This is a genomic window from Rhodococcus zopfii NBRC 100606 = JCM 9919 (assembly GCF_001895025.1).
GTDB lineage: Bacteria > Actinomycetota > Actinomycetes > Mycobacteriales > Mycobacteriaceae > Rhodococcus > Rhodococcus zopfii.
The window spans coordinates 1-114,050 of sequence record NZ_BCXI01000007.1; the positions used below are offsets into that span (position 1 = coordinate 1).

The window sequence follows — 114,050 nt, forward strand, 5'->3', positions numbered from 1 at the left end:
GGCCGCACCCGCCGCGACGGCGCAGGCCGTCGGCGGCGGCCACGCGGTCACCGGCTACTTCGTCGCGGTCCCGCACGCCGCCACCGCCCGGCACATCCTGGTGCCCACCGACGCCGGTGTCGTCGCCGTCGCCGCGACCGCCGACGGTGTCACCGCGACCGCGAGCCCGTCCGCGGCCGGGAGTGCCGAGTTCTCCGTGCGGTTCGACGGCGCGGTCGGCGTGCTCCTCGGCGACGGGGCCGACCCCGCCGCCGACGTCGCGGTCCTGTACCGGCTCGCGCTCGCATCGATCGGTGCGTACGCGGACGGCTTGCTCGACGGCGCAACGGCATTGACCGCCGAACACCTGAGCACGCGGCATCAGTTCGGTAAGCCGCTCGCGGCCTTCCAGGCTGTCGCGCAGCAGATCGCCGACGTCTACGTCACCGCGCGCACCCTGCACGTCGCGGCGCTCGCGTCGGCCTGGCGCGTCACTCACGACGGTGCCCGCTCGGCGACGGTGGACGACGATCTCGACGTCACGGCGTACTGGATCGCCGAGGAACTGCCGCCCGCGATGCGGGTTCTGCACCACCTGCACGGCGGCATCGGGGTCGACGTGACCTATCCGCTGCACCGTTATTCCTCGACCGCCAAGGATCTGGCGCGCCTGCTCGGCGGCGCCTCGTACCGACTCGACCTCGTGGGGGCCCGGTGTTCATCGATCTGACCGACGAGCAGCGCGCGCTGCAAGCGGAACTGCGACGTTACTTCGCGGATCTCATCTCCCCGGCGGAGGCCGCGATCATGCGCACCGAGCGGCACGGCCCCACCTACCGTGAGGTCATCCGCCGCATGGGCAAGGACGGCTGGCTCGGCGTCGGCTGGCCCACGGAATTCGGTGGCCGCGGGTTCGGTGAGATCGAACAGCAGATCTTCGCCAACGAAGCGGTCCGCGCCGACGTTCCGTTGCCGAGCGTCACACTGCAGACCGTCGGGCCGACCCTGCAGGTGTACGGCACCGAGGAGCAGAAGCGGAAGTTCCTGCCCGCCATCCTCTCCGGCGAGGTGCACTTCGCGATCGGCTATTCCGAACCGGAGGCCGGCACCGACCTGGCCGCGCTGCGCACCAGCGCCGTGCGCGACGGCGATTCCTATATCGTCAACGGCCAGAAGATCTTCACCACCGGCGGCCACGACGCCGACTACATCTGGCTCGCGGTGCGCACCGGTCCCGCCGACTCGCGGCACCGTGGCATCTCGATCCTCATCGTCGACACGACCGACCCGGGCTTCAGCTGGACCCCGATCATCACGTGCGACGGCGCCCACCACGTCAACGCGACCTACTACAGCGACGTGCGGGTCCCGGCGAACATGCTTGTGGGGGAGGAGAACAGGGGCTGGAAACTGATCACCACCCAGCTCAACCACGAGCGTGTCATGCTCGGACCGGCCGGCAAGGTCGGCGGTCTCTACGACCACGTGGCCGAGTGGGCGAAGAAGAATGATCTGCTGGACGAACCCGACGTGCGGCGCGCGCTCGGGGAGATCCGCGCAACCTTCCGCCTCAACGAACTGCTCAACTGGCAGGTCGCGGCGAGCGAATCCGACGCCGTGGACATCGCGGACGCCTCGGCCACCAAGGTGTTCGCCACCGAACGTATCCAGCGGGTCGGCCGGCTCGCCGAGGAGATCGTCGGACGCCACGGCGACCCCGCCGACCCCGGCACGGGTGAGCTGCTGAGCTGGCTGGACATGCAGATCAAGCGGAATCTCGTGATCACCTTCGGCGGTGGCGTCAACGAGGTGATGCGCGAACTGATCGCGACGGCGGGACTGGGCATGCCCCGGGTTCCGCGGTGAGAGAGGAACTTCCGATGGCGATACCCGACGAGATCCTCGCCGCCGCCGAACGTGTCCGTGGCGACGGCCCGTCGAAGCCCCGCTCCGGACGCGATCCGGTGAACATGCCGATGATCCGCAACTGGCTCGAGGCGATCGGCGACGAGAACCCGATCTACACCGACTCCGATGCCGCGGTCGCGGCCGGGCACGGCGGGCTCGTCGCGCCCCCGGCGATGGCCCAGGTGTGGACGATGCGCGGACTCGGCGCGCAGCGCGAGGCGGACGATCCGCTCGGCCGGATGACCGGCATCCTCGACGACGCCGGCTACACCTCCGTGGTCGCGACCAACTGTGACCAGGTCTATCACCGCTACCTGCGGCCCGGTGAAGAGGTCACGATCGAATCCACCCTCGAGGACGTGGTGGGTCCGAAGAAGACCGGTCTCGGCGAAGGCTGGTTCTTCACCACCCGCAACATCTGGAAGGTCGGCGACGAGATCGTCGCCGAAATGCTGTTCCGCATCCTGAAATTCGCGCCGCCCGCCAGGGAAGCGGTCGCGGCCGCGGTCGCACCGGCGGTTCCGGACGATCTCGACGCGACACGCCTGCTGCGTCCGTCCGCGTCACAGGACACGCAGTTCTTCTGGGACGGCATCGTCGCGCACGAGCTGCGCATCCAGCGCCGGCCCGACGGTTCCCTGCAACACCCACCGGTCGCCGCGCTGTGGCTGGACAGGACCGAAACCACCGACTATGTCGTCGCATCCGGGCGCGGCACCGTCTTCAGTTACGTCGTACACCACGCACCGAAGGTGCCGGGCCGGTCGCTGCCGTTCGTCGTCGCGCTGGTCGAGCTCGAGGAGAGCGCCGGGGGCGAGCGGAGCGACGGTTCCCGCAGCATCCGCATGCTCGGCGAGCTGCGCGGCGTCGACCCCGCCGACGTGCGCATCGGCATGCCCGTCGAGGTGACCTACCTCGACTTCCCGGCCGACGACGAGACCGGCGGCGAGCCGTGGACGCTGTATGCCTGGACACCCCGTCAGGAGACCGCATGAACACCGCGCATTCGAACACCGGGACGGTGACGGCGGGGGAGACGCTGCCCGCCCTGTCCATCCACGGCGACCCGACCTTCATCGTGTCGACCGCGCTGGCCACCCGGGACTTCCAGGACGTCCACCACGACCGCGACCTCGCGCAGCAAAAGGGATCGAAGGACATCTTCGTCAACATCCTCACCGACACCGGGCTGGTGCAGCGCTACGTCACCGACTGGGCCGGGCCCCGCGCGGTGATCAAGTCGATCTCGTTGCGGCTCGGCGTCCCCTGGTACGCGCACGACACGCTGGCGCTGACCGGCACCGTCGCCTCGGTCGACGACGGTTTGATCACCCTGGACATCGTGGGCAGCAACAGCCTCGGTAATCACATCAACGCCAAGGCCACCCTTGTGATCGGAGGTACCGCATGAGCGGGTTGTCCCGCCGCGCCGCGATCGTCGGCATCGGCGCCACCGACTTCTCCAAGGACTCCGGACGCAGCGAACTGCGCCTGGCCGCCGAAGCGGTCCGCGCCGCCCTCGACGACGCAGGGCTGCGTCCCGAGGACGTCGACGGTCTCACTTCGTTCACGATGGACACCAACACCGAGGTCGCGGTCGCGCGGTCGGTGGGCATCCCGAGCCTGAAGTTCTTCTCGCGCATCCACTACGGCGGCGGCGCCGCATGTGCGACGGTGCAGCAGGCCGCGATGGCGGTCGCCACCGGTGTCGCCGATGTCGTCGTCGCCTACCGCGCGTTCAACGAACGCTCGGGTGCCCGCTTCGGGCAGGTCAACTCGGCCCTGGCCACCCAGGTCAATTCGTCGGGCACCGACAACGCGTTCTCGTATCCGCACGGCCTGAGCACCCCGGCCTCGTTCGTCGCGATGGTCGCGCAGCGGTACATGCACATGACCGGTGCGACCAGTGCCGACTTCGGCGCGGTCGCGGTCGCGGACCGCAAGCACGCCGCCACCAACCCGAAGGCGTTCTTCCACGGCAAACCGATCACGCTCGAGGACCACCAGAACTCCCGGTGGATCGCCGAGCCGCTGCACCTGCTCGACTGCTGCCAGGAATCGGACGGCGGTGTCGCGATCGTGGTTACCAGCCCCGAACGCGCGAAGGACCTGAAGCAGGCGCCGGTGCTGATCGCCGGCGCCGCCCAGGGCAGTGCGCAGGACCAGTTCATCATGACCAGCTACTACCGGGACGGGTTGACCGGCCTGCCCGAGATGGGGATCGTCGGCAACCAGCTGTGGGAGCAGTCCGGCCTCACCCCGCAGGACATGCAGACGGCGGTGCTCTACGACCACTTCACCCCGTACGTACTCATGCAGCTCGAGGAACTCGGATTCTGCAAGCCCGGCGAGGCGAAGGACTTCATCGCGGACGGCGGCATCGAACTCGGCGGGCATCTGCCGCTGAATACGCACGGCGGCCAGCTCGGCGAGGCGTACATTCACGGCATGAACGGCATCGCGGAGGCGGTACGGCAGATCCGCGGCACCTCGGTCAACCAGGTTCCCGACGTCGAGAACGTTCTCGTCACCGCCGGCACCGGAGTACCCACGTCGGGTCTCGTCCTGTCGAGATAGCATCCCGGCAGAAACCGGTGAGTGGGATCGGTTGTGGTGGAACCGATCCCGCTCGGGTACCGATGATCCGGTAGCCGACGACGGGAGTGGACGTGAAAGAGTTCGAGGGCAAGGTCGCGCTGATCACCGGCGGGGCGCGCGGGCAAGGGCGTTCGCACGCCGTGGCGTTCGCCGAGCGCGGCGCCGACATCGTGATCTGCGATCGATGCGAGAACAGCGACGGGGTGTTCTATCCGCTCGCAACGGACGACGACCTAGCGGAAACCGTTCGCCTGATCGAGGCGACCGGCCGGCGCGTGATCGCCGAGAAGCTCGACACCGCCGACCGCGGTGCCCTCGACGCGCTCGTCGCGCGCGCCGCCGACGAGTTCGGCCGTATCGACATCGCGGTCGCCAATGCCGGGGTGTCCGTGGCGGCGCCCGTGCAGATGATGCCGCAGAACATGTGGGACGAGGCGATCTCGTCGAACCTCACGGGCGTGTTCAACACCATCGGGGCGGTCGCGCCCGGCATGATCGAGCGTGGCTACGGCCGGATCGTGACGATCTCCTCGATGCTCGGCCGTGCCGGCAACACGAACATGGCCGCCTACAGCGCGTCCAAGTGGGGGGTCATCGGCCTGACGAAGAGTGCCGCGCTCGATCTCGCGCAGCACGGAATCACCGTCAACGCCATTGCGCCCGGTAATATCTCGACGCCGATGATTCACAACGATTTCCTGTACGGCATGCTGCGGCCCGACCTCGAGAAGCCGACCGCCGACGATGTGGCCCCGGTGTTCGCGTCCCTGCACGCGCAGCCGGTGCCGTGGCTCGACCCTGCGGAGATCACCCGGGTCGTGCTGTTCTTTGCCGCCGAGGCCGCCGCCCACATCAGCGGTACGGTCCTGCCCGTCGACGCCGGCAACGCGGCACGCGTGACCGGCTGATCCCTTTCCCGGCCGATCCGTGCCGAGGCTGCGTCGTTCGTCTCATCGCTGTGCCGCGAGCGGGATACCGTGGAACCCGCCGGCCGGTGCCGGCCCTTGCCCATCCTGTTTGCCGGACGGCCGGACGAGTGGACCGGAACGATCGGCGCAGCCGCTCGGAGGGATCAGCCATGTCGGACACGAACGGGTACGTCGTCCCGCACCCCACGTGGGAACAGCGCGTCGAGGCCGGTCTCGCGGCGCGTCGCACCACCCCGATTGCCGCCCTCGCCGAGGTCTCTCCCGACGAAGGTCGCGATCCGCTCGCCCTGTTGGAGCAGCAGGCCGCGACCCGGATCCCGCAACTGATCTCGGTCCGGTACGGGCGGATGTCGAGTTCCCCGTTCGCGTTCTACCGCGGTGCTGCGCTGGTGATGGCGGACGATCTGTCGCGCACCCCGAACAGCGGCCTGATCTCCCAGTTGTGCGGAGACGCGCACCTGAGCAACTTCGGGCTCTTCGCCACGCCGGAACGTAAACTGGCATTCGACGTCAACGATTTCGACGAGACCTACCCCGGTCCGTTCGAATGGGACGTCAAACGGCTCGTGGCGAGCCTCGCGGTCGCGGCCCGCGACAACGGTTTCACCGGGAAGGAACGTAAACGGATCACCCGGGCCTGCGCCGCCGAATACCGCGAGACGATGCTCGCACAGGCCGAGCGGGGAAACCTTGCCGTCTGGTACTCACACGTCGAACCGTCCACCGAACTCGTGGATCTGCGCGACGAACTCGATTCGTCGATGAAGAAGCGCACCCGAAAACTCATCGAGAAGTCGATGACCCGCGACAGCGTGCAGGCGCTCGGGAAACTCACGACGATCGTCGACGGCGAACGCCGGATCATCAGCGCCCCACCGCTCATCGTTCCGATCGAGGAGGTCTTTGCCGATCTCGACACCGAACTGATCTATCAGGAGCTGCACGAGCGCCTCCGGTCGTACCGATCGACCCTGCAGTGGGACCGTCGCGTCCTGCTCGAACAATTCGAATTCGTGCAGGCCGCCCGCAAGGTGGTGGGAGTCGGCAGCGTCGGTACCCGCGCCTGGATCATGCTGCTGCGCGGTCGCGACGACGACGACCCCTTGTTCCTGCAGGCCAAGGAAGCTCAACGATCGGTGCTCGCGGACTATGTGGACGGTCCGACGTTCGCGAACGAAGGTGAACGCGTCGTCAACGGGCAGCGGCTGATGCAGGCGGCGAGCGACATCTTCCTCGGCTGGCAGAAGGGCACGGGCGCCGACGGAGTGCAGCGCGACTTCTACCTCCGGCAACTCCGCGACGGCAAGGGCTCCGCGGTCGTCGAGGCGATGACCCCGACAGGGCTGACGCTGTACGGCAGGTTGTGCGGGCGGGTGCTCGCCTACGGGCACGCGCGGTCGAGCGACCGCGTCGCGATCGCCGCGTATCTCGGCTCCGACAGCGAGTTCGACGAGGCCATCGCGGACTTCGCGGAAGTGTACTCCCAGCGCAACAAGAACGACCGGAACCAGCTCGTCGACGCGATCGACGAGGGAAAGGTCAAGGCACGCACGGGCATCTGACGAGCGCGAACCGACGAGTTTTCGCGAACTGCCCAGGTTTCGGCTGCGCTCGGGAGCAAGATATCCGGTGAACCTTCCGCGGGGAGGTTCCTCGCACGGACCACTCGGAAAGGTGCACGTCATGGATTCGTTTTGGGATTACGTGTGGTACACGATCGTGGTGTTCGCCTTCGTGGCGTATCTGATCGTGCTGTTCCAGATCGTGGTCGATCTGTTCCGCGATCACCATCTCTCCGGCTGGGTCAAGGCGCTGTGGTTGATCGTCCTGGTGCTGTTCCCGTACCTCAGCGCGTTCGTCTACCTGATCGTCCGCGGCCGGGGCATGGCCGAGCGCACGCGTGCAGCGCAGTTCGAGGCCAAACAGGCCACCGATCAGTACATCCGGCAGGTTGCGGGAAAGTCGCCCTCCGAGAGCATTACGGAGGCGAAGTCCCTACTGGACTCGGGAGTGATCACCGAGGCGGAGTTCCAGCAACTCAAGGCCCACGCACTGGGTCAGACGGCCGCGGGCTGACGCGGCGGCCCCCCGGCCCCCCGTTTCCGAGCGAATGTACCGTTCGTCTCCTTCAACCGATCGAACGTGCCCTTCGCTCGGAAAACAGGGGGTCCGGAGCGCACGACGCGTCAGCCGGCGAGGATGCGCGCCTTCTCCGCTTCGAATTCGGCGTCGGTGAGCACTCCCTGTGCCTTCAGCTCGCCGAGCTGTTTGAGCGCCTCGAGCCGGTCGACGCCACCCGAAGCCGGGGGTGCGGGCGGCGGCGGAGGAGGTGCGGCCTGCTGCTGCGCCTGGGCCTGCTGTTCTTGATCCTGCTGAGCCCAGCGCCGACCCTGGCGGCGCGAGACCCGATTCGACACGGACGTTGCGGTTCCCGCGATCACGGCGGTCCGGGCGACGCCGCGAAGTAATCCGGGCATGAGTCCAACCTTTCTCTCGGATGTGCGGTGTGTCAGTTCTCGGGCACTGTCAGTTCTCGGGCACTGTCAGTTCTCGGTCTCCAGGGCGTCGAGTGATGCCAGAATGCTCTGTACCGGTACCCGGCCGGAGGCAACGAGCTGAGCTCCGTTGTGGCGCAAGGCAGTTGCCAACGGTGCCGCCCAGGTGTTCTCGTAGATCAGGACCGCTGCCGAGCACCCCGGTTCCAGCGCTTCACCGGCGTCGGCGAGGTCTGTGTCGTCGAGCAGTCCGGAGAACGCTTCGGCGAACAGGGTCACGTCGAAGTCGCCCTGGAGTCCGACGTCGGCGATGTCGATCCCGCTGACGGACCCGTCGGCGCTCTTCTGGACGAACTCGAGGTCGAGCACGCGGATGATGCCGCGTCCGACGAGGTCGACCAGCAGGGGAAGCGCGGAGCCGTCCGGGGGACGGTTCGCGGGAAATTCGATGACGAGATAGTCGACGGGGCCCATCTCGTCGAGTTCGGTACCGGTCACGGCGGTCTCTTTTCCTGAGAGGACGGGTACTGCGTTTCGGCGTTCTCGACGATAGCCCTCCGCGCGGGTCTGCGCCGTGTTTCCGCTGGCAGGCGGGTATGTGGTCGATATCCCGTGTCGCCCGGTGCAATTCCGGCGACGGCTGCACCCCATACCGGCGGTGAGGGGAGTTCGGGCCGTGATGATCAAAAACATGCCGGGAACGCGTAGCGCGCGCATACTACCGATACCACTCACCTCGTGAAAGGGACGGTCATGTCCGAAGAAGTGCGTGTCAATCCGGAGGCCGGCAGCGTCAAACAGGGCATCGCTGCGGGCACCTCCATCGGAGCCGCGGTGATCCTCGTGACCCTCGGCATCATCTCCCTCTTCCAAGGAATCGCCGCCGTAGCGGAGGACGAAGTCTTCGTCCGTGGCGTCGAGTACATGTACAAGCTCGATTTCACCGGTTGGGGCTGGATCCACATCATTCTCGGCATCCTCATGATCCTCGTGGGTATCGCGTTGATGGCGGGCCAGACGTGGGCGCGGGTCACCGCGGTCATCATCGCGGCGCTGTCGATCATCGCGAACTTCCTGTGGCTGCCGTACTACCCGTGGTGGTCGATCCTGATCATCGCGCTCGACATCGTGGTCATCTGGGCGGTGTCGACGTGGAAGCCGCAGCCCGACTACTACTAGACCCTGAGCAATGACCACCGGCGCCGGCCCCTCCGGCTCGAGTACCCCGGACGGCCCGCTCGCCTCGGGCGAGCGGGCCGAACTGGAGCGATTGCGAGCCGAGGTCGCGTCCCTGCGGTCGCGGGCCGCGGGGCCTCCCCCCGCGGCGCTGCCGCGGGAACGCGAACCTCGGCACGCCCTGCGGTGGACGGCCGTGGCGATCCTCACCGTCCTGGTCGCGGTCCTCGCGCTCGCGACGGTGACCGCCCGATTCGTGCGCGGCGAAGTCCTCGACACGGACCGATACGTCACCACCGTCGCTCCGCTGGCATCCGATCCGGCGATCCAGGATCAGATCGCCGACTCCGTCACCGACGAGATCTTCGCCCGGGTCGATATCCAGCAACTCACCGCGGACGCGCTGTCGGCGCTCACCGACCTGGTACCGGCGACCGGGAACGCGCCGCGTCTCGACCGCGCTATCGATGGGCTGGCGCCGGTGATCGCCGGGCAGGCACGCAGTTTCGTCAACGAAACGGTGCTGTCCCTGGTGCGCAGCGACCAATTCGACGACCTGTGGATCCAGGCGAACCGTGCCGCCCACACCGGTCTGGTCGCGGTCGTGACAGGCGAGGTCGGGCCGTCCTCGGTGACGGTGGACGAGTCCGGCACGGTCAGCATCTCGCTGGGCACGGTCATCGACAATGTCAAAGCACGCCTGATCGACCGGGGCTTCACGTTCGCGGAGAAGATCCCGGCGATCGACAAGCAGTTCGTCCTGTTCCAATCACCGGATCTGGTGCGCGCGCAACGCGCGGTGTCCGCGCTGGACAAGGCGTCCGGGATCCTGCCGTGGGTCACGATCGCTGCGGCGGTGGCCGCCGTGGTGGTTGCACCCGCGGGCCGGCGCCTGCGCGCCCTCGCGTTCGTCGGCGTCGCCCTGGCGATCGGGATGCTCGTGCTCGCAATCGCACTGATCATCGGGCGCGCAATCTATCTCGACAAGATCCCGCCCGACGTGCTGTCTCCGGACGCCGCCTCCACACTCATCGACACGGTGCTCGTGCCGCTGCGGGCCGCGCTACGCGGTGTCGCCGTCCTCGGCCTGGTGATCGCCGTGGCGGCGTACCTGACCGGCGGCTCGGCTTCGGCAACCGCCGTGCGCCGCGGTTTCGGACGCGGACTGGACACCTTGCAGCGGGTGCGCCGTACGCGCCCGCCGAACGAAGTGGAACTGTGGGTGGCACGAGCCCGAGTTCCATTGCGGGTGGCAATCATTGCGATCGGTGCGGTGCTGCTGATGTTCTGGCGGTACCCCACGGGTCTGGTGGTGGTGTGGATCGTGATCGGTGTCCTCCTCGCTCTGCTGGTACTCGAAGTGTTCGTCCGTCCGGTGCGGACGTGGCAGGCGCAGTCCGCTGCCGGCACCCGGCCACCGGACACCGACGCACCGACCGGGTAGCCCACCATGTCCGCCGTCGTCGACGAGGTTCCGGGCGCGGCACGCTGGTGGGCGCGCGCCGCCGGACTCTGTGTGCTCGCCGCGATCGTCCTGCCGATCGCCGAGGCGGGTGTGCGTGGTGTCGTGCTGCTCGTGATCGTCGGAATCGCGGGGGTCGTGGTCACCGTCGCCGCGACCTACTGGTTCCTGTCCCGGCGAGGAGCACTGCGGGCGGCTGCGCTCGGGCTGGCCGTCCTGGTGCCGATCGCGGTGCTGGCGTTGTACATCCACCAGCGGCACCTGTGGGTCGTGGTCGTCGCGGGTGTTCTCATCGCACTCGCCCTCGTGTGTGCCCGCGCGGCATTGCGGATCCACCACGACGAGTCCGCCCAGCCCGAATATCCCGCGACGCCGGTGACTCGGCCGTTCCTGGTGATGAATCCTCGCTCCGGCGGCGGGAAGGTGATCAAGTTCGATCTGCAGCGCAAGGCCGAGGCATTGGGCGCCACGGTGGCGCTGCTCGACGGCCCCGAACCGGTCGACGTGGAGGCACTGGCCCTCGAGGCGGTCGCGCGCGGAGCCGACCTGCTCGGGGTGGCCGGTGGCGACGGCACCCAGGCGCTTGTCGCCGGGATCGCCGCCGCGCACGACCTCCCGTTCGTGGTGATCAGCGCCGGAACCCGCAACCATTTCGCGCTCGATCTGGGACTGGACCGCGACGATCCCGCCGCGTGCCTCGACGCGCTGCGCGACGGTGTCGAGTTGCACGTCGATCTCGGCGACATCGACGGCCGCACGTTCGTCAACAACGCCTCGTTCGGGGTGTACGCCGACATCGTGCAGAGCTCGGACTATCGCGACGACAAGACGGGGACCGTGCTCGAGATGCTGCCGGACCTGCTCGCGGGCAGTCGTGGGGTGCGGCTGCGTGCCCGAATCGACGCGGAACTCGTCGACGGCCCACAGGCGATCCTGGTCAGCAACGGCCCGTACACCACCGACGACCTGGCCGGACTGGGCCGGCGTACCAGGCTCGACCGGGGCCGCCTCGGTGTGGTGGCGATCGCGGTGTCCGGCGCGCGGCAGGCGGTCGGTCTGCTCAACCGGGCGCGCAGCCGAGGCCTCGTGCAGCGCACCGCAACCGAGGTGGTCGTCGATGCCGACGCACCCGACATCCCGGTCGGTGTCGACGGCGAGTCCCTGCGCATGCCGACACCGGTGCGGTGCACGATCACCCCGGGTGCGCTCCGGGTACGGGTTCCCCGCAACCGCCCGGGCGTCCGTGTTCCCCCGCCTGCCCTGGATTGGGTGAGGCTGCGCGAACTCGCCCTGCCGCGTCGTCAGTCGTCGGGTTCCGCGTCCCCGGGGGTGCGCTGACCGACGTCCTCGGCGCCGACCGGCCGACGAGGCAATCGGCCCGTGCCGAACAGTGCCGCCACCGCAATCAGCGCGGTGACCGCGAACGCGACCTGCAGTGCCTCGAGTCGCGCATCCGAATTGACGGCGACGATCGCCTGCTGGGTGGCGGCGTCTACGCCGGCCTGGTCGAGCGCGCTCATGAGCTGGGTGTCGGACAGGAACGGAACTCCGGCTGCCATGTCGGTGGTGGCCTGCTGTTCCACCGACGCCGGGACTGCCGGGTTGTCCTCGATGCCGGCTACCACCGAGGACGTGAGGGTGGCGATGAGAATCGATCCGATCAACGCGGTGCCCAATGATGCACCGAGGTTCGTGGCGGTGTTCTGCAAGCCGCCGACCTCGGCGCTGCGTGTGTCGGGCACCGCCGACACCGTGACCGCGCCCAGTTGGGACGCGAGTGCTCCCAATCCCAAACCCATCAACAACATCGGGATCGAGACGACTGCCGCGTTGGCACCGGGGTCCATGCCGGCGGTGAGAACCAGGATGCCCACGATCATCGACCCGAGCCCGAGCCGGACGACACGCTGCGGATTCGCGTGCGGCCACAGCTTGGGTACTCCGGTCGCCGCGAGCACCAAGGCGATCGACAGCGGCAGAATTCGGACACCGGTCTGGACCGCACTCAGCTCGAGCACCACCGACAGGAACAGCGGAACCGAGAAGAACACCCCGGCCTGGACCGCGAACTGCGCGAAGAACATGCCGAGTCCGCCGGTGAGTTGCCGGTTCGTCAGGAGGGCCGGGTCGACCAGCGCCTCACGTCCTCGCTCCGTCAAGAAATGCTGACGCCGCAGGAACAGGTAGAGCACCAACATGCCACCGAGCACCAGCCAGATGACAGGGGACATGCCGATCACCTGCGGAGCTCCGGACTTGGAACGGACCCAACCCCATTCGCTCGACCGCAGCACCCCGTAGACGACCATCGTGAGGCCGATCACGGACAACACCGAACTGACGAGGTCGAGCCGCGTGCGTTGCGGCGGCACGTCCTGCACTTTCCGTAGAACCAGCAGAATCAGCAGCACGACGACGACCTCGCCGAAGAAGACGTACCGCCAGGATGCGAACGTCGTCACCGCCCCGCCGAGCAGCGGGCCCACCGCCACGGCCATCGCCCCGGCGGCCGCGACCAGCCCGTACGCCGCTGCCCGACGTTCCGGTGAGAAGTTCGAGGCGACGAGAGAAACGATGGCGGGCATGATCAGTGCGGCGCCGACGCCTTCGAGCAGTGACCAGCCCAGCAGCAGGATCGCCAGGTTGGGGGCGAGCCCGGTGACGAACGATCCGATGCCGTAGATGATCAATCCCAGGCCGAACGCCCTGCGTCGGCCGAGGATGGAGCCGATCTTTCCACCGGTGATCATCAGTGAGGCCATCACGAGGGTGTACAGGGTGATCGCCGTTTGGATGCCGGTGATCGTGGTGCCGACGTCCTGCGCGACCGTCGCCATCGACACATTCATCACCGAGCTGTCGAGGGTCATGAGGAACTGACCCGACGCGAGCACCGCCAGGACCAGAGTCGATCCGGAACCGACTCCCCGGGCCGGGGGCTTCTCGACGCTCATGTTCGACCGCTTCCGATCCCGGCCGGAACGACCGCTGGACGAATCGTGTTGGGGCAACCGCTCCCAAGTACAGCAGGTCGCGCCCTGAGCCGCCCGTTTTCGCACGCGCCGGATTGCCTGTGGTGCCGCGGTGGACTAGACACGGACGAGCATCGTCGCGAATCGGGACGGGCATCGTGGTGAAAGGGGACATATGCAGGTCGAGGGCAAGGTTGCGGTGGTCACCGGAGCGGGAGGCGGCATCGGTGCGGCGATCGCGGGAAGTCTGGTCGCGGCGGGGGCCAAGGTTCTGCTCGCCGACCTCGACGGCGACGCCGCGCAGCGGGTCGCCGCCGAACTCGATCCCTCCGGAACGGGATCGGCTCTCGGGGTGCGGGCGGACGTGGCCGACAGCGACGAGATTCGCGCCCTCGTCGACCGTGCGGAGCGCGAACTCGGGCCGGTGGCACTGTATTTCGCGAACGCCGGGATCACCGGCGCGCCCGGTCTCGATGCCGATGAGTCCGTGTGGGACCGCGCGTTCGACGTGAACGTGCGCGCTCACATCCGCGCTGCCCAACTGCTCGTGCCGAGGTGGCTCGACCGCGGCGAGGGTTATTTCGTTTCCACCGCATCCGCGGCCGGCCTGCTGACCCAGATCGGATCGGCCACCTATTCGGTGACGAAGCACGCAGCCGTCGGATTCGCGGAGTGGTTGTCGGTCACTTATGGCGACAAGGGAATCCGCGTGTCCTGCCTGTGCCCGATGGGGGTCGAGACCGCGTTGCTACGGGAGGGGGAGCGATCCGGAACCGGGCTGGGCGACACGGCGACCCGCGCCGTCACCTCCGCGGGGAAGGTACTCGCGCCGTCCGAGGTTGCGGAGATCGTCCTCGCCGCGATCGGGGAGGAACATTTCCTGATCCTGCCGCATGCGGAAGTTCTCGACATGTACCGCTACAAGGGTGCGGACTACGACCGCTGGATCGCCGGGATGCGCCGATTCCAGGCGAAGTTGCTCGCGGACGGTTGAGCGCCCCGCGGAAAACCGGTCGCGACTTGTCGGTACCGTCGGGCAGACTGGGGGCACACGACGACGGTCAGGGGAGGACCGATGGTTGATGCCATAGTCGCAGAGGGTCTGATCAAGACCTACGGGAAGGTGCGGGCGCTCGACGGCGTCGATCTGCGCGTACCGGAGGGCACGGTGACCGCATTGCTCGGACCGAACGGTGCGGGCAAGACCACCGCGGTGCGGGTGCTGACCACTCTGCTGGTGCCGGACTCCGGCCGCGCCGAGGTCGCCGGCTACGACGTCGTCGCCGATGCCCGTGCCCTGCGGGCGTACATCGGGGCCTCCGGGCAGTACGCGGCGGTCGACGAGTACCTGACCGGCTTCGAGAATCTCGAGATGGTGGGCCGGCTCTACCATCTCGGTGCCAGACGCAGCCGGGAACGTGCCCGTGAACTGCTCGAACGGTTCGATCTCGTCGAGGCAGGCGACCGCCCCGTCAAAGGCTATTCCGGAGGGATGCGCCGCCGCCTCGACCTTGCGGGTGCTCTCGTCGCCGAGCCGCCGGTTCTGTTCCTCGACGAACCCACCACCGGTCTCGATCCCCGGGCCCGGCTCGGGCTCTGGGAGGTCATCGAACAGCTGGTTGCGCGTGGCACGACGCTGCTGCTCACCACGCAGTACATGGAGGAAGCCGAACGGCTCGCCGACGACATCGCCGTGATCGACCACGGCAGGGTGATCGCCGAGGGGACCGCCGACGAGCTCAAGAGCCTCGTCGGCAGCGAGCGTATCGAGCTGGGGATTCCCGATCAGGTGCACCGCGAGGTCGCGGTGCGCGAGCTCGAATCCGTCGCGGCCGGTGAGATCCAGATCGACGGCGGCGCGGGGACGCTGACGATCCCGGTCGGGTCGTCCCCGGACGGCGGCGCCGAGGCACTTCTCGTCGCGCTGGGCAAGTTGTCCGCTGCGGACGTGCGTGTGGTGGATGCAGCATTGCGCAAACCGACACTCGACGACGTGTTTCTCACCCTGACCGGCCACGAGGCAGACGAGGAGGCGGCGAAGTGAACACGATGCAGATGGTCGCGTCCGACGGGCTCACCATCGCGAAACGCAACGTCATCAAGATCAAGCGTGTGCCCGACCTGATCGTGTTCACGATCCTCTCGCCGATCATGTTCGTGTTGCTGTTCGCGTATGTGTTCGGCAGTGCCATCGACATCCCGGGCATGTCGTACCGGGAATTCCTCATCGCGGGCATCTTCACCCAGACGGTGATCTTCGGGTCCACGTGGACCGGTCTGGGCATGGTCGAGGACCTGCAGAAGGGCATCATCGATCGGTTCCGCTCGCTGCCGATGGCGCCGTCCGCGGTGCTGATCGGCCGGACCACGAGCGATGTGCTCATCAACGTGGTGAGCCTGATCGTGATGTCGCTGACCGGTCTCGTCGTGGGCTGGCGCATCAACACATCACTGGGCGAGGCCGTTGCCGGATACCTGCTGCTGTTGCTGTTCGCCTACGCGTTGTCGTGGGTCATGGCGGTCATCGGCATGTGGATCCGCACACCGGAGGTGTTCAACAACGCGAGCTTCATGGTGATCTTCCCGTTGTCGTTCATCGCGAACACGTTCGTCGACCCGTCCTCGATGCCGCCGCTGCTGCGCACGATCGCCGAGTGGAATCCGATGTCCGCGTTGACGCAGGCGGTGCGCGAGCTGTTCGGGAACACGAACCCGATGATGCCGACGCCCGAGGTGTGGCCGCTGCAGAACCCGATCCTCGCCTCGCTGCTGTGGACCGCTCTGATGCTGATCGTGTTCGTGCCCTTGGCGATCCACCGCTATCAGAAGGCCGTCAGCCGCTGATCCTGCAATCACGGCTGAATCCTGCGATCACAGCGGGCTGTCCATCCACGAGTAGTCGAGGCCGGCCCAGCCGCTGACGAGACCGAACGTTCCCAGCAGCCACAGCGTTGTGAGGACAACGGCGCCGGTGCCGAGCGCGCCCGCGCCGCGCACGACCCAGGACTGTCGGGAAAACCACGCCATGAACCGGTCGTACCGGGTGCGCACGCCGTGCAGGGTCCGGTGTGCCCACGCGAACTCCGACGCGAGGATGCCGAGTCCGGCGAACACGATCAGCCATCCCGGCCCGGGGTAGGGGATCGCAACGACGCCGAGGACCAGCACGATCGTTCCGGCTGTGGCCACGGTGAGTCGGTAGGTCAGATTCAGAGTGGGTCGTACCGCGATGTGCGTGCGCAGCCGATGCAGGCGCCGCCGGATCGTCGGCGGCGAGGCAGATGACTCGACCCGTTCACTGTTCACGATCGCTCCGGGTTCGTTCCTCTTCGGTCGCGTCGTTTCGTGTGCGACCGGCTCTCCGAGTTCCACTCTACCGGCGACCACCGAGTGCGGACGGGGGCGTTCGGAGGCCGCGATCGCCGGGCAGGCGTGAATCACCTGGTCGGCGGCCCAGCGACGTAGCGCAAACTCAGGCTGCCCTTTCTCAGGTTTGCCAAGCCTTATAGACTCCTGCGGTGCTTTCCCGTTCCACCGAGCTCGTCGAATGCTCGCGGGTTCCGTTCGCCGCGGGCCTTGCCGCTCACGGGGAGCGGACCGCGCTCATCGTCGACGGCCGCGACGTCACCTACCGTGAACTCGCCGACCGGGTCGACGCCGTCGTACACCGGCTCGGTTCGACCCGCCGGCTCGTCCTGATCACCGGCGGCAATGCCCTCGACCCGATCGTCGCCTACCTGGCGGCGCTGGCGGCGGGTCATCCGGTGCTGCTCGTGCCCGGCGGCAACGCCGACACCCTCGCCGCGATGATCGAGGCGTATCGTCCCGACGTCGTCGTCGACGACGGCCGCTTCGACGAACATGCACCCGGCACCACCCACGACCTGCACCCCGATCTGGCGCTGTTGCTGAGCACGTCCGGATCCACCGGCTCGCCCAAACTGGTACGCCTGTCCCACGACAACGTGCAGGCCAACGCCGAGGCGATCGCCACCTACCTCGATATCCGGAACACCGACCGTGCGATCACGACCCTGCCGATGCACTACTGCTACGGGCTGTCGGTGCTGCACAGTCACCTGCTGTGCGGCGCGGGGGTGGTGCTCACCGACCGGTCCGTCACGGAACCGGAATTCTGGAACCTGGTCCGGAACCACCGCGTCAGCGCGCTTGCCGGCGTCCCGTACACGTTCGACCTGCTCGATCGGGTCGGTTTCGCCGACCTGGACCTGAGCTGCCTGCGGTACGTCACACAAGCCGGGGGCAGGCTCGATCCCGAGCGGGTACGCGGATACACCGCGCTCGGGCAGCGCCGCGGCTTCGACTTCGTCGTCATGTACGGGCAGACCGAAGCCACCGCCCGCATGGCGTACCTGCCGCCGGAACTGGCCGCGCAGCATCCGGACACCATCGGCATCCCCGTCCCGGGCGGCTCGCTCCGCATCGAACCGGTCCCCGAGAGCGACGACGGCGCCGGTGAACTCGTCTACACCGGACCGAACGTCATGCTCGGATACGCGACGACACCCGGCGATCTGGCCCTGGGCCGGGTCGTCGACGAACTGCGCACCGGGGACCTGGCCGTGCGCACCGACGCGGGGCTGTATCGCATCGTCGGACGCCGATCCCGGTTCGCGAAGCTGTTCGGTCTGCGGATCGACCTGCAGCGCGTCGACGCCGTACTCGGCGACCACGGCCTGGTCGCGTGCTGCGCCGGCGGCGACGACCAGCTGGTCGTCGCGGTTGTCGAAGCCGACCCGCGGCAGGTCCGGAAGCTCGCCGCCCGGGCGAGCGGGCTGCCCGAGCCGGCGGTGCGGGTGGTCCCGGTGGCGGAGCTGCCGCGCACCGAGAACGGCAAACCCGACTTCCGCGCGGTCGCCGCACTCGCCGACCGCGCGCCCGGCGATCCGTCCGCCGACGGCGGCCCGATCGACCTGTCCCGGCTGCGCTCGCTCTACACCGAGATCCTCGCGACCGACGGCGTCACCGACGACAGCACCTTCGTCGACCTCGGCGGGGACTCCCTCACCTACGTGCGGACGTCGGTGCGGCTCGAGAAGCTCCTGGGGACCCTCCCCGCCGACTGGCACACCACGCCGCTGCGCGAGCTGGCCGCCGCGGCCGGCCGTCCCCGGCGCGGGCTGCGCACCGTCGAGACGAACGTGCTGATCCGGGCGCTGGCCATCGTCCTCATCGTCGGGTCGCATCTGCATCTGTTCGCGCTCGTCGGTGGTGCACACGTGCTGCTCGCCGCCGCCGGGTACAACTTCGCGCGGTTCAACCTCGCCGGATCCCGGGGTGTCCGGTTGCGGCACACGCTGGCGTCCGTCGCGCGAATCGCCCTGCCGAGCGCGGTGTGGATCGGAGGGGTCGTCGCTGTCACCGGCGCCCACCCGTTGAGCAGTGTGTTCCTCCTCAACGGCGTGTTCGGGCCCGACGCCTGGACCCGCGAGTGGCGGTACTGGTTCGTCGAGGCGCTGGTGTACATCGTGCTCGGGATCGCCGTGCTGCTCGCGATCCCGTGGGTGGACGAACGGGAACGCCGCTTCCCGTTCGCGTTCCCGATGGTGCTCGTGGTCGCGGGGCTGCTCACCCGTTATCAGGTGATCGGACCGGACACCCCGACCAGCCAGATCCTGGCGTCGTATGTGGTGTTCTGGCTGTTTCCTCTCGGCTGGGCGGCGGCACGTGCGGTCGCGGTGTGGCAGCGCGTGGTGGTGAGCGCGATGGCGTTGGTGACGGTGCCGGGTTTCTTTCACGACGAGCCCGGACGGACCGCGCTGGTCGTCGGCGGGCTGCTACTGCTCGTCTGGGTTCCGAGACTGTGGTGGCCGGCGTTGTTCGTTCGCCCGGTGGAGGTGCTCGCAGGCGCCTCGTTGTTCATCTACCTGACTCACTTCACGGTCTATCCGTACCTCCGGGACATCGACCCGTGGCTCGCGTTCGCGGCATCGCTGGCGGTCGGGGTCGCCTATCAGCAGCTCTGGATCGGCCTTGGCCGGCTGTGGGGCAGGTGGCGCCCCCGCTCGTTCGGCGCTCCCGCGGTCGCCGGCCGGGAACCCACCGGGAATCCGGCCCGGACCGTGACGGTCACAGGTACGGGCGGGTGATCAGCTCGATCGCGTGACCGGACGGGTCCTTGAAGTAGACGCCGCGCCCACCGTGTTCGGTGTTGGTTTCTCCGGGGCGCCGCATGTGCGGGTCGGCCCAGTGCTCGATGCCGGCGTCGAGCAGACGCCGGTACGCGCGGTCGAACAGGTCGTCGTCGACGAGGAACGCGTAGTGCTGCATCTGGATGTCGACCGGGGGCGCGGCGAACTGGAGCAGCACGCCGTCGTCGAGTTGGAGGTTGGTGAACACGCCCCAGGACGGTGCTTCACCGAGTTCCAGGAGCTCGCGGAAGAACCGCGCGGACTCGTCGCGGTCGCGGGAGGCGATGATCGTGTGATTGAAGGTTGCGGGCACAGGTTTGTCCTTGCTGTCGTTCGATTCTCGGGTGGAAGTACATGCGGATGTGCAGGTTCTTCCGGGGGTCCCCGGATCGAACACGGACGGCGACTCGCCGCCCGGACTGCGGTCAGCTCTCCACCGGATCGCCGATCCGTGTGTGGCGCAATGCCGTCCCGGTGTTCACCCGACGGACCCTACTCGCGTCGGACCGAGACTGCACGCGCTTGCACAGCGGATCAGCGGCCGTGGAAGGCGGCCCATTCGTTCAGTGCGGTCGAGAACTCGGCCGACATTGGAAGCGGCGCGAAAATGTCGAGGCTGCTGGGCGGCACCGGTCCGAGTTCCTTCAGCTGGTGGCTTGCGGTCGCGAAACGGTGGAACTCCAACTCGGTGTGCGCGAGCGCATTCCGCAGCGGCTCGACCTGCGCGCAGCTGACATTGAGGTCCTTGTCCGAGCAGGTCAGCAGTACCGATGCCGACTCGTCCAGTCCGGCCGCGAGAATGCTCGGGTCCAGACTGTCGGCCTCGGACAGGAATTTCGCATTGGCCTCGTTGAGGCCGAGCTGCGCAAGCATCGGATGTACATCGGCCGGGACGGTGCCGGTGGCCCGCAGGGACTCGACGGTGCGATCGAGATCGGCTCGGACGGCGTCGGCTTCACCGGCGGGCAGCTGTCCGCCCGCGACCGCGCCGTCGAGCTGGGTCGAGATCTGGGCGTCGAGCAGGTCCAGGTAGCGGATCGGCAGCGGCTGGAGCAGCCCGATGCCGGCCGACGTGACGCCGCGATCCACGAGCGCCAGCGCGGTGAGCGCGCCCTCGCTGTGGCCGAGCACGAGCAATCCGTCGGCGTCGACACCGGTACGGTCGCGCAGCAGGGACGCCGCCGCGGCGGCGTGGTCTACCTGATCGGTGAAGCCGTAGTCTCCGATGTCCTCCGGCGCCAGGTCGCCGAGTCCGGTCGCGCCACTGCCGAGCTTGTCGAAGCGTAGGCTCGGGATGCCGTGCTCAGCAAGGATGTCCGCGAATCGCGCGAGCGTGTCGGCTGTGATACCCGGCTGGTTGCCGTTCCGGTCGGTCGGCCCGCTACCGGGCAGCAGCAGTGCCGCGGTCCCGGCGACCGGATGTTCCGGCGTGCGCAGGCTGCCGAAGAGCGTCAAGCCCTCTGATTCGAAGGTGACCTCGGTGTCGGTGCCGATCGGGGCGATCAGCGAACCGGTGTCGGGTGCGGCGGTCGCCGTCGCGGGAAGCGTTGAAGCACCCAGCAATGCAAGGACGGGCACGAACGCACAGGCCAACCACCGCTTCGTGTTTCGCATGGGTAAGCACCCTAGCAGCGGTGCGGACAGAACTGATCGCGGCAGGCCGAATGGTCTGCCGCGATCGTCCGCCGCGCATCAGTAGATGCTGCGGTCCGGTTGCCAGGTGGACACCGCCCAGATGACGACGATGTCGAGCGCGATGATCAGCACCGACCACCAGGGGTAGTACGGCAACCACATGAAGTTCACCAGAATCGACAGCGCGGCGAGGATGATCGCGCCCATCCTGGCCCACGTTGCACCCGTCAACAAGGCAAGGCCGACGAGGATTATCACCACTCCGAATCCGATGTGGATCCAGCCCCACGTCGTGAAATCGAACTTGAACGTGTACTCCACGCCCACCACGAACAGCTCGTTCTCGGCGACCGCGGCGATGCCCTGCAGGAGTTGCAGGATGCCCACGGTGATGAGAATGACGGCTGCCGCGACGGACGTGCCCGCGGCAACCTTCTGCTTGGTGCTTCCCCGATCGACGGTCACATCATCGGACACGACGGTCACCTTCCAGTCGGATATGCCCCCACCCGGAACGCTATTGTGCGCGACGGACCCGGCGTCCCGACGCGGTTTCCGGGAACTTCACCCGATCCGGGTGACCGACGTGCGCTCAGGGCAGCAGACGATCCAGGAAGCTGTTGCTGAACACCCGATGCGGATCGAGCCGGTTGAACACCTGCCGTGCCGAATCCCAGTTCTCGTTCGCCGGAACGCCCTGCCGGTAGGTGTCGGGAAGCGCCCCGGTGAGGATCGAATCGTCGGTGTAGGGAAGGTCGGGGCCGAACGCCCAGCCCTTCGACCATTCGGGCCGGAACGTGGAATCGCCACCGGCGAAACGTTGGCGCATCCACTGTTCCATCTCCCGGTAGAACGCGAACATGCCGGGGGTGCCCGGGACACCGAGCACGTTCAGCCAGATCGCGGTGTCCCATTCGGGATGGTCGGGGCGGGGCCGCATCGCCGAGATCGTCGGCGGGCCCGCCGACGGAACGCGCACGTCGTCGGGCTGGTCCAGCCCACAGCAACGGATTTCGACGGGACCGTTGAGCGGGTACTGGCCCAGCGATCGGTAGTGCTCGATCCGTTCGTGGAACCAGCGGGTGAAGTCGTGGATCACGTTGGCGATGTTGGCGCGGCTGGTGAGTACCGCGCCACCGCCCTCGGTCAGCCGAAGCGTGGTGGCCTTGATGTAGAACTGCAGATCCTTCGACCAGCCCCAGATGTCGCTCGAGTTCGTCGCGGCGAGCCCGGCGACCGTCACTCCGTAGTACGTCTGACCGAATGCCGGTGCGATGGCGGTGTTTCCGGAAGTGATCTGGCCCAGGAGGTCGGTGATCGGCTCGGGAACGTTGTCGGAGAACGGATAGTTGTAGGGCCCGGTGACCTCGCGGGATGCGGCCGGCTTCTCCGGCGCGATCGACCACACCTTCATCCACGGCTTGTCCGTGAACGGATACCAGATGGCTTCGGCGCGCCCGTCGGCACGCACGAACGATTCGAAGGTGCGGCCGGATGCGCCGGCCGGTGCGAACAGTTCACGCCAGTCGATGTCGGTGAAGCTTCGGCAGCGCATCCGCGCGTTCGGGCCGGCCTGCATCGTGACCGAGGTGATGAACGTGCGTCCGAGATTGGTGAGCAGCGCGGTGATGTCGGAGTCGGAGCGGCGGAATGTGCGCAGCCCGTACTCGCTGCCCGTCCACACCACCGCGGTCATCTCCGTGACCAGGTTGCTCAGCGAGCCGAACGTGTTGCCGGGCACCGGTTCCTCGCCCTCGGCGGGCAGTGCGGCACCGTGGGCGTCGACGGCGAGCGATCCGGCGATCGAGAGGACGCCCGGTGCGGGAAGATTCGCCCAGCCCAGCCCGTGCTCCTGGAGTGCGGTGGTGATCGCGTCGAGCGTTGCGCCGGCGCCGGCGGTCACGGTCGCGGGGTCGCCGCCCGGCTGCACGCTCACCCCACCCAGATGGGTCATCGTGTCCGCGAGGATCACCCGGTCCACGGACGCACCGTTGACGACGGTCAGCGGGGTCCAGCCGTGCATCGCGCCACGTGGCCGGATCGTGTAGCCATTCGCGTGTGCCCAGTTTGCAAGGCGAACAACATCGTTCGGGCTCGTCGGTGTGCAGGTCCACACCGCATCGAGCATGATTTCCTTGGACCAGTTCTGATAAGCCTGCTGGAACAGGGCGATGCCCTCGGGAAACTGCGGGGGGGCGGGCAGCGTGGCGCCCGACGATCCGAACGGAAGTGCATGGGCCGGAGCCCAGCCGCCCAAGGCGGTGGCAGCGAGTGCCCCCGCCCCGGCGGCGAGGAAACCCCGCCGGGACAGGCGCAAAGACTCGTCACGAATCGTCATGCAAGATCTGCTTTCTCGTCGGGAAGAGGAGATCGGACAGGTAACTACGCGATGGTGAGAACTACGTCGGCAAGTGCCGGAGCGAGATCGCGTTCGACGACGACGGCGGTGATCAGCAGTCGATCACCGTCGCGCCAGATCCGGACGCGCAACGTCTCCCCGGGGAAGACCACGCCGGCGAAACGTGCGCGGAACGCCTTGACGCGGGCCGCGTCGCCGTCGAGGACTGCATCGGTCGCGGCCTTGCAGACGATCCCGTAGGTGCAGAGGCCGTGCAGGATCGGCGCGGGGAAGCCGGCGGCCTTCGCGAACTCCGGATCCGAGTGCAGGGGATTGCGGTCGCCGCACAGGCGGTACAGCAGGGCCTGCTGCGGCAGCGTCGGAACATCGACCTCGACATCCGGTTCACGGTCGGGCAATTCGACGGATTCGGACGGTCCGCGCTCGCCGCCGAAACCGCCCTCGCCGCGCGCGAAGATCGACGACCGTGCAGTCCACAACGGGTTGCCCTCGGGATCCACGGTGGTCGATTCCTGCACGATCACCGCGGCCTTGCCCTTGTCCCACACCTCGGCGATGCGGGTGGTGGTGCGGCCCTTGCCGTTTGCCGGGATCGGTCCGTGCACGACGACTTCCTGGCTGCCGTGCACGACCTTCGCCAGGTCGATCTCGACACCGGGGAACGACACCTTCGGCGGCTCGGCGGCGTGGAAGGTCGCGGCGACCGTCGCGAAGGTCGGCAACACCTGGGATTCACCGTCGCGCAGGTAGCGCAGTTCGCTCGCGTCGGTCGGGCGCGAGCCGGCGCCGAGCCCGAGGTGGTAGAGCTGAACCTCGCTGCTGGTCCAGGAGAAATCCTGGGAGGGCAGTTCGGCGCCGATTGCGACGGAGGGGTCGATGGGCACGCGGGGATCCTTTCTGACCGGCTGCTCTCTCGGGAGAGCGGCAATGCTGGCGGGCCTTCCGGCCTCGGCCGCAGACTAGTGCTGTTCCGCCGCCTCGACGGCGGATTCTCCCGTTGACCGGGTTTCCTGGCCCAGGATGTCGAGAACCGCGAGGTAGGCGAACGTCATCGCGGGACCGATGGTGGCGCCGGGGCCGGCATAGGTGTGGCCCATGACGGGGGAGCTGGCGTTGCCGGCCGCGTAGAGGCCCTCGATGGCGGTGCCGTCCTCGCGGAGCACGCGGGCATCGACATCGGTGACGAGCCCGCCCTTGGTGCCGAGGTCGCCGGGCACCACCTTGAACGCGTAGAACGGGGCCTTGCCGATGACGCCGAGGCTCGGGTTCGGCTTGTTCAGCGGATCACCGTAGTAGTGGTCGTACTGCGATTCGCCGCGGCCGAAATCCTCGTCCTTACCGATGCGGGCGAAACCGTTGAATCGCTCGACGGTCTCGGTGAGGGTCGCGGCGGGCACCCCGATCTTCTCGGCGAGTTCGCTCACGGACCCGGCCTTCACCAGCACACCGGCCTTCAGCCAGCGGCCGGGGAACGGCGTGCGCGGGGTGATTCCGGCGAACGTGTAGCGGTCGCGGTAACGCTGGTCGAGGATCAGCCACGCCGGGATGTTCTCGCCGGGACCGTCGCCGCGGCCGTGGGTTCCGCCGTACATGGCGTGCGTCGCCTCGACGTACGGGGCGGATTCGTTTCCGAACCGCTTGCCGGAGCCGTTGACCATGATGCAGCCGGGCAGGCTGCGCTCGGACAGGGCGAACCAGGGACCGCCGGTCAGGGGGAACGACGGACCCCACCAGGCGTCGTCCATGAAATCCACGGCGCCACCGGCGGCTTGGCCGGCGCGGATGCCGTCGCCGGTGTTGGCCTTGGCTCCGACGGTCCACTCCGTGCCGATCGGGGCGCGCTGGTACTGCTTGCGCATCTCGTCGTTGTGCTCGAAACCGCCGCTGGCGAGGATGACACCCCTGCGGGCGCGGATGATCCGCTCTTCGCCGTCCGAGACCACCTTGACGCCGCGCACGGCCCCGTCCTCGACGACGAGATCGGTCAGGGCGGTGTTCAGCAGCAGGGGCACGTTCGCGTCGCGGAGGCCGATGCGCAGGCCGGCCATGAGTGCCTGGCCGCGGACGAGCAGGTGCTTCCTGGTGAGGTTCGCCCACACGAAGCGCGCGCCGACCTTCACGGCGCGCAGCGGTCCGCGCGGGTTGCGCATCAGCAGGTTCAGCCACTTGTAGTCGGCCTGCGTGATGACGAAGTTCTTCGGGGCGCGCGCGTAGTCGGGTTCGAGCGTGGCGAGGTCCGCGCCGAGGCGTCGTCCGTCGAACGGGCTGGGCTCGACCGAGCGGCCGCCGGCGCGTCCGCCCGGGGCCTCCGGGTAGTAGTCGGAATATCCGGGGACCCACTGCAATTCGAGGGCACTGTGCTTCTGGACGAAGGACAGCATCTCGGGACCGCGGTCGATGTAGGTGTCGATCTTCTCGGCGGGCACCACGTCGCCGATGATGCTGTGCAGGTAGGTGCGTGCGGCCTCGGGGGTGTCGTCGACGCCGGCTGCCTTCAGCGCGTCGTTGTTGGGGATCCACACGCCGCCGCCGGAGCGGGCGCTCGAGCCGCCGTAGCAGGCGGCCTTCTCGATCACGACGACACTCGCGCCCTTGTTGGCGGCGGTGATCGCGGCGGTCATGCCGCCGGCGCCGCTGCCGACGACGACGATGTCGTACTCCTGCTTGCTCATGTAGAACACGTTATAGAATTGGTTCTGTCGAGTCCATCCTTTCCGCCCAGATTGTCTGGGCGGAAAGGTCGGTCGCGTTCTCGACCCGCCTCGAAACACATTCCACAAACGGGTGATGGGAACCTCGTCCGGTCGGGCCGGGCGAGGTTCCCATCACCGTGGAGCGCGGGCTATCTGGGGACGTTCAGTGAACCGTCGAGCACGGCCTGTTCGATGCTGGCCCGCAGGTTCGGGCAGCCCTCGCGCGGTGCGTTCGCGCGGTCGGTATCCCGGAAGACGGGGCACGTCTCGTTCGGATCGGACTGCCATTGCACACTCGTTTGGCGGAAGCTGTTCTTGCGCACCAGGACGCACGTGTCGCAGCTTCGGCATTCGATCTCACTGAGGCCCGAGTCCAGATAGTTGATTTTATCGATGGCGGTCTGGGCGGCGATCGCCTCGACCCGGTCCGGCTGATCCGCGAAACTCGGAGACTTGGCCCACCTGCTCTTCCGGGTCGAGGCGCTCATCGTCAGACCTCCGCGTCCTGCTTCTTCTCGGCTTCAGCGGCCTTGCGGGCCATGTTCTCGGCGACCTCCGCCTCCCAGGCTTCGTTGGCCTTGGCGGTGTCGACCTCGAACTCGAAGCGCTGGGTCATCTTGTCGGTGACCTCGGCCACATCGACGTAGAACTGCTCGTACCAGCGGCGCAGCTGGTAGACCGGGCCGTCCTCCTCGCACAGCAGCGGATTCTCGATCTTGGTCTTGTTCTTCCAGATCTCGACGTCCTGCAGGAAGCCCTCGCCGATGCCCTCGGTGAACTTGGCGGCCATCTTGTCCGACTGTTCGTCGGTCATGCCCGTCGGCCTCTTGACGATGATGCCGTACTGCAGCATGAACGAGTCCTGCGTGATCGGGTAGTGGCAGTTGATCAGCACCGACTCGACCTTGTATCCGCCGTAGCTGTTGGTCATCGGGTTGATCATGTAGGACGGCCCGTAGTACGCCGCGTACGACTCGAGCGTCGACTCCAGGCCGTATTGGGTGGACATGCCCTTGTCGGGGCGGCCGCGGGTGTTGAGGAACTGCTCCGCGACGTGACCCTCGAACACGTTCTTGAAGAACGTCGGGAATGCGTAGTGGATGTAGAAGAAATGCGCCATGTCGACGACGTTGTCGATGATCTCCCGGCAGTTGGAACCCTCGATGAGGATCTGGTTCCAGGTCCAGTCGGTCCACTCGCCGCTGCCGTACTGCTCGATGTCCGGGAGCGTGACCTCCGGCGGGGGCGGGTTGCCCTCGGGGTCGTTCCAGACGAAGAGCTGGCCGTGCTTCTCGGTGCTGATCCACGCGCGGGTGCGCGCGAGCGGCGGAACGCGGCGGGCGTAGGGAATGTCGGCGCACTTGCCGGTGCCGTTCCAGCGCCAGTCGTGGAACGGGCACGCGATGTTGTCGCCCTTGACCTCTCCCTGCGACAGGTCGCCGCCCATGTGGCGGCAGTAGGCGTCGAGGACCTTGAGGTCGCCGTTGGTGTCGGCCCAGACTACGAGCTTCGTGCCGAACGCGTGGACGGAGTGGGGCTTGCCGTCCCTGAACGTCTTGCTCAGGCCGAGGCAGTGCCAGCCTCGCGCGTACCGCGTCCGGGCTTCTCCGACGTCGATCTCGCGAATCGGTGCCATGTCCCCTCACTTCCCTTCGGATTTCTACTAGAACACGTTATAGAAGTTCCGGGGGATCCGGAAGTGATCGGAGACTTTGGTCCCTATGAAAAGGCGCCGACCAGCGGCGAGGGGCCGCTCTCGACAGAAATAAGAACGTGTTCTAGTCTCGAAACAAGCGATCAATTCCGGAGTAGACGGGAGCGTCCAGTGGGCGACCAGGACAGCCACGAGGTACTGCAGCGCATCGATGCGTTGCTCCCTTCCTTTCGGGAACGTGCGCAGGAGACCGAGGACCTCCGCCGCCTCCCCGACGACTCGATCAAGGCGCTTCAGGAGGCCGGCTTCTTCAAGCTCGTCCAGCCGTCCCAGTGGGGTGGATACGAGTGCGATCCGGTGACCTTCTACACCGCGGTCCGCAACATCGCGAGCGCGTGCGGCTCGACCGGCTGGGTCGCCGGCATCATCGGCATCCACAACTGGCACCTCGCGCTGTTCTCCCAGCAGGCGCAGGAGGACGTGTGGGGCGACGACCCCGACGTGCGGATCTCCTCGTCGTACGCCCCGATGGGCGCCGGTGAGGTCGTCGACGGCGGCTACAAGGTCAACGGGGCCTGGGCATGGTCGTCCGGCTCCGATCACGCGACGTGGGTCGTCGTCGGCGGCCCGGTCATCAAGGACGGCCGCCCGGTCGACTTCGGCAGCTTCCTCATCCCGCGCTCGGAGTACGAGATCGACGACGTCTGGAACGTCGTGGGCCTGCGCGGGACCGGTTCGAACACGGTCGTCGTCAAGGACGTCTTCGTCCCACGCCACCGCTTCCTCAGCTTCAAGACCATGAACGATCTGGCGTCCCCGGGCCTCGAGCTCAACACCGCACCCGTCTACAGGATGCCGTGGGGCACCATCCATCCGACGACGATCTCCGCACCGATCGTCGGAATGGCCTACGGCGCCTACGACGCCCACGTCGAACATCAGGGCAAGCGCGTGCGCGCCGCCTACGCCGGCGAGAAGGCCAAGGACGACCCGTTCGCGAAGGTCCGAGTCGCCGAGGCCGCCAGTGACATCGATGCCGCGTGGCGCCAGCTTTCGGGCAACGTTGCCGACGAGTACGCATGTCTGTTGGCGGGCAAGGAAATTCCGATCGAGCTCCGTCTGCGTGCTCGACGCGACCAGGTGCGCGCCACCGGTCGTGCGATCGCGTCGATCGATCGGCTCTTCGAGAACTCGGGCGCGACCGCTCTCGCCAACGGAACTCCGATCCAGCGCTTCTGGCGTGACGCCCACGCCGGTCGCGTGCACGCGGCGAACGACGCCGAGCGCGCATACGTCATGTTCGGTGGCGCCGAGTTCGGTCTGCCGCTCATGGACACGATGGTCTAGGGGACGATCGATGACGACAACGGAAGAACTCACCTACGAGTCCACGTCCCGTTTCGCTCAGGTCCGCCCGGACCTGCAGTTGCACTACCACGAGGCGGGCGTCGGTAACGGCCCGACGATCGTGCTGCTGCACGGCGGCGGTCCGGGCGCGTCCTCGTGGTCGAACTTCTCCAAGAACATCCCGGTCCTCGCGCAACATTTCCACGTGCTCGCGGTGGATCAGCCCGGCTACGGCAAGTCCGACAAGCCCACCGAGCACCCGCAGTACTTCGTGCACAGCTCCTCCGCGCTGAAGGATCTGCTCGACACGCTCGGCATCACCGAACGGGTTCACCTGCTGGGCAATTCGCTCGGTGGTGGTGCAGCGGTGCGATTCGCGCTCGACTACCCGGACCGCGCCGGCCGGCTCGTGCTGATGGGCCCGGGAGGTCTGAGCGTCAACCTGTTCGCGCCGGACCCGACCGAGGGCGTGAAGAACCTCGGCAAGTTCAGCTACGCGCCGACGCGGGAGAACCTCGAGGCGTTCCTGCGGATCATGGTGTTCGACCAGTCCCTGATCACCCCCGAGCTGGTCGAGGAACGCTTCGCCGCGGCGAGTACCCCCGAATCCCTGGCCGCGGCGAAGGCGATGGGCAAGTCCTTCTCCAGCGGCGAGTTCGAGAAGGGCATGCTCTGGCGCGACGCCTACAAGCTGCGCCAGCGTGTGCTGCTGATCTGGGGTCGCGAGGATCGCGTCAATCCGCTCGACGGTGCCCTCGTGGCGCTGAAGATGATTCCGCGCGCGCAGCTGCACGTGTTCGGCGGCTGCGGCCACTGGGCGCAGCTCGAGAAGTTCGACGAGTTCAACAGGCTCGCGGCCGACTTCCTGCTCGAGGGAGGCAACTGATGAGCATCCGCGCTCTGGCGTACCTGCGCATCGAGACCACCGACATGGCGGCCTGGCGTGACTACGGACTCAAGGTCCTCGGCATGGTCGAAGGCAAGGGCGCCGACCCCGACGCGCTCTACCTGCGGATGGACGACTACCCGGCTCGTCTCGTGGTGGTTCCGGGCGAGCGCGACGGGCTGTACTCCACCGGCTGGGAGTGCGCCAATGCCGAAGGCCTGCAGGAAATTCGTGAGCGCCTCGCCAAGGCCGACCGGGCGTTCGAGGAAGGCACCAAGGAGGAAGCCGCCGAGCGCAACGTCGTCGAGTTCATCAAGTGCCGCGACGCCTCTGGGTCACGACTGGAGATCTTCCACACCATCGCGCTGCAGCATCGGCGCATCGTGAGCCCGTACGGCCACAAGTTCGTCACCGGAGAGCAGGGGCTCGGGCACGTCGTGCTCGCCACCAAGGACGACGCAGCGGACCTCGAGTTCTACCGGGATGTGCTCGGATTCAAGCTGCGCGACTCGATGCGTCTGCCACCGCAGGTCGTCGGGCGGCCTGCCGACGGCGAACCGGCTTGGCTGCGCTTCCTCGGCTGCAACCCGCGCCATCACAGCCTGGCGTTCGCGCCGCTGCCGAACCCCAGCGGGATCGTGCACCTGATGGTCGAGGTCGAGAACTCCGACGACGTCGGGCTGTGCCTCGACCGGGCGCTGCGCAAGAAGGTCAAGTTGTCCGCCACCCTCGGCCGGCACGTCAACGATCTGATGTTGTCCTTCTACATGAAGACTCCGGGCGGCTTCGACGTCGAATATGGTTGTGAGGGACTCGAAGTCGAGGACGAGACGTGGATCGCCCGGGAGAGCACCGCGGTGAGTCTGTGGGGTCACGACTTCACGGTCGGATTCAAGTGATGACCGGCAACGAATCCGGTGCCGGCGTGGGTATCGACCCGCGCCGGTTCCGGAACGTCCTCGGGCAGTTCTGCACCGGTGTCACCATCATCACCACCGCCGACGACGACGGACAGCCCGTCGGTTTCGCGTGCCAGTCCTTCGCGGCACTGTCGCTCGAACCGCCGCTCGTGCTGTTCTGCCCCACGAAGGCCTCGCGGTCGTGGGCGGCGATCGAACGGTCCGGTCGCTTCTGTGTGAACGTGCTCGCCGAGGAACAGCAGGACACATGCGCCCGCTTCGGTTCTCGCGAACCCGACAAGTTCGCCGGGATCGACTGGACGCCGTCGCCGTTGGGCTCGCCGATCCTCACCGGTTCGCTCGCCCACATCGACTGCACCGTCGACTCGGTGCACGACGGCGGCGATCACTGGGTGGTGTTCGGTCGTGTCGACTCGCTGAGCGAGGCACGCGACGACAAGGAACGTCCGCTGCTGTTCTACCGCGGGCAGTACACCGGCATCGAACCGGAGAAGACGGTTCCCGCCCCGTGGCGCGACGACCTCGAGGCGTTTCTCACGACCGCCTCCGAGGACACCTGGCTCTAGGCTTCACCCCGTCGTCTTCTCCGAGCGAACGGTACATTCGGTCGCTTGAAGGAGACGACTGTACCGTTCGCTCGGGAACGGTCGGGTCGTGAGGCGCCGCCGGATCCAGCGGGGTCCGAACGAAGACGGGTCCCGTCCGGCACCGGCGCCGGACGAGACCCGTCTGCCTGCTCAGGTCAGCGTCTGATAGACCCGCGACTCGAACTCGAGGAAGCCGTCGACGGATGCCGGGTCGGAGAAGGGCAGGACCTGCGCTGCCCAGATCCCTGCAACATCGGCGCTGCGGTCGATCCAGTAGTACAGATTTGCCAGTCCTGCCCAGCCGAGAGCTCCGGCGCTCCGGCCGGTAGGCGCCTGCTCGTCGTTGACCATGAAGGAATAGGCCCACGTCTTTCGTTGTCCCGGAAAGAATTCGGCATTGTTCGAGAGTTCGGGTTCGACGCCGCGCAGCATGGTCACCTGCAGGTCGCCGAGACCGTTGACCACAGCTTTCGCAACGGTCTCCGGCCGCAACACCCGGCCGTTTTCGCCTTCACCGTCGGTCAGCCACATCCGCAGGAAACGGGTGTAGTCCCGGACGGTCGAGTACAGGCCATGGCCACCCATGTCCACTTCCGGTTCCTGAGGGAGCACCAAGCCGGTCGGAGTCAACATGCCGTCGTCTCCTCGCTGGTGAATCTCGGTCAGCCGGTCCATCATCGACCGGGTCATGCCGAACGCCGTATCGCTCATTCCGAGCGGCGCGAACACCCGTTCCGCCATTACCTCGCCGAGTCGCTTACCGCGAATCGCTTCGACCACAAGCCCTGCCCAGTCCATGTTGGACCCGTAGTTCCACCGAGTACCGGGATCGAACAACAGCGGGGTGTTCAGAGCAGCCCGCGTTGCTGTGATGACACTCGGATACCGTCCCTCGGCGAGGAGCCGATGATACGTCTCGTCGAAGAACGAATAGCCGAGTCCGGCCGTGTGCAACAACAACATCCGGGTGGTGATCGGCGTCTCGGGGGTCCGCAGTCTCGGCGTTCCGGTGTCGTCGAAACCGTCGATGACGGGCAGGTCTGCGATCTCGGGGACGTAATCCGATGCCGGTGCGTCGAGGTCGAGCAGCCCTTCCTCGACGCATTGGAGCACGGTGGTGCCGGTGACCGCCTTGGTGGTGGAGAACATCGCGAACACCGAATCGGTCGTCATCGGAGCGGTGTCGTTCAGCGAGCGGACGCCGGCCGCGCCTTCGTAGACGGTTCCCGTCGAGCGCGTGACCGAGGCGACGACGCCGGGAACTCGGTCGGGACCATTGGGAGCGGTGGTGACACGGGCGAGGGCGTCGTCGAGGGTCGAATCCAAAGCGGGCATATTCAGCGTGGACATGATCCATCCTTTCGATGTGATGCGCGGCACAACGAAAGGTAGGGGCAATCCTCACTCGTGCACGTCTGCGATCGGAAGGATCCGTCCGGAATCGGCAACAACCACCCTGCCGGGACGCAACGCAGCCCAACTGGTGCAGCAGTCAGCAGTTGCGCCCCCGCGCCATGGTCTCCGACGGGTTCTCCCCGAACCGGCGGCGATAGGCGGCGGCAAAGACACCCATGTTGACGTACCCCCACTCACGTGCCACCGATGAAACGGAAGGTGCCCCCGCAGTCAGCGCGCGGTAGACGCCCTGCAACCGACGCTCGATGAGATAGGCACGAGGCGAGGTCCCCAGATACTTGTTGAATGCACCGTTCAGTGCACGAGCGCTGATGCCCGCTGCCTGCGCCGTATCGGCAACGGTGGGTAGGTCTTTGGCGTGGTCCTCGATGTACTGCACGGCCGTTCGCACGTACCCGGGGGCGGCTATCGTCGGGGAATCGGTCAGATCGACCCCGGCCGAGTGCGACCACTCGTCCAGCAACTGAGCGAGGATCATCTCTTGGAGATTCCGCCCGATCCTTCCGGTTGCCACCGCCGCGGGCGCAACCGAGGCCGTTCTCGTGGCGTATGTGAGCAGTGCCAGCCAGGGGCTCTTCGGCCCGCCGATCGCGCACCGATGACTCCACAATCGTTCGTCGGGGACGCGGCCCCACCACTGTAGAGCCAGATCGGAGAGGAGACGATGCGGAATCGTCAGGTTCAGCTGGAGATGGTCGGCGGCGGCAGCCAGCCGGTAGTCGACGCGACTGCAATCAGCGACGAACGTCTCGCCCACGGTCAATTCGGTTTCGTGACGCGTTCCGGCGGCGTGACGCGTCCATCCTTGGAGCGTCGTGAGAACGAGGACGTTACCTGCGTCGGGGTCGAAGTTCTGAAGATCCACTTCCACCCCGTAGCGGAAGTGCGTCATCGTGATATCGCCGATCGGCACGGAGAACATCGACGATGCCGGGGTGATGTTCCGGCCGACCGGTTGCACGTCGAAGCTCATGTACTTGTCGTCTGTCCAGACGCGGATCGCGTCCCAATCCGATTCGGGCGACGTGTTGCGACTGCGCGGTGGTCGAGGGTCGAGATCCGGTGACACCCGTCAAAGGTATGCGACAAGTCCGGAAGATACGAGCATCCTGGCTCGGCGAGACAGTTCAGGACGGTCGGGTCCCCGGCCGCCCGCTTGCCCGATCGCCCGGAAACGGCAGAGCTAACGCCCCGGAATCTCCACGGCGTCCCCGAATGTCATCGCCAGGTTTCCGATCGACGAGGACACCAGCGCGCGTCTGGGCAGTCCGAGCGACCGCAATTCGTCCGCGATCGGATGCGTTCCCAGTCGCAGCGTCGCGCCTCCGATCCGGGTCCGCATCCCGGCCGGATTCATGTCCCAGCCCGTCCGGCGAAGTGTCCCGCCGAGGAACGAATACGCCGCGACGGACGCGGTCGCGCCCGCGCCCGGAATCGGAATACCGGGAGCAACAGCCAGTTCCGCGATGAGCCGGCCGTCCTCGGACACCGAAGCGCGTTTGGTGGGGCTGTGGTGGTCGGCGTCGAAGTCGGCGAGGATCTTCGGGAACCCCCAGACGCCGCGACCGGCCGCGAGCGTGAAGTCGCCGTCGACCGGAAGCCGGTGAATCAGCGCACCTGCGCCACCCGAACCGAGCTCACGCAGGTCCTGCAGCACCGTTCCGCCGCGCCGATCGTGGTCGCGGACGAGAAAGCAGACCCCGAACTCGTTGTAGGGTCCGAGATCTCCGTCGAGGTAGTCGACGAACACGAGCGTGCACAGGCCACGCCCGGGTCGGTACTGCAGGATCTCGAGGCCGCTGCCGGCGACCAGCGCCTGCGCGGAGGCCGTGGGCACCGAGTATATTGCCATGAAGGCTGTCGCGGACCGGACCTGCACGGGCATCGCGACCTCCTTGCCGAGGACGAGGTGCGTGCCGGTGGTGTCGCTCATGGCTGCCTTCCCTGGGACTTGCGGAACACTCGAATCGAGAACGAGAACACGTTCCACTATTGGGGCAGGCTGCGGCGAACGCAAGAGCCTACGGCGCTCCGAGGTTCATCTCGTCCGGGTGCATGCCGACCCGGGTACCGTCGTCGAGGGTCGCGATCTCGCTCAGGTCCAGCTCGGACAGTTCGAAATCGAACACGTCGATATTCTGCGCGATCCGATCCTCGTGCACCGATTTCGGGATGACGATCAGCCCGTTCTGCAGGTGCCACCGGATCAGGACCTGCGCCGGCGTCTTGCTGTGCCGATCGGCGATTCGCGTGATGATCGGATCGGTGAGCAGCGTGTTCGGCTTGGACGCCGGACCCCAGCCGGAACCGCTCGTACCGCCGAGCGGACTCCAGGATTCGACGGCGATACCCAGTTCCGCGGCGGTCGCGCGGATGTCCGTCTGCGGCAGGTGCGGGTGCAGTTCGACCTGGTCGACGGCGGGAAGCAGGCCACCGCGATCAGCCAGCAGTTTCAGGTGCCGTGGCTCGAAGTTGCAGACGCCGACGGCCTTGGCTTTCCCCGACGACGCGATCTCCTCCATCGCGTCCCACGTGCGCAGCAGGCGCTGGTCGTCGAGCAGCGGCCAGTGCACGAGGTACAGGTCGACGTAGTCGAGGCCGAGTCGTGCCAGGCTCGCGTCGAACGCCGCCAGCGCCGGCTCGAAGCCCTGGTCCGAGTTCCAGAGCTTGGTGGTGACGAAGAGGTCGTCGCGGGGAACCGACGACGACGCGATGCCGCGACCGACCCCCGCCTCGTTGCCGTAGGCGGCGGCGGTGTCGATGTGCCGGTAGCCGGCCTCGTCGATCGCGAACCGCACGATGTGCTCGGTCTGCTCGTCGGTGGCCTGCCAGACTCCCAGGCCGACCTGCGGGATGGTCGTTCCGGAATTCAGCGTGATCTCGGGAGTGCTCATCGTCCCAGGCTAACCACCGGGGCGCGGCTTCGCCGGTGGTCCGGTAGAGAAAATGCAACTCGGTGGTTGCAGTCAATCCAAGTATGTGCAATTCTGAAGTTGCACATCATCTATCGACGGAGGTAATCATGGCCCCGCTCGACATCACTCGCAGTATCGACATCAAGGCCCCGGCAGCCAAGGTGTGGGCCGCCCTGACCGAACCGGAGTCGATCGCCCAGTGGTTCGGTGACACGGCAGAATTCGATCCGAGACCGGGAGGCGTGGGGAGTTTCGGCTGGACGAGTCACGACGAGGGTCCGTTCCGTGTGCTGGTCGAGCACGTGGACGAACCGAAGACCCTGGTCTACCGGTGGGCACGTGAATCGAACGTCGACCCGGCGCCGGGAAACTCCACGGTGGTGCGATTCGATCTCGCCGAGATCGACGGTGGCACCCGCTTGACCATGGTGGAGACGGGTTTCGAGGGCCTCGCCGAGCCGCGGTCCGCTCACGACGGCAATGTCGAGGGCTGGCATGCCGAACTGGCCGACCTGGTGGAGTACGTGGAATCACGGTGAGCGATATGTCCAAGGATGTTCCGGCGGTGCTGGCGGTACTCGCCGACGAGACCCGCTGGAACATCCTCACCGAGGTCGGCGTCGAGGACTTGTCCGCCAGTGCGCTGGCAGCCCGGCTGCCGGTCAGCAGGCAGGCCATCGCCAAGCACCTGTCCGTGCTGGCCGACGCCGGGCTGGTGGAGTCGGTCCGGGTGGGGCGAGAGATCCGCTACCGGGCCGTCGGCACCCGGCTCGGCACGCTCGCCGGTGAGCTCGACGCCATCGGGCGCCGGTGGGACCGCCGCATGGAGGCGATCAGACGCATCGCCGAACGGCCCGATTAGATCGGCGGCGCCGCGGGTCACGGCGTTCCCGAGGCGTGGTCCGGATGGGCGACGTCACTCGGCCGGTGGGACATACGCGCGGGCGAGGCATCGGGCGATCCGGCGGCAAACCCGGGATCGGCGCACGAGAACGGCCGCGCGGGTGCTGATTCCCACGCGGCCGTCCGTATCGACCGTCGGTTACGACGCGATCGCGGTCAGGTAGTCGCGCGGCTGACCGAACAACTGCGCGGTGCCGTGAGCGCGCTTGAAATAGAGCTGCGCGTCGTGCTCCCACGTGATGGCGATGCCGCCGTGCAACTGGATCGCCTCGGCCGCGACCTGCTCGAACGCCTCCGAGCAGTAGATCTTCGCGGCGTAGGCATCCTGCGGATCCTGCGACAGCGCCGCCGCGTACGACATCGACCGGGCGGTTTCGACGAGTGCGTACATGTCGGCCATGCGGTGCTTGAGCGCCTGGAACGAGCCGATGACGCGACCGAACTGTTTGCGGTTCTTCGTGTAGTCGACGGTGAGATCCAGTGCGGCCTGCGCGGCCCCGACCTGCTCGGCGGACAGTGCGACGAGCGCGACGGTCTTCAGCCGCTCGACCAGATCGGCCGGGGACGACAGACGCCGCCCGGCCACCGCGGTGAACGACACCTCCGCCAGCGACCGCGTCGGATCCATCGTCGGGACCCGGCGGCGGTCGACCCCGCCGGCTGCCGGATCCACCTCGAACAGCGACACTCCGGCATCGTCGGTGGCGAGCACGAGCAGGGTCGTCGCGACGTCACCGCCCAGCACGTAGTGGGCGGTGCCGGTGAGCGAATCGCCGGATGCCGTCACACCGGTTGCGGTCCAGCCGGATTCGGACGCCCAGCACACCGCGGCGACCTCGCCGGCCGCGATGCCCGGCAACAGCCGGGCGCACGCGTCGTGGTCACCCGACAGCAGCAGCGTCTGCGCGGCGAGCACGGCGGAACCGAGCATCGGCGACGGTGTCAGGGTGCGACCGAGTTCTTCGAGCACGACGTGGGTTTCGGCGAGCGACGCGCCGACCCCGTCGAATTCCTCGGGAATCGCCAGTGCCGCAACCCCGATCTGTTCGACGAGCCGGCCCCACAGGGCGGGGTCGAAGCCGTCCGCTGACGCGATGGCCTTGCGCACGGCGGCGGAATCGGAGTGCTTCGCCAGCAGATCCCGCACCGACTGCCGCAGGGCGGCACGATCCTCGGTTTCGAACGTCACGACGCCTCCAATGCTGCGACGACCCGCGCCCGGTGCACATCCGGTGTGCCCCAAGCGGTGACCAGCGCCCGGGTCTTGGTCAGCCACAGCGACAGGTCGTGTTCCTGCGTGTAGCCGATCGCGCCGTGGACCTGTAGTGCCGTGCGAGCCGCCCGGTACGCGGCGTCACCGCAGGCGACCTTGGCGGCTGAGACGTCGCGCGAGGCCGTCGGCAGCCCGTCCCGCACGGCGAGGGCTGCACCCAGCAACAGCGGGCGGGCCATCTCCAGGGCGACGGCAACCTCGGCGAGTTGGTGTTTGATCGCCTGGAAGGAACCGATCACGCGCCCGAACTGCTTGCGCTGCTGCGTGTATTCGGTGCTGGTGTCGAGCAGGGTCCGGCCCAGTCCGAGCAACTGCGCCGCGGTTGCGAGCGCACCCAGATCGAATGCGCCGGTGAAGTCCGCGGTGCCGAGTGCGTCCGCCGCGGTCACCGCGAACAGCCGTCGGGCCGGATCGACCGATCCGTGCACGTCTCCGGCGACACCGGTGGACACGGTCGAATCCTGCACGAGCAGAACCAGATCTGCGGCATCCGCGTCGACCGCATACGGCACGTGCGGAGCCGCTGCGACCGTCGCGAGGGAACCGGACGCCAGTGCGGCGAGCCGGCCGGGGGCGACCGCGGCAAGCAGTGCCGGTGCGACGGCGACAGTTTCGACGACGGGCCCGGGCACGGCGTGGCGGCCCAGCTGCTCGACGGCGACGACCAGATCGATCGCGTCGGCGCCGAGACCGTCGTGCTCCTCGGGGACGAGCAGCCCGTTGACGCCCGTCTCGGCCAGGCGCTGCCACACCTTCAGGCCGGGGGCGGTGTCGCCGGTGTTCCAGGCGCGGATCACCGCCGGCATGTCCGACTTGGTGAGCAGCGCGTCGATGCTCGCGGCGAAGTCCTCGTGGGACTCGTCGAGTGCGAATCTCATCGGTCGCCCTTCGGTAGGCCGAGCAGCCGCTCGGCAATGACGTTCTTCTGGATCTCGTTGGTACCCGCGTAGATCGGACCGGACAGCGAGAAGAGGTAGCCGTCGGTCCAGGAGTCGACGAGCTCGGCCTCCGGGCCCTGCAGTTCGAGGGCGGTCTCATGGGCGGCGATGTCCCATTCGGACCAGAACACCTTGTTGATCGACGATTCGGCGCCGAGCTGACCGCCGGCCTCGAGGCGAGTGACGGTGCCCCACGTGGACAGCTCGTAGGCCCGCGCACCGATCCACGCGTCCGCCACCCGGTTCCGCAGCGCAGCGTCGCCGTGCAGCGGGGAGGTGCGGTAGAGCTGCAGCAGCCGGTCCGCGGTCGCGAGGAAGCGGCCGGGGGAGCGCAGCGACAGGCCCCGTTCGTTCGACGCGGTGCTCATGGCGACGCGCCAGCCCTCGTTGACACCGCCGATGACACCGGACTCGCCCGGGTTCGCCGGGTCGTCGGGCACGAACACGTCCTCGAGGAAGATCTCCGCGAAGCCCGGCTCGCCGTCGAGCTGGTCGATGGGGCGGACGGTGACGCCGGGGGAGCGCAGGTCGAACATGAAGTACGTGATGCCCTTGTGGCGCTGCGCATCCGGATCGGAGCGGAACAGGCCGAAACCCCAGTCCGCGAAGCTCGCCCGCGAGCTCCACGTCTTCTGGCCGTTGAGCAGCCAGCCGCCGTCGGTGCGGGTCGCGGTGGACCGCAGCGACGCCAGGTCGCTACCGGATTCGGGTTCGGACCAGGCCTGGGCCCAGATGTCGTCGGCGCGCGCCATCCGCGGCATGATGCGCGCGAGCTGGTCGGCGTTGGCGTGCTCGAACAGGGTGGGGGCGAGCAGGAAGATGCCGTTCTGGCTGACCCGTCCGGGCGCGCCGGCGCGGTAGTACTCCTCCTCGAAGATCACCCACTGCTGCAGCGTTGCGTCCCGGCCGCCGAGTTCGGCGGGCCAGGACACGACGGACAGGCGGGCGTCGGCGAGGGTGCGTTCCCACCGCCGGTGCTCCTCGAAGCCGTCCTTCGTGTCCATCGACTTCAGGGGTGTGGACGGCACGTTCTCGGCGAGGAACGCCCGCACCTCGTCGCGGAATGCGACAGTGGCGTCGTCGAACTCGAGATCCATCACTTGCCTTCCTGGACGGGCCGGGCGCTGGCCGCCATCGACTTGGCGTTCATGCCGCCGAGTGAATCGGTCCCGACCTCGGCGTTGTGGGCGTGCGCGAAGTGGTGCAGGCCGAACACCGAGTCCATGCCGTTGCGCATGCCCATCTGGTCCTCGCACTGGTTGACGGCACGCTTGGTCAGGGCCAGACCGAAGCGCGGCATCTCCGTGATCCGCGCTGCGAGCGAGAGGGTTTCGTCCTCGAGTTGCTCGCGCGGCACGACCCGGTTGACCATGCCGACCTCGTACGCGCGCTGGGCGGTGAAGCGGTCGCCGGTGTAGAGGATCTCCTTGGCGAAGCGGGTGCCGAGCACCCACGGATGCGCGAAATACTCGACCCCCGGAATGCCCATGCGCACCACGGGATCGGAGAAGAATGCGTCCTCGGACGCGACGATCAGGTCGCACACCCATGCGAGCATGAGGCCACCGGCGATGCACGCGCCCTGCACCGACGCGATGGTGGGCTTGGGGATCTCCCGCCAGCGGCGGCACATGCCGAGGTAGACCTCCATCTCGCGGGCGTATCGCTGGTCGCCGCCCGGCTTGTCGATGTGGTCCCACCACATGACGGCCTTGTTGTCGTAGTGCACGTGGTGGTCGCGACCCGGGGTGCCCAGATCGTGGCCGGCCGAGAAGTGCTTGCCGTTGCCGGCCAGGACGATCACCTTGACCTCGTCGTCCTCGACGGCGCGCTCGAATGCGGCGTCGAGCGCGTAGGTCATCACCGAGTTCTGCGCGTTGCGGTAGTCCGGACGGTTGAGGGTGACGATCGCGACCCCGTCACGCACCTCGTAGGTGACGACATCGGGCTCGAACGGGACGGTCATGATTTCTCCTCACGCAGAACGTTTTTCAGAACCTTGCCGGATGGGTTGCGGGGCAGGTGGTCGACGAATCGCACCGATCGGGGGACCTTGAAGCCCGCGAGTCGTTCCTTGCAGAACGCGGTCACCGCGTCTTCGGTGAGATCGGCTCCGGACAGTGTCGCGACGAAGGCGCGCCCGACCTCGCCGGCGCGCTCGTCGGGGACGCCGATCACGGCGACCTCGTGCACGCCGGGCAGACGCAGCAACGCCGCCTCGATCTCGGCCGGGTACACGTTGAACCCGTTGCTGATGTACATGTCCTTGAGGCGGTCGGTGATGTCGAGATAGCCGCGCTCGTCGAGAGTTCCGACGTCACCGGTGTGGAGCCAGCCGTCGGCGTCGATGGTCTTGGCGGTCGCTTCCGGATCGTCCAGGTAGCCGAGCATCACATTGGGTCCGCGCAGCAGGATCTCGCCCTTGTCGCCGATGCGGACCTCGAACTCGGCGGTGGCGCGGCCGGAGGAGGTGGACACGGTGACCGGGTCGTCGTCGGTGCGGCACATGGTCGCGACGACCGCTTCGGTCTGGCCGTAGGCGGTGAGTACCGCGTCGAAGGCCAGTTCGGTCTGCATGCGTTCGACGAGCGCGACGGGCACCGGTGCGGCACCGGTGACGGCGACGCGCAGGTTCGACAGGTCGAATTCGTCGCGGCGCGGGTGATCGAGGATGCTCTGGTAGATCGTCGGCGCTCCCGGAAGCACGCTGATCTGCTCCGCGGACACCATCGCCATGACCTTCTCGACATCGAACACGGCCATCGGCACCACGGTGGTGCCGGAGAGCAGGGCGGCGAGGATGCCGGCCTTGTATCCGAAGGTGTGGAAGAACGGGTTGATGATGAGGTAGTTGTCCTCGGCCGTCAGCTCCGCGCAGTCGGCCCACGCCTGGGCGACGCCGATCGCCTGGCGGTGTGCGCTGAGCACGCCCTTGCTGCGGCCGGTCGTACCGGAGGTGAACAGGATGTCGGAGACGTCGTCGGCGTCGACCGCGGCGGCGCGCGCATCGGCGTCGGTGCGGGTCGCATCGGTCGCGTGGGCCAGGAAGTCGTCCCAGTCCTGCACGCCCTCGACGGGAGTGTCGGTTCCGCCGAACGGGACCCGCACGACGAGCGGTACGTGCAGCTCGGGGGCGGCGTCGCGCAGCTGGGCGTAGCGGTCCGTGCCGAGGAACTCGCCGACGACGACGAGCGCAGCGGCGTGCACCCGGTCGACGATGTCGGCGGCTTCGGCGCCGGTATAGCGCGTGTTGATGGGGACGACGACGCCACCGGCCCAGTGCACACCGAGGGCTGCGACGACCCAGTGATGCGTGTTCGGCGACCACAGGGCGACGCGGGCGCCCGGTTCGACGCCGCTTGCGGCGAGTGCGGCGGCGAAGTCCCGGACCTGATCGCGCAGCTGTGCGAAGGTCAGACGAATATCGCCGTCGGCGATGGCGAGCCGGTCGGCGTGGTCGCCGGCGGCGCGGTCCAGGGCGGCCGGCGTGGTTCTCGGATGTGCGGTCACAGAGCTCCCTACCTAGCAATTGCTTGGTAGGTTATCGTACAGACGTGGATCAGAGCGAGAGTCTCGAGAACGCAGAGTTTGCGGCCACCGTCCGCCAGTGGCTCGAAGAAAACCTGACCGGTGAATTCGCCGAGCTCAGGGGTAAGGGCGGGCCCGGAAGCGAGCACGAGTTCTTCGAACGACGGCTGGCCTGGGACCGGCATCTGGCTGCCGCCGGATGGACGTGTATCGGATGGCCGGCCGAGTACGGGGGACGCGGCGCCACCCTCGAACAACAGGTGATCTTCCATCAGGAGTACGCCAGGGCGAACGCGCCCGCGCGGGTCAACCACCTCGGTGAGGAACTGCTCGGTCCGACCCTCATCGCGTTCGGAACCGACGAGCAGAAGCAGCGCTTCCTGCCCGGAATCCGCAACGTCACCGAACTGTGGGCCCAGGGCTACTCGGAACCGGGTGCCGGATCCGACCTTGCCAACGTCTCGACCACCGCGCGGCTCGACGGCGACAGGTGGGTGATCAGCGGGCAGAAGGTGTGGACCTCGCTGGCGCACGTCGCGCAGTGGGCGTTCGTGGTGTGCCGCACCGAGCCCGGCTCGACCCGGCACCAGGGCCTGAGTTTCCTGCTCGTGCCGCTCGACCAGCCCGGCGTCACCGTCCGGCCCATCCAGCAGCTCACCGGCACCTCCGAGTTCAACGAGGTGTTCTTCGACGACGCCGTCACCGAGGCGGACCTCGTCGTCGGGGCGCCCGGGGACGGCTGGAAGGTCGCGATGGCGCTGCTCACCTTCGAGCGCGGCGTTTCCACGCTCGGCCAGCAGATCGGATTCGCCCGCGAACTCGACGGCATCGTCGCGCTCGCCGAGGCCGCCGGCGCCACCGACGATCCGCACATCCGCGAACGCATCGCCCGCGCCCGGATCGGCCTGCGGGTCATGCGCGCCCACGCGGTGCGCGCCCTCGCCGACGCCGACCCCGGCCAGGCATCCGTGCAGAAGTTGTTGTGGGCCAACTGGCATCGCGATCTCGGCAAGCTGGCCATGGACGTGCAGGGCGCGGCCTCCCTGATCGGACCCGACCACGACCACGCCGGCACTCCGTCCGTGATCACCGACCCCGAACACCTCGAACTCGCCGAGTGGCAGCGGCTGTTCCTGTTCACCCGCGCCGACACCATCTACGGCGGATCCAACGAAATTCAGCGCAACATCATCGCCGAGCGGGTGCTCGGCCTTCCTCGAGAGGCACGCGCGTGACCACTTCACCCCTGGCGGAAGTTCCCGTCGAAACCCCCGGCCACGGACTGCTCGCCGGCAAGAAGGTCGTCGTCACCGCTGCGGCCGGCACCGGCATCGGCTTCGCGACCGCGCGGCGCGCATTGCTCGAGGGCGGCGACGTGCTCGTCTCCGACTTCCACGAACGCCGCCTGGCCGAGACCGTCGAGAAGCTGGCCGCCGAGTTCCCGGAGCAGCAGGTCACCTCGATCGTGTGCGACGTCTCGTCCACCGAGCAGGTCGACGCCCTGATCACCGGTGCCGCCGAGCAACTCGGCCGCATCGACGTCCTGGTCAACAACGCCGGCCTCGGCGGCGAGACCCCCGTCGTGGACATGACCGACGACCAGTGGGACCGCGTCCTCGACATCACCCTGACCAGCACGTTCCGCGCGACCCGTGCCGCGCTGCGCTACTTCCGCAGCGTCGACCACGGCGGGGTGCTCGTCAACAACGCGTCGGTGCTCGGCTGGCGCGCCCAGCACTCGCAGGCGCACTACGCCGCCGCCAAGGCCGGCGTCATGGCGCTGACCCGCTGCTCCGCGATCGAAGCCGCCGAATACGGGGTGCGGATCAACGCGGTTGCCCCCTCCATCGCGCGGCACGCGTTCCTCGCGAAGGTCACCAGCGAGGAACTGCTCGACCGCCTCGCCGCCGGGGAGGCCTTCGGACGGGCCGCGGATGTGTGGGAGATCGCTGCGACCATCGCGATGCTCGCCAGCGACTACACCACGTACCTCACCGGCGAGGTCGTCTCGATCTCCTCGCAGAGGGCGTGATCGTCCGCTGCGTCCTTCGGGCTCCCCGGCGGCCCAAAGGGCGCACCGGGCCGCTTGAAAGGATGGTTCCATGACTCCACCCCGTGACGACGCCGGTAAATCCGGACGCCGCACCGAACTGCTCGCCATCGCCGCCGACCTGTTCGCCTCCCGCGGCGTGCGGGCGACCACCGTGCGGGACATCGCCGACGCGGCGGGCATCCTGTCCGGCAGCCTGTATCACCACTTCGACTCGAAGGAGTCGATGGTCGACGAGATCCTCCGGGGATTTCTCGACGACCTGTTCGGCCGCTACCGCAAGATCGTCGCCTCCGGGCTCGACTCCCGCGCGACCCTCGAAGGGCTCATCACCGCGTCCTACGAATCGATCGACAAATCGCACGCGGCGGTCGCGATCTACCAGGACGAGGCCAAGCACCTCGTCGGCAACGAACGCTTCGCATACATCTCCGAGCTCAACACCGAATTCCGCGACCTGTGGGTCGGTGTGATCGAACGCGGTGTCGCCGACGGCAGCTTCCGGCCCGACGTCGACGTCGAACTGGTCTTCCGGTTCCTGCGCGACACCGTGTGGGTCGCGGTGCGCTGGTACCGGCCCGGCGGGGCCCTCACCGCCGACCACGTGGCACAGCAGTACCTCAGCATCGTCCTCGACGGCCTGTCGGGACCCGAATCCTCATAGGAGCAAACATGACCGAGGCATACATCGTCGACGCGGTGCGGACCCCGATCGGCAAGAAGAAGGGCGGCCTCGCCGGCGTGCATCCCGCCGACCTGGGCGCCCACGTGATCAAGGCGGTCGTCGAACGCACCGGCATCGACCCCGCCGATGTCGACGACGTCGTGTTCGGTTGCGTCGACGCGATCGGCGGGCAGGCGGGCAACATCGCCCGCACCGCGTGGCTCGCCGCGGGCTACCCGCAGCACGTTCCGGGCGTCACCGTCGACCGCCAGTGCGGGTCGAGCCAGCAGGCCATCCACTTCGGCGCCCAGGCCATCCTGAGCAACACCGCGGATCTCATCATCGCCGGTGGCGTGCAGAACATGTCGCAGATCCCGATCTCGTCGGCGATGATCGCCGGGCAGCAGTACGGCTTCGACACCCCGTTCGGCGGCTCGAAGGGCTGGACCGAGCGCTACGGCAGCGACGAGGTTTCCCAGTTCAAGGGCGCCGAGATGATCGCCGAGAAGTGGGACGTCAGCCGCGAGGAACTCGAGCGGTGGGCGCTGCAGAGCCACGAACGCGCGAAGGCCGCGATCGCCGCGGGTCGTTTCGAGAACGAGATCGTGCCGTTCGGTGACGTGACCGTCGACGAGGGCCCGCGCGACACGAGCCTCGAGAAGATGGCCGGGCTGCAACCCCTCGTCGACGGGGGGCGCCTGACCGCGGCGGTCGCGAGTCAGATCTCCGACGGCGCGTCCGCGGTGCTGCTCGCGTCGGACGAGGCCGTGAAGAAGTACAACCTCGAGCCCCGCGCCCGCATCCACCATCTCAGCGCCCGCGGCGACGACCCGATCTTCATGCTCACCGCCCCGATTCCGGCGACGCAGTACGCCCTGGAGAAGGCCGGTTTGACGATCGACGACATCGACCTCATCGAGATCAACGAGGCGTTCGCGCCCGTCGTGCTCGCGTGGATCAAGGAGATCGGCGCCGACCCCGCGAAGGTCAACGTCAACGGCGGCGCCATCGCTCTCGGCCATCCCCTCGGGGCGACCGGCACCAAGCTGATGGCGACGCTGCTCAACGAACTCGAGCGCACCGGCGGCCGCTACGGCCTGCTCACCATCTGCGAGGGCGGCGGCACCGCCAACGTCACGATCATCGAGCGCGTCGAGGGCTGACACAGGACCTACGGTGTCCGTCCTGTCCGGCGGGGTTGGGTAGGACGGACACCGTGATCGTTCTAACGGAGTGTCGGATCGGTGACGCGGTCGCTGCTGCCGGCGGTCCGGAACATCATGTCGATTGCGTCGGCCACCGGATCGGCGGGCAGCACGTGGACGATGTTCTGGTAGATGATGCCGCCGTCGGGGCACCACACCAGTACCCGGCGGGGGCCGGGTGCGACGTTGTGCGCGAGCATCGTTCCCGACGGTTCCAACGGCAGGCTCTGGGTGTTCCCGTCCGCATCGGGGTCGACCCGGCAGCTTTCCGGGTGCACCGGCACACCGTGCACGGTCACCTTCACCCGGGCACGCCCCGGGACGACCTCTGCGGTCGCCGCGGCACCGGCGATACCGGGAGTGGTCAGGATGATCGCCGCGGTGGACAACACGGCTGCGGCTGCGCTCACGTATCGGACTCTCATTCGGCTCCTTCCGTAGGGATTGTTCGACCATACGATGGGATTGCGTCATACGTCCGTATCTTGCGAGGTGCTGTCGGCCCGGCCGCTCGCGACTACTCTCGGACACATGTGCCGGAACATCACCGAGCTGCGCGGACTCGAACCCGCCGCGACCGCGGAGGAGATCGAAGCTGCCGCGCGGCAATACGTCCGTAAGGTCAGCGGCATTCAGAAGCTGTCCGACGCCACCCGCGAACCGTTCGAGCAGGCCGTCGCGGAGGTCACGGCTACCACCGCCCGGCTGCTGGCCGCCTTGCCGGAGCGGCGGCAACCCCCGGCGACGATCCCGCCGCTGCGGCGGCCCGAGGTGCAGGCGCGCATCGCGGCGCGCGGCTGAATCGCCGCGCGGTCAGCGGGCGCGCGACGACACCGTGGGGCACAGGCCCTGCGGCATCAGGGTGAGCCGTTCGGCGATCCGAAGCCGGTAGCGCGGATCCAGGTCGAAGTCGAAGCGGCGCAACAGACTTCCCAGAACCAGGGTAGCCTCGTGCAGGGCGAATTGGCGTCCGATGCAGGCGCGTTCGCCGGTTCCGAACGGCTTGTACACGTGCCCCGGGCGAGCCCGGACCCGTTCGGGAAGGAAGTGATCCGGATCGAACGTCTCGGCGTCCGGACCCCACACCTCGGGGTCGCGGTGCACCGCCGGGAGCAGCACGAGCACCCAGTCACCCTTCCTCAGCCGGTACCGTCCGCCGAGCGTCGTGTCCGCACGCGCTTCGCGGGCGTAGGCGGGCGCGGTCGGCCACAGCCGCAGCGCTTCGTCGAGCACGCGCCGCACGTACCGCAGCTTCGCGACCTGCTCGAACGCCGGGGTGTCCTCACCCCACACCGCGTCGACCTCGGCTCGTGCGCGGGCGAACACCTCCGGATTGCGCATCAGATAGTAGAGCGCGAAGGACAATGCGCCCGAGGTTGTTTCGTGCCCCGCGACCAGGAAGGTGAGTACCTGGTTGCGGATGTTCTCGTCGTCGATCCGGTTCGGGTCGTTCTCCCGCGCCGCCCGCAGCATGAGCTCGAGCAGATCGTCGTGCCCGGTCGCGCCCGCGGCCTGCCGGCTGCGCACCACCTCGTCGACGACCCGGTGCAGGTAGGCGCGGTCCAGGTCGTACTGCCGTTTCGCCTCGGGGAACAGGTGCCGCCCGACGACCGGCAGCCGCCGCAGGGCGCTGCGCTGCGAGAACGCCAGCCCGCCGACCATCGCCTCGACGAACGGATGCGGACGCTCGCGTTCGAACGGCGAGAACGAATAGCTGAACCCGGTGCGGCCGATCGTCTCGAGGGTCAGCTTGGTCATGTCGGCCGCCACGTCCACCCGACCGTCGGCGACGGCACGCCGGTCCCAGTGATCGAGCAGGTCGGCCGTCACATCCAGCATCGTCGCGTGGTACGAGCGCATTGCGGATTGAGCGAAGGCGGGGGTGAGCAGTTCGTGCGCGCGGCGCCAGTTCGGTTCGTCGTTGAACGCGGTGAACAGTCCGTCTCCGCCGAGGCTGCGCAACGCTTCGACTCCGGGTGCGAGGTGTTTGGCGAAGCGACGGTCGTCGGACAGTTCGGCGGTGAGTTCGCCGGAACACACGAACACGAACCGCAACCGGAACGGGCGGCGTTCGAAAACGGGGCCGAGCCGGCGATGCATCTCCATCGAATTCTGGACCGGAGCGCTCAGGGACATGCCCAGCACGTCGCCGAGCACGGGCACCCGCCACGGCGGATGCGGGATCTCGGTGTCGAACACGTGCGAGGTGGCAACGGCCATCTGTTCGTCCCCCGGACAGTCGAACTCTTATTGAACCGACGTACAGTAGCCACGGTACGCCCGGAAACGTGCCTGTCAAGACGTAGATTTGGCGGCATGGCACAACCGCGGCGACGTCTGAGCCCCGACCAGCGGCGCACCGAGCTGCTCGACATCGGTGCCCGGCTGTTCTCGCAACACGCCTACGAGGACGTGCGCATCGAGGAGGTCGCGGAGCTCGCCGGCGTCTCCCGGGGGCTGATGTACCACTACTTTCCGACCAAGCGCGAGTTCATGGCGGCGGTCGTGCAACGCGAGTCCGACCGGTTGCTCGCCGTCACCGAACCGGATCCGGCGCTCTCGGTGCACGAGCGGATCGCGGCGGGGCTGGACGCCTACCTGGAGTACATCGAGTCGCATGCGCAGGGTGTGCTGGCGATCAACCGCGGTGCCGTCTCGGCCGACGCGAGCATCCGCGGCATCGTCGACGCGGAACTCGACGTGCAGCAGCAGCGCATCGTCGAGGCTCTCGCCCCGCCGGCAGCCGAGCGCGAGCTCGTCGAACTCGCGGTGCGCGGGTGGATCTCGTTCGTCCGCACCGTGTGCATCGACTGGCTGGACCGTCCCACCATCACCACCGCGCAACTGCGTGGGCTGTGCCTGGACGCGCTCGCCGGGATGCTCACCACGCGAACGAACTGAGCATCCCGGCCGGGTCGGCCGACGATCGCGGGTCAGCGCACGATCTGGACGGATGCGAAGCTCGGTGCCGACGGGTCGAGTCGGATGTGCTGCGGCTTCAGGCCGCTGTCGTGGAGCATCGGGCCCAGCGGCAGCGACCGCGGCAGGCTCGACGCGTACACGTTGATCCGGAGGCGGTGACCGGGTTGCAGGATCGCGTCGGTGAGCACCGTGGAGATGTCGAGCTGGGTGGGCACGCCGGGCTGGACGAGTTGCCGCGTGTCGAGCGTCAGATACGGGACCGCGCGAGCGTAGTCGCCGGCCGGGGTGAAGGTGCTGCGGGAGTCGTCGATTCCGCGCAGCGACGCGACGAGCGCGCCGGAGGTCAGCACGGTCGAACGGCCGTCGGGCGCCACGTCGTTGACCGTCACCGACCAGAAGCCGTCGGGGGCGTCGAGCACGGTGTTCAGGTGCACGTTGATCGCGCCGGAGATCTGGGTCGGTTCGGTGACCGGCGCGCCGGTGAAGGTCAGGCCTTCGGCCTCGTTGAACCGGGCATCCTTGGTGCAGTTCGAACCGAGCAGCACCGTGAATCCGGCTGTCCCGACCGCTGATTCGCGCGAGCAGAACCCGCGTAGGCCCGGCGCGACCGTCAGATCCCGGGTGTCGGTGGGAGCTTCGGACGTGAGCGATCCGTCGTAGGCGGCGTGACCGGCGGTGCCGCTCGGCGCACCGGACAGATGGAACTTCTCGAATTCGGCGCCGGCGCGCGGGAACTGGCCGGTGGTGGTCCATCCGCCGCCCTGCTGGAACAGCGTGACGGGCCCGTAGTTCTCGATGCCGTTGTCGATGCCCTTGAGCCAATGGTCGAACCAGGCGCGCTGGAGTGTGCCGAGCTTCGGCGGGTAGCCGGGCTTGCCGAAGTCGGTGCCCGCCACGATGTGGTAGCCGTCGCCCATGACGAGCTGCTTCTCGCCCGGTGCGACCGGGATGCGGTTGTAGATATCCGGTTCGCTGTTGGCGAAGATGTCGTGCCAGCCGCCGAAGACGAAGGTGGGCACCTCGATCGACTCGAGATTCGCGGTGCGCTCCTGGTAGAACGGTCCGTCCTGCGCGACCTCGAGGGCGCCGGGGGAGACCCCCTCGACCGTGGCGGCGGTGACCGCCTCGAGGAGCTCGGGGAGCTTGGTGGCGGGGTCGGCGAGGCGGTCGCGCAGCCATTGTGCGTCGAAGTTGCCCTGCACCAGTGCCTGCATGTCCGGGATCCACTTGAGCCCGTTGACGAGGGTGAGCCACATCGGCATGAATCCGATACCGAGCGCGCCGCCGGTGCCGACGATGTCCCGCATCAGGTCGTTGCCGGGTTCCATCGCGAACACCGCGTCGAGCGCTGCCGGTCGCAGACCCGCGCCCTGCAGCTGGTTGATCGCCGAATAGGACACGCCACTGGTACCGACGCTGCCGTTCGACCACGGCTGCTTCGACACCCAGTCGATCACCTCGACGGTGTCCTGCTGTTCGCGCGGGCCGAGGACCTGCCATTCGCCCTGCGAGAAGCCGGTGCCGCGGACGTCGACGATGACCTGTGTGTAGCCGTTCTGGACGAGATCGCGGTTGAGGCCGAAAACCTGCACGAGTCCGCCGCCGGTCGTCTTCGCGAGCTCGGTGACTCCGTCGAACGGGGCCGCGAAGTTCAGTGTGTCGCCGAGTCCCTCGGCCAGGGGCGCGAGGGTCGGATCATCGGCGACGATCGTCCCCAGGGTCGAGAGCAGCTTCGTGTAGGGCGTGAGGTTGAGGACGACGGGTGTCGGATCGGCGATCGGTGCTCCGTGCGCATCCGCCGGACGGAAGACGTTGGCGCGCAGAACGGTGCCGTCGCTCATCGTGATGGGGACGTCCCATTCGACGGCGGTGTTCGGGTACGCGTCGGGTGCGTCGACCGCTGCCTGCCAGGCGGCCGCATCGGCACCACCGGACGGATCGGCGCCGGCGATCGGTGCGGCGGTGATCGCGGCGGCGGCGGTGGAGGCGACGGCCAGCGCCGCGATCACCCCGCGCAGGAATCGTCTCTTCACCCGGAATCCCCCTGTCGACGGTCAAACCCCCGGAGCAACCTATCCCGATCGGCGGGGCCGGTCAACGATCCTGCGCCCGGTCTCCATCTCCTGCTCAGCGGAATCCGCCGTCGGACCGGACGATGGTGCCGGTGGTGAAACTCGACGCGTCGCTCGCGAGAAACAGTGCAGCGCCGACGATCTCGTGGGGTTCTCCGATCCGTTGCAGGTGCACGGCCTCGCCCGACTGCCGGATCTGCTCGGGGGACCAGGCATTGGAGATGTCCGTGCGGTACGGGCCGGGCATGAGGGTGTTGACGCGCACCTCGGGGGCGAGCAGATCGGCGAAGCCCTCGGTCATGGCATTGAGGCCGCTCTTGGCGGAGGCGTAGTGGATGAACGCGCCCGAGGGGTGCAGGGAGCCGCTGCTGCTCACGCTGATGATCGTGCCGCTGCCCTGCTCCTTCATCCGGGGTCCGACGAGCTGGGTGAGCCGGAACGGACCCTTGAGGTTGAGGCCCAGCACGCTGTCCCACAGCGACTCGCTGACGTCCGCGATGTTCCGGTAGACCGGCGACATGCCGGCATTGTTGACCAGGATGTCGATGCGCCCGAACATCGCGTACGTGGCGTCGACGAGGCCCTCGATCTCGTCCCAGCGGCCCATGTGGCAACCGTAGGCGAGTGCGCGCCGTCCGGTGGTCTCCTGGATTTCGGCGACCACCTTCTCGCAGTTCTCGATCTTGCGGCTCGCGACGATGACATCGGCGCCGGCTTGCGCGAACGCGAGCGCAATCTCCTTGCCCATGCCCCGGCTGCCGCCGGTGACGAGCGCGACCTTGCCGTCGAGGCGGAATCGATCGAATGGAGCGGGGATCGCGTCGGTCATGGGGCTGCCTCTCGTCCAGAAATGTTGTTCCCATTCTCAAGAATGATATTCTGAACCTATCGGACGGCGCCCCGATCTGGGAAGGGCCCCGCAACGGAAAGCGCCACCCGCGCCCGGAAAGGGCGGGGCGGCGCTTCGGTGCAGCGAGGTTATCGGAGCGCCGACAGTGCGTCGATGCGTTCGACGGCCTCGGTCATGATCCGGTCGATCAACTCCCGGCAGCTCGGCAGGTCGTCGATCATGCCGACCACCTGACCGGACGCCAGCACGCCCGCCTCGGTGTTGCCCTCGACCAGGCCGGCCTTGAGCAGCATCGGGGTGTTCGCGGCCATGATGATCTGCTGCCACGTGCGGTCGCCGGACTTCTTCATGGCAAGGCCGTCCTTGACGAGCGTCGACCACTTCATGCCGGTCATCGACTTGAACTTCATCGCGTTCCTCGTCGCGGCGACGAGTCCCTTTGCGTAGCTGGACTTCTCGAGCGCGTTGACCAGGTCGGTGTTGAGAACCCGGTGCGGCATACCGTCGACCTTCACGGAGACCGTGGTGTCCTGCAGGCCCCGCGAAAGGTACTGCTGCTTCACCGAATCCGGCACGGCGGAGTCGGTGGTGAGCAGGAAGCGGGTACCCATCGCGACCCCCGCCGCACCGTACGCCAGCGCCGCGGCCATGCCGCGACCGTCGAAGAATCCGCCACCGGCGATCACCGGGATGTCGACGGCGTCGAGCACGGACGGCAACAGCAGCGTCGTCGCGACACCGCCGGTGTGGCCGCCGCCTTCGCCGCCCTGCACGATCACCGCGTCCGCGCCCCACGAGGCGACCTTCACCGCGTGCTTGGCGGCACCGATCGACGGGACCACGACGATCCCGTGATCCTTGAGCTTGGCGATCAGATCCTTCTTCGGTGCCAGCGCGAACGAGGCGACCTTGACGTTCTCCCGGATCAGTAGGTCGATGCGCTGCGGGGCGTCCGACGCGTCGGCGCGGATGTTGACCCCGAACGGCTTGTCCGTCAACGACTTCGTCTTCGCGACGGCGGCCTCGAGCTCGTCGTAGGTCATCGTCGCGGACGCGAGGATGCCGAGACCGCCGGCGTTGCAGGTGGCCGCGGTCAGGCGCGGGCCGGACACCCAGCCCATGCCGGTCTGCACGATCGGATGCTCGATGCCGACCAGCTTCGTCAGCGCCGTGTTCACACGAGGGGTGCTCACGCCGAGACCTCGCGGTCGCGCAGGCACTTCGGATCCAGGACCTCGCGGATGATCCGCAGTTCCTCCGCGCTGGGATCGCGGGTGACACCGGCCTCGGCGAGGTCGGCGACCGCGAACGAGGTGTTCTCCGCGACCTCCTCAGCGGTGACACCCGGGTGCAGGCTCAACGCGCGGAAGGTGTGGCCGGGACCGCCGAAGTCGAAGACACCGAGGTTGGTGACGACTCGATACACGTTCAGGTATCTGTATGCCGGGTTCTCCGGGTCGACCTTGTCCCAGCCGACGCCCGCGACGACGTCGACCTTGTCGCAGAACACGCGCTTGTTGTGCTTGCCAACCCAGTAGCTGGTGGCGTGGTTGATGGTGTTGCCGGGGGCCCCGCGCACACCGAACATCTGGCGGGTCGGTTGCTGCAGCGGGCCGAACGCCGACAGGTTCTGGTTGCCGTGCCGGTCGATCTGGTTGGCGCCCATGATGACATGGCGTCGGCCGGACGCGACGACGTCGAACACCTTGCGGAACGGCATCCAGCCCTCGATCGCGCCCTTCCCGCCGACCGCGGGGGTGTCGGCGAGGATCAGCGCCTCACCGTCGGTGATGAGCAGATCCGGCTCGGTGGTCAGACGCGCCAGGCGCGCACCGATCAGCGCCATCGTGGACATCGGGCTGGCCATGATCTCGCCGGCGCCGGCAAAGATGTCGGCGCACGCGATGGCGCAGTACTCGGCGCGAGTGACGGTTTCGGTGGAGGTCATGCCTGCTCCTCGGCGAAGTTCTTGACGGCGGCCTGGTAGTCGCCCTCGGACCCGGACAGGAATCGGTCGACGAACGCCTGCCACGACTCGGGGGTCTTGGCGGCCTCGGCGTAGTGACGCTGGAACTTCTCGTCGCGGCCGTAGGACTCGCCGGCGAGGGTGAAGTGGGCGCCGCCCGGGGCCTCGACGACACCGTCGACCATCATGCGGTTGAGGATCAGCTGCTGCAGCGGAACCTCCTTGACGAGCTGCTCGGTCTCGACGATTTTCTCGACGGAGACGAAGCGCTTCTCGGCGGCCAGGCAGTACAGGTCGTCGAAGTACGGGTCGACGCCCTGGTAGCCCGCATTGCCGTGGGCGTCACCGATGTTGAGGTGCACGAACGCCGCGTCCAGGTTCAGCGCGGGCATCGCGATCAGCGTCTCGCGCTTGCCGGAGGCGTCGGCGTACGGGGAGGTGACGGTCTGCAGTTCGTCGCCCCAGAAGTTCTGCACGTCGGAACCGAGACCGGCGCGGATCGGCAGGAACGGCAGGCGCGCGGCGGCGGCTTCGAGACCACACTTGACCATGCCCTCGTCCATCTCGCGGGCGACGATGGCGCCTTCGGTGCGGGCCTTGGAGAACCACGGGTCGTAGAACGGCGCCGAATCGAGCGATACGAAGCCGTAGTACGCCTTCTTGACCTTGCCGGCCGAGCACAACAGGCCCAGGTCCGGTCCGCCGTAGGTGACGACGGTCAGATCCTTCACATCCGAACGCAGGATCGCGCGCACGAACGCCATCGGCTTGCGCCGCGAACCCCAGCCGCCGAGGCCGATGGTCATGCCGCTGCGCAGCTGTCCGACGGCCTCGTCGAGAGTAATCCTCTTGTCACGCACTTCTTTTCTCTCCCTACTTGTTCGCACGCGGCTTGCCGGTTGCGACGAATTCGTCGCGGTGCTCGTCGGCGACGCCGGCGAGGTTCAGCTCGAAGGTGAAGCCCTGTTCGATGCGGTAGGCGGTCTTCACGTCGACCGGGTCGATGCGGTTGATCGCTTCCTTCGCCCGGCGGATCACGCGGGTGTCCTTGGCGGCGATCAGACCGGCGACCTCGAGTGCGGCGGCGTCGAGTTCGGCGCGCGGCACCACCTTGTAGACGGAGCCGAAGTGGTGCAGCTGCTGTGCCGTGACGTTCTGCGCCGTGTAGTACAGGGTGCGCATCAGGTGCTGCGGCACGAGGCGCGACAGGTGGGTGGCGGCGCCGAGCGCACCGCGGTCGACCTCGGGGAGACCGAAGACCGCGTCGTCGGAGGCGACGATGACATCGGCGTTGCCGACCAGGCCGATGCCGCCGCCCACGCAGAAGCCGTTGACGGCGACCACGACCGGGACCTCGCAGTCGTAGACGGCGGAGAACGCGGCCGCGCAGCCGTGGTTGGCGGCGATGAGGGCGTCGAATCCCTCGGTGGCCTGCATTTCCTTGATGTCGACGCCGGCGTTGAAGCCGCGGCCTTCGGAACGAAGGATCACGACGTGGGTGTCCGGGTCCTTGCCGGCGGCGAGGACAGCGTCGGCAAGTTCGAACCATCCGGCGGACGGAATGGCGTTCACGGGCGGGTAGTCGACGGTGACCGTGGTGATTCCCGCGCCGTCGGAGGTGGAGGTGATGCCCATGGCATGTTCCTTACGTCGGTACCGAACCAAGCGATTGCTTGGTAAGCTAGCACACACCCGCCCCCGGGCACAGATCCGCGATCAGGCGACGGTGGATCGGAACTGCAGGATGGATCGGGCCTCAGCGGCCGGGCTGGTCGTCCTCGGAGGGCCTGCGCCGCACGATCTTGCCGGTTGTATTGCGCGGCAGAAGATTCCGCGTCAGATTCCAGCGCGTGGGTACCTTGAAGTACGCGAGCCGATCGGCGAGATAGGCGGTGAGTTCCTCTTTCGTCGTCTCCGTCCCGGGGGCGAGAACCACGACCGCGCACACCTCCTCACCCCATTCGGGATGCGGAGTACCGCTGACCAGGCATTCGCGCACGGCCGGATGTCCATCGAGCACCCGTTCGACCTCCGACGGGTAGATGTCCTCACCGTTCTGCTGGATCATGTCGGCGCGCCGGCCCAGCAGACGCAGGCGGCCGTTCTCGATCACACCGAGGTCGCCGGTCCGCAGCCACCGATCCGGGGTGATCGCTGCCGCCGTCGCGGCCTCGTCGCCCCAGTAGCCGAGCATCACGAACGGGCTGCGCACGCACACCTCGCCGACGTGACCGTCCGGCAGCCACCCGCCGCGCTCGTCCCGGATCTCCATGCTCACCGTGATGACCGGTGGACCCACCGTGCCCGGATACTGCTCGAGTTCCTGCGCGCTGGCCACCGCGATCGACGTGCTGCACTCGGTCATGCTGTAACTGTCGACGACCGTGTATCGGCCGAACGGCAGCCGCTCCCGCAAACGCTGCTTGAACTCGGGGGACGTCGGTTCCGACGACAGGGTGAACCGGATCAGCGAACCCAGGTCGTATGCGTCCAGATCGGCGACCTCGAGCATCCGCGCCGCCATCGACGGCACCGCGTTCCAATGCGTGATCTGCTCGTTCTCGATGATCTCGAGGACGCGGCGCACGCCGAACCACCCCTGGTTCATCACGACGGTGCTGCCGGTTGCGAGCCGCGGGACGATCGTGTTGTGCAGGCTCGTGATGTGACACAGGGGAGAGGTCAGCAGATACCGCGCTTCCCAGGGGGCGTCCCGGTCGTACACCTCGCCGCTCCACGCCGCGCTGATCGAATCGGCGAAACGATGATAATCGGTGACCGCCAACAGGTTCCGTTGCGAATGCAGCGCACCCTTCGGGTCGCCACTCGTACCCGACGTATAGAGCAGAACCGCCGGATCGTCCTCGTCGACCCGCGGCGCCGGCGGCCGTGCCCCGGCGAACTCGGCGATGAGCCGGGGGAGATCGTCCTCGACGGTCAGCACGACCGTGTCGGGTAGACCGAGACCGGCGACGGACTCGGCGCGCTGCTCGTCCGCGAACAGCACCCGCGGTGCGGAATTGCGGATGCCGAACTCGAGCTCGGGCTGCGCCCACCACGCGTTCAAGCCCACCGTGATCGCGCCGAGCGCCTGCGTCGCCCAGAACGCGGTGACCCATTCGGGCCGGTTCGCCGACAGGATCGCGACACGGTCGCCGACGCCGACGCCGTACCGCTGCTGCAGTGCTGTCGCGAGCGCGTACGCCTCCCGGGCGTGCTCGGCGAACGAGATCCGGCGCGTCGCCGTGACGAGATACTCGCGGTCGCCCCACGCCTGTGAACGCTCCAGCAGATCCGCGACAGCGGTGTCACGGTTCCGCATGACGGGCATCTCGGCGCCGAGCACGTCGCTCATCACGATCTCGAAGGTCCCGCCACGCCCGGTCAGGCGTGAGACCAGCTGCCCGAGGAAGAGCTGAGGATCGGGTGGCACGGTCATTGCGAGCCTCCCTTCTCGACCGAACGTCCGGGCGAAGACTCTCACGCTCGACGCCCCGCCATCCGAACGTACCGGTGAGTGGGAACTGCGCAGATGCCCCGGGTGGCCGCTCCTAACGTGCTTCACCGGACGCCCGCGCGGGGGCGTCCACAACGATTCGGAGGTGGCAGTGCAGACGTTCGCCGAGGTCGTGCGTGCCCGCAAGGGTGACGACAAGGTCGGAGTTCGGTTCGAGGATCAGCAGTGGACCTGGGACGAGGTGGTGCAGCACAGCGCGGATCGTGCCGCCGCGCTCGTCGCGGCCGTGCCGGCGCCGCACGACCGGCAGCGTCACGTCGGCATTCTGCTCGAGAACGTGCCGGACTTCGTGTTCTGGATCGGGGCCGGTGCCCTCGCGGGAGCCGTGGTCGTCGGGATCAACGCCAGCCGCAGCGGGCCCGAGATCGCCGACGACATCCGTCAGGCCGATGTGGACCTGCTCGTCACCGAATCGCGCCTGGCCCACCTCGTCGACGGCACCGGCCACGGGCTGTCCGCCGACCGCATCCTCGACATCGACGCACCCGGCTACGCGCGGTTCCTCGACCCGCACCGCGGGTCCGCGCTGCCCGACACGGTTCCCGCGGCCGACGACCTCGCGTTGTTGCTGTTCAGTTCCGGATCGACCGGCAGGCCGAAGGCCGTGATCGTCACCCAGGGCCGGCTCGGGCGGCTCGTCGACGTGCTCGTCGAACGCACCCACATGCGCCGTGACTCGGTCGCGTACCTGTGCATGCCGCTGTTCCACGGCAATGCCGTCATGCTCAATCTCGGCACCGCGATGCGGGCCGGCGCGACCGTCGGCCTCATACGCAAGTTCTCGGCGAGCCGATTTTCCGAGGACATCCACCGCTTCGGTGCGACCTTCGTCAACTACGTCGGCCGCGCCCTGTCGTACGTGCTGAACCGGCCCGAGGATCCCCGCGACCGCACCGGCACCCTCGAGGTGGCGTTCGGCACCGAAGCGTCCGAAGTGGACGTCGCCCGGTTCTCCGAACGGTTCGGCTGCACCGTCATCGAAGGCTACGGCTCGAGCGAAGGCGTCCTGCGCATCAACCGCACCCCCGACACCCCGACCGGGTCGCTCGGGATCGCCGCCGGCGGCACCGACGCGCGTGTCCTCGACGAGAACACCGGGCTCGAATGCCCCCGTGCCCGGTTCGACGAAACGGGCAGGCTGCTGAATCCGGACGCGGTCGGGCAGATCGTCGCGATCGGCGCGGCCGCATCGTTCGAGGGCTACTACAACAACCCCGGCGCGGTCGCGGACCGGATCCGCGGCGACGACTTCTGGACCGGCGACCTCGGCTACCGCGACTCCGACGGCTACTTCTACTTCGCGGGACGGGCCTCGGACTGGCTGCGGGTGGACAGCGAGAACTTCGCGGCGGCGCCCGTCGAGCGGATCCTGCAGCGCCTCCCCGGTGTGCTGTCGGCACCGGTGTTCCCGGTGCCGGATCCGACCACCGGCGACCAGGTGATGTGCGCCGTCGAACTGGACGCCGGTGCCGTGTTCGACCCCGCCGTGTTCGGGCACGAACTGGCCGCCCAACCGGACATGGGCGACAAGTGGTGGCCGCGGTTCGTGCGGGTCACCGACCGGCTTCCGCTGACCGGCAGCAACAAGATCGACAAGGCGCCGTTGCGGGCCGTCGCGTGGTACACCGACGACCCCGTCTACGTGCGCGTCGGGCGCACAGCCGACTACGTTGCGCTCGACGAGGGGGCCCGCGCCGGCATCGAACGCGACTTCGCGGTGAACGGTCGCGCGGCGTTGCTCCCGGCGCCGGTGGCCTGAGCTCCGGTCCGGGGTCCCACCGAGTGGGACCTGCGATTCGGCCGTCTCCGGGCTCACCTACCGTGAGGGCGATAGAAGCGCGAAAATTCTAGTAGCACTTTCGATTCCACCGACCACCACTGCAGAGAGGACGGCCAGCCGTGAGCTTGGAAACCTCCGGTACTTCCGACATCCGCGAGATCGTCACCGGTACTGCCCCCGCCCGCTTCGCCCGCGGCTGGCACTGCCTCGGGCTGGCGGAGAGCTTCCGGGACGGGAAGCCGCACTCCGTCGAGGCGTTCGGCACCAAGCTCGTCGTGTGGGCCGACGCCGCCGGGCAACTCGCGATCCTCGACGGGTACTGCCGGCACATGGGCGGCGACCTCAGCCAGGGCACGGTCAAGGGCGACGACATCGCCTGCCCGTTCCACGACTGGCGGTGGGGCGGCAAGGGCAAGTGCACGAACATCCCCTACGCCCGCCGGGTCCCGCCGCTCGCGAAGACGCGGGCGTGGCAAACCCTCGACCAGGACGGCCTCCTGTTCGTCTGGCACGATCCGGAAGGCGACCCGCCCCCGCCGGACGTCGCGATCCCCCGTATCGAGGGCGCGCTGTCCGACGAATGGACCGAGTGGGTCTGGTACACCACCGCGGTCGACACCAACTGCCGCGAGATCATCGACAACATCGTCGACATGGCGCACTTCTTCTACGTGCACTACTCGTTCCCGACGTACTTCAAGAACGTGTTCGAAGGCCACGTCGCGACGCAGGTCATGCACGGTCAAGCCCGCGACGACATGCGCCCGAACACCCCGGGCCAGCCGAAACTTCTCGGCAACGAGTCCACCGCGTCGTACTTCGGTCCGTCGTTCATGATCGACGACCTGAAGTACCGGTACGAGGGTTACGACGTCGAGTCGGTGCTGCTCAACTGCCACTATCCGGTGTCCGCCGACAAGTTCGTGCTCATGTACGGCATGATCGTCAAGAAGTCGCCGCAGCTGCCCGCCGAGGTCGCTCTCGAAACCGCGAAGAAGTTCGGTGATTTCATCGCCCGCGGCTTCGAACAGGACATCGAGATCTGGAAGAACAAGACCCGGATCGAAAACCCGCTGCTGTGCGAGGAGGACGGCCCGGTCTACCAGCTGCGCCGCTGGTACGAGCAGTTCTACGTCGATGCCGCGGACGTCGCCCCGGAGATGACCGACCGGTTCGAGTTCGAGATGGACACCACGCGCCCGGTCGCGGCGTGGATGAAGGAAGTCGAGGCGAACGTTGCCGCCCGGGCGGCGCGCGCGACAGGGGCGGACACGGATGCAGCCCCTGCGGTGTAGTGAATGCCGGGCTCAGGTGCTGGTGCGGAAGAACAGCTGGGAGCACACCGAGGTCCAGTGGAATGCGCAGGCGCGGAGCCTCTGCCATGAGTTCGGCAGCGCGTCCGCGTCGGGGCGGCGACCGGGCGCTCCGGTGCTCAGCTGTTCGGCGATGGAAGCGGACCTCACCCGCGCCGCAGCCGAGGGGCTGATCGACGTCCTCGACGACGCACCCATCCCCGGCCCGATCCTCCAGTAGCCCAGTCCGATTCGCGGCGAATCGCGGACCGGCAGTATTCGAAGGACAGTGATGACCGAACCCCTGCAGATAGACAGTGCCCGTTACGGCAAGTGGGCGGTGATCGCCGGCGGCTCCGAGGGAGTCGGTGCAGCCTTCGCCGACGAACTCGGTCGCGCCGGATTCGACCTTCTGCTGATCGCCCGCAAGCCGGGGCCGCTCGAGGACACCGCTGCCGCGGTGCGCAGGCACGGCGTCGAGGTACGCACTCTCGCACTGGATCTGCTCGACGACGATGCCGTCGAGCAGATCCGGACGGCCACTGCGGACCTCGAGGTGGGACTGTTCATCTTCAACGCCGGAGCCAACAGCTACGGCCACGAATTCGTCACCGGCGACCTCGACGGTTTCCGCGGCGTCATCGACCTGAACGTGCACCGGCAGGTCGAACTCGCGCACCTGTTCGGGGCGCGGATGAAGGACATGGGCCGGGGCGGGATCATGCTGCTCGGATCCCTCGCCGGCTACATGGGTTCGGAGCATCAGAGCATCTACGCGGCGTCGAAGGCGTTCAGCCGCGTGTTCGCGGAGAGCCTGTGGCTCGAGCTCGCCCCGTACGGCGTGGATGTCCTCGAACTGATCCTCGGCGTCACCCGCACCCCCGCGATGCAGCGCGCCGGACTGAACTTCGACGTGCCGGGCATGCTCGTGTCCGAGCCGGAGGACGTCGCCCGCGAAGGTCTCGCGCACCTGGCCGACGGCCCGGTCCGGGTTGCGGGCGGCAACTACAAGGCCGCGATCAAGCGCAGCGGCTTCCCTCGCGACGCCATGGTCCGCGGTGCGGCCGAGGCGATGCGCGCACTGCTCAACCGCTGACCCCCCGTGCGCGTTTTCGGTAGTTCCCGCTACCGGAAGCGCGCACGAGGAGTGTTATGGAAGACGTCCACGACATATGTTGGGCGTCTTCCTTTTTGGTCCCTGCTTCCCCCGCGCTCATCAAGGATTTCGGCAGCGACGCCACGACGGGCGCGTATCGCCGAAGCCCGTGCGGGTGGCGGAGGCTGCCACGGCAAGCCGTGGCCGCAGCGTCCGGTCGTCCGTGAGCCGGAGTCGGACGACTACGTTCGACCGGCGTCCCACCTGACGTCCGCGCTGGACCATCGTCGCCGATGACCCGTGCGTGGTTTTGGTAGTTCCAACTACCGAAACCACGCACGGGTCCGGGGGTCACGTCAGGGTGCGCGCGTGCACGCCCTGATCGAATTCGGGGAGTGGACCACCGGCACGCAGGGTCGCGGCGAGGTGCGGATCGGCCAGATGCAGGCGGCCGATCGCGGCGAGATCGAACTCGCCTGCGGCGAGCCGGCGCTCGAGTTCGGGAATGTTGTCGCGGGACGGGGCGGCCGCGCCGAGACGGGTTTCCCGCAACGTGGTCGCGATACCGACGCTGCCGACGGCCATCGACATCGCGCCGGTGAGTTTCTTCGCCCACCCGGCGAGCGACAGGTCGCTGCCCTCGAAGGCGGGGTCGTCGAAGCGGCGGATGCTCGCGTCGAAGACATCGACGCCCGCGGCGGCGAGCGCGCCGAGGATCGTGCCCAGCTCCTCCGGTGTTTCCGCGATCCGCGCGGTGTAGTCCTGCTGCTTGTGCTGCGAGAACCGGAAGAAGACGGGTGTGTCCTCGCCGATCTCGGCCCGGATCGCCGCGACCACCGCGGCCGGGAAGCGGGTGCGTCGCCCTAGGTCGCCGCCCCAGTCGTCGTCGCGGCGGTTGGTGCTCGCCCACAGGAACGCGTCGAGCAGGTAGCCGTGACCGCCGTGCAGTGCGATCCCGTCGAACCCGACGTCCAGCGCGGCGCGCGCCGCGCGCGTGTACGCGGAGATCACGTCGGCGATGTCGTCGGCGGTCATCGGCCGGCACGGCCGCGACGCCTGCGTGACGTACTCGTCCGGGTACGTCGTGACGCCGGGCTCCCCCCACAGGCCCGAGGGCCGCATCGGCGTCAGGTCCGGATCGACTGTGCGGGTCATCGCGCCCCACAGCGGCCCGACGTGCCACAGCTGCGGGATGATCCGGCCGCCTTCGGCGTGGACGGCGTCGACGACGCGCCGCCAGCCGTCGAGGGCGTCGTCGCCGTGCATTCGCGGGACCCGCGGATTGTCGACGGCGGTCGGATGGTCGATCGCGACTCCCTCGGTGACGATCAGGCCCGTGCCGCCGCCGGCACGGCGCCGGTAGTACTCGGCGACGTCGCGTCCCGGCACGCCGCCGGGGGAGTGCGACCGGGTCATCGGCGACATCACGATGCGGTTGGGCAGCTCGAGCGAACGCACCGCGAGAGGGCGGAAGAGCGGGGACAGGGTACTCGTCATGCGCTTATCGGGAACTTTCGTCGATACCGGACGGGGTTTCGGGAGAGGCGGATTCGAACGTGACACCGGCTTCGCCGGCGAACTCGTGCAGCGCCGCGAGCTGATCGCAGTAGTGGTCCGCGTCGGTGGAGACGAACGTCGCGCTCACGACGGTGGCGCCGACCGCGCAGCGACGTTCGAGGGCGCGCAGGGTGGCGTCGCGGTCACCGAGCGGATCGAGTGGGCGACCGCTGTCGAGGACGACCTCGAATCCGGCCGGCAGATCCGCCTTGCGGAGCATCTCGTCGATCTGCTGCACGGTGAGGCCGAACGGCAGCCAGCCGTCGCCGAGCGTGACCGCGCGCCGCAGCGACCGGGTGGTGCGGCCGCCGATCCAGAACGGCACCCGCGGCTGTACCGCGTGCGGTCGCACCTCGACGTCCGCGTAGTCGTAGAAGGTGCCGTGGAACTCGGGATACGGGGTCGACAGCCCGCCGCGCAGGGCGAGGAGGGCTTCGTCGGCGCGGGCGCCACGGTCCGCGAAGGGCGCGTCGAGCAGCGCGAACTCCTCTGCGAGGCTGCCGACGCCCAGCCCGAGGATCAGGCGACCGCCGCTGACCGCGTCGAGGGTGCCGTAGCGCTTGGCGATCTCGAGGGGATGGTGGTAGCCGAGCACGAGCACGCGGGTGTTGAGCCTGATCCGGCGGGTGCGTGCCGCGAGGTAGCCGAACGTCGCGAGCGGATCCCAGTAGACGCCGCCGCGTTCGGCGGCGATCCGGGTGGGGACGGCAACGTGTTCGCTGCAGGTGACATGGTGGTAGCCGAGCCGGTCGGCGGTCTCGGCGACGCGTGCGAGTTCGTCGATGCCGGCGTGGCGCTCCCACTCGGTGCGGGAGGCGGGGTGGTCGATGACCACGGGCGATGTGACCCCTATGTGCATGCGCGAACCCCTCGTACCGAACCCCGGCGCGCGCCCGCGTCACCGGCTGCCGGCGGCGTGGGTGTGGAGCGCGTGATCGTCTTCCCGATCGTTGTACCCGGTCGGATCGACGGAGGTCGCCGCAGCTTCCTGCTCAGTGGGATGTTGTGGATCCGGCACCGATCGGTGATAATTGTTGCGCCGGTCACAAGAATGAATTTCAGTCTCACGGACCCCGGCCTCGGCCGAGGGGCTGGAGGAGGTAACAGCGATGCTCGAATCCGGAAATGCCGCAGCCGAATACGCGTCCGCACCGGAGTCGCGGAACGGGTCGTCGGAGTCGCAGCGGGAACTGCCCGCGTCCATGGTCGAGCGCATGACGCTGATCCTCGACGCGTTCGACGGTGCCTCCTCCCGGCTGACCCTCGAGGAAGTGGCCTGCCGCACCGGGCTGCCTCGTTCCACCGTCCACCGCATCCTCGACCAGATGGTCCGCCTCGAGTGGGTCGACCACGCGTCGTTCGGCTACTGTCTCGGCCGCCGCGCCACGTCCCTCGGCGCCGGCGACAGCGGCCACGGCCGCATTCGCGAGGCCGCGGCCCCGGTCCTCCACGAACTGCACCTGCAGACCGGGATGGTCGCGCACCTCGCGATCCTCGACCGCGGCGAGATCGTCTACCTCGACAAGGTCGGCGGGCAGCTCGCCGCCACCCTGACCTCCCGCGTCGGCGGCCGTGTCGCCGCCCACGCGACCGCGTGCGGAAAGGCGATCCTCGCCGGTCTGCAGCCCGAGCACATCGACGCGCTGTACGGCGCCGGCTTGCCGCGCCGCACCGACCGCACCATTTCCGACCTCGCCGTGCTGCACCGCGAGCTGGGCCGCATCCGGCAGCGTCACGGGCTGGCGTACGAAACCGGCGAGGCGATGGCCGGCATGGCGTGCGTCGGCGCGCCCGTCCGCAGCCCGCAGGGGCCGGTCGCGGGCATCTCGCTGTGCGGCCCGGCGCGTCCCGGTCACCTCGACCGCATCGCGCCACTGGTCGCCGACGCTGCGCGCGACGTCTCGCGCATGCTCCACCCCGAACTGGGGGCGCCGCGCCGCGCCCGCCGCCTCACCGAGGATTCGGCGTCCTTCGTGCTGCCGGACACGGCCGAACAGTTCGTCGCCGGAAGAACCGGGGCATGGGCCTAGCGATCGGTCCCGTTCACCGGGAGCCTGCGCGCACCGCGTCGGCGTCGCTGGGAATGTACCGATCATGACGACGGACCTGAGTTGCGAGGAGACCGCGAAGTCCATCACGACCGACCGTGGTGTCCTCCGATACCACGAAGCCGGCGACGGACCGCCCCTGCTGCTGCTGCACGGCTCCGGTCCGGGAGTGACCGGCTGGCGCAACTACCGCGGTGTGCTCGCCGACCTCGCCGGGCACTTCCGTTGCCTCGTCCTCGAATTCCCCGGATTCGGCGTCAGCGACCCGTGCAAGGGGCATCCCATGGCGATGGCCCGCCACGCGGTCACCGATTTCCTCGACGCGCTCGGGATCGATCGCGTTTCGATCATCGGCAACTCGATGGGCGGCATCGTCGGAACCCAGTTCGCCATCGCCGAACCCGACCGGGTGCACAAGCTCGTCACGATCGGTGGCGCCGGCCGCTCGGTGTTCGCACCGTCGCCCGGTGAGGGCATCCGGCTGCTGATGGAGTTCACGGACGACCCGACGCGCGAGAAGCTCGTCCGCTGGCTCCGCTCGATGGTGTACGACCCGGCGGTCATCACCGACGAATTGATCCAGGAGCGATGGGAACTCGCCACCGAACCCGAGACCCTCGAGATCGCCCGCCGGATGTACAGCACCGCCGCGTTCGAAGCCGGTACCCGCGCGGCGCTCGCGTCCACCGACACGCCCTACTGGGCGCAGCTCGGCAAGATCACCGCGCCGACGCTCATCACGTGGGGTCGCGACGATCGCGTCAGCCCCGTGGACATGGCGATGCTCCCGATGCGCGAGCTGCGCAACGGCGAACTGCACGTGTTCCCCAACTGCGGGCACTGGACGATGATCGAGGCCCGCGACGCGTGGCTCGACGCCGTTCTCGCCTTCCTCAACCGCAAGGACGCGTGAGCGATAACGCTCACCGCACCCCGATCCCGCTCGGCGGGCGCGACTTCCACCGGATGTCCGCCCGGGTGAATCCGGGCACCACACTAGAAAGCCGGTAGATCATGGGACAGGTTCTCGACTCCATCACCCCGTTCGCCGAGGAGATCCGCGCCGACGGCGCCGAAGGCGACAAGCTCATGCGGCTCACCGATCGCAGCGCCAAGCGCCTGCGTGACTCGGGGGTCATCAGGATGCTCCAGCCCGCCGAGTTCGGTGGTCTCGAAGCGCATCCGCGCGAATTCGCCGAGACTGCAATGGGGCTCGGAGCCATGGACGGGGCGACCGGCTGGGTCTCCGGCATCGTCGGCGTGCACCCCTGGGAGATGGCGTTCTTCGATCCCAAGGCGCAGGAAGAGGTCTGGGGCAACGATCCCGACACGTGGATCGCCTCGCCGTATGCCCCGATGGGCGTCGCCACCCCCGTCGACGGCGGCTACATCCTCAACGGCCGCTGGTCCTTCTCGTCCGGCACCGATCACTGCGATTGGGTCATGATCGGCGCGGCGGTCGGCGACAAGGACGGCAATCGGGTCAGCCCGCCGAAGTCCCTGCACGTGCTGGTGCCGCGCTCGGACTACCGCATCGACCAGGACAGCTGGAACGTCGTGGGGCTGCGCGGCACCGGGTCCAAGGACCTCATCATCGAGAACGCCTTCCTGCCCGAGTACCGGACCCTGTCCGCCGAACGCGTCATGGGCGGTGTCGCCTGGCGCGACGCCGGTCGCGACGAGACGCTCTACCGGTTCCCATTCTCGTGCATCTTCCCGCTCGGCATCACCTCGTCGCTGATCGGCATCGCCGAAGGCGCCCTCAACTGCTACATCGAAACTCAGAAGTCGCGGGTGACCGTGTCCGGCACCGCGATCAAGCAGGACCCGTACGTGCTGTCCGCGCTCGGTGACGCGGCCGCCGAGATCGCCGCGTCCCGCGCCGCGATCCTCGAGACCGTCGACCGCTTCTGGGACATGACTGAGAAGGGCCGGGAGGTCACGTTCGAGATGCGGGCCATCGGCCGGCGCACCCAGACCGCCGCGGCCTGGCGCGCCGCGCGCGCCGTCGACGAGATCTTCGCGCGTGCCGGGGGCGGCGCGCTGCAGCTCACCAACCCGTTGCAGCGGTTCTGGCGCGATGCCCACGCGGGTCTGAGTCACGCCATCCACGTGCCGGGCTCGATCTTCCACGCGGCCACTCTCACCCAGCTCGGTGAGGAACCGCAGGGCATGATGCGCTCGATGATCTGACCGCCGAATCCACTTGTCACGAAGGAATATCGAACATGACGGACATCCGGGGACTGGGATATCTCAGGATCCAGACCACAGACATTGCACGGTGGCGCGAACTCGTCGTCGACGGACTCGGGATGGCGGTCGGGTCCGGGCCGGAAGCGGACGGGCTGTACCTGCGGATCGACGAGCGCCGCGCGCGCCTGATCGTGCTGCCGGGTGACAGCGACAAGGCACTCGCCGTCGGCTGGGAGGTCCGCGACCAGTTCGCGCTCGCGCGGGTGCGCGAGGCCGTGGAGAAGGCGGGCGTCACGGTCGAGGTGTTGTCGGAGCAGGAGTCGGCGTACCGCGACGCGGAGCAGGTCATCGCGTTCGACGATCCGGGCGGCGCCCGCGTCGAGGTGTTCTTCGGCCCCGTGCTCGACCACAGTCCGGTGGTGACACCGTTCGCGAGCCGATTCCACACCGGTGAGGAGGGGCTCGGTCACGTCGTGCTGCCGAGTTTCGCGTTCGACCGGGTGTACGACTTCTACACCGAGGTTCTCGGGTTCCTGCCGCGCGGCGCGATGCGCGTCGGCGGTCCGTCGGCACCGCCACCGGCGCGGCGGGTACGGTTCCTCGGCGTCAATCGCCGCCACCACAGCCTCGCGCTGTGCCCGGCGCCGCCGAGCGAACAGCCGGGCCTGGTGCACCTCATGCTCGAGGTCGATACCCTCGATGCGGTCGGTCAGGCGCTGGATCGGGTTCGTGCCCTGGGTTTCTCGATCTCCTCGACGCTCGGCCGCCACACCAACGACAAGATGGTCTCGTTCTACGTGCGGGCGCCCGGCGGCTGGGACATCGAATTCGGCACCGACGGCATGCTCGTCGACGAGACGTTCTACACCGCCGAGGAGATCACCGCAGACAGCTACTGGGGCCACGACTGGTCCGGGTCCGAACCGCTCGCCGCGTTCGCGCCGCCGAGCACGCGATCGTAGGGAGTGGAGAATGACCGATCCCACCGAACTTGTCGAACAGCTCGCCCGGCGCGTCGAACTGCTCGAGGACACCCTCGCGATCCAGCAACTCGTCACCACCTACGGGCCGGCCGTCGACAGCGGCTCGGCCGAAGCGGTCGGCGCGCTGTGGACCGAGGACGGTGTGTACGAAGTCGATTCGGGTGCGTACCGGGGTCGTGACCAGATCATGGCGATGGTGCGATCCGAGGCGCACCAGGGGTACATCCACGGCGGCTGCGGCCACATGCTGGACCCGTTGAACATCCGAGTCGACGGGGACACCGCGGTCGTCATCTGCCACTCCCAGTTGATCCTCAACACGGACAAGGGTTTCCGCGTGCAGCGCGTGACCGCCAACCGGTGGGAACTGGTGCGGATGGACGGCCGGTGGCAGGTGAAGCTGCGTATCGCTCGGGTCCTCGACGGTCGCGCCGACGCCCGCGACCTCCTCGCCGCGGGCGTGCGCTGACGCGGTTCTGCCGTCAGCTGCCGATCCCGAACGCGCCACGGTAGAACAGCATCGGCCGGTCGTCGTCGAGACATTCGAGCTCGACGACCCGGCCGATCACCACATCGTGGTCACCCGCAACGTGCACGTCGTCGATCTCGGCGTGCACCCGAAGAAGCACCCGCGGCAGGGCCGGCGTGTCCCAGCGCGACCTCTCCCAGCCCAGCCCGTCGAAGCGGGCGCCGCGGGACGACCCGAACCGGTCGCACAGATCCGTCTGGTCCTCGCGCAGCACGTTGATCGCGAATCGTCCGGTGCGCCGGATCCGCGGCCACGCCCGGCCCCGATGGTCCGCGCAGAACAGGACCAGCGGTGGCTCGAGGGACACCGACGCGAACGACTGACACGCGAAGCCGACCGGTCCGTCGTCGTCGAGTCCGGTCACCACCGTGACGCCGGTAGCGAAGTGGCTCATGGCATGTCGCATCTCGGCGGGGGAGACAACGTCGACGTCCTGCGGGTGACCGTATGGTCGCGACCGGGTATGCATGTGCCTCGACTCCGAATCGGTCCGGGGTCGCCTCGGACGGGCGACGCTCACGAATCCGAGCCTATGGCCGGACCCTTCCGGTCCCGCCGCGGATTCTCGCTCAGCGGACTTTCGCGGTCGCGCCGCGCCGGGCGGGCCACCCCCTGGGCGGGTCGATGGGACAATCGGACGCTATCGGAAGTGAAAGGGGATCGACAATGCCCAGGATCGGTGTGGCGCGGGACGGCGCCGAACCGTCTTCGGCGGACCAGCGGGAGCGGCACGTGCGGATCCTCGACGCGGCCGCGCACCTCGCGACCGAACACGACCTCGCGCACGTGCAGATGACCGAGGTCGCCAAGCGGGCCGGTGTCGCGATCGGAACGCTGTACCGGTATTTCCCGTCGAAGACGCACCTGTTCGTGGGTGTGATGCTGCATCGGCTCGAACGGTTCCCGGGGCGCCGTCCCGCGCCGGATCGCGCCTCGACCGCGCAGGACGCGATCTGCGCGACGCTGATCGACATGACCCGCGAGCTTGTCGCGCACCCGTCGCTCGCGCTGGCGATGTTGCAGTCCAACAGCACCGCCGTGGCCGCCGCGGTTCCCGATGCGTTGCGGATCGAGGAGCAGTTCCAGAACATCCTGATCGCCGCTGCGGGCATCACCGATCCCACCGAGGCGGACCGGGACGTGCTGCGGTTGCTCTCGATGCTGTGGTACGGCGTCATCATCGCGTTCCTCAACGGCCGGTCGAGTCTCGAGGGAACCGAACGTGATATCCGGCGCAGCTGCCGGCTGCTGCTGGTCCATCTCGCGGCGTAGCCGCCGGGGAGCACTTCGGGCTGTGTCGACGCCCCGAAGCGCTCACCGGGCTCTCACCTACCAAACCAAGCGATTGCTTGGTAAGTTGCTGGGGCGCCCCGCGGAACTGGGCGCACGAAATCGGAGTGGAGGCACGGATGGATCTGGGACTCGACGGCGCAGTCGTGTTGATCACCGGAGGTGTACGAGGTGTCGGCGCCGGCATCACCCGGACGTTCCTGCGGGCAGGCGCGACGGTCGTGACGTGTGCGCGCCACCGGCCCGAAAAGGGAATCGAAACCGACGGTCGCGCAGCCGAATTCCTCGAATGCGATGTGCGCGACCCGGACCGGGTCCGTGAACTCGTCGACACCGTCGTGGCCCGTCACGGCAGGCTCGACGTACTCGTCAACAACGCCGGGGGGTCGCCGTTCGCGCTCGCCGCGGACGCCAGCCCCAAGTTTCACGCCAAGATCGTCGAGCTCAACCTGCTGGCACCGCTGATCGTCGCGCAGGCCGCGAACGCGGTGATGCAGCAGCAGGACAGCGGCGGCTCGATCGTGAACATCTCGAGCGTGAGCGCGCACCGGCCCACGCCCGGCACCGCGGCCTACGGTGCCGCGAAGGCGGGACTCGACAGCCTGTCCAGCACCCTCGGCGTCGAATGGGCACCGAAGGTGCGGGTGAACTCCGTCGTCGTCGGCATGGTCGACACCGAGCAGTCGCACCTGTTCTACGGCGACGACGAAGGTGTTGCCGCGGTCGGCGCGACCGTCCCGGCGGGCCGGTTGGCCACCCCCGACGACATCGGCAATTGCGCCGCATTTCTTGCATCCCCGCTGGCGGCGTACGTCAGCGGATCCACACTGACCGTCCACGGCGGCGGCGAACGCCCTGCCTATCTGGCAGCGGCCCGAACGAAGGAGACAAAGTGAGTGGACTGCTGGACGGTCGCGTCGTCATCGTGACGGGCGCCGGGCGTGGGCTCGGCCGGGCTCACGCGCTGGCGTTCGCTGCGGAAGGCGCCAAGGTCGTCGTCAACGACATCGGTGTCGGCGGAGACGGTTCGGCGACCGGAGAGAGCCCCGGGGAGCAGGTCGTCGAAGAGATCCGTGCGGCCGGCGGCGAAGCCGTGGTCAACGGCGACGACGTCGCCGACTGGGACGGCGCCGCGAACCTGATCAAGACCGCGCTCGACAACTTCGGGCGCCTCGACGTGCTCGTCAACAACGCCGGGTTCCTGCGCGACCGCATGCTCGCGAACATGAGCGAAGAAGAATGGGACGCGGTCACCCGCGTGCACCTCAAGGGCCACTTCGCGCCGATGCGGCACGCGATGACCTACTGGCGGAACGAGGCCAAGGCAGGCAACCCCGTCGACGCCCGGATCATCAACACCAGCTCCGGTGCGGGTCTGATGGGCAGCATCGGCCAGGGCAACTACGCCGCCGCCAAGGCCGGAATCGCGGCACTGACGATCCAGGCCGCCGCCGAGTTCGGCCGCTACGGTGTCACCGTCAACGCGATCGCACCGTCCGCGCGGACCCGCATGACCGTCGGTGCCGGCGGAGCTATGGCCGAGATGATGGCCGCGCCCGAGGAAGGCTTCGACGCGATGGCGCCCGAGAACGTCTCGCCGCTGGTGGTGTGGCTCGGCAGCACCGAATCCAAGGACATCACCGGGCGCGTCTTCGAGGTCGAGGGCGGCAAGGTGTCCGTCGCCGACGGCTGGCGTCACGGCGACGTCGTCGACAAGGGCGATCGCTGGGATCCGAAGGAACTCGGGCCGGTCGTCGAGAAGCTGATCGCCGCGGCTCAGCCGCCGACTCCGGTCTACGGCGCATAAACCACCCGTGCGCGGTTCCGGTAGCGGGTGCTACCGGAACCGCGCACGAGTCGTCGTCTATGCGGGCGTGCGGATGATCAGGGTCGAACCGGGGAAATACGCGGCCAGTTCGGTGCGGGCCTGCTTGAGGGTCGCGGTGCCGTAGCCCTGCTTGCGCAGCGCGGGCCGGACCCAGATGCGGACCTCCACTTCGTGGCCGGTCAGCTCACCGAACGCGAATCCGACGGGCTTGGGCTCGTCCCCGGACAGATCCTCCGCGACGAGCCACATCGCGGATTCGTCGTCGATGCGTTCGGCCGCCGCGTCGCGTTCGCTCGCGATCCGGTCGTCGTCGGCCTCGCCGAGCTGGTCGGCGCAACGCTCCTTGAACAACTCCGTGTCCGTGGTGCTGTCGTTGATCGGCCGCATCCGGAAGTGCGCACCCGTCGCATAGGGGCGTTCGGCCGGCGTCCAGGTGAGCACGGCGTCGAGGTCCTCGAGCTCCGCGCGAATCTTCTTGCGTTCGGCCTTCGTCAGGCGGCGGAACGGCAGATTCAGCACGGCCTCTGCGCACTGTTCGTTCGTGTCGAGCAGTGCAGCGATCGTGGCGACCGCCTCGGACCGGTCGTTGCTCTCGACGATGGCATCGAGTACCTCGTGACGGCGTTCGAGCGCGCGCAGCAGGGCCGCGGCGATCTCGCGGCGGTCGAGGACCTGATCATGGTTCGTGGTTGTCATCGGGCGACATCCCTTCTCGAGAGCTGGCAGAACCCTTCCCAGTATCGCCGGTTCCGGCGACGTGGGAAGGGGCGAAGGTCAATCGCACACGACGACGGGGATCGTCCGGTCGGTCCACGATTGATACTTGTCGAAGTCCGGATACATCGCGACGAGTTCCGGCCAGTATCCGGCACGTTCCTCCGGCGTTGCGACGCGGGCGTGCATCGCCCGCACCCGCGACCGGATCTGGATCGTCACCTCGGGATTCGCCTGGATGTTGCGGAACCACAGCGGATGCTTGGGTAGCCCGCCCTGCGAGGCGACCAGCACGACGCGGTCGCCGTCCTCGAGGAACAGCAGCGGCAACGTCCGCGGCCGGCCGGTCTTCCGGCCCGTCGTGGTCAACAGACACACCGGGATTCCCCACGGAAAAGCACTGCCCACCCGCCACTTTCCACCGATCCGGCCACCGGTGGCGCGATAGGCCGCGACGTTGGCCCGCGACATCCACTTGATGATCGAGACGGTCCACTTCGAGTCCAGGCCGGACGGTGCGGCGGGTGGGCGGTTCACGTCAGATCCGCTCGATGATGGTGCCGGTCGCGAGGGCGCCCCCGGCGCACATCGTGATCAGCGCCGTCGACGCGTCGCGGCGTTCGAGCTCGTGCAGTGCGGTCGTGATCAGGCGCGAACCGGTCGAACCGACCGGGTGGCCGAGCGCGATCGCGCCGCCGTTGACATTGACCTTGTCCATGTCCGGGCCGTGGACCTGCGCCCACGACAGCAGCACCGCTGCGAACGCCTCGTTGACCTCGAAGAGGTCGAGATCGCCGATGCTCATGCCGGACTTCTCGAGGACCTTCGCGGTGGCCTGCACCGGGCCGTCCAGGTGGAACTCGGGCTCGGCGCCGACGAGTGCCTGCGCGACGATGCGGGCGCGCGGCTTCAGGCCGAGTGCCTTGGCCTTGTCCTCGTCCATGAGCAGCACCGCGGCGGCACCGTCGGAGATCTGCGACGAGGTACCGGCGGTGTGGATGCCGCCGTCCATCACGGCCTTCAGCTTTCCGAGGGACTCGGCGGTGGTGTCGCGCAGACCCTGGTCGCGGGTGACGGTCTGCTTCTCGCCGGTGAGGGTGCCGTCCTTGTCGACGACGGGTGCGACGACCTGCAACACCTCGCGGTCGAAGCGGCCTTCCGCCCACGCCTGCTTGGCCAGGGCCTGCGATCGGACGCCGAGGGCGTCGATGTCCTCGCGGGTGATCCCGCGGCGGCGCGCGATCCGCTCGGCGGCGCCGAACTGGTCGGGCATGTCGATGTTCCACGACGCCGGGCGGCGTGGGCCGGCGTGCTCACCGACGTTGGCGCCCAACGGAACCTGCGACATGGCTTCGACGCCGCAGGCGACGCCGACGTCGATGGCGCCGACTGCGATGAGGCCGGCGATCATGTGGTTGGCCTGCTGCGCGGAACCGCACTGGCAGTCGACGGTGGTCGCGCCGACCTGCCAGGGCAGTCCGGCATGCAGCCACGCGGTGCGGGTGACGTTGTTCGACTGGGCGCCGGCCTGGGTGACGCAGCCGCCGATGACCTGCTCCACGAGCGCCGGGTCGATACCGGCGCGTTCGACGAGTCCGCTCTGCGCGGCGCCGAGCAATTCGGCGGCATGCAGACCGGCAAGCCAACCGCCGCGCTTGCCGATTGGGGTACGTGCCGCCTCGACGATGACTGGTGTGCCCACGGCGGGCTCCTTTCTGATCCTGTCTTCGCAAAATAGAACAGGTTCTCCAGATCGACAAGGCGCGTCCGAGTCACCGGGACCCACGGATTCCTTGGCCTCTCGCCGTGGCTGTGCTTGAATAGATCTAGAACGTGTTCCACATCATGGTGCGTGGTGTACCGGCCAGGGCAGGAGAGAGTTCAGTGGTGGCGCAGCCCAACATTCCCGAAGACATCGACTTCACCGACCCCGACCTTTTCGCGGAGCGGATGCCTTTCGAAGAGTTCGCCGAGCTGCGCCGCACGGCGCCGGTGTGGTGGAACAAGAAATCCCCCGACAAGGGTGGTTTCCACGACGAGGGCTTCTGGGTCGTTTCCCGGCACGAGGAGGTCCGCGAGGTCTCCCGGCGCAGCGACGTGTTCTCCAGCTGGGAGAACACCGCGATCCCGCGCTTCAGCGACGACATGGAGCGCGCCAACATCGAGCTGCAGCGCCACGTCCTGCTCAACAAGGACGCCCCGGAGCACACCAAGCTCCGCAAGCTCGTCGCCCGCGGCTTCACCCCCCGCGCCATCAACGCCTTGCGCGAAGACCTCGAGACCCGGGCGCGCACGATCGTCGAAGCGGCCGCCAAGGAAGGCAACGGCGACTTCGTCACCCAGGTCGCGGCCGAGCTGCCGCTGCAGGCGATCGCCGATCTCATCGGTGTCCCGCAGGAGGATCGCACCAAGATCTTCGAGTGGTCGAACCAGATGACCGGCTACGACGACCCGGAGAACACCGCCGATCCGGCGCTCGCGTCGATGGAGGTGCTCGGCTACGCGTACCAGATGGCCGCGGCCCGTAAGGAATGCCCCGCCGACGACATCGTCACCAAGCTCATCGAGGCCGACATCGACGGCGACGAGCTCTCGCCCGAGGAATTCGGCTTCTTCTTCATCGTCCTCGCGGTCGCCGGCAACGAGACCACCCGCAACGCCACCACGCACGGCATGCTCGCATTCCTCGAGCACCCCGAACAGTGGGAGATCTTCAAGCGCGATCGTCCGAAGACGGCGGTCGACGAGATCATCCGTTGGGCGACACCGGTCACCTCGTTCCAGCGCACCGCCCTCGAGGACACCGAGCTCGGCGGCCAGAAGATCGCCAAGGGCGACCGCGTCGTGATGCTCTACGCGTCGGCGAACAACGACGAAGAGGTCTTCGAGAACCCGCGGGAATTCGACATCCTTCGTGATCCCAACCCGCACTTGGCCTTCGGTGGCACCGGTGCGCACTTCTGCCTCGGCGCGAACCTGGCCCGCATGGAGATCGAGATCATCTTCAACGCCATCGCCGATCTCGTCCCGGACATCACCAAGGTTGCCGACCCCAAGCGCCTGCGCTCGGCGTGGCTCAACGGCATCAAGGAATTCGAGGTCGACTACAAGACCGAGGGCGGCTGCCCCGTCAAGCACTGACCCCCGCAGCTCCCGGTGATGGGAACCTTCGTTCGGACAATCCGAATGATGGTTCCCATCAACCATTTCCGGGGAAGTCGAGGTCGAGGCGGCGCAGGTCCTCGGGAGTGTCGATGTCCGCGGCGTCTGCCAGCGACGAACAGTCGAGGCGGCGCACGCGATCGCAGTTCCGGGCCAGGAACGACCGGGCGCCCTCGTCGCCGGTGGCCTGCGCGGCGGCGGCGACCGCATCGGCGCGGTCGAACACGACGGGGTGTCCGGGCCGGTCGCCGAACACCGGCAGCGTCACCGTTCCCGGTTGGTGCGCCGACAGCACGGTCCGCACGAGCTCGGCGGTGATGCCGGGGAAGTCCACCACGGTCAGCGCCACCGTGGAGTGCCCGGCCGACGCGCCGACACCCGCCCGCAGCGACGTCGACATGCCCTCCGCCCACAACGGATTACGCGCCACGGTGATGTTCGGGTCGCATTCGGCGGCGACCTCGTCGCCGTACGCGCCGACGACCACGACGACCTCGTCGCAACCGCCCTCGCGCAGCGCATCGGCGACGGTATGCAGAAGGGGACGGCCACGGTGGGGCAGAAGCGCTTTCGCGCGACCACCCAACCGTGAACCGTCCCCTGCAGCGAGAACGATCCCGGCCACGGTCATGGGCCGAGGATACCGGCTACTCGACGGGACGGGCCGTCTTCATGGCCCGTTCGACCTCCCAGAACGCGCGCAGCGACAGGATCTTGCCGTCGCCGTCGACCCGGTACACGAACACACCCTCGGCGTCGATGACGGTGCCGGCCAGCGTGGTGCGGATCGTGCCGATGTTGACGCACTCGTCGCCGCACACCAGCACGTCGTCGACGAGGAACTCCAGCTTCTCGGTGTTCGCGATCGTCATGTCGTAGAACGCCGCGATCGCGTCCCGTCCGCGGTGGCCCTTGCCTTCCGGATCGAAACCGGACGGACCTACCGGGTCCTCGACGCACGCGTCCTCGGCGAACAGCGCCAGCCACTCGTCCTTGCGCCGCGCGCCGGCGGCGGTCTGCGACGCGCGCGCCGCGATCCGGGCGGGATGTTCCTCGCTCATACCGCATCCTTTCCGTGAATGTACTTGTCGGCGAAGCGGTGCAACGACTCCAGCTTCGCCTCGAGGGGCGAGTCGAAGCCGTGGCCGTCGAAGATCCAGGGCACCACGATGATGTCGGTGACCCCGGCATCGGCGAGTTCGGCGTAGCCGGACGACCCGAACCGGTCGACGGACACCACCTGGATCTCGAACGGAAGGTCGCTGCGGCCGTACTCGGCGCGCAGCACCCGCAGTCGGTCGATCACGGCGGTCAGGTCGTCGAATTTGATCATCGCCGACGTCCAGCCGTCACCGACCCGCGCCGCGCGACGCAACGCCACGTCGGTGTGCCCGCCGATGTAGAACGGCACGGGTTTGCTCGGCGCCGGGCTCATCTGCAACCGGTCGAAGTCGAAGTACTGGCCGTGGTGTTCGACCATGCCGCCGCCGAGGATCAGCTTGATGACCTCGATCATCTCGTCGACACGTTTGCCCCGCCCGGCGTACGGCGCGCCGCACCATTCGAATTCCTCAGGTGCCCAGCCGATTCCGACGCCGAATCCGAACCGGTTGCCGGTGAGGTTCGCGACCGACCCCACCTGCCGGGCGAGCAGCACCGGATTTCGGGAACCGAGCTTGAGCACCTGGGTGTAGAACCCGATCGTCGAGGTCACCGCCCCCATCGCCGCGGCCGCGATCAGCGGATCGACCCACGGGGTGTCCTCGGTCCACATCCGCGAACCGTCGGGGGTGTACGGGTAGTCGACCGTCTGCTTCTCCATGAAGAACAGCGAATCCGGCAGTGCGATCGACGAGTACCCGCACTCCTCTGCGGCCCGCGCCAGTTCGGGGAGCTGGTCCAGAGGCGTCATCGCGACGCCGACGGAGAACTTGACCATGAAGCTGTCCCTTCTAGTGCGTCGGCCGCTCGGACGAGACGACCCACATCGAGAAGTACTGGGATCCACCACCGTACGCGTGTCCGAGCGCCTTGCGTGCACCGTCGACCTGATGCTCGCCTGCCTTGCCCATCACCTGGATGGCGGCCTCCGCGAAGCGGATCATGCCGGACGCGCCGATCGGATTCGACGAGAGCACGCCGCCGGACATGTTCAGTGGGATCCGACCGCCGATCGCGGTGTCTCCGGCCTCGGTGAGCTTCCAGCCGGAGCCTTCCTCGGCGAAACCGAGATTCTCGAGCCACATCGGCTCGAACCACGAGAACGGCACGTAGATTTCGGCGCAGTCGATCTCGGTGATCGGGTCGCTGATGCCCGCGTCCCTCCACAACGCCGCCGCGGCGACCCGACCCGCCTGCGGGTTCACCTGGTCGCGACCGGCGTAGGTGGTCGGTTCGGTGCGCATCGCGGTCGCGTGGATCCACGCGACGCTGTGCCCGGCGGATTCGCGGGCCGTGGCGGTGTCGGCGTCGCCGATCACCACGGCGCAGGCGCCGTCGGAGGACGGGCAGGTCTCGTCGTAGCGGATCGGGTCCCACAGCATCTGGGATGCCTGCACCGATTCGAGGGTGATGTCGGGCTGCTTGAGATGCGCATACGGGTTCTTGGCGCCGTTGAGGCGGTCCTTGACCGCGACCATCGCGCCGATGTGCTCGGGGGCGCCGGACCGACGGATGTACGAGCGGACGTGCGGCGCGAAGTAGCCGCCGGCGCCCGCGCCGACGGGCATCGTGAACGGAACGGGGGTGGACAGCGCCCACATCGCGTTCGATTCGGACTGCTTCTCCCACGAGACGGCCAGCACGCGGCGGTGCACGCCGGACTGCACGAGGCTCGCGGCGACGTTCGCGGTGGAGCCGCCGACGGATCCGGCGGTGTGCACGCGCAGCATCGGTTTGCCCGTCGCGCCGATCGCGTCCACCATCGCGAGTTCGGGCATCATCGAGCCCTCGAACAGGTCGGGTGCCTTTCCGATGACGACGGCGTCGATGTCGTCCCAGCCGACCTGCGCGTCGAGCATGGCGCGGTCGATGGCCTCGCGGACCAGACCGGACATGGAGACGTCGTGCCGCTTGGCGACGTAGTGTGTCTGTCCCGTTCCGAGGACGGCTGCCGGTTGCTTGGCCATATCAGTTACGTCCCTCCAGAACGGCTACCAGATTCTGTTGCAGCACAGGACCACTCGTCGCATGGGCGAGTGCGCGGCCGGCGCGGCCGTCGATGATCGCTTGCGCGGCGTACCCGATGCGTTCGAGTCCGCCGGAGAACATCGGGTTGCCGGTCAGGGGGCCACCCGACGGGTTGATCACCGTGGAATCGCCCAGGCCGATCGCCTCACGCAGGATCAGTTCCTGGTGGGTGAACGGCGCGTGCAGTTCGGCGATGTCGAAGGCGGTGTCCCCGCCGGTGACGGCCCGGGCCGCGGCCTGCGCGGACGGGGCGACGGTGAGATCGCGGGCGCCGAGGTTCGGCGAGTCGATGCGGTGCTCGATGCCGGTGATCCACGCCGGGTTCTCGCACAGTTCACGGGCACGGTCGCCGGACGCGAGGACGATCGCGGCGGCGCCGTCGGTGACGGGCGCGCAGTCGTGCTTGCGCAGCGGATCCGCGACGAACGGCTGCGCGAGCAGTTCCTCGACGTCGAGGTCGCCGCTGAGCTGTGCCTTCGGGTTGTTCCTGGCGGCGGCGCGGCTGCGCACCGCGACCTCGGCCATCCGGCGTTCGGTCCACTTGCCGGACTCGAGACCGGCACGGGCCTGCAGGCCGGCGAGGGAGAGCGAGTCGACGCCGAGCGGTGCGACCAGGTACGGGTCGAGCTGCATGGTGAGCGTGCGGCGCAGGGTGCCCGCCGAGGACTTGCCGAAGCCGTACACGAGCGCGGTGTCGACCTCGCCGGTGATCAGCTTGACCCACGCCTCGTAGAGGGCCCAGGCCGCGTCCATCTCGACGTGCGACTCGTTGATCGGCGGCACGGCGCCGATCGCGTCGATCGCGGAGATGAACGAGAAGGCGCGGCCGGCCAGATAGTCCGACGAGCCGGAGCACCAGAAACCGATGTCGGACTTGGTGATTCCGAGATTCGCGTACAGCTCCTGGAAACACGGGATGAGCATTTCGACGCCGTTGGTGGTGCCGGTGGTTTCACGCACGTGGGGTGCGTGGGCGAAGCCGACGACTGCGATGTCTGTCATGGTTCCCGGTGCTCCCTAGAGGTGGTGTTTGAAGGTGTCGTAGTCCGCATCGGGTTCGCCCGTGGGACGGAAGTATTCGATGTTGCGCAGGGTGTGCCCCCACTCCTCGCGCGGTCGCCACTTGGCCTGGACACGCATGCCCATGCGCACATCGGCGGCGTCGCACTCGAGGATCAGGTGCAGGAACGGGATGTCCGCGCCGTCGAGCAGCACATAGGCCGCGACGTAGGGCGGTTTGATCTGCTGGCCCAGGAACGGGACATTGACGATGCAGAACGTGGTGACCGTGCCCTTGTCGGACAGTTCCACCTGCTCCTTGGTGGGGATGCCGTCGGTCGGGCTCGAGCCGCGGGGCGGGACGTAGACGGGGTCGCCCGGGCCGGTGCGCCCGCCGATGATCTTGCCCTCGGCAAGGCCACGCAGGTAGTAGGACTCCTCGGCGGAGGCGGTGTGCTTGTAGTACAGGTCGATGGGGGTGACGATCATCGAGACCGGATCCCCCTCGTCGGCCTGCGGCGCTTCGGTGGCCTCGCCTGGTTCGAACGCGGCGATGTCGTTGATGTGGCCGACACGCTCGTCGGCCCAGCGCACCCGCACCCGCATGCCGGTCTCGATGTCCTCGGGGGATTCGACGTCCACGGCGTGCAGGATCGAGGAGTCGGCGCCGTCGAGACGGATGAACGCCCACGCGAACGGGCGGTCGAACGGCTGGCCCGGCAGCGGAAGCGCGTTCCACGTCCAGCTGAGGACCGTTCCGGTCTGTCCGACCTCGACGAAATCCAGCAGCGGCTCATGGGTGGCCGGGTCGTACTCCGGCGGCGGAACGAGCACCCGCCCGTCGGATCCGCGGGCCCCCACGATCCGGCCGTTGCGCAGACCTGTGACGAAGGCTCCCACGGTCGGTCCGGTGGATCGGGTGTAGTCGAACTTCAGATTCAGTGGTGCGCTCAGCGGTGGCTCGACAACCGCGCTCTTTCCCAGGCTCACAACTTCGAGTAGAACAGGTTCTAGGATTTGAGGCAAGGGTAGCGTCCGACCAGGCCGGTTCCGCGCCGACAACCACTGCGAAAGGTGCCATATGAAACTGGGATTGCAGCTCGGCTACTGGGGCGCGCAGCCGCCCGCGAACGCACCGGAACTCGTTGCTGCCGCGGAGGCCGCGGGCTACGACGCGGTGTTCACCGCGGAGTCCTGGGGTTCGGACGCGTACACCCCGCTCGCCTGGTGGGGATCGGCGACCGAACGGCTGCGTCTGGGCACCTCCGTCGTCCAGTTGTCGGCGCGCACACCGACCGCCACCGCGATGGCGTCGCTGACCCTCGACCACCTCAGCGGCGGCCGACACATCCTCGGACTCGGTGTCTCCGGGCCGCAGGTCGTCGAAGGCTGGTACGGGCAACCGTTCGCCAAGCCGCTCGCGCGCACCCGCGAATACGTCGACATCGTCCGAAAGGTCCTGGATCGCAAGGAACCGGTGACGAGCGACGGGCCTCACTACCCCATGCCCTATACCGGTGAGGGTGCGAGCGGACTCGGCAAGCCGCTCAAGCCGATCACCCATCCGCTGCGCGCCGACATCCCGATCTGGCTCGGTGCCGAAGGGCCGAAGAACGTCGCGCTCACCGCGGAGATCGCCGACGGCTGGCTCGCCATCTACTACTCGCCGCGGCTGGCGCCCATGTACAACAAGTGGCTCGACGAGGGCTTCGCCCGCCCCGGTGCCCGCCGTACCCGCGAGGATTTCGAGATCGCGGCGACGTGCCAGGTCATCGTCACCGATGATCGCGCCGCCACCCTCGCTGCGCAGAAGCCGATCATGGCGCTGTACATCGGCGGCATGGGTGCCCCCGAACTGAACTTCCACGCCCAGGTGTACCGGCGCATGGGTTACGACGCGGTCGTCGACGAGGTGACCGAGCTGTTCCGATCCGGCCGCAAAGATGCAGCGGCCGAGGCTATTCCGGACGAGATGGTGACCGAGACGATGATCGTCGGCAACCGGGACGAGGTTCGGGACGGAGTGCGACGGTGGGAGGATGCGGGGGTGACGATGCTGCTCGTCGCCTGCCGCGACGCCGACCACGTGCGGTCGCTGGCGGACGTCGTGCTGCGCTGACTGTCCGCTACTGTCCGCCTCCGGCGGATCCGAGCGAATGTATCCTTCGTCTCCTTCAATCGACTGGGTGTACCACTCGCTCACTCCACATTGCGGGAGAACCCGCCCGAGTCGGGTAGTTGTCCACAGGCGGGCAACTTCTCCACAGCTTCGGCGGTAGTGGTGCTTTCGGCGGCTCAGCGTCGCTACCGGCATCGCATGATCGGTCCATGAGACGAGGGGAGTGGGGCGAGGATCCCGAGATGCTGATCCGGATCGCGAACCGCGGGATCATCGCCGACGCGACGCTACGGAGGAACGGGGTGTCGGGTTCGGCAATCCATCAGCGATGCAGACCCGGTGGTCCCTGGGAGCGCGTGCTTCCGGGGATCATCCACCTGCGCAATGGCCGGCTGAGCAACCGTCAGCGGTCCGTTGCCGCGTTGATGTACGGCGGCGACACGGCCATCCTGACGGGACGTGCGGCGCTACGTGAATACGGATTCGAAAGCGCCGCTCACGACGCCCACATCCTGCTCCCGGCGGACCAGCGCATCCAGTCGAAAGGATTCGTGCTGGTAGAACGTACGCACCGCATGCCGGAACAGGTGAGTCGCCAGGGGCTTCGCTGTGCGCCACTCGTTCGTGCCGTTCTCGACGCGGCACGTCGTTGCACGACACTCGACGCGACGCGTGCGTTGATCGCCGAAGTCGTGCAACGGAGAGCGGTGACGGTCCCGGAGTTGTCGGAGGAGCTCGAGGTCGGGAGCGGTCGAGGTTCGGCGTTTCCCCGGACGGTGCTGCGGGAGGTCGCGGCGAACGTACATTCGGTCCCGGAAGCGCACGCACGGAAACTCTGGTTGCGCAGTGGGTTACCGGAGATGGTGTTCAACCGGGACGTCGTCGATGCCCACGGCAATTTCGTCGCGCGTCCCGACGGCTGGATCGACGAGGTCGCGATGGCGTGGGAGGTCGACTCGCTCGCATGGCACCTCTCGCCGGCCGACTACAAGAGGACGCTGGAGCGCCGGACGAGAATGCAGGGTCTGGGCATCATCGTTCTGGCGACCGCGCCCAGTGCACTTCGGGACAGCCCGGATCGGGTTGTGGCCGAGTTGGTCCGGCACTTCGAGTTGGCGCGGTCGCGTCCACGTCCGAACGTTCGAGTCGTGATTCCCGGCGAGTGAACCGGGCATCCCGGCTGCGACACCCTCCCCGCACTCCCTGCATGTGAACGAGTGGTACACCCAGTCGATTGAAGGAGACGAGGGATACATTCGCTCGGACCGCCGGAGGCGGACGGGCACCCGGAGGCGGACGGGCACCCGGAGGCGGATGGGCACCCGGAGGAGAAAGGGGAGTGCGGGAGGGGGAGGTGGACGACGAGAAGATCAGGCGCCGGTGAATTTCGGCGCGCGCTTCTCGGCGAAGGCGCGGGGGCCTTCCTTGGCGTCGGCGCTCTTGAACACCGCGGCACCGAGTTCGGCGTCGATGCGGAAGGCCTCTTCCTCGTGCATGCCTTCGGTCTTGCGGATGGTCTCGAGGATCGCCTGGACGGCGAGGGGGCCGTTCGCGGAGATGGTTTCGGCGATTTCGAGGGCCTTGTCGAGTGCTCGGCCGTCGGGGACGACGTGACCGATCAGCCCGATCTCCTTCGCCTCGGGCGCTTTCAGGTGGCGGCCGGTGAGGAGGATGTCCGCGGCGATCGTGTACGGGATCTGGCGGACCAGGCGGACCGCGGAGCCGCCGAGCGGGAACAGTCCCCACTTTGCCTCGGACACACCGAATTTGGCGCTCTCCCCGGCAACGCGAATGTCGGTGCCCTGCAGGATCTCGGTGCCACCGGCGATGGCGGGGCCCTCGACGGCGGCGATCAGGGGCTTGGTGAGCCGACGGCCCTTGAGCAGGGCGGGGAGCTTCGACAGGTCCCAGCCGCCGCCTTCGAATTTGTCGCCGGGGGCGGACTTGTTCATGTCCTTGAGGTCGGCGCCCGCGCAGAACGCGCCGCCCGCGCCGGTGAGGATCGCCACGCGGATCCCGGGATCGCTGTCGACGCGGTCCCACGCCTCGGCCATGATCCCCATCATTTCACCCGACAGGGCGTTGCGGGCCTCTGGACGGTTCATCGTCACGATGAGTACGTGGCCGCGCTGCTCGACGAGGCAGTGCGGTGCGCGTTCCGAAATGTCCGAAGATTCGGTGGTGCCGGAGGGCGCGGTAGTGGACACTGAGAACTCCTGAGGTGTTGTGAACTGGATCTCATTCAGCTCTTGTCAGAAACGGTAACACGTTCTACTTTGTTGGCGTGGCCCTTAACATCGCAGACCTCGTAGAGCATGCAATCGACCTCGTTCCGGACCGCGTCGCGCTCGCGGCGGAGGGTCGCGAGATCAGCTATGCGCAGCTGGAGGAACGAGCCAACCGACTTGGGCACTACCTGCTCGAACACGGCGTCGAGCCGGGTGACAAGGTGGGCATCTACTCGCGCAACACCATCGAGGCCATCGAGGCCATGATCGCGGTGTTCAAGATCCGCGCCGTGATGGTCAACGTCAATTACCGATACGTCGAGAACGAGTTGCAGTACATCTTCGACAACTCGGACATGGTGGCGCTGGTGCACGAGCGTCGTTACTCCGACAAGGTCGCGAACGTGCTGCCCTCCGTCCCGCACTTGAAGACCGTCCTCGTCGTCGAGGACGGCACCGATCTCGACTACTCGGCCACCGGGGCGGTCGAGTACGAGGCCGCGCTTGCACAGAGCTCGCCCGGGCGGGACTTCGGTGAGCGCAGCCCCGACGACCTGTACATGCTCTACACCGGTGGCACCACCGGCTCCCCGAAGGGCGTCATGTGGCGGCACGAGGACGTGTGGCGCGTGCTCGGCGGCGGCATCAACTTCGCCACCGGCGAATACGTCCAGGACGAGTGGGATCTCGCGAAGCAGGGCGCCGAGAACGCCGGCCTGGTCCGCCTGCCGATCCCGCCGATGATCCACGGCGGCGCGCAGTGGGCGACGTTGCAGGCGCTGTTCGGCGGCGGCAAGGCCGTTCTGCTCGCCGAGTTCAGCGGCCACGCTGTGTGGCAGACCATCGACGAGCACAAGGTCAACCTCATCTTCATCACGGGCGACGCGATGGCGCAGCCGATGCTCGACGCCCTCGACGAGGGGCACCCGGAAACCGGTCAGCCCTACGACCTTTCGAGCCTGTTCTTCATCGGCTCGAGCGCGGCGCTGTTCTCGCCGGCGCTGAAGGACAAGTTCCTCGACCTGCTGCCGAACCGGGTGATCTCCGACTCCATCGGCTCGTCCGAAACCGGCTTCGGCGGCATCGGATTCGTTACCAAGGGCCAGTCGCATGTCGGTGCGCCCACGGTCAAGATCGACGCGTCCACCTCGGTGCTGGACGACGACGGCAACCCGGTCGAGCCGGGCTCGGGCAAGATCGGTCAGATTGCCCGCAGCGGCCACATCCCGATCGGCTACTACAAGGACGAGGCCAAGACCGCGGCCACCTTCCGTGAGATCAACGGCGTCCGCTACTCGATTCCCGGCGACTACGCGACGGTCGAGGCAGACGGCAGCGTCACGATGCTGGGCCGTGGTTCGGTCTCGATCAACAGCGGCGGCGAGAAGATCTATCCCGAAGAGGTCGAGGCGGCCCTCAAATCGCACCCCGACGTGTTCGACGTCCTCGTCGTCGGTGTTCCCGACGAGCGCTGGGGCCAGCGCGTCGCCGCGGTCGTCGCGACCCGCGACGGCCGGCGTCCGTCCGCGAACGCGCTCGCCGACGCGTGCCGCACCCTGATCGCGGGATACAAGGTGCCGCGCAGCATCTGGTACGTCGACGAGATCAGGCGGTCCCCGGCCGGCAAGCCGGACTACCGTTGGGCGCTCGAGCAGACCGATTCGCGTCCCGCGGACGACGACTACGCCAACAGCTCCGCGGCCGCGGCCGGATAGAAGGGACCGCGGATGCAGACCGACCTCAGCAAGAAGTTCGGAATCGACTACCCGATCTTCGGGTTCACCCCGTCGGAGCACGTGGCCGCGGCGATCAGCCGGGCCGGTGGGCTCGGTGTCCTGGGGTGCGTGCGGTTCAACGATCCGGACGAGCTCGACGCGACGCTCACCTGGATGGACGACAACACCGACGGCAAGCCGTACGGCGTCGACATCGTGATGCCCGCCAAGGTGCCCACCGAGGGCAGTGCCGTCGACCTCGACAAGCTCATCCCCGCGGAGCACCGCGCATTCGTCGACCGCACCCTCACCGAACTGGGGGTGCCCCCGCTCGGGGACGACGCCGAACACGCCACGGGCGTGCTGGGCTGGCTGCATTCGGTGGCGCGGTCGCACGTCGACGTCGCACTCGCACACCGTCCGGCGCTGATCGCCAACGCGCTCGGCTCCCCGCCGAAGGACGTCATCGACCTCGCGCACGAACACGGTGTCCCGGTCGCGGCGCTCGCCGGCGCCGTCGACCACGCGAAGCGGCACGTCGAGAACGGCGTCGACATCGTCATCGCACAGGGATACGAGGCCGGCGGCCACACCGGCGAGATCGCGTCGATGGTGCTGTGGCCCGAAATCGTCGACGCGCTCGGTGATTCCGCGTCGGTGCTCGCCGCCGGTGGCATCGGCTCCGGTCGCCAGATCGCGGCGGCGCTGGCGCTCGGAGCATCCGGTGTGTGGATGGGCTCGTATTGGCTCACCACGTCCGAGTACAAGCTCGGCGGAGCGGACAAGGGACCCACCGCGATCCAGCGGGCGCTGCTCGCCGCGACCTCCGCGGACACGGTGCGCTCGCGCATCTACTCGGGCAAGCCCGCGCGGCTGCTCAAGACGAAATGGACCGACGCGTGGGCGAAACCCGACGCGCCGGCGCCGCTGCCGATGCCGCTGCAGAACATTCTCGTCAGCGAGGCGCACCAGCGGATCTCGGCGGGCAGCGACCCCGAGGTCGTCGCGATGCCTGCGGGACAGATCGTCGGCCGCATGAACGAGATCCGGCCGGTCGCCGAGATCATCGCCGAATTGGTGGCGGAATACGACAGGACCGTCGACCGCCTCGACGCGGCACGCTAGAAGACCCGGGGGAGGGTGCAGTGCCCGGGACGGAGAATCCGTCCCGGGCACTTGCGTGCCGCGACTCGATGGTCACGGCCGGGGAAGCACCTCGACGACGCCGTGCGCGCCCTTCTCGGCGTCGGTCATCGCGTGCGTGACGAACGGATAGCGACCCGGCTCCGGAAACTCGAGCTCGACGAATCCGCCTTGCGCCGGGAACAATCCGAGGGTCTGCGCGCCGCCGGTGCCGGGCCGCAGCCGATACTCGCCCTCGGACCACACCGTGTCGAACTGCCCGCCGACCACGTGGAACGACGTGCCGCGGTCGGGACCTGCGGGCAGCACCCAGATCCGGACGCGTTCACCGGCACGGGCCTGCAGCGGAGCGTGGTCGTACTGATTCGCGTACCCGTTGAACACCACCAGGTCCGGGGTTCCGGCGGCAAGCTTCGCGGCGTCCACCTCTCCGCCCGGGGTACCGAGATACAGCTCCGATTGCACGAGAACGTATTCGCGGTCCACCCGAGGCAGTTCCGGGGGATCGATGATCACCGCACCGAACATGCCGTTGGCGATGTGCACCGACATCGGCATCGTCGAGCAGTGGTACAGCCACATTCCGGCGCGGGTCGCGGTGAACCGGTACACCAGCGACTCGCCCGGTGCGATCGTGCGCATCGGACGGTCCGGGGCGAGCGCACCGGCGTGGAAGTCGATCGAATGCCCGATCGTCCCGTCGTTGACGAGCGTGATCTCGAAGACGTCGCCGATCCGGCCGCGCAGCGTCGGACCGGGGGCGGTGCCACCGAACGTCCACAACTTCTGCGTGATCCCCGGCGCCACCTCACGCTCCACCTCCGAGACCGGCAGTGTGATCCGGTGATCGGGCCGCGGTGCCGGTGCGGTCGCGTCGTACGGGACGAACCCGGGGCCGGGGTCGATCGTGAGGCTACGCGAGACGTCCACGGTGTCCGCCGTCGCGGTGTCGTGTCCGCTGTGCGGTGCGGGTGCGTCCCCGTCGGTGCGAACCTGCAGCGTCATCCCCATCTGGCGGTGACCGGCGACCGAGCACCAGCCGTCGACGGTGCCGCCGATCACCCCCGCATCGAGGACGGCGGATTCTCCCGGCGCGATCCGGCCCGTGCGCTTTCCGTCGGCCAGCACCAGATCGTGCCGATCCTCACCGGAATTGACGAAGTCGATCACCAGACGGTCACCCGCCGGGACGTCGAGCACGTTCGGCACGAAGTGCATGTCCTCGACGCGCACCTGGATCTCGGTGGTGTGTCCGGTCTCCGCGACCTCCACCGCCCCGACACTCGAAATGCCCACGGCCGCCGGGTCGGCCGCGACACCGCCGGCCGCGGCGAACACCACCACGCCGACACCGGCGGCCGCGATGCCGAGCCGCCGCGCAGCCGGCACGGGCTCACGCAGCCCCGGTGCGGACGGCACGCCCCGCATGCGGCGGGCTGCCAGCACCGCGCGCACGACCAGCGGCAGGAACGACGCGAATGCCACCAGCACCAGCATCGAGCACACCACGCGCACGAGACTCGGCACCGGCAGCACGCACAGCACCAGTCCCGCGTTCGCGACGGACAGCCGCCAGGGGGCGCCGCGTTCGAGTTCGGTCATCGCGGCCTGCACCGCCGCCCGGCCCCCGATGACCACGGGAGTCAAGTAGGTGAGGGCGCCGAGCAGCACCTGCGCGACGAACCCTGCGAGCAACGCCGCGGTCACCGCGCTCGCAACCTCGGTGGCCTCGAACGCAGTTGTCGCGGTCGCCAGGCCGACCGTCAGGTACACCAGGACGCCGAACAGCCACAGCACACCGGCCAGCACCGACAGGGTCGCGAAGTCGCCGGGATGCTTGCGCCGGATCTCGTCGAGGTGCGGCTCGAGCACGTAGCCAGCGGCGGCCAGATAGCCCAGGACGCCGACGGCCGTGACGACGGGCTGCCCCGCGATCGCACCGGCGACCCCGACCGTGAGCGCCGCCAGCAGCGCCGGCAGACCACGTCGCGCGGCGTCCTCGACGCGCTTCGCCATACGCGTGCGCAGCATCGTCGGCCACAGGGTGACGAGGGTGCCGAGCACGGTGAGGCCCACCCAGCCCAGAACGTTGACGGCCGCGTGCGCGAGGATCAGTCGCTCGTGCGCTTCGCTCGGCAGCCGGGAATCGGCCATCGCCACACCTATTCCCGCGCCGACCGGCAGCAACGCCGCGGCGGCGACGTAGTAGCGCACGGTGTGTCCGAACCGGGACGGCAACGCCGACCGCAGTCGGCGCAGCAGTGTCGTGCCGTGCCACAGGGCAACGACCGCGACGACGCAGCCGCCGACCAGCACGGCCGGCCACCATCCGGACATCATCCCGGCGACCACGGCGACCGCACCGGCATTGAACATCAGCAGGCGCGCGGTGTCGGCGCGCCGCGAACCCGCCGGACGACGCAGCAGCGCATCGGTGAAATGGCCGCTCCAGATCAGGATCGCGTTGCTCACCGCACCGAGACCGAGCACGTGCACGAGCAGCCAGCCGGACTGCGGAATCCACCGGTGCCCGAGGGACACGACGACGAGCGCGGCCAGCCACGCCACGACGACCGATCCGGCCCGGAGATGCCAGTTTCCGCGTTCGTTCACGCCGGAACCTCCTGACGTGCGGGCCGCAGCGAGGAGCCGGCCGCGACGACGGCGAACGCGAGGATCGCGACGACGCCGAGCGCGCCGCCGGCGGTGACGGCAGGGTCGATGCCGCGCACGTCACCGACCGCGATGCGTAGCAACAACGACAGGTGCAGCAGCACCACCGGTCCGTACAGGAGCGGGGTGTACGGCAACGGGCGGCGCACCACCGCGGGAAGAATCACGGGGGCGTGCGCCATGATCATCGAGATCACGAAGCCGAGCATCACCGAATGCACCACCGCGTCGTAGCCGGGACCGGACGGGACAACCCCGACGAGAAGCCAGGTCAGCGCCGGGACCATCAGCCAGCAGTACCCGGCGAGCAGGGACACGGCCATGTAGCGGGTCAGCCCGGCCGCGCGGACGGTGCGGCGCGCGACGTCGAAGCGCGCCAGCCAAACGACGAGGGCGAGCAGCGCGGCGCCGAGCAGCGGATAGCCGGCCGACGGCCACAGCAACGTGCCGACGGTGCCCGCCACGATCGCGCACGAAATCGCGACCAGCAGCGGTTCGGCGCGGGTCCCGAGTGTCGCCACCCGGGCCAGTTCCAGGCGTTCCCCGGCGATGGTGAGGATCAGGAATGTGCACAGCCACGGCAGCAGTTGGGGGACCGGGATGTGCGCGAGCCACAGCAGTGCGGACCCGGCCCCGAGAACGGCGCCGCCGGCCTGGACGAGGACCGCGGGGTCCGCGGCCCGGCGCCACAGCGGCACATAGACCGCGACGAGCGCCGCGGTGCCCGCGAACAGCAGCACTCCCGAAATATTCTGTGGTGCAGGGGAGACCATCACGATCCCGCCGACGCCGAGCAGCAGCGGAGCGAGGTATCCGGCGCGACGGCCCAGCGCGACCGCACGTTCGAGCGCGACGGCCGTCCCGACGAACCCGAGCACCAGCAGGATTCCGTGTATTTCGGGCAGTCGTGCGGTGTCGATCGGGGCGGGCAGGTCGAGCAGCAGCAGCGCGGCGTCGAGGCCGGCGAGCAGGGCCAGCCCACCCGGAATCAGCAGCAGCACGCGGAGCGGGACGGGTGTCATCGTGGCACCCGGCCGTCGAGCAGTGCGGGGCTGGGAAACGCCGGATCGGGCAGGAACAGCCGGCATGCCCCGGGCTCGGCGAAGGGCAGCAGGTCGAGTCCGGGTCCGGTCGCGGCGCCGATCTCCTCGAGCGCGCCTTCGACGATGCCCAGGTGTACCTGGCACACCACGGTGGGGTAGCGGCGCGCGGCATCGAGCAGTGGGCACTGCCGCAGTGCGATGCCGCCTGCGCGGCCGGCGTCGTGCGGATCGAACCCGAGCCGGGTGAGCAGAGCGAGCGCCGATCCGCGCGGATCATCCGGGCTGCAACCGGATTCGCGCGCGAGTTCGTGACCCCAGTCCCGGCCTGCGGCGCGGGCGTCGGTCACCGGGTCGAGGCTGGTGCGCGCGAGGTGTCCGGCGAGGGCGATGGCGAGTCCCGCGTACTCGCGGCTCGCGGGGCTCGGGTCGGCGGCCGGGGTCGACCGGAACACCTTGGCGGGCCGGCCGCGTCCGCGGGCGGGTTCGGTGGTGGTTTCGGCGAGGCCGTCGGCGACGAGTGCGTCGAGGTGTTCGCGCACCGTGTTGGGGTGCAGGCCGAGGCGTTCGGCGATGTCGTTGATCCGGGTGGCGCCGTGGGCGCGGACGTCGTCGAGGACGGTGATCCGTTGCGGCGACAGAGCCGGGAGCGACGCCGCTGCGGGCGTCGGTCGGGGCCCGAGGAGGAGATCACTATTTTCCACGGAAATAACTGTAGTAAATTGGTGGGTGATCGGCCACCTGCACAAGGAGAGCGGAAATGACCACCGACAACGTCGTCGTCGCGGCCACTGCGGAGGACGCGCACGCCGTCGACGCCATCAGGAACCATCACGCCGAGATCGCCGGGAGAATCGCGCATCTCACCGACGCACTGCTCGACGCGGTGGAGACGAACACGGATGCCGAGGTCGCCCGCCGCGCCGTGGTCGACTACCTCACCGGCACTCTGTTGCCGCACGCTATCGCGGAGGAACAGACTCTCTACCCTGCCGCAGCCCGCCGCGTCGACGCGAAACTGCTCGTCGAGTCCATGATCGCCGTTCACCGGCGTATCGCGGCGCTCGTCGACCGCATCGAGCACGAGGTGTCCCCGACTCGCGCCGCGGCCGCCGGGTACGCGCTGCGCAGCATGTTCGATGCGCACCTCGTCGACGAGAACGATCGGATCCTGCCGGTGGTCGCCGCGGACCCGGACGTTTCGCTCGCCGGTGCCGTCGAGGGAATGCACGACCTGCTCGGCGAACACGGCGAACACGCGCCCGCAGACGACCATGCGCCCGAACAGGGGCACGGTGCCCACGCCTGCACATGTGGGGAGAAGGACGAACCCGACCCGGTACTCGACGTGCGCGAGATTCCGCACGCGATCCGGCACGCGACGGTCTTCGGTGCGTTCGACGCGGTCCCCGCCGGCGGCGCACTCGTACTGGTCGCCTCGCACGACCCGATTCCGCTGCTGCGTCAACTCGTCGAACGAACCGACGGCACACTGGCCGTCGACTACGAGCAGCGCGGACCCGATGTGTGGCGGTTGCGGCTCACCCGCGGGTGACCGTCACCGTGTGGTGAGGACGGCGAGGAGTTCCTGGATCTCGTCGACGGCCGGGGTGGTGAGACTGTCCCGGCCGTAGACGAAACCGATGCCCGCGTACACGAGCGTTCCGGCGCGCACGCGGGCAGCGCGCTCGTCGAAACCCAGTTCGAGAAAGGCATTCTCGATCACCGACATGATCCGCTGATCGAGTGCGCGTACGGACGCGGCGATCTTCGGGTCGGTGCGGGCCCATTCGCGCACCGCCGCCTCCGCCGCCCAGGCCCGCTCGTCGACGAGCATCGTGCCCATCCGCGCCAGCCGCTCGCGGACGGGCAGTTCCTCGAGGCTGGTCAGGCCTCGGGCGGCGTCGTTCTCCTGCGACGCGTAGCGGGTCGCGATGGCCTTCATCAGCTCGTCGATGTCGTCGAAGTGCCAGTAGAAGCTGCCCTTGGTCACGCCGATTTCCTTGCAGAGCCGGGAAATCTTCACCGCCGCACGGCCTTCGGTGACGAGCAGATGCAGTCCGGCCTCGGTCCAATCCTCGAGCGAAAGCCGCTTCCGCCGCTCCGCCGGACGCCCGGTCTCCGACGATTGCCGCGCCACGTCCACCACTCCCTCGTCCGTCTTCGACCGCGCCGAGCCTACACGCCGCCGCGACCGACCGCGTCCAGCGCGAGTGCGCGTGCGAGGCGATCCCGCGGCAACGCGAAGTGTCCGGCGCAGTTCCCGGGATCGTGGTCCTGCAGCGCGACGACGGCCGTTCCCGGCATCGACGCACCCGTGGCCGGAACGACGAATCCGTCGCACGTCGAGACGATGTCCGTGTAGCGGACGCCGTCGGTGGACAGTTCCCGCGCGCGCAGATCACGCAACAGGTCCGATCCGTGGATGACCTCGCGGCAGCCCGCGCAGACCGGGTCGACCAGCGGCCTCTCGAGGCTCAGCACCAGGTCGTACGTGCCGATCCGGCGGCCGAGTTCCTCGGTGGCGGCGAGCCCGCCGATCTCGGTGCCGTCCCACATCGGGCCGAGTGTCGTCAGCGACCGCACCGACCGTGCTCCGTGGTCCTGCAGATAGCGCTGGACGACGAGACCGCCGACGCCGTGGGCGACGACGTCGACGATGCCTGCACCCTCGAGTGCGGTGGCGAGGTCGCGCGCACCGGAATCGCCGTGCACCTGTACGCGATCACCGAGTCGATGGCGGACCGCTACTTCGTGAACGCCGACGGGGAGATACTGTTCGTCCCGCAGGACGGGGAACTGCTGCTGTGCACCGAATTCGGGCGCCTGACGGTCGCCCCCGGTGAGATCGCGGTGATCGGAAGGGCGGTGCGATTCCGCGTCGAACTGCGCGGCGATTCGGCCGTCGGCTATGTGTGCGAGAACTACGGCGCCGCATTCGAACTGCCCGAACTCGGACCGATCGGCGCGAACGGCCTCGCCCACGCCCGCGATTTCCTGTATCCGACGGCGTGGTACGAGGACCGCACCGGCACCGTCGAACTCGTGCAGAAGTTCGGCGGCCACCTGTGGGCGACCGAACTCGGCCGTTCGCCGCTCGATGTCGTCGCGTGGCACGGCACGCACGGCGCGTACAAGTACGACATTTCCCGGTTCAACGTCATGACCACCGGCGGCTGGGACCATCCGGACCCGTCGATCTTCACCGTCCTGATCTCGGCCACCTCGATCCCGGGGCAGGCCAACGTGGATTTCGCGGTGTTCCCCGAACGCTGGGTCGTCGGCGAGCACACCTTCCGGCCGCCGCACTTCCACCGCAACGTCATGACCGAGTTCATGGGATTGGTTCGCGGACAGCATGATTCGAAAGCCGAGGGGTTCGTGCCGGGCGGTGCGTCGCTGCACAACCAGTGGGGCGCCCACGGACCCGACGTCGAGACCTTCGAACGCGCGAGCGCCGCCGAACTCACCCCCGTCCGGCTCGACAACACCATGTCGTTCATGCTCGAGATCCGGCTGCCGCTGGCCGTCACCGACACCGCCCTCGCGGCGGCTCACCGTCAGCCCGACTACGACTCGTCGTGGTCCGGCCTCGCTCGTCGCTTCGCTCCGCCCTCACCCTAGGAGTCCCAGATGACCGAAACCACCGCAGCGACCGCCCCACACCCCGTCGTGGTGCCGGAACCGCTGCTGCGCATCGGCGGCCGCGCCGTCCCGGCCCGTTCCGGCGCAACCTTCACCTCCGTCAACCCGGCGACCGAGGCGCGGTCGCACAGGTCGCCGCCGGTGGAGCCGAGGACATCGACGTCGCCGTCGACGCCGCGCGCGCCACCTTCGACGAGGGCGCGTGGTCGCAGATGCCCGGCGCCGAGCGCGGCCGTATCCTTTCGCGTGCAGCCGATCTCATCGAGCAGCACGCGCCCGAACTGTCCGCCCTCGAAACCGCCGAGATGGGCAAGCTGTACGCCGACACCGTCGCCGGGGACATCCCGGCCGCGGCGGCCTCGTTCCGCCACTACGCCGGGTGGGCCGACAAGATCGCTGGCGAGGCGATGCTGCTGCCCGACGTGGGACCCCAGCACCGCTTCGGTTACACCCTGCGCCAGCCGCTCGGCGTGGTCGGGGCCATCACCCCGTGGAACAACCCGACCGTCGTGATGGGCAACTTCTACCACCAGGGCCAGGTGTGCGCGGCCGGCACCCGCGTCATCGTGCACGAATCCATCGCCGACCAGGTCGTCGAGGGTCTCGTCGAGTTCGCGCGCGGAGCCGTGGTCGGAGACCCCTTCGACGCCGCGACCACGCAGGGCACCATCGTCAACCGCAAGCAGCTCGACCGGATCCTCGGCTATATCGACAAGGGCCGCGCCGAGGGCGCCGAGCTGCTCACCGGCGGCGTCCGTGTCGGCGACCGCGGCTTCTTCGTCGAGCCGACCGTCTTCCGCGGGAACAACGACCTCACGATCGCCCGCGAGGAGATCTTCGGCCCGGTCGCCACCGTCATCACGTTCAAGACCACCGAGGAGGCGGTACGCCTGGCGAACACCACCAAGTACGGGCTCAACGCGTTCATCTTCAGCCAGAACCTGTCGACCGTGCACAGCGTGATCCCGCAGCTGCGGGTCGGTACCGTGTGGGTCAACGGCTGGGGTGTTCCCGACCCGAGCCTGCCCTGGGGCGGACGTGAGGCCAGCGGTATCGGGCGTGAACTCGGCCGCAGCGGTCTCGAGGCGTTCACCGAGGAGAAGACGGTCCACCTCGGGTACTGACCCGCGAGACGAACGGAAAACAGCAGTGACACAGCATGACCCGGCGCATCAGGACCCGACAACACCGGCGGGTGCGCTCGACGGCATCAGGGTGCTCGAACTGGGCACCCTGATCGCCGGCCCGTTCGCCGGGCGGCTGCTCGGCGACATGGGCGCCGACGTCATCAAGATCGAGGATCCGAAGCGACCCGACCCGCTGCGCACCTGGGGTCAGGGCGAGAAGGACGGGCACCGGTTCTTCTGGACCGTGCACGCCCGCAACAAGCGGTGCGTGACCCTCGACCTGCGGTCGGCCGACGGGCAGGGCCTGTTCCGCCGGCTCGTCGCGGAATCGGACGTGGTGGTCGAGAACTTCCGGCCGGGCACCCTCGAGGGGTGGGGGCTCGGCTACGACGAGCTCGCGGCCGTGAACCCGCGGATCGTGCTCGCGCGGGTGTCCGGTTACGGGCAGACCGGACCCAAGGCGGGGCGAGCCGGATACGCCTCGGTCGCCGAGGCGGAGTCCGGCCTGCGTCATCTCAACGGCTATCCGGGCCAGGCCCCGCCGCGGCTGGCGCTGTCGCTCGGGGATTCCCTGGCCGGCATGTTCGCCGTCCAGGGCATCCTCGCGGCGCTCGTCTCCCGCGAACGCACCGGACGCGGGCAGGTCGTCGACGTCGCACTCACCGAATCCTGCCTGGCCATCCAGGAATCGGTGATCCCCGACTACGACGCGGCCGGGGTGGTACGCGGACCGTCCGGCACCCGCCTCGAGGGCATCGCCCCGTCGAACCTGTACCGCACCGGCGACGACATGTGGATCGTCATCGCCGCCAACCAGGACACCGTGTTCCGCCGGTTGTGCGCCGCGATGGACCGCCCCGAACTGGCCGACGACATGCGATTCGCCGATCATCTCGCGCGCGGCGTGCACCAGGACGAGCTCGACGACCTGATCGGCGCCTGGGCGTCGCAGTGGAAGCTCGCCGACCTGCTCGAGCATCTCGCTTCCGCCGGAGTGGTTGCGGGACCGGTCAATACCGTCGCGGAGGTCGCTGCCGACGAACAGTTCCGTGCGCGCGGCATGCTCGTCGAGCATCACGACGAGCGCACCGGATCCGAGGTTCTCGGTCCCGGCGTCGTCCCAGTGCTCGCCGGAACCCCCGGTGGCGTACGCCGCGCCGGTGCACCGGTCGCCGGATACGACAATGCCGCGGTGTGGGGCGGGCTGCTCGGCCTCACCGAGCAGCAGCAGGCGGAGTTGAAGGACGCAGGCACCATCTGACGCCGGGCACCCTCTGCCTGGCCCGCGGCCCCCGCTCCCCGGGTGGTGGGAACCAATACTCGGTTTGACCGGGTGAAGGTTCCGATCATCGGGTGGTGCGGGGGCCTCCCCATTTCGGCACTCCGCAACTAGAGTAGAACACGTTCCAGTATGCGACTCGCGTCCTTGAAGGAGTGCCGAATGCACACCCCGCTCTGCGGCGAACTCGGTATCGAGTTCCCCATCTTCGCGTTCACCCACTGCCGCGACGTCGTCGTGGCCGTCTCCAAGGCCGGTGGCTTCGGCGTCCTCGGCGCCGTCGGGTTCACGCCCGAGCAGCTCGAAGTCGAGCTGAACTGGATCGACGAGCACATCGGCGACCACCCGTACGGCGTCGACATCGTGATCCCGAACAAGTACGAGGGCATGGACTCGAACCTGTCCGCCGAAGAACTCACGAAGATGCTGCAGTCGATGGTGCCGCAGGAGACCCTCGATTTCGGGCGCAAGATCCTCACCGACCACGGCGTGCCGCTTCCCGAGGGCGACGATAACGCGTTGCAGCTGCTCGGCTGGACCGAGGCCACCGCGACCCCCCAGGTCGAGATCGCGCTGCAGCATCCGAAGGTCACGCTCATCGCCAACGCGCTCGGCACTCCGCCTGCCGACATGATCGCCCACATCCACGACGCCGGACGCAAGGTCGCCGCGCTGTGCGGCTCGCCCGCCCAGGCCCGCAAGCACGCCGACGCCGGTGTCGACATCATCATCGCCCAGGGCGGCGAGGGTGGCGGCCACTGCGGTGAAGTGGGCTCGATCGTGCTGTGGCCGCAGGTCGTCAAGGAGGTCGCGCCGATCCCGGTGCTCGCCGCCGGCGGTATCGGCAGCGGCCAGCAGATCGCCGCCGCACTCGCGTTGGGCGCGCAGGGCGCGTGGTCGGGCTCGCAGTGGCTGATGGTCGAGGAGGCGGAGAACACCGCCGTCCAGCAGGCCGCCTACGCGAAGGCCAGCAGCCGCGATACCGTGCGCAGCCGCTCGTTCACCGGCAAACCCTGCCGCATGCTGCGCAACGACTGGACCGAGGCGTGGGAGAAGGAAGGCAACCCCGCGCCGCTGGGAATGCCATTGCAGTACATGGTGTCCGGGATGGCGGTCGCGGCCACGCACAAGTATCCGGACGAGACCGTCGACGTGGCGTTCAATCCCGTCGGTCAGGTCGTCGGCCAGCTCACCAAGGTCGAGAAGTCGGCCGCCGTCATCGAACGTTGGGTGCAGGAGTACCTCGACGCGACCGGAACCCTCGAACAGTTCAACGAGGCCGCCAACGCCTGATCCCCGTCCGGTGCGGCGCGACGATTCTCGCGCCGCACCGGACGTGTGCTACCCGGTCGGCAGCAGCAGATCCTCCAGCGTCTGCGGACCCCCGAGCGCGAGACGTCCCGGTGCGTAACGGGTTCCGTCCCGCCCGATGTACACCCCGGTGATCGGATCGTAGGTTCCTGCGACGGCCCCCGCGACGCCCTGCTCGACCGCCTGGTCCCGGCAGGTCTGTACCGTCGCCCCACGCAGGCCCGGGAACTCGAGACACGGCAGATTCCGGGCACCGCGCACCGCGACCGGATCGTCCGACGGTAGCTTGCAGTACAGGCCGGCGGGTGTTTCCGGCACGTCGAGCTCGGTGGGGGAGCGCCGTTGTCCGGGCGGCAGGAAGCCCTCGATGCACGGCGGCGGGTCGTTGTACGAGTTGACGAAGAACGTGTTCTGCGAGGGGTTGTCGACGTTCGGCAACGCGGCGGACTGGGTGGACGCCATGATCGACGGGAACAGCACCAGTATCTGTTCGATGCCCGGGTTGTACACGGCGGCAACCTGTTCGACCGAGATGAGGTTGGCGAGCAAGAGCGGCAGCGTCGGTTCGATCCGTTGGAAACCCGCGCGCACCTCGTCGGCGTTGTCCGCGGCTTCCCCGGCGACCGCAGTGGCCGAATCCACCAGTGTCCGCAGGTCGTCGCCGGACGCGCCGATCGCGGTGTGCGCCTCATCGAGCAGGAGCGCCAGCCGATCCGACCCGACCGACTGCAGGGTGCCGTCGAGCCGGTCGAGGGCGCGGTCGACCGGCTCGGGGAGTGTCACGCGGTCGCGGGGCAGGACGTCACCGCCCGCCAGGTACGGCGCGTTCTCGTCGCCCGGCACCAGGTCGACGAAGCGTTCGCCGATCGCCGACATGCTGCGCACCTCTACCGCCGTCGACGCCGGGACCGGCACCGACGAGTCGAGGGAGAGGGTGGCCTCGGCACCGTCGACGGTCATCCGGACGCCGGTGACCCGGCCGATCGTCACCCCTCGATACGTGACATTCGCGGTCGGGTACAGGCCGCCGCCGTCGGCGAGGTCGAGGCGCACGTCGTAACGCCCGATGCCGAGTTGCCCGGGAACCTGCACGAACCACAGCGCGACGGTGAGGATCGCCACGAGGCCGATCGCCAGGAACACGATCAGCCGGTTGCGGACGGACGGCATCATCGAGGAACCCCCAGCAGTCGGGCGAGCAGACCCATCGGGTCCGTGGCGGCCGGGTCGGCGACGTCCGGGGCGGCCGGGACCGCGGCGGGCGGGCCGGTGAGCGCGTTCTCGAACGGGGTGCCGAGCAGCAGCGCGTTCTCGAGGGTCGGCAGCGTCAGGTCCAGGATCACCGTGCCGTTCGCGTAGTCGCCGCGCACCGCGTTGCGGTAGGTGTCGATGGGGAACGGGAAGGTGAGCAGGTACCGGAGCGACTCGGTGAGTGAATCGCCGGCAGCGGTGAGCGCGGCCATCACGGGTTCGTGGTCGCGGAGATTCGCGACCACGTCGTCCCCGGACGCGTCGACGAGATCGCCGGCGATCCGTCCCAGATCCCCGAGGGACGTCAGTGCCTGCGTCAGATCCTCGCGGCGATCGGACAACTCGGTCAGCGCCGGGGCCAGGGTGTCGGTGGCGTCGGCGAGCACGTCGTTCTGTGCGGACACCTCGACCGCGAGCGCGTCGAGGGATTCCGTCGCCCCCACGATCTGCGCCTTCTGATCGTCGAGACCGGTGAGCGCGACGTCGAGCTGCCCGAGCAGGGTTCGTACCGACTCCTGCCGGCCGCCCAGGGCGAGGTTCAGTTCCCGGGAGTTCTCCTGCGCCTGGGCGAGGCCGCCGCCGCTGAGCACCAGCGACAACGCCGACAGGGTCTGCTCGGTGGTGGGGAACCGACCGGCGCGTTCGAGCGGGATGACGTCACCGTCCTCCAGGGTGCCCGTCGGGGGTTCGGTGATCGGCGGGGCGAGCTCGAGATGTGCGGACCCGAGCAGGCTGGTCTGCCCGATCCTCGCGGTCGCATTCGCGGGCAGTTCGGTGGCGCCGTCGAGCACCACCGTCACGACCGCGTGATCGGCGTCGAGCCGGATGTCGTCCACTCGCCCGACCGTGACATCTGCGACCCGGACCCGCGAATTCCGTTCGAGCGTCGTCACGTTCGGCATCTCGATCTCGACGCTGTGGGCGCCGTCACCGTGACCGCGGGTGCCGGGCAGCGTCAGCGAGTTCACGCCGCGCCATTCGCACCCGCTCGTGGCCAGGACGAGCGGCACCAGCAGCAGGGCCGTGCGCGCGGTTCTCATCGCCCTCCCGGAAGAAGCAGGTCCTCGAGCTCGGAGCCGGAGGACACCGGGGCCAGGCCCGGTTCGGTGTGCACGAGCTGGCCGGGCAGAGCGCCGACGCCCCGGGTCGGATTGATCATGATCGGGGGGTAGTCGACGGCGAGCAGATGCAGGATCGGGCCGAGCTGCTGCACACACAGTTCCGATCCGGTGTGCGCGTCGACGTCCTCCGCAGCCGCGAGCGCCGAGCAGATGAACTGCACCGGGTTGGCGAAGTTGGTCAACGACAGCGCCGAGACGACCCTGTTGTGCGCGGGCTGGTAGATGCCCTGCAGATTCGACAGCGCGGTCGGCGCGACGTGGAGGACCTGCGCGACCCCGTCGCGCTGAGCCGCGAGTGTCTCGGCGAGTTCGCTCGTCCGGTCGACGGTGCCGCCGATCCGCTCGCGGTCGTCGCGCACGAACCGGCCGACATCGTCGAGGGCGGTGTCCAGCGAGCCCAGCGCGGCGCCCATGTCGTCGCGGTTGGCGTCGAGAATCTGTGTCACCGAAGCCATCCGGTTGTTGAACGAGACGATCTGTTCGTGACTGTTCGACAACGCGTCGACGAACACCTGCAGGTTGCGGACGACCGCGAACAGGTCGCCGCGACCGTCCGAGACGGTGCGCAGCGCCGCCGACAGTTCCTCGGCGGTCGTGCGCAGATCCGTACCCCGGCCCTCGACGTTGCTCGCGGCGACGTCGAGGACCTCGCCGAGCGGTCCCTGCGGGTCGTCCGGGGCGGGTCCGAGTTCGGCGGTCAGCTCGGCGAGCTGCCGGGTCACCTCGTCCCATTCGACCGGCACGGCGGTGCGCTCGATCGGGATCGTCGAGCCGGGAGGGAGCCGGGGGCCTTCGGTGTAGGCGGGAGCGAGCTGGACGAATCGCGCCGACACGAGCGTCGGCGCCATCACCGCGGCCCGCACCTCGGCGGGCACCGGCCGGTCCGCGTCGATCTCGAACGTGACGAGCACGCGGTCGCCGTGCGGCTCGAGGCCCGTGACCCGCCCGACGTCGACGCCCATCACGCGCACGTCGTCCCCGACGTACAGGCCACGGGCGGAGGTGAATTCGGCGGTGAACTCGTGGTCCGACCGCCACGGCGCGATCCCGTAGGACACGACGGCGACCGCGCCGAGCACGAGGAGCGGGATCAGCCACGGCAGCAGCGCACGGATGCGGCTCACGGGGTACCTCCGCTCGCACCGGCCCGTTCGAGCGCGTCGGTCAGCGCCGGTTCGATCACCTCGAGCGGCAGCAGGTTCTGGATGTAGGAGTTGAAGAACGGGCCGGAGGCGACGGCCTCCCCGAGCTCGGTGGCGTACGGACCGAGCCGCGCGATGGCGAGGGCGATGTTGTCGCGGTTGCGGGTGAGCACGTCCAGCACGGCGTCGACCCGTTCCAGCGTGGGAGCGAGCTGTGTCTCGTTGTCGGCCACGAGGTTGGTCAGCTCGACCGACAGCGCGTTCACGTTCCCGAACAGCGTGGCCAGGGAGCGCTGCCGGAGGTCGAGTTCGCGCAGGATCAGCTCGGCGTCGACGATCAGCCCGTCGACCTGCGCGGTGTCGATGTCCGCGGCGGTGGTCGTCAGCTCGCCGAGTGCCTCGGTGAGCTGGTAGGGCGCGGTGGTGCGGTCGAGGTCGAACGTCGTGTCCTCGTCCACCTCGCCCGGGCCGGCGGGCCGGACAGCGGTTCGCGCGACACGGTACTCGCCGGGGCCGACGAGGAGCGTGACCCCGGCGGCGTACGCGCCGGGGTCGACATTCTGCAGCAGAACCGAGAAGAAGAAGCCGCCGGTCAGGCCGATCGCGCACACCGCGCCGTTGAGGGTCGCGGCCACCGCGGTCGATGCGAGCGCGCGGGGTACGACGAGCCGGGCGACCGGGTCGATGCCGAGCACTTCGAGCGCGGCGATCTCCTCGCGGATCGTGCGGGAGCCCAGATCGGCGGCGATCGCGGTGGCCCCCGCGCCCGCGACCACGAGCACCGTGACGAGGGGGCCGATCTGGGTGACCGCGCCGAGTCCGGCTCCGGCACCGGACATGTCGCTCGCCCCGATCTCCACGAGCAGGGAGTTGAGGGTGAAAACGACCAGGACGGTGAACGGGATGGACATCAGGATCGTCGGGACCAGCGAGACGCGCGCGACGAACCAGAACTGGCTGGTGAATTCCCGCCACTGGAACGGGCCGCGGAACAGTCCGGTCAGTGTGTCGAGCGACAACGAGTAGAAGCTACCCAGGACATGGGCGGCATCGCGCGCTGTCGATCCTCTTCGCTCCTCCGCTTCCCCCACGGGGCACGCAGGCGGCGTGCACGTCGCCCGAACGTACCGTAGGGTATGTAAGACGGGCAAGGGATTGCGGGAGTCGGCCGTCTACCCGGCCGCCGCGGTCTCCGATTCGAGCGATACGGCCAGTTCCTCTGTCAGAAGACGGAATTCGTCGTCGCCACGCTCGCGCAGCCACACCGGGTCGGCGCAGTGCCACCGCTCGGCGCTGAGCGAGCGGGTGAGCACCTTGAAGGTCGCGGTACGCGGGAAGTCGGTGCAGACCCGAATCAGCGTCGGCAACTGCTTGGGACCGAGATCGGGCTGAGAGTCGAGGAAGCGCGCGAACCCGGCCGGATCGAATGCGGAGTCCGCCGAGGGGATCACCGCCGCCATCACCCGGTCACCCACATGACGATCGGGCACCGCATACACCGAGACCTGCGCGAACCCCGGATAGCGCAGCAGCACTCGTTCGATCGGGGCCGCGCCGATGTTCTCGCCGTCCACCCGCAGCCATCCCGAACTGCGGCCGGCGAAGTACACGAACCCGTCGGCGTCGCGGAATCCGAGGTCGCCGCTGTGGTAGCGACCGTCCCGGACGCGGTCGGCGTCGGCGCCGGGATCGTTGTAGTACCCGGCGAACTGGCCCGCCCCGCGGACATTGACCAGCTCCCCGGTGGCCTCGTCGGCGTTGACGATGCGACCGTGGTCGTCGAACTCGGCTGGAGGACAGACACGCCCGGTCTCCGGGTGCAGGATGTGGATGTCGTCGGGCAGCCTGCCGAGCGAACCGGCCGGAGCTCCCGGCGTCGCGGGGATCGACACCCCGCCCTCGGTCGAGCCGAAGCCGTCGACGACGATCGCGTCGAACCGGCGGCGGAACTCGGCGACCGCGGGCGCGGTCCCCTCGTTGCCGTACATGATCCGCAGCCGGTTGTCGGAGTCGTGCGGCGTCTCGGGGGTCGCGACAATGTACGAGAGCGGTTTGCCCACGTAATTGGCGTAGGTGACGCCGAAGTTCCGCAGATCCGGCAGGAACCCGGACGCGGAGAAGCGTCGGCGCAGGGCCACCGCGCACCGGCCGGCCAGCGCGACGGCCCAGCCCGCCATCATGGCATTCGAGTGGAACAACGGCATCGACAGATACACCACGTCGTCGGCGCCGAGGCCGAACCGCTGCGCGAGCATCCGCCCCGGTGCCGCGATCTTCGCGTGCGTGCACCGCACGGCCTTCGGATCGCCGCTTGTACCGGACGTGAAGATCAGCATGAACAGGTCGTCGGGCGAGACCTCGGCAACCTCCGGAATCGAATCACGGTGCGGTGCCAGAAGCTCGGCCCACTCCGGCGAATCGACGTCGATCACCCGGACGTCGCCGAGATCGAGACCCTCGAGCAGGCCCGCGTGTGCCTGCTCGGTGAACACCACCTGGCAGTCGGCGAGCGCGATGTCACGGGCGAGGGCGTCGCCGCGACGGGTCGTGTTCAGGCCCACCACGACGGACCCGGAGAACGCGGCACCGCCGAGTAACAGCGAGAACTCCGGGACGTTGTCCATGAGGATCCCGAAGTGCCGGGGCCGGTCCGGATCGAGCAGGGCACGCAGCAGCGCGGCCCGGTCGTGGCTGCGCTGTACATGCTGGCGCCACGACAGCGACACGTCCTCGAAACGCAGGCCCCGGTCGTCGATCTCGCGCATCGCGGTGAGCAAAGCACTCACCGTGGGTGTTTCCGTCATCGGTGCATCCTCGCGGCAGACGGGAGTCGGAGTACAGGCGACATCTCGGCGAGCGGGACCGGTCAGGCAGGTGCCGAGGCGAGTGCGGTGCCGAGCGAACGCAGTTGCGTCGTCGCCGAACCGAGCAGGAACTCGTGATGCTTGGCTGCCAGGAAGTAGCGGTGGACCGGATGGTCCTCGTCGAGCCCGACGCCGCCGTGCACGTGCACCGCGGTGTGGGCGACGCGATGCCCGGCGTCGGCGGCCCAGAACGCCGCGGTACGCAGTTCGCCGGTGTCCGGCAGTCCCTCGGCGATCCGGAAGGCGGCCTGCCACAGTGTCAGTCGCACCGCTTTGACGTCGATGTATCCGTCGGCGAGGCGTTGGGCGACGGCCTGGAAGCTGCCGATCGGGCGGTCGAACTGGACCCGCTCGCGGGCGTATTCGGCGGTGAGCTCGAGGGCGCGTTCGAGAACGCCGAACTGGTAGGCAGCGGAACCGAGCAGCGTGCGGTCGCGCAGCCACGCCGCGACCGCGGCGCCGTCGGTGCCGAGGACCCGGTCCGCGCCGACGCGCGCGTCGGCGAAGTCGACGATGCCGGCGCTGCCGAAATCGGTGGTGGACTGGCGGGTCACCGTGACACCGGGTGCGCCGGCGTCGACGAGCAGGACCACGACCCCGGATTCGGTGGTGGCGGGAACCAGGAACAGATCGGCGACCGGCGCCGCGTCGACGACGATCTTGGTGCCGTTCAGGATCCAGCCGTCGCCGGTGCGGGTGGCCCGGGTGACGGGCGTGGTCGGGTCGTCGTTCAGTTCCTCGGTGAGTGCGGCGGCGAGGACCTTCTCGCCGGTCGCCGCCGTTTCGCCCCACGCGGTGCGCTGCGCGGCGGTGCCGAATTCGGCCAGGGCCGTCGCGGACGCGACGACCGAGGTCAGGTAGGGCACGGCCGCGACACCGCGGCCGAGTTCGGCGCAGATGCTGATCTGCTCGAGCGGGCCGAAGCCGTCGCCGCCGATCGAGTCGGGGAGCGCGGCGCCGAGCACACCGGACGACGCGAGCGCGTCCCACAGTGCATGGTCGATCCGGTCCTCGGCCGCGTCGAGTTCGCGGAGGTGCTCGTTCGTGGCGATCTCGGTGACGATGCTGCGGGTGAGGCCGGCCAGATCCTGCTGGGCCTCGGTGAGTATGAAGTCCACTGCGGTGGTCCTCTCGTGGTGTGGCGGCTCGGCGGTCAGCGCTTGGCGGGCGGCTGGCCGAGGGCGGTCATGGCGATGATGTCGCGCTGCACCTCGTTGGTGCCGCCGCCGAACGTCAGGATGAGCGAGCTGCGGTGCATGCGTTCGATGCGTCCGCGCAGCAGCACACCCGGGGTGTTCTGCCGCAGTGTCGCCGCGGGGCCGAGAACCTCCATGAGCAGGCGGTAGGCCTCGGTGGCGAACTCGGTGCCGAAGACCTTGTTCGCCGACGCGGGTGCCGGCCCCAGGGGTGCGGTGCTCGACGCGATCTCCCAGTTCATGAGCTTGAGGTATTCGGCCTTGGCGTGCACCCGGGCGAGGTTTATCTGCACCCATTCCTGGTCGATGACGCGCCGGCCGTCGGGCAGCGTGGTGTTCTGCGCCCACGCACGGACTTCCTGCAGCGCGGTGAGGATCGGACCGGCCGAGGTGAGTGCCACGCGTTCGTGGTTGAGCTGGTTGGTGACCAGCGCCCAGCCGCCGTTCTCCTCGCCGACGAGCGCCGACGCCGGAACCCGCACGTCCTGGTAGTAGGTGGCGCTGGTGTCCGGTCCGGCCATGGTGTGCACCGGGGTGTACGAGAATCCCTCCGCCGTGGCCGGCACGATGAGGACGCTGATTCCCTTGTGCTTCTTGACATCCGGATTCGTCCGGCAGGCGAGCCACACGTAGTCGGCATAGGCGATGAGGCTGGTCCACATCTTCTGGCCGTTGATGACCCATTCGTCCCCGTCGCGCACCGCGGTGGTGCGCAGCGACGCCAGATCGGTGCCGGCGCCGGGTTCGGAATAGCCGATGGAGAAGTGCAGTTCGCCCGCGGAGATCTTCGGCAGGAAGAACGCCTTCTGCTCGGGTGTGCCGTAGTGCATGATCGTCGGCGCCACCGAGTTGATGGTGAGGAACGGGACGGGGGCACCGGCGACGGCGGCCTCGTCGGTGAAGATCAACTGCTCCATCGCGGAACGGTTCTGGCCGCCGTACTCCTCGGGCCAGCCGAGGGTGAGCCAGCCGTCCTTGCCCATCTGCTGCACCACTTCGCGGTACACGTTGCCGACGCCGTATTCACCGGTCGTCGCTGCCAAAGCCTCGCGCCGTTCCGGCGTCATCAGGTCGGCGAAGTACGCGCGCAGTTCCTCGCGCAGCTTCTGCTGCTGCGGGGTATAGGTGATGTCCAACGAACCGCTCCAATCGTCGCCGCGGGGACGAGTCCGGCAATGTTCCCGAATCATTGCACAGAACTGGAACGCGTTCTAGCCTTACCGGTGAGGCTCCGTCCGGGGTGGTGCCGGCGGTGTCCGACAGGCTCGGTGTGAATGGGAAGCGAGGGTTTCGGGATGGATATCAAGGTCGACTTCGATCGATGTGAGGCGAACGGCGTGTGTGTGGGAATCGCACCGGATCTGTTCGATCTGAACGACGACGACGAACTGACCGTCGTCCACCCGATCCCGGACGGCCGCGAGGCGGACGCGCGCGAGGCGATCGTTCAGTGCCCGCGGGCCGCGCTGACGGAGGTCTGACGCTCCGCTCTTGCCAGGAATGAGAACACGTTCTACATTCCGACGGTCCCCGGTTTCGTTCGCCGGAGCGCCGAGCGCCGAGTGCGCCCGATGCGGTGCCGGAAGAGCCGGTAACGAAGAGGCGGGCCGTCAAGGGCCCGCCGTGGTCGCGAGGAGTGCGATTCATGAGTGTTGACGGCAGTGCCGGTCCCGAGAACGTCACCGATTTCCGAGGAGTCGACCTGACCGGCAAGGTCGCCGTGGTGACCGGCGCCGGCGCGGGACTCGGCCGCGCCGAGGCGGTGGCGCTCGCGCAGGCCGGCGCAACGGTGGTCGTCAACGACCTCGCCGAGACCGACGAGGTCCAGGACACGCTCGAGCAGATCCGCGCGATCGGCGGCGACGTCGCGTTCGTGCCGGGCAGCATCGCCGAACGGGCCACGGCCGACGCGCTCGTCTCCACCGCGCAGGATCGGTTCGGCAGCCTCGACATCGTCGTCAACAATGCCGGTGTCGTGCGGGACCGGATGCTGCCCAACATGTCCGACGAGGAATGGGACACGGTGATCGCGGTGCACCTGCGCGGACACTTTCTGCTGTGCCGCAACGCGGCCGCGTACTGGCGCGCCAAGTCGAAGGAGGCCGGCGCGCCCGTCTACGCCCGGATCGTCAACACGGCCTCCGAGGCGGGCCTGCTCGGCCCCGAGGGGCAGGCCAACTACGGCGCGGCCAAGGCCGGCATCATTTCGCTCACCCTGTCGGCGGCACGCGGCCTCTCGCGGTACGGCGTACGCGCCAACGCGATCTGCCCGCGGGGCCGGACCGCGATGACCGAGTCGGTGTTCGGCGCCGCGCCGGCCACCGAGATCGATCCGCTGTCGCCCGAGCACGTCGGAACGCTCGTATCGTATCTGGCCTCGCCTGCCGCGGACCGGGTCAACGGACAGGTCTTCGTCGTCTACGGGCCGATGGTCGCGTTGATGGCCGCCCCCGTCGTCGAGCAGCGTTTCGATGCAGAGGGCCAGTGGACGCCGGGGGCGCTCGCACAGGAACTCGGTGGCTACTTCGAGGACCGCGATCCGGCCCGGATGTTCTCGGCCTCCGAGTTGCTGAAGCTCTGATCCGTCGTCGGGTGGTGCCGGTCCGGGCCTGTGCGGAAGAGTCAGCAGTTTGTGCAACTCATAGTGACAGGCACCGTCCTCCTCGGCTAATATTCCGCAGGCTGCCGTCGATCCGAATAGGGTCGACGTGCAACGCCTTGTGTGCTGCGGCACCCCCCGGCCCCCTCATCCATCATTGGAACCTGTTCCATTTTTCGACCCCGTACCGAAGTGGCGGGCGGCGTGATCGCACCCGATCGCCGGTTTCGGCCGGATGTCCGCCCAAGTTGTAAAGCTCCACGTAAATCCACTTATCCGAATCGGAATTCGATTCCGCCTCCGAGGTGCGGTGGCGGTGCGCAGGCATTCGCCACCGTCGCCGGTGCGCATCTTTGACAGTGTGAACACGTTCTAGTTATTATGACGCGGGTCACACCGCGGCCCGCGTCGGCCCCTGGCCGACCCAATCATCGAACGGAGGGGAGACGTTGGTAGACCTCCTCGAGGTCCCGTTGCGAGCCGTCGGCGGCCTCTTCGCCATGACCGGGGAAACCGCGCGTGCGGCATTCTCGCGGCCGTTCCAACGGCGTGAATTCATCGACCAGGCATGGTTCGTCGCACGGGTGTCGCTTCTACCGACCGTCCTTGTGGCAGTGCCGTTCACGGTTCTGGTCAGCTTCACCCTCAACATCCTGCTCCGTGAGATCGGCGCTGCCGACCTCAGCGGTGCGGGCGCGGCGCTCGGCGCGGTCACCCAGGTCGGGCCGATGGTCACCGTCCTCATCGTGGCCGGCGCAGGCGCGACCGCGATCTGCGCCGACCTCGCCGCCCGCACCATCCGTGAGGAGATCGATGCGATGCGGGTGCTCGGTATCAACCCGATCCATCGCCTCGTCGTGCCCCGCGTGCTCGCGTCCACGGTCGTGGCGCTTCTCCTCAACGGCCTCGTGTGCTCGATCGGCATCCTCGGCGGTTTCGCGTTCTCGGTGTTCCTGCAGGACGTGAACCCGGGCGCCTTCGTCAACGGCATCACGCTGCTCACCGGCTTCGGAGAGCTGATGATCTCCCAGGTCAAGGCCGGTCTGTTCGGCATGATCGCCGGACTGGTCGCCTCCTATCTCGGACTCAACGTCAAGGGCGGTGCCAAGAGCGTCGGCGACGCGGTCAACCAGACGGTCGTATTCGCGTTCATGGCACTGTTCGTGGTCAATCTCCTCGTCACGGCCGTCGGCATCAAGCTGACGGCCGGATGAGCGGCTCGGTGGTGGAGTAGATGGCAGTGATTACCGGGCGCTTCCCCCGCATGCGCCGACGTTTACGCGCCGCGTCAAACTCGATCGACGGCATCGGCGAACAGGCCCTGTTCTTCGGTCGTGCCCTCGGGTCCGCGCCGCGCGCGCTGATGCACTACCCGAAGGAGACGGTCCGGCTCGTCGCCGAGATCAGCATGGGCACCGGCGCGCTCGCCGTCATCGGCGGCACCGTCGTGATCGTCGGCTTCCTGACCCTGTTCACCGGCGGCATCATCGCCGTGCAGGGCTTCAGTTCCCTCGGCAACATCGGTGTCGAAGCGCTCACCGGCTTCTTCGCGGCGTTCATCAACGTGCGCATCGCCGCCCCGACCATCGCGGGCATCGGCCTGGCGGCAACGATCGGGGCCGGTTCCACCGCCCAGCTCGGGGCGATGCGCGTGTCCGAGGAAATCGACGCGCTCGAGGTGATGGCGATCCCGTCGGTCCCGTACCTGGTGAGCACGCGGGTGATGGCCGGGATGATCGCGATCATCCCGCTGTACTCGCTCGCGGTGATCGCCTCGTTCATCGCCAGCCGCTTCGCAACGGTCGTGCTCTACGGCCAGTCCGCCGGCGTGTACGACCACTACTTCCAGACCTTCCTCATCCCCACCGACATCCTGTGGTCGTTCGTGCAGGCCATCGTCATGGCCATCGCGGTGATGCTCATCCACACCTACTACGGCTTCAACGCCGGCGGCGGGCCGGTCGGTGTCGGTGTCGCCGTCGGCAACGCGGTGCGCGCGTCCCTCATCGCCGTCGTCACCGTCACTCTCCTCATCTCGCTCGCGGTCTACGGGATGTCCGGCAACTTCAACCTGTCGGGATAGGCGGCATACATGGACAGCGAATCGTGGAAGAAGAAACTCGCCGCCTTCGGGATGATCGGCGGGCTCGTCGTGCTCGTCGTCGCGGCGCTGACGCAGTTCGTCGGCGGTTTCACCGCGACCGTCCCGGTGACCGTGACCTCCGCGCGTTCCGGCCTGGTGATGGAACCCGACGCCAAGGTCAAGCTCCGCGGCGTCGAGGTCGGGCGGGTCTCGTCGATCGAGCACAGCGCGGACGGTGCCGTACTGAACCTGGCGATGAATCCCGGCCAGCTGCACCTGATTCCGTCGAACGCGCAGGTGACGATCGAATCGACCACCGTCTTCGGCGCGAAGTTCGTCAACCTGGTCGTCCCGGACGACGCGTCGCCGGTCCCGCTGCAGGAAGGCGCGGTCATCGCCGCAGACAACGTCACCGTCGAGTTCAACACCGTCTTCGAGCACCTGAACGACGTACTCGCGCAGGTGCAGCCGGAGAAACTCAACGCCACGCTCGGAGCGATCTCGGAAGGTCTGCGCGGTCGCGGTGACGACCTCGGTGCCGCACTCGCGGAGATCGACGACTACCTCGTGACGATGAACCCGTCTCTGCCGCAACTGCAGTACGACCTCCGGGCCGGCGCGGACGTGGCCGGTGTCTACGCCGACACCGCACCCGACCTGATGACCACGATCGGCAACGCCACCGACGTCGGCAACACCGTCGTCGACGAGCAGGCCAACCTCGATCTGCTGCTGATGAACGTCACCGGTCTCGCAACCACCGGCCGAGACGTCCTGGGCGAGAACGAGGCCCAGCTGACCAGTGCGCTGGATCTGCTGACGCACACGACCACACTCCTCGGCGAGTACTCACCCGAGCTGACGTGCTTCATCGTCGGACTCAACGATGCGCGCATCGCGTTCGAGCCGATGGCCGGCACGGGCAAGTACGCGTCGCTGATGCTGAGCACCAGCTTCATGGGCGGCGCCACCATCTACAACCAGGAGCAGGACCTCCCCGTCGTGGGTGCCGGGGGCGGGCCCAACTGCTACGGACTTCCGAACTTCGATCCCCGTCGCGACGGACACGCCCAGTTCGCGGTCGCGAACACCGGTGAGGTGCCCTTCAAGCCGTCCACCGAGGCATGGGTCCGGTACCCGACGATCTTCCAGTACCTGTACGGCGACGACCTTGCGGCAGGGCAGTGACATGAGACCGACCACGATCAAGTTCACGGCCTTCGCCGTCGCGATGATTCTCGTCTTCGCCGGCCTGGCCGTGGTGTTCAGCCAAGCCCGGTTCTCCGGCAGCGAGGGATACCGCGCGACGTTCACCGACGTGTCCGGGCTGAAGTCCGGCGACAAGGTGCGCATCGCCGGTGTCCCGGTGGGATCGGTCGGCGGCATCGACATCGGTGACGGCAACGTCGCCGAGGTCGAGTTCGACGTCGATTCGAAATACACACTGCTGCAGAGCACCCGCGCGACCGTCCGCTACGAGAACCTCGTCGGCGACCGTTACCTGGAACTGCTCGAAGGTCCCGGCAGCACCGGCGAGAAGCTGAAGCCGGGCGAGACCATCCCGCTCGACCGGACCGCGCCGGCGCTCGATCTGGATCTGCTGCTGGGCGGATTCAAGCCGCTGCTCAAGGGGCTGGATTCGCAGCAGGTCAACGACCTGTCGGGCGCGTTGCTGCAGATCTTCCAGGGACAAGGCGGCACGCTGGTGTCGCTGCTCGGCAACACCAACTCGTTCACCAACTCGCTCGCCGACCGGGACCAGCTCATCGGCGACGTCATCGACAACCTCAATACCGCGCTGGGCACGATCGGCGACCGCGACCAGCAGTTCACCGACACCATCGACCGGTTGCACACGCTCGTCGGCGGGCTTGCCGAGGACCGCGATCCCATCGGTGCCGCGATCCCGCAGATCGCCGCGGGTACCGCGAATCTCGCGTCGCTGCTGCAGAACACCCGGCCGGACCTGCAGTCGGTGATAGCCGAGACCAACCGCACGATGACGCAGCTCGATCTCGGTGAGGACGACATCAACCGAACCCTCGACCGGTTGCCGTCGGACTACAAAAAGCTCATCCGTGTCGGTGTGTACGGGAACTTCTTCCAGTTCTTCCTGTGCGCCAACACGTTCAAGTTCTCCGGGCCGGACGGGACGACGATCCGTTACACGTCGGCGGAGCAGATGACCGGAAGGTGTGCCAAGGTCGAATGAGCCCTACTCGTGAACGCAACCCAGTCCAGGTCGGTGTCATCGGCCTCGGTGTGTGTGCCGCGATCGTGCTCGCGGGCCTGCAGTACGACCAGCTCCCGTTCATCTCCGGGGGACTGAACTACTCGGCGCACTTCACCGACGCCGGTGGTCTCGTGCCCGGCGACGACGTCAGCCTCGCCGGTGTCGATGTCGGTTCCGTCACCGGCGTCGAACTCGACGGACAGCAGGTGCTCGTGACCTTCACCGTCCGCGACGGCATCGCCCTCGGCGACGCCACCGGAGCCGACATCAAGACCAACACTGTCCTCGGCCGCAAGTCCCTCGCGGTGCGGCCGTCCGGTGACGGCGTCCTGCGGCCCGGTACGACGATCCCGATCGAACGCACCAACGCGCCCTACTCGCTGCCCGATGCGCTCGGCGACCTCACCACGAGCGTGTCCGAACTCGACACCGACGGCATCAACGACTCGCTCGACGCGTTGTCCGGTGCACTGCAGGACACCCCGCCCGAGATCAGCGGTGCCCTCGAAGGGATGCGCCGGCTCTCCGAGTCCATCAACGCGCGCGACGAATCGCTGCAGGAACTCCTCGGCCGCGCCGAGAACGTCACCGGCATCCTCGCCGAACGCAGCGACCGCATCAACGAACTGATCGTCGACGCCAACGAT

General features: G+C 68.2%; 109 protein-coding genes and 2 pseudogenes (1 of these 111 running past the window's edge). 56 read left to right on the forward strand and 55 right to left on the reverse strand.

Going from position 1 to position 114,050, the window contains the following annotated elements:
* From RZ1_RS03965 to RZ1_RS04000, 8 genes are all read left to right on the forward strand, one after another.
* A partial coding sequence (locus RZ1_RS03965; protein ID WP_072809445.1) for an acyl-CoA dehydrogenase family protein occupies nt 1–709 on the forward strand: 709 nt, incomplete at its 5' end.
* Nucleotides 694–1,845, forward strand: a complete 1,152-nt coding sequence (locus RZ1_RS03970) for an acyl-CoA dehydrogenase family protein (protein WP_072809446.1) — start codon at nt 694–696, stop codon at nt 1,843–1,845. The genes RZ1_RS03965 and RZ1_RS03970, both read left to right, overlap by 16 nt.
* Before the next feature lie 14 nt (nt 1,846–1,859).
* Nucleotides 1,860–2,882: a bifunctional MaoC family dehydratase N-terminal/OB-fold nucleic acid binding domain-containing protein gene (locus RZ1_RS03975; RefSeq protein WP_072809448.1), complete on the forward strand. Its 1,023-nt coding sequence runs from the start codon at nt 1,860–1,862 to the stop codon at nt 2,880–2,882.
* Nucleotides 2,879–3,298 carry a MaoC family dehydratase gene (locus tag RZ1_RS03980; RefSeq protein ID WP_072809450.1) on the forward strand — a complete coding sequence of 140 codons (420 nt, stop codon included), beginning with the start codon at nt 2,879–2,881 and terminating at the stop codon, nt 3,296–3,298. Before RZ1_RS03975 ends, RZ1_RS03980 begins: the two co-directional genes overlap by 4 nt.
* A complete protein-coding gene (locus RZ1_RS03985; protein ID WP_072809451.1) occupies nt 3,295–4,464 on the forward strand; it encodes a lipid-transfer protein in 1,170 nt (389 codons plus the stop codon). Before RZ1_RS03980 ends, RZ1_RS03985 begins: the two co-directional genes overlap by 4 nt.
* Nucleotides 4,465–4,556: 92 nt before the next feature.
* On the forward strand, nt 4,557–5,393 hold the full coding sequence (locus tag RZ1_RS03990; protein ID WP_072809740.1) for a mycofactocin-coupled SDR family oxidoreductase: 837 nt from the start codon (nt 4,557–4,559) through the stop codon (nt 5,391–5,393).
* A gap of 170 nt (nt 5,394–5,563) precedes the next feature.
* A complete protein-coding gene (locus RZ1_RS03995) occupies nt 5,564–6,976 on the forward strand; it encodes a DUF2252 domain-containing protein (protein ID WP_072809453.1) in 1,413 nt (470 codons plus the stop codon).
* Nucleotides 6,977–7,097: 121 nt separating this feature from the next.
* Complete coding sequence (locus RZ1_RS04000; RefSeq protein ID WP_072809454.1) at nt 7,098–7,490, forward strand: SHOCT domain-containing protein; 393 nt, start codon at nt 7,098–7,100, stop codon at nt 7,488–7,490.
* Nucleotides 7,491–7,600: 110 nt separating this feature from the next.
* On the opposite strand, the gene RZ1_RS04005 is transcribed toward RZ1_RS04000, so the two are convergent.
* Together RZ1_RS04005 and RZ1_RS04010 are read right to left on the reverse strand one after the other, a co-directional pair.
* Nucleotides 7,601–7,891 (reverse strand): SHOCT domain-containing protein, encoded by a 291-nt coding sequence (locus RZ1_RS04005; RefSeq protein WP_072809456.1) that lies wholly within the window; start codon nt 7,889–7,891, stop codon nt 7,601–7,603.
* 66 nt (nt 7,892–7,957) lie between these two features.
* On the reverse strand, nt 7,958–8,383 hold the full coding sequence (locus tag RZ1_RS04010; protein WP_283236143.1) for a DUF6325 family protein: 426 nt from the start codon (nt 8,381–8,383) through the stop codon (nt 7,958–7,960).
* A gap of 279 nt (nt 8,384–8,662) precedes the next feature.
* Here RZ1_RS04010 and RZ1_RS04015 point away from each other — a divergent pair, with 279 nt between their 5' ends.
* From RZ1_RS04015 to RZ1_RS04025, 3 genes are read left to right on the forward strand one after another with little or no spacing between them, the layout of a single operon-like run.
* Nucleotides 8,663–9,088, forward strand: coding sequence for a DUF7144 family membrane protein (locus tag RZ1_RS04015; RefSeq protein ID WP_072809459.1), 426 nt, complete (start codon nt 8,663–8,665; stop codon nt 9,086–9,088).
* Between the two features lie 10 nt (nt 9,089–9,098).
* Nucleotides 9,099–10,529, forward strand: a complete 1,431-nt coding sequence (locus tag RZ1_RS04020; protein WP_072809461.1) for a hypothetical protein — start codon at nt 9,099–9,101, stop codon at nt 10,527–10,529.
* Between the two features lie 6 nt (nt 10,530–10,535).
* Nucleotides 10,536–11,885: a diacylglycerol/lipid kinase family protein gene (locus RZ1_RS04025; RefSeq protein WP_072809462.1), complete on the forward strand. Its 1,350-nt coding sequence runs from the start codon at nt 10,536–10,538 to the stop codon at nt 11,883–11,885.
* On the opposite strand, the gene RZ1_RS04030 is transcribed toward RZ1_RS04025, so the two are convergent.
* Nucleotides 11,849–13,501 carry an MFS transporter gene (locus tag RZ1_RS04030; protein ID WP_072809464.1) on the reverse strand — a complete coding sequence of 551 codons (1,653 nt, stop codon included), beginning with the start codon at nt 13,499–13,501 and terminating at the stop codon, nt 11,849–11,851. The genes RZ1_RS04025 and RZ1_RS04030 overlap by 37 nt on opposite strands.
* A gap of 193 nt (nt 13,502–13,694) precedes the next feature.
* Between RZ1_RS04030 and RZ1_RS04035 the strand changes: the two genes are divergently transcribed.
* The 3 genes from RZ1_RS04035 (at nt 13,695) to RZ1_RS04045 (ending at nt 16,363) form a co-directional block, all read left to right on the forward strand.
* On the forward strand, nt 13,695–14,513 hold the full coding sequence (locus RZ1_RS04035) for an SDR family oxidoreductase (RefSeq protein WP_072809465.1): 819 nt from the start codon (nt 13,695–13,697) through the stop codon (nt 14,511–14,513).
* An 81-nt stretch (nt 14,514–14,594) separates the two neighbouring features.
* Nucleotides 14,595–15,563, forward strand: a complete 969-nt coding sequence (locus RZ1_RS04040; protein ID WP_072809467.1) for an ATP-binding cassette domain-containing protein — start codon at nt 14,595–14,597, stop codon at nt 15,561–15,563.
* 5 nt (nt 15,564–15,568) lie between these two features.
* Nucleotides 15,569–16,363 (forward strand): ABC transporter permease, encoded by a 795-nt coding sequence (locus RZ1_RS04045; RefSeq protein WP_171061670.1) that lies wholly within the window; start codon nt 15,569–15,571, stop codon nt 16,361–16,363.
* A gap of 27 nt (nt 16,364–16,390) precedes the next feature.
* Here the strand turns inward: RZ1_RS04045 and RZ1_RS04050 are convergent, their stop codons facing one another.
* Nucleotides 16,391–16,783, reverse strand: coding sequence for a TIGR02611 family protein (locus RZ1_RS04050; protein ID WP_072809741.1), 393 nt, complete (start codon nt 16,781–16,783; stop codon nt 16,391–16,393).
* Nucleotides 16,784–17,037: 254 nt separating this feature from the next.
* Here RZ1_RS04050 and RZ1_RS04055 point away from each other — a divergent pair, with 254 nt between their 5' ends.
* Nucleotides 17,038–19,629 carry an AMP-binding protein gene (locus RZ1_RS04055; protein ID WP_083583516.1) on the forward strand — a complete coding sequence of 864 codons (2,592 nt, stop codon included), beginning with the start codon at nt 17,038–17,040 and terminating at the stop codon, nt 19,627–19,629.
* On the opposite strand, the gene RZ1_RS04060 is transcribed toward RZ1_RS04055, so the two are convergent.
* The 8 genes from RZ1_RS04060 to RZ1_RS04095 all read right to left on the reverse strand — a co-directional run bounded on the left by RZ1_RS04060 (nt 19,610) and on the right by RZ1_RS04095 (nt 27,994).
* Entirely contained in the window at nt 19,610–19,984 is a 375-nt protein-coding gene (locus RZ1_RS04060) for a VOC family protein (protein WP_072809470.1), read from the reverse strand. The two genes, RZ1_RS04055 and RZ1_RS04060, sit on opposite strands and share 20 nt — an antisense overlap.
* Nucleotides 19,985–20,205: 221 nt before the next feature.
* Nucleotides 20,206–21,285 carry an alpha/beta hydrolase gene (locus RZ1_RS04065; protein WP_238071710.1) on the reverse strand — a complete coding sequence of 360 codons (1,080 nt, stop codon included), beginning with the start codon at nt 21,283–21,285 and terminating at the stop codon, nt 20,206–20,208.
* A 78-nt stretch (nt 21,286–21,363) separates the two neighbouring features.
* On the reverse strand, nt 21,364–21,783 hold the full coding sequence (locus RZ1_RS04070; RefSeq protein WP_072809743.1) for a DUF7144 family membrane protein: 420 nt from the start codon (nt 21,781–21,783) through the stop codon (nt 21,364–21,366).
* A 115-nt stretch (nt 21,784–21,898) separates the two neighbouring features.
* On the reverse strand, nt 21,899–23,644 hold the full coding sequence (locus tag RZ1_RS04075; RefSeq protein WP_072809474.1) for a cholesterol oxidase substrate-binding domain-containing protein: 1,746 nt from the start codon (nt 23,642–23,644) through the stop codon (nt 21,899–21,901).
* A gap of 44 nt (nt 23,645–23,688) precedes the next feature.
* Nucleotides 23,689–24,549, reverse strand: a complete 861-nt coding sequence (chsH3, locus tag RZ1_RS04080; protein WP_072809476.1) for an enoyl-CoA hydratase ChsH3 — start codon at nt 24,547–24,549, stop codon at nt 23,689–23,691.
* A gap of 75 nt (nt 24,550–24,624) precedes the next feature.
* Complete coding sequence (kstD, locus tag RZ1_RS04085) at nt 24,625–26,337, reverse strand: 3-oxosteroid 1-dehydrogenase (RefSeq protein WP_174565163.1); 1,713 nt, start codon at nt 26,335–26,337, stop codon at nt 24,625–24,627.
* Between the two features lie 170 nt (nt 26,338–26,507).
* Nucleotides 26,508–26,846, reverse strand: coding sequence for a hypothetical protein (locus RZ1_RS04090; protein WP_072809479.1), 339 nt, complete (start codon nt 26,844–26,846; stop codon nt 26,508–26,510).
* 2 nt (nt 26,847–26,848) lie between these two features.
* Nucleotides 26,849–27,994, reverse strand: a complete 1,146-nt coding sequence (locus RZ1_RS04095) for a 3-ketosteroid-9-alpha-monooxygenase, oxygenase component (protein WP_072809481.1) — start codon at nt 27,992–27,994, stop codon at nt 26,849–26,851.
* A 189-nt stretch (nt 27,995–28,183) separates the two neighbouring features.
* Between RZ1_RS04095 and hsaA the strand changes: the two genes are divergently transcribed.
* Genes hsaA through hsaB form a run of 4 tightly spaced genes read left to right on the forward strand, consistent with a single transcriptional unit; the run spans nt 28,184 to nt 31,731 of the window.
* Complete coding sequence (gene hsaA / locus RZ1_RS04100) at nt 28,184–29,359, forward strand: 3-hydroxy-9,10-secoandrosta-1,3,5(10)-triene-9,17-dione monooxygenase oxygenase subunit (protein WP_072809483.1); 1,176 nt, start codon at nt 28,184–28,186, stop codon at nt 29,357–29,359.
* A 10-nt stretch (nt 29,360–29,369) separates the two neighbouring features.
* The gene (gene hsaD, locus RZ1_RS04105) at nt 29,370–30,245 is read left to right on the forward strand and encodes a 4,5:9,10-diseco-3-hydroxy-5,9,17-trioxoandrosta-1(10),2-diene-4-oate hydrolase (protein ID WP_072809485.1); all 876 of its coding nucleotides are present in this window, start codon (nt 29,370–29,372) and stop codon (nt 30,243–30,245) included.
* Nucleotides 30,245–31,144, forward strand: a complete 900-nt coding sequence (gene hsaC / locus RZ1_RS04110; RefSeq protein ID WP_072809487.1) for an iron-dependent extradiol dioxygenase HsaC — start codon at nt 30,245–30,247, stop codon at nt 31,142–31,144. The genes hsaD and hsaC overlap by 1 nt, the downstream gene beginning before the upstream one ends.
* Nucleotides 31,144–31,731, forward strand: coding sequence for a 3-hydroxy-9,10-secoandrosta-1,3,5(10)-triene-9,17-dione monooxygenase reductase subunit (gene hsaB, locus RZ1_RS04115; protein WP_072809488.1), 588 nt, complete (start codon nt 31,144–31,146; stop codon nt 31,729–31,731). The genes hsaC and hsaB overlap by 1 nt, the downstream gene beginning before the upstream one ends.
* Nucleotides 31,732–31,902: 171 nt before the next feature.
* On the opposite strand, the gene acmB is transcribed toward hsaB, so the two are convergent.
* The 4 genes from acmB to RZ1_RS04135 form a co-directional block, all read right to left on the reverse strand.
* A complete protein-coding gene (acmB, locus tag RZ1_RS04120; RefSeq protein WP_072809490.1) occupies nt 31,903–33,102 on the reverse strand; it encodes a methyl acetate hydrolase AcmB in 1,200 nt (399 codons plus the stop codon).
* A gap of 142 nt (nt 33,103–33,244) precedes the next feature.
* On the reverse strand, nt 33,245–34,237 hold the full coding sequence (locus RZ1_RS04125; RefSeq protein WP_072809492.1) for an AraC family transcriptional regulator: 993 nt from the start codon (nt 34,235–34,237) through the stop codon (nt 33,245–33,247).
* Nucleotides 34,238–34,351: 114 nt separating this feature from the next.
* Nucleotides 34,352–35,101 (reverse strand): acetoacetate decarboxylase family protein, encoded by a 750-nt coding sequence (locus RZ1_RS04130; RefSeq protein ID WP_072809494.1) that lies wholly within the window; start codon nt 35,099–35,101, stop codon nt 34,352–34,354.
* A gap of 88 nt (nt 35,102–35,189) precedes the next feature.
* Nucleotides 35,190–36,062: an aldo/keto reductase gene (locus RZ1_RS04135; RefSeq protein ID WP_072809495.1), complete on the reverse strand. Its 873-nt coding sequence runs from the start codon at nt 36,060–36,062 to the stop codon at nt 35,190–35,192.
* A gap of 128 nt (nt 36,063–36,190) precedes the next feature.
* Between RZ1_RS04135 and RZ1_RS04140 the strand changes: the two genes are divergently transcribed.
* Together RZ1_RS04140 and RZ1_RS04145 are read left to right on the forward strand one after the other, a co-directional pair.
* Nucleotides 36,191–36,622: an SRPBCC family protein gene (locus RZ1_RS04140; protein WP_072809497.1), complete on the forward strand. Its 432-nt coding sequence runs from the start codon at nt 36,191–36,193 to the stop codon at nt 36,620–36,622.
* Between the two features lie 5 nt (nt 36,623–36,627).
* Entirely contained in the window at nt 36,628–36,945 is a 318-nt protein-coding gene (locus tag RZ1_RS04145; protein WP_174565167.1) for an ArsR/SmtB family transcription factor, read from the forward strand.
* Between the two features lie 180 nt (nt 36,946–37,125).
* Here the strand turns inward: RZ1_RS04145 and RZ1_RS04150 are convergent, their stop codons facing one another.
* Genes RZ1_RS04150 through RZ1_RS04170 form a run of 5 tightly spaced genes read right to left on the reverse strand, consistent with a single transcriptional unit; the run spans nt 37,126 to nt 42,707 of the window.
* Nucleotides 37,126–38,175 (reverse strand): acyl-CoA dehydrogenase family protein, encoded by a 1,050-nt coding sequence (locus RZ1_RS04150; protein ID WP_072809501.1) that lies wholly within the window; start codon nt 38,173–38,175, stop codon nt 37,126–37,128.
* Nucleotides 38,172–39,137 carry an acyl-CoA dehydrogenase family protein gene (locus tag RZ1_RS04155; protein ID WP_072809503.1) on the reverse strand — a complete coding sequence of 322 codons (966 nt, stop codon included), beginning with the start codon at nt 39,135–39,137 and terminating at the stop codon, nt 38,172–38,174. The genes RZ1_RS04150 and RZ1_RS04155 overlap by 4 nt, the downstream gene beginning before the upstream one ends.
* Entirely contained in the window at nt 39,134–40,294 is a 1,161-nt protein-coding gene (locus RZ1_RS04160) for an acyl-CoA dehydrogenase family protein (RefSeq protein ID WP_072809745.1), read from the reverse strand. The genes RZ1_RS04155 and RZ1_RS04160 overlap by 4 nt, the downstream gene beginning before the upstream one ends.
* The gene (locus RZ1_RS04165) at nt 40,294–41,163 is read right to left on the reverse strand and encodes an enoyl-CoA hydratase (RefSeq protein WP_072809505.1); all 870 of its coding nucleotides are present in this window, start codon (nt 41,161–41,163) and stop codon (nt 40,294–40,296) included. The genes RZ1_RS04160 and RZ1_RS04165 overlap by 1 nt, the downstream gene beginning before the upstream one ends.
* Nucleotides 41,160–42,707, reverse strand: coding sequence for a FadD3 family acyl-CoA ligase (locus tag RZ1_RS04170; RefSeq protein ID WP_072809507.1), 1,548 nt, complete (start codon nt 42,705–42,707; stop codon nt 41,160–41,162). The genes RZ1_RS04165 and RZ1_RS04170 overlap by 4 nt, the downstream gene beginning before the upstream one ends.
* 44 nt (nt 42,708–42,751) lie before the next feature.
* Between RZ1_RS04170 and RZ1_RS04175 the strand changes: the two genes are divergently transcribed.
* The 4 genes from RZ1_RS04175 (at nt 42,752) to RZ1_RS04190 (ending at nt 46,602) form a co-directional block, all read left to right on the forward strand.
* On the forward strand, nt 42,752–43,960 hold the full coding sequence (locus tag RZ1_RS04175; RefSeq protein ID WP_072809509.1) for an acyl-CoA dehydrogenase family protein: 1,209 nt from the start codon (nt 42,752–42,754) through the stop codon (nt 43,958–43,960).
* Nucleotides 43,957–44,757 (forward strand): SDR family oxidoreductase, encoded by an 801-nt coding sequence (locus tag RZ1_RS04180; RefSeq protein ID WP_072809511.1) that lies wholly within the window; start codon nt 43,957–43,959, stop codon nt 44,755–44,757. Before RZ1_RS04175 ends, RZ1_RS04180 begins: the two co-directional genes overlap by 4 nt.
* Before the next feature lie 70 nt (nt 44,758–44,827).
* Entirely contained in the window at nt 44,828–45,439 is a 612-nt protein-coding gene (locus RZ1_RS04185) for a TetR/AcrR family transcriptional regulator (protein WP_072809513.1), read from the forward strand.
* 8 nt (nt 45,440–45,447) lie between these two features.
* Nucleotides 45,448–46,602, forward strand: coding sequence for an acetyl-CoA C-acetyltransferase (locus RZ1_RS04190; RefSeq protein ID WP_072809515.1), 1,155 nt, complete (start codon nt 45,448–45,450; stop codon nt 46,600–46,602).
* Nucleotides 46,603–46,664: 62 nt separating this feature from the next.
* On the opposite strand, the gene RZ1_RS04195 is transcribed toward RZ1_RS04190, so the two are convergent.
* A complete protein-coding gene (locus tag RZ1_RS04195) occupies nt 46,665–47,054 on the reverse strand; it encodes a hypothetical protein (RefSeq protein ID WP_238071709.1) in 390 nt (129 codons plus the stop codon).
* A 121-nt stretch (nt 47,055–47,175) separates the two neighbouring features.
* Here RZ1_RS04195 and RZ1_RS04200 point away from each other — a divergent pair, with 121 nt between their 5' ends.
* Nucleotides 47,176–47,445, forward strand: coding sequence for a DUF2277 domain-containing protein (locus tag RZ1_RS04200; RefSeq protein WP_072809747.1), 270 nt, complete (start codon nt 47,176–47,178; stop codon nt 47,443–47,445).
* Between the two features lie 12 nt (nt 47,446–47,457).
* On the opposite strand, the gene RZ1_RS04205 is transcribed toward RZ1_RS04200, so the two are convergent.
* Entirely contained in the window at nt 47,458–48,864 is a 1,407-nt protein-coding gene (locus RZ1_RS04205) for a cytochrome P450 (RefSeq protein ID WP_072809519.1), read from the reverse strand.
* A gap of 96 nt (nt 48,865–48,960) precedes the next feature.
* On the opposite strand from RZ1_RS04205, the gene RZ1_RS04210 reads away from it, so the two are divergent.
* The gene (locus RZ1_RS04210; protein WP_072809521.1) at nt 48,961–49,545 is read left to right on the forward strand and encodes a TetR/AcrR family transcriptional regulator; all 585 of its coding nucleotides are present in this window, start codon (nt 48,961–48,963) and stop codon (nt 49,543–49,545) included.
* Between the two features lie 32 nt (nt 49,546–49,577).
* On the opposite strand, the gene RZ1_RS04215 is transcribed toward RZ1_RS04210, so the two are convergent.
* The 7 genes from RZ1_RS04215 to casG all read right to left on the reverse strand — a co-directional run bounded on the left by RZ1_RS04215 (nt 49,578) and on the right by casG (nt 57,893).
* Complete coding sequence (locus tag RZ1_RS04215; RefSeq protein WP_072809523.1) at nt 49,578–51,599, reverse strand: CocE/NonD family hydrolase; 2,022 nt, start codon at nt 51,597–51,599, stop codon at nt 49,578–49,580.
* Between the two features lie 94 nt (nt 51,600–51,693).
* Nucleotides 51,694–52,467 (reverse strand): SDR family NAD(P)-dependent oxidoreductase, encoded by a 774-nt coding sequence (locus RZ1_RS04220; RefSeq protein WP_072809524.1) that lies wholly within the window; start codon nt 52,465–52,467, stop codon nt 51,694–51,696.
* 149 nt (nt 52,468–52,616) lie between these two features.
* Nucleotides 52,617–53,681, reverse strand: coding sequence for an NAD(P)H-dependent flavin oxidoreductase (locus RZ1_RS04225; RefSeq protein ID WP_072809526.1), 1,065 nt, complete (start codon nt 53,679–53,681; stop codon nt 52,617–52,619).
* Nucleotides 53,678–54,436 (reverse strand): CoA-transferase subunit beta, encoded by a 759-nt coding sequence (locus tag RZ1_RS04230; RefSeq protein WP_072809527.1) that lies wholly within the window; start codon nt 54,434–54,436, stop codon nt 53,678–53,680. Before RZ1_RS04230 ends, RZ1_RS04225 begins: the two co-directional genes overlap by 4 nt.
* Nucleotides 54,433–55,314 (reverse strand): cholesterol ring-cleaving hydrolase subunit IpdA, encoded by an 882-nt coding sequence (gene ipdA / locus RZ1_RS04235; protein ID WP_139281764.1) that lies wholly within the window; start codon nt 55,312–55,314, stop codon nt 54,433–54,435. Before ipdA ends, RZ1_RS04230 begins: the two co-directional genes overlap by 4 nt.
* A gap of 13 nt (nt 55,315–55,327) precedes the next feature.
* On the reverse strand, nt 55,328–56,089 hold the full coding sequence (gene echA20, locus RZ1_RS04240; RefSeq protein ID WP_072809529.1) for a (7aS)-7a-methyl-1,5-dioxo-2,3,5,6,7,7a-hexahydro-1H-indene-carboxyl-CoA hydrolase: 762 nt from the start codon (nt 56,087–56,089) through the stop codon (nt 55,328–55,330).
* 121 nt (nt 56,090–56,210) lie between these two features.
* A complete protein-coding gene (gene casG, locus RZ1_RS04245; protein WP_072809530.1) occupies nt 56,211–57,893 on the reverse strand; it encodes a steroid-24-oyl-CoA synthetase in 1,683 nt (560 codons plus the stop codon).
* A 163-nt stretch (nt 57,894–58,056) separates the two neighbouring features.
* On the opposite strand from casG, the gene RZ1_RS04250 reads away from it, so the two are divergent.
* The 4 genes from RZ1_RS04250 to RZ1_RS04265 all read left to right on the forward strand — a co-directional run bounded on the left by RZ1_RS04250 (nt 58,057) and on the right by RZ1_RS04265 (nt 62,139).
* Entirely contained in the window at nt 58,057–59,730 is a 1,674-nt protein-coding gene (locus RZ1_RS04250) for an AMP-binding protein (RefSeq protein WP_372481609.1), read from the forward strand.
* A gap of 140 nt (nt 59,731–59,870) precedes the next feature.
* The gene (locus RZ1_RS04255) at nt 59,871–61,046 is read left to right on the forward strand and encodes a 3-ketosteroid-9-alpha-monooxygenase, oxygenase component (protein WP_072809532.1); all 1,176 of its coding nucleotides are present in this window, start codon (nt 59,871–59,873) and stop codon (nt 61,044–61,046) included.
* 22 nt (nt 61,047–61,068) lie between these two features.
* Nucleotides 61,069–61,284, forward strand: coding sequence for a hypothetical protein (locus RZ1_RS04260; RefSeq protein ID WP_371305136.1), 216 nt, complete (start codon nt 61,069–61,071; stop codon nt 61,282–61,284).
* 51 nt (nt 61,285–61,335) lie between these two features.
* Nucleotides 61,336–62,139, forward strand: a complete 804-nt coding sequence (locus tag RZ1_RS04265; RefSeq protein ID WP_072809535.1) for an SDR family NAD(P)-dependent oxidoreductase — start codon at nt 61,336–61,338, stop codon at nt 62,137–62,139.
* Between the two features lie 351 nt (nt 62,140–62,490).
* Here RZ1_RS04265 and RZ1_RS04270 read toward each other — a convergent pair whose 3' ends face one another.
* Together RZ1_RS04270 and RZ1_RS04275 are read right to left on the reverse strand one after the other, a co-directional pair.
* The gene (locus RZ1_RS04270) at nt 62,491–63,636 is read right to left on the reverse strand and encodes an NADH:flavin oxidoreductase (RefSeq protein ID WP_072809536.1); all 1,146 of its coding nucleotides are present in this window, start codon (nt 63,634–63,636) and stop codon (nt 62,491–62,493) included.
* A gap of 4 nt (nt 63,637–63,640) precedes the next feature.
* The gene (locus RZ1_RS04275; protein ID WP_072809538.1) at nt 63,641–64,555 is read right to left on the reverse strand and encodes an LLM class F420-dependent oxidoreductase; all 915 of its coding nucleotides are present in this window, start codon (nt 64,553–64,555) and stop codon (nt 63,641–63,643) included.
* Nucleotides 64,556–64,898: 343 nt separating this feature from the next.
* On the opposite strand from RZ1_RS04275, the gene RZ1_RS04280 reads away from it, so the two are divergent.
* The 5 genes from RZ1_RS04280 to RZ1_RS04300 all read left to right on the forward strand — a co-directional run bounded on the left by RZ1_RS04280 (nt 64,899) and on the right by RZ1_RS04300 (nt 69,392).
* Nucleotides 64,899–65,726: an IclR family transcriptional regulator gene (locus RZ1_RS04280; RefSeq protein WP_244899314.1), complete on the forward strand. Its 828-nt coding sequence runs from the start codon at nt 64,899–64,901 to the stop codon at nt 65,724–65,726.
* Between the two features lie 64 nt (nt 65,727–65,790).
* Nucleotides 65,791–66,657: an alpha/beta fold hydrolase gene (locus RZ1_RS04285; RefSeq protein ID WP_072809541.1), complete on the forward strand. Its 867-nt coding sequence runs from the start codon at nt 65,791–65,793 to the stop codon at nt 66,655–66,657.
* 101 nt (nt 66,658–66,758) lie between these two features.
* The gene (locus RZ1_RS04290; protein WP_072809543.1) at nt 66,759–67,937 is read left to right on the forward strand and encodes an acyl-CoA dehydrogenase family protein; all 1,179 of its coding nucleotides are present in this window, start codon (nt 66,759–66,761) and stop codon (nt 67,935–67,937) included.
* Nucleotides 67,938–67,972: 35 nt separating this feature from the next.
* Entirely contained in the window at nt 67,973–68,902 is a 930-nt protein-coding gene (gene bphC, locus RZ1_RS04295) for a biphenyl-2,3-diol 1,2-dioxygenase (protein ID WP_072809545.1), read from the forward strand.
* A 10-nt stretch (nt 68,903–68,912) separates the two neighbouring features.
* Nucleotides 68,913–69,392 (forward strand): nuclear transport factor 2 family protein, encoded by a 480-nt coding sequence (locus tag RZ1_RS04300; RefSeq protein ID WP_072809547.1) that lies wholly within the window; start codon nt 68,913–68,915, stop codon nt 69,390–69,392.
* Nucleotides 69,393–69,405: 13 nt separating this feature from the next.
* Here RZ1_RS04300 and RZ1_RS04305 read toward each other — a convergent pair whose 3' ends face one another.
* On the reverse strand, nt 69,406–69,921 hold the full coding sequence (locus RZ1_RS04305) for a flavin reductase family protein (protein ID WP_072809549.1): 516 nt from the start codon (nt 69,919–69,921) through the stop codon (nt 69,406–69,408).
* A gap of 197 nt (nt 69,922–70,118) precedes the next feature.
* Here RZ1_RS04305 and RZ1_RS04310 point away from each other — a divergent pair, with 197 nt between their 5' ends.
* From RZ1_RS04310 to RZ1_RS04320, 3 genes are all read left to right on the forward strand, one after another.
* On the forward strand, nt 70,119–70,724 hold the full coding sequence (locus tag RZ1_RS04310) for a TetR/AcrR family transcriptional regulator (protein ID WP_072809550.1): 606 nt from the start codon (nt 70,119–70,121) through the stop codon (nt 70,722–70,724).
* 137 nt (nt 70,725–70,861) lie between these two features.
* Nucleotides 70,862–71,638, forward strand: a complete 777-nt coding sequence (locus RZ1_RS04315) for an SDR family oxidoreductase (protein ID WP_072809552.1) — start codon at nt 70,862–70,864, stop codon at nt 71,636–71,638.
* Entirely contained in the window at nt 71,635–72,549 is a 915-nt protein-coding gene (locus RZ1_RS04320; protein ID WP_072809554.1) for an SDR family oxidoreductase, read from the forward strand. The genes RZ1_RS04315 and RZ1_RS04320 overlap by 4 nt, the downstream gene beginning before the upstream one ends.
* 57 nt (nt 72,550–72,606) lie before the next feature.
* Here RZ1_RS04320 and RZ1_RS04325 read toward each other — a convergent pair whose 3' ends face one another.
* The 3 genes from RZ1_RS04325 to RZ1_RS04335 all read right to left on the reverse strand — a co-directional run bounded on the left by RZ1_RS04325 (nt 72,607) and on the right by RZ1_RS04335 (nt 74,986).
* Nucleotides 72,607–73,266, reverse strand: a complete 660-nt coding sequence (locus RZ1_RS04325) for a GNAT family N-acetyltransferase (RefSeq protein WP_072809556.1) — start codon at nt 73,264–73,266, stop codon at nt 72,607–72,609.
* A 78-nt stretch (nt 73,267–73,344) separates the two neighbouring features.
* Complete coding sequence (locus RZ1_RS04330; RefSeq protein ID WP_072809558.1) at nt 73,345–73,821, reverse strand: nitroreductase family deazaflavin-dependent oxidoreductase; 477 nt, start codon at nt 73,819–73,821, stop codon at nt 73,345–73,347.
* A gap of 1 nt (nt 73,822) precedes the next feature.
* Nucleotides 73,823–74,986, reverse strand: coding sequence for a steroid 3-ketoacyl-CoA thiolase (locus tag RZ1_RS04335; protein ID WP_072809560.1), 1,164 nt, complete (start codon nt 74,984–74,986; stop codon nt 73,823–73,825).
* 185 nt (nt 74,987–75,171) lie between these two features.
* Here RZ1_RS04335 and RZ1_RS04340 point away from each other — a divergent pair, with 185 nt between their 5' ends.
* The gene (locus RZ1_RS04340) at nt 75,172–76,425 is read left to right on the forward strand and encodes a cytochrome P450 (RefSeq protein ID WP_072809562.1); all 1,254 of its coding nucleotides are present in this window, start codon (nt 75,172–75,174) and stop codon (nt 76,423–76,425) included.
* Between the two features lie 58 nt (nt 76,426–76,483).
* Here RZ1_RS04340 and RZ1_RS04345 read toward each other — a convergent pair whose 3' ends face one another.
* Genes RZ1_RS04345 through RZ1_RS04370 form a run of 6 tightly spaced genes read right to left on the reverse strand, consistent with a single transcriptional unit; the run spans nt 76,484 to nt 81,624 of the window.
* The gene (locus RZ1_RS04345; protein WP_072809563.1) at nt 76,484–77,077 is read right to left on the reverse strand and encodes a nucleotidyltransferase family protein; all 594 of its coding nucleotides are present in this window, start codon (nt 77,075–77,077) and stop codon (nt 76,484–76,486) included.
* A gap of 16 nt (nt 77,078–77,093) precedes the next feature.
* A complete protein-coding gene (locus RZ1_RS04350) occupies nt 77,094–77,507 on the reverse strand; it encodes a nuclear transport factor 2 family protein (protein WP_072809565.1) in 414 nt (137 codons plus the stop codon).
* Entirely contained in the window at nt 77,504–78,385 is an 882-nt protein-coding gene (locus RZ1_RS04355; protein WP_072809567.1) for a TIGR03619 family F420-dependent LLM class oxidoreductase, read from the reverse strand. The genes RZ1_RS04350 and RZ1_RS04355 overlap by 4 nt, the downstream gene beginning before the upstream one ends.
* Before the next feature lie 13 nt (nt 78,386–78,398).
* Complete coding sequence (locus tag RZ1_RS04360; RefSeq protein WP_072809569.1) at nt 78,399–79,574, reverse strand: thiolase family protein; 1,176 nt, start codon at nt 79,572–79,574, stop codon at nt 78,399–78,401.
* Nucleotide 79,575: 1 nt separating this feature from the next.
* Nucleotides 79,576–80,637 carry a thiolase family protein gene (locus RZ1_RS04365; RefSeq protein WP_072809571.1) on the reverse strand — a complete coding sequence of 354 codons (1,062 nt, stop codon included), beginning with the start codon at nt 80,635–80,637 and terminating at the stop codon, nt 79,576–79,578.
* Between the two features lie 15 nt (nt 80,638–80,652).
* Nucleotides 80,653–81,624, reverse strand: a complete 972-nt coding sequence (locus tag RZ1_RS04370) for a Zn-ribbon domain-containing OB-fold protein (RefSeq protein WP_072809572.1) — start codon at nt 81,622–81,624, stop codon at nt 80,653–80,655.
* A gap of 91 nt (nt 81,625–81,715) precedes the next feature.
* On the opposite strand from RZ1_RS04370, the gene RZ1_RS04375 reads away from it, so the two are divergent.
* Together RZ1_RS04375 and RZ1_RS04380 are read left to right on the forward strand one after the other, a co-directional pair.
* Nucleotides 81,716–82,753, forward strand: a complete 1,038-nt coding sequence (locus tag RZ1_RS04375; protein ID WP_072809574.1) for an LLM class F420-dependent oxidoreductase — start codon at nt 81,716–81,718, stop codon at nt 82,751–82,753.
* A 209-nt stretch (nt 82,754–82,962) separates the two neighbouring features.
* Nucleotides 82,963–83,919, forward strand: a complete 957-nt coding sequence (locus RZ1_RS04380; RefSeq protein ID WP_072809576.1) for a hypothetical protein — start codon at nt 82,963–82,965, stop codon at nt 83,917–83,919.
* A gap of 204 nt (nt 83,920–84,123) precedes the next feature.
* Here the strand turns inward: RZ1_RS04380 and RZ1_RS04385 are convergent, their stop codons facing one another.
* Entirely contained in the window at nt 84,124–84,960 is an 837-nt protein-coding gene (locus tag RZ1_RS04385) for a crotonase/enoyl-CoA hydratase family protein (RefSeq protein WP_072809577.1), read from the reverse strand.
* A 77-nt stretch (nt 84,961–85,037) separates the two neighbouring features.
* Between RZ1_RS04385 and RZ1_RS04390 the strand changes: the two genes are divergently transcribed.
* Together RZ1_RS04390 and RZ1_RS04395 are read left to right on the forward strand one after the other, a co-directional pair.
* Nucleotides 85,038–86,696 carry an acyl-CoA synthetase gene (locus tag RZ1_RS04390; RefSeq protein ID WP_072809579.1) on the forward strand — a complete coding sequence of 553 codons (1,659 nt, stop codon included), beginning with the start codon at nt 85,038–85,040 and terminating at the stop codon, nt 86,694–86,696.
* A 12-nt stretch (nt 86,697–86,708) separates the two neighbouring features.
* On the forward strand, nt 86,709–87,821 hold the full coding sequence (locus tag RZ1_RS04395) for an NAD(P)H-dependent flavin oxidoreductase (RefSeq protein ID WP_072809581.1): 1,113 nt from the start codon (nt 86,709–86,711) through the stop codon (nt 87,819–87,821).
* 72 nt (nt 87,822–87,893) lie between these two features.
* Here RZ1_RS04395 and RZ1_RS04400 read toward each other — a convergent pair whose 3' ends face one another.
* From RZ1_RS04400 to RZ1_RS04410, 3 genes are read right to left on the reverse strand one after another with little or no spacing between them, the layout of a single operon-like run.
* Nucleotides 87,894–90,452, reverse strand: coding sequence for a multicopper oxidase domain-containing protein (locus tag RZ1_RS04400; protein ID WP_072809583.1), 2,559 nt, complete (start codon nt 90,450–90,452; stop codon nt 87,894–87,896).
* Nucleotides 90,449–91,534, reverse strand: coding sequence for a DUF8744 domain-containing protein (locus RZ1_RS04405; protein WP_072809584.1), 1,086 nt, complete (start codon nt 91,532–91,534; stop codon nt 90,449–90,451). Before RZ1_RS04405 ends, RZ1_RS04400 begins: the two co-directional genes overlap by 4 nt.
* The gene (locus tag RZ1_RS04410; protein ID WP_072809586.1) at nt 91,531–92,256 is read right to left on the reverse strand and encodes a helix-turn-helix transcriptional regulator; all 726 of its coding nucleotides are present in this window, start codon (nt 92,254–92,256) and stop codon (nt 91,531–91,533) included. Before RZ1_RS04410 ends, RZ1_RS04405 begins: the two co-directional genes overlap by 4 nt.
* 56 nt (nt 92,257–92,312) lie before the next feature.
* Here RZ1_RS04410 and RZ1_RS04415 point away from each other — a divergent pair, with 56 nt between their 5' ends.
* Entirely contained in the window at nt 92,313–93,107 is a 795-nt protein-coding gene (locus RZ1_RS04415) for a DUF2249 domain-containing protein (RefSeq protein WP_072809588.1), read from the forward strand.
* A 3-nt stretch (nt 93,108–93,110) separates the two neighbouring features.
* Here RZ1_RS04415 and RZ1_RS04420 read toward each other — a convergent pair whose 3' ends face one another.
* Entirely contained in the window at nt 93,111–93,692 is a 582-nt protein-coding gene (locus tag RZ1_RS04420; RefSeq protein WP_072809753.1) for a TetR/AcrR family transcriptional regulator, read from the reverse strand.
* Between the two features lie 38 nt (nt 93,693–93,730).
* On the reverse strand, nt 93,731–94,138 hold the full coding sequence (locus RZ1_RS04425) for a hypothetical protein (RefSeq protein WP_072809590.1): 408 nt from the start codon (nt 94,136–94,138) through the stop codon (nt 93,731–93,733).
* 12 nt (nt 94,139–94,150) lie between these two features.
* Between RZ1_RS04425 and RZ1_RS04430 the strand changes: the two genes are divergently transcribed.
* The 4 genes and pseudogenes from RZ1_RS04430 (at nt 94,151) to RZ1_RS04445 (ending at nt 98,896) form a co-directional block, all read left to right on the forward strand.
* Nucleotides 94,151–95,176: a homogentisate 1,2-dioxygenase gene (locus RZ1_RS04430; protein WP_238072047.1), complete on the forward strand. Its 1,026-nt coding sequence runs from the start codon at nt 94,151–94,153 to the stop codon at nt 95,174–95,176.
* Between the two features lie 9 nt (nt 95,177–95,185).
* A pseudogene (locus RZ1_RS04435) lies at nt 95,186–96,321 on the forward strand (aldehyde dehydrogenase family protein).
* A gap of 25 nt (nt 96,322–96,346) precedes the next feature.
* Complete coding sequence (locus RZ1_RS04440; protein ID WP_072809592.1) at nt 96,347–97,585, forward strand: CaiB/BaiF CoA transferase family protein; 1,239 nt, start codon at nt 96,347–96,349, stop codon at nt 97,583–97,585.
* 180 nt (nt 97,586–97,765) lie between these two features.
* On the forward strand, nt 97,766–98,896 hold the full coding sequence (locus RZ1_RS04445; RefSeq protein WP_072809593.1) for a nitronate monooxygenase: 1,131 nt from the start codon (nt 97,766–97,768) through the stop codon (nt 98,894–98,896).
* 48 nt (nt 98,897–98,944) lie between these two features.
* On the opposite strand, the gene RZ1_RS04450 is transcribed toward RZ1_RS04445, so the two are convergent.
* From RZ1_RS04450 to RZ1_RS04480, 7 genes and pseudogenes are all read right to left on the reverse strand, one after another.
* Nucleotides 98,945–100,087, reverse strand: a complete 1,143-nt coding sequence (locus RZ1_RS04450) for an MlaD family protein (RefSeq protein WP_072809595.1) — start codon at nt 100,085–100,087, stop codon at nt 98,945–98,947.
* Entirely contained in the window at nt 100,084–101,205 is a 1,122-nt protein-coding gene (locus RZ1_RS04455; RefSeq protein WP_174565165.1) for an MCE family protein, read from the reverse strand. Before RZ1_RS04455 ends, RZ1_RS04450 begins: the two co-directional genes overlap by 4 nt.
* Nucleotides 101,202–102,410: an MCE family protein gene (locus RZ1_RS04460; protein WP_072809596.1), complete on the reverse strand. Its 1,209-nt coding sequence runs from the start codon at nt 102,408–102,410 to the stop codon at nt 101,202–101,204. Before RZ1_RS04460 ends, RZ1_RS04455 begins: the two co-directional genes overlap by 4 nt.
* A gap of 509 nt (nt 102,411–102,919) precedes the next feature.
* Nucleotides 102,920–103,519, reverse strand: a pseudogene (locus tag RZ1_RS30830) (MlaE family ABC transporter permease); the annotation flags it as partial.
* 81 nt (nt 103,520–103,600) lie between these two features.
* A complete protein-coding gene (locus RZ1_RS04470; protein ID WP_072809598.1) occupies nt 103,601–105,232 on the reverse strand; it encodes a long-chain-fatty-acid--CoA ligase in 1,632 nt (543 codons plus the stop codon).
* 62 nt (nt 105,233–105,294) lie between these two features.
* A complete protein-coding gene (locus RZ1_RS04475; protein ID WP_072809600.1) occupies nt 105,295–106,410 on the reverse strand; it encodes an acyl-CoA dehydrogenase family protein in 1,116 nt (371 codons plus the stop codon).
* A gap of 35 nt (nt 106,411–106,445) precedes the next feature.
* Nucleotides 106,446–107,624 carry an acyl-CoA dehydrogenase family protein gene (locus tag RZ1_RS04480; RefSeq protein WP_072809602.1) on the reverse strand — a complete coding sequence of 393 codons (1,179 nt, stop codon included), beginning with the start codon at nt 107,622–107,624 and terminating at the stop codon, nt 106,446–106,448.
* A 159-nt stretch (nt 107,625–107,783) separates the two neighbouring features.
* Here RZ1_RS04480 and RZ1_RS04485 point away from each other — a divergent pair, with 159 nt between their 5' ends.
* The 7 genes from RZ1_RS04485 to RZ1_RS04515 form a co-directional block, all read left to right on the forward strand.
* On the forward strand, nt 107,784–107,969 hold the full coding sequence (locus tag RZ1_RS04485; protein ID WP_072809757.1) for a ferredoxin: 186 nt from the start codon (nt 107,784–107,786) through the stop codon (nt 107,967–107,969).
* 164 nt (nt 107,970–108,133) lie between these two features.
* Entirely contained in the window at nt 108,134–109,069 is a 936-nt protein-coding gene (locus RZ1_RS04490; RefSeq protein WP_072809604.1) for a 3-oxoacyl-ACP reductase, read from the forward strand.
* Nucleotides 109,070–109,536: 467 nt separating this feature from the next.
* Entirely contained in the window at nt 109,537–110,301 is a 765-nt protein-coding gene (locus RZ1_RS04495) for an MlaE family ABC transporter permease (protein WP_068155309.1), read from the forward strand.
* 20 nt (nt 110,302–110,321) lie between these two features.
* On the forward strand, nt 110,322–111,170 hold the full coding sequence (locus RZ1_RS04500) for an MlaE family ABC transporter permease (RefSeq protein WP_072809605.1): 849 nt from the start codon (nt 110,322–110,324) through the stop codon (nt 111,168–111,170).
* A gap of 9 nt (nt 111,171–111,179) precedes the next feature.
* A complete protein-coding gene (locus RZ1_RS04505) occupies nt 111,180–112,358 on the forward strand; it encodes an MCE family protein (RefSeq protein ID WP_072809607.1) in 1,179 nt (392 codons plus the stop codon).
* 1 nt (nt 112,359) lies between these two features.
* Nucleotides 112,360–113,382: an MCE family protein gene (locus RZ1_RS04510; RefSeq protein ID WP_072809609.1), complete on the forward strand. Its 1,023-nt coding sequence runs from the start codon at nt 112,360–112,362 to the stop codon at nt 113,380–113,382.
* Nucleotides 113,379–114,050, forward strand: the 5' portion of a protein-coding gene (locus RZ1_RS04515) for an MCE family protein (protein WP_072809611.1). It continues 387 nt past the right edge of the window; 672 of the gene's 1,059 nt are visible here — the first part of the coding sequence; the start codon lies at nt 113,379–113,381; its stop codon lies beyond the right edge, outside the window. Before RZ1_RS04510 ends, RZ1_RS04515 begins: the two co-directional genes overlap by 4 nt.

Bases quoted from the DNA above. Each gene is read 5' to 3' on its own strand.
- RZ1_RS03975 (WP_072809448.1), top strand. From the start codon at position 1,860: ATGGCGATACCCGACGAGATCCTCGCCGCCGCCGAACGTGTCCGTGGC.
- RZ1_RS03980 (WP_072809450.1), top strand. From the start codon at position 2,879: ATGAACACCGCGCATTCGAACACCGGGACGGTGACGGCGGGGGAGACG.
- RZ1_RS03985 (WP_072809451.1), top strand. From the start codon at position 3,295: ATGAGCGGGTTGTCCCGCCGCGCCGCGATCGTCGGCATCGGCGCCACC.
- RZ1_RS03995 (WP_072809453.1), top strand. From the start codon at position 5,564: ATGTCGGACACGAACGGGTACGTCGTCCCGCACCCCACGTGGGAACAG.
- RZ1_RS04000 (WP_072809454.1), top strand. From the start codon at position 7,098: ATGGATTCGTTTTGGGATTACGTGTGGTACACGATCGTGGTGTTCGCC.
- RZ1_RS04005 (WP_072809456.1), bottom strand. From the start codon at position 7,891: ATGCCCGGATTACTTCGCGGCGTCGCCCGGACCGCCGTGATCGCGGGA.
- RZ1_RS04010 (WP_283236143.1), bottom strand. From the start codon at position 8,383: ATGGGCCCCGTCGACTATCTCGTCATCGAATTTCCCGCGAACCGTCCC.
- RZ1_RS04015 (WP_072809459.1), top strand. From the start codon at position 8,663: ATGTCCGAAGAAGTGCGTGTCAATCCGGAGGCCGGCAGCGTCAAACAG.
- RZ1_RS04020 (WP_072809461.1), top strand. From the start codon at position 9,099: ATGACCACCGGCGCCGGCCCCTCCGGCTCGAGTACCCCGGACGGCCCG.
- RZ1_RS04025 (WP_072809462.1), top strand. From the start codon at position 10,536: ATGTCCGCCGTCGTCGACGAGGTTCCGGGCGCGGCACGCTGGTGGGCG.
- RZ1_RS04030 (WP_072809464.1), bottom strand. From the start codon at position 13,501: ATGAGCGTCGAGAAGCCCCCGGCCCGGGGAGTCGGTTCCGGATCGACT.
- RZ1_RS04035 (WP_072809465.1), top strand. From the start codon at position 13,695: ATGCAGGTCGAGGGCAAGGTTGCGGTGGTCACCGGAGCGGGAGGCGGC.
- RZ1_RS04040 (WP_072809467.1), top strand. From the start codon at position 14,595: ATGGTTGATGCCATAGTCGCAGAGGGTCTGATCAAGACCTACGGGAAG.
- RZ1_RS04045 (WP_171061670.1), top strand. From the start codon at position 15,569: ATGCAGATGGTCGCGTCCGACGGGCTCACCATCGCGAAACGCAACGTC.
- RZ1_RS04065 (WP_238071710.1), bottom strand. From the start codon at position 21,285: ATGCGAAACACGAAGCGGTGGTTGGCCTGTGCGTTCGTGCCCGTCCTT.
- RZ1_RS04075 (WP_072809474.1), bottom strand. From the start codon at position 23,644: ATGACGATTCGTGACGAGTCTTTGCGCCTGTCCCGGCGGGGTTTCCTC.
- kstD (WP_174565163.1), bottom strand. From the start codon at position 26,337: ATGAGCAAGCAGGAGTACGACATCGTCGTCGTCGGCAGCGGCGCCGGC.
- RZ1_RS04090 (WP_072809479.1), bottom strand. From the start codon at position 26,846: ATGAGCGCCTCGACCCGGAAGAGCAGGTGGGCCAAGTCTCCGAGTTTC.
- RZ1_RS04095 (WP_072809481.1), bottom strand. From the start codon at position 27,994: ATGGCACCGATTCGCGAGATCGACGTCGGAGAAGCCCGGACGCGGTAC.
- hsaD (WP_072809485.1), top strand. From the start codon at position 29,370: ATGACGACAACGGAAGAACTCACCTACGAGTCCACGTCCCGTTTCGCT.
- hsaC (WP_072809487.1), top strand. From the start codon at position 30,245: ATGAGCATCCGCGCTCTGGCGTACCTGCGCATCGAGACCACCGACATG.
- hsaB (WP_072809488.1), top strand. From the start codon at position 31,144: ATGACCGGCAACGAATCCGGTGCCGGCGTGGGTATCGACCCGCGCCGG.
- acmB (WP_072809490.1), bottom strand. From the start codon at position 33,102: ATGTCCACGCTGAATATGCCCGCTTTGGATTCGACCCTCGACGACGCC.
- RZ1_RS04130 (WP_072809494.1), bottom strand. From the start codon at position 35,101: ATGAGCGACACCACCGGCACGCACCTCGTCCTCGGCAAGGAGGTCGCG.
- RZ1_RS04135 (WP_072809495.1), bottom strand. From the start codon at position 36,062: ATGAGCACTCCCGAGATCACGCTGAATTCCGGAACGACCATCCCGCAG.
- RZ1_RS04140 (WP_072809497.1), top strand. From the start codon at position 36,191: ATGGCCCCGCTCGACATCACTCGCAGTATCGACATCAAGGCCCCGGCA.
- RZ1_RS04145 (WP_174565167.1), top strand. From the start codon at position 36,628: ATGTCCAAGGATGTTCCGGCGGTGCTGGCGGTACTCGCCGACGAGACC.
- RZ1_RS04155 (WP_072809503.1), bottom strand. From the start codon at position 39,137: ATGAGATTCGCACTCGACGAGTCCCACGAGGACTTCGCCGCGAGCATC.
- RZ1_RS04160 (WP_072809745.1), bottom strand. From the start codon at position 40,294: ATGGATCTCGAGTTCGACGACGCCACTGTCGCATTCCGCGACGAGGTG.
- RZ1_RS04165 (WP_072809505.1), bottom strand. From the start codon at position 41,163: ATGACCGTCCCGTTCGAGCCCGATGTCGTCACCTACGAGGTGCGTGAC.
- RZ1_RS04185 (WP_072809513.1), top strand. From the start codon at position 44,828: ATGACTCCACCCCGTGACGACGCCGGTAAATCCGGACGCCGCACCGAA.
- RZ1_RS04190 (WP_072809515.1), top strand. From the start codon at position 45,448: ATGACCGAGGCATACATCGTCGACGCGGTGCGGACCCCGATCGGCAAG.
- RZ1_RS04200 (WP_072809747.1), top strand. From the start codon at position 47,176: ATGTGCCGGAACATCACCGAGCTGCGCGGACTCGAACCCGCCGCGACC.
- RZ1_RS04205 (WP_072809519.1), bottom strand. From the start codon at position 48,864: ATGGCCGTTGCCACCTCGCACGTGTTCGACACCGAGATCCCGCATCCG.
- RZ1_RS04210 (WP_072809521.1), top strand. From the start codon at position 48,961: ATGGCACAACCGCGGCGACGTCTGAGCCCCGACCAGCGGCGCACCGAG.
- RZ1_RS04220 (WP_072809524.1), bottom strand. From the start codon at position 52,467: ATGACCGACGCGATCCCCGCTCCATTCGATCGATTCCGCCTCGACGGC.
- RZ1_RS04230 (WP_072809527.1), bottom strand. From the start codon at position 54,436: ATGACCTCCACCGAAACCGTCACTCGCGCCGAGTACTGCGCCATCGCG.
- echA20 (WP_072809529.1), bottom strand. From the start codon at position 56,089: ATGGGCATCACCTCCACCTCCGACGGCGCGGGAATCACCACGGTCACC.
- casG (WP_072809530.1), bottom strand. From the start codon at position 57,893: ATGACCGTGCCACCCGATCCTCAGCTCTTCCTCGGGCAGCTGGTCTCA.
- RZ1_RS04265 (WP_072809535.1), top strand. From the start codon at position 61,336: ATGACCGAACCCCTGCAGATAGACAGTGCCCGTTACGGCAAGTGGGCG.
- RZ1_RS04270 (WP_072809536.1), bottom strand. From the start codon at position 63,636: ATGACGAGTACCCTGTCCCCGCTCTTCCGCCCTCTCGCGGTGCGTTCG.
- RZ1_RS04275 (WP_072809538.1), bottom strand. From the start codon at position 64,555: ATGCACATAGGGGTCACATCGCCCGTGGTCATCGACCACCCCGCCTCC.
- RZ1_RS04280 (WP_244899314.1), top strand. From the start codon at position 64,899: ATGGTCGAGCGCATGACGCTGATCCTCGACGCGTTCGACGGTGCCTCC.
- RZ1_RS04285 (WP_072809541.1), top strand. From the start codon at position 65,791: ATGACGACGGACCTGAGTTGCGAGGAGACCGCGAAGTCCATCACGACC.
- RZ1_RS04290 (WP_072809543.1), top strand. From the start codon at position 66,759: ATGGGACAGGTTCTCGACTCCATCACCCCGTTCGCCGAGGAGATCCGC.
- bphC (WP_072809545.1), top strand. From the start codon at position 67,973: ATGACGGACATCCGGGGACTGGGATATCTCAGGATCCAGACCACAGAC.
- RZ1_RS04300 (WP_072809547.1), top strand. From the start codon at position 68,913: ATGACCGATCCCACCGAACTTGTCGAACAGCTCGCCCGGCGCGTCGAA.
- RZ1_RS04305 (WP_072809549.1), bottom strand. From the start codon at position 69,921: ATGCATACCCGGTCGCGACCATACGGTCACCCGCAGGACGTCGACGTT.
- RZ1_RS04310 (WP_072809550.1), top strand. From the start codon at position 70,119: ATGCCCAGGATCGGTGTGGCGCGGGACGGCGCCGAACCGTCTTCGGCG.
- RZ1_RS04315 (WP_072809552.1), top strand. From the start codon at position 70,862: ATGGATCTGGGACTCGACGGCGCAGTCGTGTTGATCACCGGAGGTGTA.
- RZ1_RS04325 (WP_072809556.1), bottom strand. From the start codon at position 73,266: ATGACAACCACGAACCATGATCAGGTCCTCGACCGCCGCGAGATCGCC.
- RZ1_RS04345 (WP_072809563.1), bottom strand. From the start codon at position 77,077: ATGACCGTGGCCGGGATCGTTCTCGCTGCAGGGGACGGTTCACGGTTG.
- RZ1_RS04350 (WP_072809565.1), bottom strand. From the start codon at position 77,507: ATGAGCGAGGAACATCCCGCCCGGATCGCGGCGCGCGCGTCGCAGACC.
- RZ1_RS04355 (WP_072809567.1), bottom strand. From the start codon at position 78,385: ATGGTCAAGTTCTCCGTCGGCGTCGCGATGACGCCTCTGGACCAGCTC.
- RZ1_RS04360 (WP_072809569.1), bottom strand. From the start codon at position 79,574: ATGGCCAAGCAACCGGCAGCCGTCCTCGGAACGGGACAGACACACTAC.
- RZ1_RS04365 (WP_072809571.1), bottom strand. From the start codon at position 80,637: ATGACAGACATCGCAGTCGTCGGCTTCGCCCACGCACCCCACGTGCGT.
- RZ1_RS04375 (WP_072809574.1), top strand. From the start codon at position 81,716: ATGAAACTGGGATTGCAGCTCGGCTACTGGGGCGCGCAGCCGCCCGCG.
- RZ1_RS04380 (WP_072809576.1), top strand. From the start codon at position 82,963: ATGAGACGAGGGGAGTGGGGCGAGGATCCCGAGATGCTGATCCGGATC.
- RZ1_RS04395 (WP_072809581.1), top strand. From the start codon at position 86,709: ATGCAGACCGACCTCAGCAAGAAGTTCGGAATCGACTACCCGATCTTC.
- RZ1_RS04405 (WP_072809584.1), bottom strand. From the start codon at position 91,534: ATGACACCCGTCCCGCTCCGCGTGCTGCTGCTGATTCCGGGTGGGCTG.
- RZ1_RS04415 (WP_072809588.1), top strand. From the start codon at position 92,313: ATGACCACCGACAACGTCGTCGTCGCGGCCACTGCGGAGGACGCGCAC.
- RZ1_RS04445 (WP_072809593.1), top strand. From the start codon at position 97,766: ATGCACACCCCGCTCTGCGGCGAACTCGGTATCGAGTTCCCCATCTTC.
- RZ1_RS04450 (WP_072809595.1), bottom strand. From the start codon at position 100,087: ATGATGCCGTCCGTCCGCAACCGGCTGATCGTGTTCCTGGCGATCGGC.
- RZ1_RS04455 (WP_174565165.1), bottom strand. From the start codon at position 101,205: ATGAGAACCGCGCGCACGGCCCTGCTGCTGGTGCCGCTCGTCCTGGCC.
- RZ1_RS04470 (WP_072809598.1), bottom strand. From the start codon at position 105,232: ATGACGGAAACACCCACGGTGAGTGCTTTGCTCACCGCGATGCGCGAG.
- RZ1_RS04485 (WP_072809757.1), top strand. From the start codon at position 107,784: ATGGATATCAAGGTCGACTTCGATCGATGTGAGGCGAACGGCGTGTGT.
- RZ1_RS04490 (WP_072809604.1), top strand. From the start codon at position 108,134: ATGAGTGTTGACGGCAGTGCCGGTCCCGAGAACGTCACCGATTTCCGA.
- RZ1_RS04500 (WP_072809605.1), top strand. From the start codon at position 110,322: ATGGCAGTGATTACCGGGCGCTTCCCCCGCATGCGCCGACGTTTACGC.
- RZ1_RS04505 (WP_072809607.1), top strand. From the start codon at position 111,180: ATGGACAGCGAATCGTGGAAGAAGAAACTCGCCGCCTTCGGGATGATC.
- RZ1_RS04510 (WP_072809609.1), top strand. From the start codon at position 112,360: ATGAGACCGACCACGATCAAGTTCACGGCCTTCGCCGTCGCGATGATT.